This window comes from Methylophilus sp. 5, from assembly GCF_000515275.1.
Classification (GTDB): Bacteria; Pseudomonadota; Gammaproteobacteria; order Burkholderiales; family Methylophilaceae; genus Methylophilus.
In genome coordinates this window covers 2,412,979-2,528,321 of record NZ_KI911560.1, presented here as the reverse complement: position 1 = coordinate 2,528,321, position 115,343 = coordinate 2,412,979, and the positions used below count along the sequence as shown (strand labels likewise).

Genomic DNA, 115,343 nt, shown 5'->3' with positions numbered 1-115,343 from the left:
CTAAATAAGCCCCTGTCGTGCCAAGCACGCCTAGCGTGCCTGCCATCATGTCCGAGGCGCAATAGTCCCCCGCATTGCCTTCTATCAACAACATGCCGCGGCGCATACGGTCGCCCGCGCGTGCACCCGCGTTGCCTGTGCAAATGAGCACACCGTTTTGCAGTTGCGCCCCTAAAAAATCACCGGCGTCACCCGCTACGTTAATTTGCCCGCTGGTCATGCCAAAACCAATATATTGGTGTGCACAAGTGGTGTTTTTAAACGTCAGCTGTAATGCGGCTACAGCCTCATCAACACTAACCTCAAACACATCGGCCACGCTGAGGTTGGCGGCCAGTTTGATTGCTGCAATCTCGGCCACTGTTTTGCCTTGCAAGGCAAGGGGTAATAAAGCGCGGCAATCAATGCTGCGTGAAACTGCTTTAGCCGTTAAAGTGATATGGCTCATGCGCTTACCTCCCCGCTTAAAATTGGACGCAGCTTAAAGTGGTGTTGCCCCAGCTTGCCGCCGTAATTACCGGCAGACACTCGCAAGATGCCATTATCTTTACCTAACCCACACGCTGCTTCTATGCCTGCCTTCATTGAAACAGCAATATCTTCAAATGTCAGGCCATTGACCACGATTTCCATCACACTTTCTACGCGTGGGTCGAGCTCGCTCTTGACCACACCTTTGAGTGTCGGGCAAAAAGCATCATTGGTACTGGCAAACATTTTTGGGTACTTGCTACCGACCTTGGAGCCAGAGCGCACTACGCCGCCCGGGAAAGGCATAATCACATTAGGCAATTTGCGCATGGCGTCAATCGCCGCTTCGCAGGCGGTGAGTACTTGCGCCTGGCTCGCGCCCAATACCAGAAAGTTACCGCCGCCAATGGCGCGCACCATACCTGTGGTTTCCTCGGTTAAAAATTCGCCATCCATCACGGGGATACGCCAATAGCGCTTGAGCTTGCCGTTCGCATCCGGGATTTGTTTGGAGACCTGGTAACCATCGCCAAAAAAGCGTAAATGCTTGCCCAGGCTAATCATGTCTTCAGACTCAATACCTGCAAATGCCGCCGCCGTTGGGCACGTGAGAATACATTGCCCCATGCGGGTTTCCAGTTGCTGCATCAGCACTTTACTGCCCATGGCAAACATCAGCACACTGAGGCCAGGACGGCCATCTGGCGTTTCATCCTCGCTCAGTGCGCGCTCTATGCCAGCCTCTACGCCACAGCCAATCACGCTGGTGGCAAAGCCAGTCATGGCGTTGGCGGCGTTATAGGCCCAGCGCAGGTTTTGCGCGGTAATCAGAATACGCGTGCCGCGCATATTAAATGCTTCGGCAAAGGTATCATCAATTTCAACCCCATTAATCACCATACGTTACCCCTGCACATGGTTAATGACATGGTTGCGGCCATCTTCCGCAATCTGGTCATTAGAAATTTTAAAGTTTTGCATTTGCATGGTGTGGTAGCGATCAAAATAATGTTTGATGTCTTTTTCTACACCGAGGTCAAAGGTCGGTTTGGCGGTATGCGTTGCGCCCCACACCACTTTAATCACTTTGCCGTCTTTTACCACCAGCTCACCGTCTTTAAACACCAGGTCAGGTTTGGCAAACATGGCTTCTTTATCGGGCTGATCGGTATAAACCGTGATATCCGCCGCCGCGCCCACGCCTAAATGGCCTCGGTCTTGCAAGCCAATCAGCTTGGCCGGTGCTGAGCGCGTCATAGTGGCAATTTCATACAGGCTATATTCACGGTCCAGCGACTTCAGGTTGCTCATGGCTTGCGCATTGAGATTCAGCTTGTCAAATGCATCGTTACGGAAAGTTTTATCCATCAGCAAACGAATCAGGTGCGGATAGCTGGTAAACGGTGCGCCGTTCGGGTGGTCGGTGGTTAAAAACACGCGCCACGGGTCATCCACACTCAAAAACACCTCCAGCCCAATCGCCCATTGCAAGGCGTTCACATAGTTCTGGTCACGATACTTAAACGGCACCACACCGCAACCAGCGTCGCATTCAATATCCATAATCACTGATTTTTTCGGGTTAGCGACTTTGGCGTTCAAGTGCTGCATCATATTGTCGCCAGACGCAGTCACGGTTTGCCCGAACAAAATCTGCCCCACATCGGCCGTGATATGTTTATTGCTATTAATCGCCTCAGCAATATTGGCCGCCGCAGAAGAAAACTTTTTATCGCCCTCTGTGCCGTAGCTGTGAAACTGGATATGCGTCAAATGCATGGGCAATCCATCGCTAGCACCCATGGTATCTAAGGTGGTCTGAAAGTTACCGGCCACGCCCAGGTTATTACAGTGCACGTGCAAAGGCTTGGCAATGCCAATCTCGTTCACCGCGCGGCTCAAGGCCTGCAAAATACGGCGCGGCGTGATGTGGTAATGGCTATGCTGCTGATCTAAATCTTGGCGGCGCTCATTAAACTTAAAGGCAGAAATACCACCCGGGTTGACCACTTTAATGCCTATGGTTTGTGTCGCGTGCAGCGTCCAGGCTACGTAATCATTAATGGTTTTCTGGTCGGCATTCTGGCTCAGCAAACGTAAAAAATAATCGTCATTGCCCAGCATGGCATAACCGCCTTTGTCGATCATGGGCGTATCGCCCATCTCCATATGCGCCTGACGCGCATTGACGGCTAAAATCGCAGGCTCAAACGCAGCGGTATAGCCCATCTCAATATAGCGCATGCCGGTATCGGTGGTATTCGGTGTGGCGTGGTGGCTACAGTTGGCGCCACAGATATGGGCTTCGGGCTCATCCAGGCGACGCATGGCCTGATATTCCGGCAGCAGCATGCGTGCAATATTCACTTTGCCGCCACCAATATGGCTGTGCATATCAATGGCACCAGCCATCACGATCTTGCCGTTAAGGTCGTGCACCTGGCCGATTTTTTCACTGTCGGCCGGTTTGGCGATAATACGGCCATCGCGGATATAAATATCTTGTACCACACCATCTTTGTTATGGGCAGGGTCAATCACTTTGGCATTCTTGAGCAGCGTAATCATGCCAAATCTCCTTTTAATTGCGCTTCTATCATGGCCACCACTTGCGTCAGTGTTGGCAAGTCAGTCGGTTTAGCTGCCGTCAATGGCAAGGTTACAGAACCGTCAACACGGAACTGCTGGCCGTTGCAATCAAGGCCCGGGGTTGCCACTGGAATAAACACTGCCGGGGCCGCGGCAAAAGTACTGTCAGGCGCGCCCAGCACAATCACAGGCGCAGTGCCTGCAGGCGGCATGGCTTGCGGGCTATAACTATTGACCCACACCACCGCGTCATGGCTCTCCCACTCAGGCGCATCAATAATGACGCCGTTGAGCCAGGTATGCGCATAGTTCACGCTGGTATCACCATCGCTGCCACCCATAGACAAGCCCATGGCGCGGCTCTTCTGATTGAGTGCAACCACCGTTTCGGTGATATTTTCAATGGTGAGTTCAGCATGGTCGTAATGCAAATCTTTAGATACCCACACCAACGTGGCATATTTGGCCGCTTTCAATGTCTCAGCAAGAGACTTTAAGGTGCTCACCGCCACACCGGCCACCGTTGTCGCCGTCACTGGCTTATCCATCACCAACGCGCGCAACATAGCCACCACTTCGGGCAAATGTTCAGACGCACAGGCAATCACCTCTGGCGCGCGGCCATCGGGCGACACACCAGGCTTGGTACTCAATTTGTCGCCGCCCAGGTAAATAATCTTGCGGGCCGCAGGCTCAGTAAACATGGCTTCATCTACCCACACCACGCGATCAAAAAAGCGGGTGTTATGGCTGACCACGTCGGTGCCTATCATCAAAATCACATCGGCACGGTTGCGTACCTCGGTCAGCGTGGTGGTTTGCCAGCCACGGTGCTGCAATACTTTCATATTGCGCAAAGTGCTGCTGGCATTGATATGTGTCATGGCGGCCCCCGTCTGTTGGGCCAGGCTAACCAGCGCACGCGCCCCATGCACATCGGTGCTGCTACCGGCGACCAATGGCGCGCTTGCCTGCTTGAGCGCTGCCGCCGCGGCCTTAACTGCCTCGGCCAATGATGCGGGTTGACCAGCCACCTGCGGCGATACGCCTGTGGTTACCCGCGCATAAAATTTTGCCGCCTTGCCACACGAAAACTGCTGCCTGGCAATGGCATCCCCCGAAATATCGTCGCATAGCAAGCCACAGGCCGGGCAAGCATGCATACTGTCTTGTTGATTTGTCATGGCTTATGAGGTCTCTCGTTTTGATCGTCCATTTATTGAAAACGAATACGCACGTCGTCGTTTGCAATCATCACATCATAAAACATCTATGTTGGATAGATAAAAAAAATAAAGCAATGAATGCCTGCTATTTAAAGCAATAAACTGACGAAAGTCATCACTTAGGTGCATCAATGCGGTTTATCAATCACGTTAAAAATAGTAGAATAGTCGTTTGTTTTTCTTGTTAATTAATTTATTGGAGTTCTCATGGCTTTAGAGCGCACACTTAGCATTATCAAACCAGACGCTGTTGCAAAAAACGTGATTGGTCAAATCTACACCCGTTTTGAAAACGCTGGCTTGAAAATTGTTGCGGCTAAAATGGCACAACTGTCACAAGCTGAAGCTGAAGGCTTCTACGCAGTACACAAAGAGCGTCCTTTCTTCAACGACCTGGTCAAGTTCATGATTTCAGGCCCAGTGATGATTCAAGCACTGGAAGGCGAAAACGCTGTATTGACACACCGCGACCTGATGGGTGCGACTAACCCAAAAGATGCAGCACCAGGCACTATCCGTGCTGACTTCGCTGAGAGCATTGATGCTAACGCTGTACACGGTTCCGATTCGCTGGAAAACGCAGCCATTGAAATCAAATATTTCTTCGGTTAATCAATTTACTTTCGTCAACACTGACGTTTTATTGATATCGAACTAGGAAATACACTTGGTTAACTTACTTAATTTTAACCAACCGCAACTCGCCGAGTACTTTGCAAGTCTCGGCGAGAAGCCTTTTCGCGCCAAGCAATTGATGCGCTGGATGCATCATTTCGGGGTACTTGAACTCGATCAGATGACCGACATTGCCAAAACCCTGCGCGAAAAACTGCGCCAGGAAACCGAATTCAAATTGCCTGACATTCAGCTTGAGCAAGTGTCTGATGATGGCACGCGCAAATGGCTGGTCGGCACCAACAACTTAAAAGACGGCACTAACAACAGTGTAGAAACCGTTTTTATCCCTGAAGATGACCGTGGCACGCTGTGTATCTCAAGCCAGGTAGGCTGTGCGCTTGAATGCACTTTTTGCAGCACCGGTCGTCAGGGCTTTAACCGCAACTTAAATGTATCTGAAATCATCGGCCAGTTATGGATTGCCAACCACGCCTTGCGACAGGCGCCTGGCTATGACTTACTGCCGCCCGGTGAGCGCATTATCTCCAATGTGGTGATGATGGGCATGGGTGAACCGCTCGCCAACTATGACAACGTCGTCACCGCCATGCAAATCATGCTCGACGACAGCGCTTATGGCTTGAGCCGCCGCCGCGTGACACTGTCAACCAGCGGTATGGTGCCAGCGATGGACCGCTTAAAAGAAGACTGCCCGGTGGCACTGGCCGTTTCGCTGCATGCCCCTAACGATGCCCTGCGCGACGAAATCGTGCCTATCAATAAAAAATATCCGATTAAAGACCTGATGGCTGCCTGTGAGCGCTATCTGGTCAAAGCGCCACGTGACTTTGTGACGTTTGAATATGTGATGCTGGACGGCGTGAATGACACGCTGGAGCATGCCAAGCAACTGATTAACATTGTGCGCAATGTGCCGTGCAAATTTAACCTGATTCCTTTTAACCCGTTCCCTAACAGCGGTTACGGCACCTCCAAACCAATGCAGGTGCGTGCATTTCGTGATATGTTAATGCAGGCTGGGTTTGTGGTCACCGTGCGTAAAACACGCGGTGATGATATTGATGCAGCCTGCGGTCAACTCGCGGGCAAAGTGTTGGACAAAACCAAACGGTCAGAAAAAACCATCGCGATTCACCCGGAACAGTAAGCCATGAAAACAACCTTATTCACGCCATCCGCGGTCATGCTTACCCTGGCCTCAGCGCTGTGGCTGTCAGGTTGTGCGCAAAATCCGTCTTCAAGCAGCAATAATTTGCCTTATGACCAGCAACCCATCGGCAGGGAAACCGGCGATGTTGAGTCTGCGCGCGTGCATACCGAATTAGGCGCTGAATATTTTCGCCTCAAGCGCTATGAGGTGGCATTAGAAGAATTTAGTACAGCCATTGAGCGCAGCCCTAATTATGCCCTTGCTTATAACGGGCTAGGCCTGGTGTATGCCTCGCTCGGTGATCAAGCCCGTGCTGAAGACGCGTTTAAACGCGCCATTCAATTGCAACCAGCCAACTCAGAGTCACATAATAACTATGGCCGTTTTTTGTGTGACCAGGGTAAATATGATGCGTCACAAAAAGAATTTATGCTGGCGGTAAAAAACCCGCTGTATAAAACACCGCAAGTGGCTCTTTACAATGCAGGTGTGTGCGCCCTGCGCGCGCAACAAAAAACCCAGGCTGAAAACTATTTTTTCCACGCCTTGCAAGTTGACCCGTTGGCGCATGCCAGCGCGTATCAATTGGCAAACCTGCAATTTTCTCGCGGCGAGGCAGCACTGGCATTGAATACCATACAAAATAGTGTGAACGTTGCCCCCACACCAGAGTCCTTATTTTTGGCAGTACGCGTTTGCCGGGCATTACAAATGCCCGATGATGCCAGTTACTACAGTGTTCAATTGCATAAATTGTTCCCAAATGCCAACGAAACCAAACAATTGCTGAAAATGGAGTAAATGCGCGTGACGTCAGACGACAAAACCAACGTCAACCCTGTACCGGCAGAGGCAGAAGACAAACCTAAACGTGGCCGCAAACGCAAGACCGAGGCTGACCAGGTGTCCGGCCAGGCTTATCAGGTGGCCATGGAAAGCCAGCAGGCGCAAGCCAGCGATGAGTTCACTCAGACCGCAGACGCTGCCGAATACACGGATGCGCCTGAGGAGTATGGTGCTGCCATGGCATTAGAAAGCGCCCCACAGCCAGCCAGCGCGACGCTGGCATATGGCTCAGGTTGCGGTAACGTGTTGAAGGCTGCGCGTGAAGCGCAAGGCCTGAGCATTCATGCGGTCTGCAGCCAGCTACGACTGGGCATCAAGCAAATTCAGGCCATTGAACAAGATGACTTTGACAAGCTGCCACAGCCAAGTATTGTGCGCGGATTTATCCGTAATTATGCCCGTTTACTCAACATTGACGTCGCCCCGATTCTTGAGGCCTACCAACGCATCGTGCCGAATAAAGCACCGCTGCCACTCAGCGTGCGTTCGAACGCCAGCCGCTCAGTGATAGACAAGCCGGTACGCGTATTCCGCCCGCAACGATTACTGACGTTTTTGATCTTTTTGATTCTGGCCGCGATCGCAGCCTACTTTTATATTAACCACATTAAGCCACAAGCGTTAAAAGACGCTGCCTTAGCATTAGAAGTGGAAGAGATTGCGGACACCACCGGGCAGGAAATTGCCATCCCGGTGCCTGAAGCTGCACCGCCAGCACCGGCACCAGTTGCTCCAGTGACTGAAAATGTGGATGCCAGTACCATGACATCCGCAGGCAATACTGCACCAGTGGCGGCAAGCAATGAGCCAACGGCAACCACGGCCATGCCTTTACCTGCAGACAACACGATTGTCAGCACGCCTACCCCGGCCACCACCCAAGCCGCAGAAAGCACAACACTTAAAGCGACTGAACCGCAAAAAGCCAGCTTGGTGTTTAAAGTCAACGAAGACTCATGGGTGCGTATTGAAGACATGCAGGGCAAAAAACTGTTTAGCGAAGTGATGCCTGCGGGCTCTGAGCGCCAGGTTACCACTGAAAAACCAGTCAATATTACTGTTGGGCATGCCAGTGGCACACAATTAACCATTGATAACCAGCCTTATGACTTAACCCAGGCCACCCGTGGCCGCGTGGCACGTATTCAACTAAAATAACCATGATAGCGCGTAGAAACAGTCTCCAGGTCATGGTCGGACACGTCGCAGTGGGCGGTGGCCTGCACGGCTCACTCGTCTCACCGGTGGTGGTACAAAGCATGACCAACACCGATACGGCCGATGCCGCGGGCACCATTGCCCAGGTCTACGAACTCTGGCAAGCCGGCTCAGAAGTGGTGCGCATCACCGTGAACAGCGCCGAAGCTGCGGCACAAGTTGCGACAATACGTAAAGGCCTGGACGCATTGGGCTGCAATGTCCCGCTGGTGGGCGACTTTCACTTTAACGGCCATAAACTGTTACAAGCTTATCCTGACTGCGCAGAGGCCCTGGCCAAATACCGCATCAACCCCGGTAACGTTGGCAAAGGCAGCAAGCGCGACGAACAGTTTGCCGCCATGATTGAAGCCGCCATCCACTATAAAAAAGCCGTGCGCATAGGTGTGAACTGGGGCAGCCTGGACCAGGCCAAAATGGCGCAAATGATGGACGATAATGGCAAGGCTGCTGACCCGCTCTCTGCCGATGCCTTGATGCGTGAAGCACTGATTCAGTCCGCCCTCGAAAGCGCCCAGCAAGCGGTCGATTTGGGCCTAAACCCTAATCAAATTATTATTTCGTGCAAAGTGAGCAATGTGCAAGACCTGGTGCTGGTTTACCAGGCGCTAGGCCAGCGTTGCGATTACCCTTTGCATTTAGGTCTGACTGAAGCAGGCATGGGCTCCAAAGGCATTGTCGCCTCAACCGCCGCGCTGGCAATTTTATTACAGCAAGGTATAGGCGACACCATACGCGTCTCACTCACGCCTGAGCCTGGCGAATCCCGCACCAAAGAGGTGGTGGTTGCGCAGGAAATTCTGCAAACCATGGGCATACGTTCGTTTACGCCTTTGGTCACAGCCTGCCCCGGTTGCGGCCGCACCACCAGCACCTACTTTCAAGAGCTGGCATTGCAAATTCAAACCTGGCTACGTAATCAGATGCCGGTTTGGCGTGCCGAATATCCAGGGGTAGAAACACTCAATGTGGCCGTGATGGGCTGCGTGGTAAATGGCCCCGGTGAGTCTAAACTGGCCAATATCGGCATCAGCCTGCCTGGCACGGGCGAAACCCCTGTCGCACCGGTATTTGTCGATGGTGAAAAAACCGTCACCCTCAAAGGTGACCATATTGCCGAAGAATTCCAACGCATTGTGGACGAGTATGTCCGCATGCATTACGCCGAAGGTGGCAAGCTGCGCGCGGCCAAATCCGGCGTGATTCCCATAGTCGCTATTTAGTATCCCATGACGCAAAAATTTCAATCAATTAAAGGCTTCTACGACATTCTGCCGGAAGCCACCCCTCTCTGGTTCAAGCTGGAAGATACTGCCCGCCGTATTTTGGGCCAATATGGTTATAACAATATCCGTATGCCACTGGTCGAACCGACAGAGCTGTTTGTACGCAGCGTTGGCGAACATACCGACATTGTCGAAAAAGAAATGTATGCCTGGGAAGACAAACTCAATGGCGACAAACTGACCCTGCGCCCGGAAGGCACAGCCGGGTGCGTGCGTGCCGTGGTCGAACATAACCTGACCTACAATGGGCCGCAACGCTTGTGGTATATGGGCCCGATGTTTCGCCATGAAAACGTACAAAAAGGCCGCCAGCGCCAGTTTCATCAAATTGGGGTTGAAGCCTTTGGCTTTGAAGGCCCTGACGTAGATGCCGAGCAAATTGTATTATTGGCGCGATTATGGCAAGCGCTTGGCATTGCAGACGTTGAATTACAGTTAAACAGTATTGGCGATGCCGACGAACGTGCACACTATCGCCAAACCCTGATTGCTTATTTTGAGCAACACACGGAGTTGTTGGATGAAGATGCCAAGCGGCGCCTGCACAGCAACCCTTTACGTATTTTGGATAGCAAAAACCCCCGCATGCAAGCCATGTGCGAAGCGGCGCCTAAGTTAATGGATTGCCTGGGCGAGGCCTCGAAACAGCATTTCGCACAACTCTGCGCCCTGCTCGACCAAGCTGGCATTGCTTATACCATTAATAACAGGTTGGTGCGCGGACTCGACTATTACAACCGTACCGTGTTTGAATGGGTCACCACCAAACTGGGCGCCCAGGGCACCATTGCCGGCGGTGGCCGCTACGATACCCTGGTAGAGCGCATCGGTGGTAACGCCACCCCTGCCTGCGGCTTTGGCATTGGCCTCGAGCGTGTATTCTTGCTGATGCAGGAATACGGTGTTACCGCGGCCAACCAGGCTGACATTTACCTGGTGAATGTTGGCGAGCTGGCAGAACAGAAAGCCTTTACCGTAGCTGAAAGCCTGCGTAGCATGGGCTTGAGTGTGGTGCTGCACGCGGGCGGTGGCAGCTTTAAATCACAAATGAAAAAAGCTGACCGTAGTGGCGCCAAGTTTGCCGCCATTTTGGGCGACGACGAAGCCAACGCCAATGAGCTCAGCCTGAAACCCATGCTGGGGCAAGGTGAGCAAGCACGTGTGAAACTTGATCAGGTGTTGAGCATCGTTCAAGCCAGTTAATCATTTGAAGCCACAGGAGGCCAGATGTCAGAGCAAAAACACTTTTTTAATGCCATGACGGCATTAGGCCTGCTCTTGGCAGTGGGCATGGCGTCAGCGGCCTTTATTTTGGGCGTGCAGGCAAAACATGCCGTCTCCAGCCAGCAATCCATTACTGTCAAAGGCCTGGCAGAAAAACCCATCAAAGCGGATCGAGCCCAATGGACGATTAACATTGGTGTGGTTGCCCCCACCCAGGCAGAAACCTTGCAAGCGATTGACCGTGAGCGCGCTGTTTTAGCCAATTTTCTTGACCTGCAAGGCCTGGACTCAAGCATGCGCACGGTCAATGTGCAAACACTGGGGCCACATTATGAAGAAGAATATATACACGACAGCCCACGCCAGGTACAACGCGGTTTTGAGGGCTATCAAAGCGTGCACATCAGCAGCACAGATCTCAAAAAAATTGCAGCAGCCAATCAGGCTATTTTGAGCTTGCGTGCAGATAACCACCCGGTCACCTCACAACCACCAGAGTTCCTGGTCAGCAATCTCGAAAACGTTAAAATGTCACTGATTGCAGACGCGACTAAAAATGCACGCACCCGGGCGACAGAGTTTGTGAAACAAGATGGCGTGAAGGTTGGCGTGATGAAATCGGCCAGCCAAGGTGCGTTTTACATTTTGCCAGCCACCGGCGGGGAAGATAGCGACAACAGCTATGGTGGCATTTATGACAAATCCACCGTTGATAAAATTGCGCGTGTAGTGGTCACTGTGGTCTACAACATCGAATGACAGAGATTCTGCGCATAGAGCAACTCAGCATTAGCCCTGCGCATGCGCCTGAGCGCAAGCTGGTTAAACAGGTATCGCTCACACTGGCGCGCGGCAAAACCACTTGCATCGTCGGTGAATCCGGCAGCGGCAAAAGCCTGACTGCGCTGAGTATTATGAAGCTGCTGTCGCCACAATTGCGCGTGCAAGGTCAGGTATTCTTTCAAGGGCAAGAGATCAGCCAGCATCATGAAACCGCCATGCAACACCTGCGTGGGCGGCAGATGGGCATGATTTTTCAGGAGCCCATGACCTCACTCAACCCGGTGTTAACCATTGGTTTTCAAATCGGCGAGCCATTGCAAACCCATTTAGGCCTTAAAGGGCTAGCCCTCAAACAAAAAGTAGCCGCATTATTAGAACAAGTAGGTATAGACCCTGCACGCGCTGGCAGTTACCCGGATGAGTTGTCTGGCGGCCAGCGCCAGCGGGTGATGATTGCCATGAGCATAGCCTGTGAGCCTGCGCTGCTGATTGCCGACGAACCCACCACCGCGCTCGATGTGACGGTACAAGCGCAAGTATTGCACCTGCTGGATGATTTAAAAAATCGCCTGCAAATGGCTATGCTATTTATCACGCACGATTTTGGCGTAGTGGCAGATATTGCAGATGAAGTCATCGTCATGTTCAGAGGTGAAATTGTCGAGTCGGGTAACGTGGCACAAGTACTGCAATCGCCGCAACACCCCTATACACGCGCCCTGCTCGCCTGTGTGCCAGACGCCGAAGGCAAAAAAGTGTTGCAACCCATGACCTATGACTGGCTAGCGCCAGCCTGATGGAGTCACCATGACTGATATGTTGCTACAAGCACGCCATCTAAACAAAACCTATCGCCAGCGCACCGGTACACTGGGGCTCAACACAAACACCATCCACGCGTTGGATGATGTCAGCCTGCAACTCAAACAAGGCACCACCCTGGCCGTGGTTGGCGAATCCGGTAGCGGTAAATCAACACTGGCACGCGGCCTATTGCGCTTGCTGCCGTTAGATAGCGGCGAAGTGATGTTTGACGGCCAGGACTTTCTCGCCTTGGATAAATCTGCATTACGGATCGCACGGCGCCATATTCAAATGGTGTTTCAAGATCCGTTTGCCTCGCTCAACCCAAGAATGCGGGTGGGCGAAATTATTGCAGAAGGTCTGGTCATTCACCGCATTGGCACTGCACAACAGCAACAGGCAATGGTGGTGCAGATGCTGGAAAAAGTCGGCCTACACGCCGACGATGCGTGCAAATACCCACATCAGTTTTCTGGTGGCCAGCGCCAGCGTATCGGCATCGCACGCGCGCTGATTCTGCAACCCAAACTACTGATTTGTGACGAGCCGGTGTCGGCCCTCGATGTGTCAGTGCAAGCGCAAATTTTGCTGCTGCTCAAACAGCTACAGCAAGAAATGGGGCTCAGTTATTTGTTTATTACCCATGATTTACGCGTGGTCAGGCACATTGCGGACGCCGTGCTGGTGATGCAAAAAGGCAAAGTAATTGAGCAAGGAAGCGTAGAAACCATTTATAATGCTCCCCAGCAAAAATATACACAACAGTTACTTAGCGCGATTCCCGGCCATGGGTTGCGGGCTATAACCGCTTAATCTCACCCTCATTCAATCAGAACACGCAGGAACAATTCAATGGCATACGATTTGGAAGAACAGGAACAACTGGACGAGTTTAGAGCCTGGTGGAACAAAAATGGAAAACTGGTTATTCGCCTGGTAATCGCCACCGCCGTAGCTTATGGTGGCTGGCAAGGTTATCAATCCTGGATGAACAGCAAAGCGACAGCGGCATCAACCGCCTACCAAACACTGGTGAGCACATCATTGCTGGATATCGACAGCAAAAAAGCCGAACAAATCGGCAAAGATGCACAAGCCATTGCAGCCGATTACAGCATGACGCCCTATGCCGGCCGCGCCGCTTTGTTTGCGGGCCGCGCACTGCATGAAGCGCAACAGTCTGACGCCGCAGAAAAACAACTGCGTTGGGCGTTAACTGACGCCAAAGAGCCTGCTATCAAACAAATGGCAGCGGTTGAAATCGCCGGTTTGCAAATTGAACGCAATGCGCTTGATGACGCTAAAAAAACCTTGACGGCGATTGATGACAAAGGCTTTGATGGCATTAAAAATGCCTTGCTTGGTGACATTTACATTGCAAACAAGCAAGAAAAAGAAGCCAAAGAAGCTTATAACAAAGCGCTGCAAGGCCTGGACCCTGAAGGCAAGTTGTTTTACCTGACCCAGCAAAAGCTGGACGCTTTAGGATAACCGCCAATGAGGTCTTTCTTGCCTGCCCTGCGCAACCAGCCGCAATCACTGAAACATGTCACGCTCGCCGCCTTGTTTTTACTCGGTAGCGGGCTTTCTGCATGCACAGCGTTCAATGACGTTAAAACCAACCTCAGTGAAAGCATTTTTGGCGCAGAGCCAGCCAATCCACCGGTAGAGCTCGAAGAAATCAAGTCCTCGTATGAAACACGCATTGTTTGGTCAACCGATGTTGGCACAGCAGGCCGCTTTACTTATACGCCGGTGCTGGCAGACAACCTGATTTATGCTGTGAATGCCGAAGGCAGTGTCAAGCAATTATCTGCCGAGACCGGCAAAACACTGTGGGAAACCGAGATTGGCGAGCCCATTAGCAGTGGCGCAGGCCTTGGCGGCGGCCTGGTGTTAGTCGGCACCAGTAAAGGGCATTTATTCGCCTTAAACCTTAACGGCAAAAAACTGTGGAGCGCGGTGCTCAGTAGTGAAGTACAAGGGCAACCACGCTATTACGATGGCACGGTGATTGTGCGCACCAGCGACCATCACATTTACGGCATTGACGCGGCTGACGGTCGTCGCAAGTGGTCGTACGAACGTGCCACGCCGTCACTCTCGCTCAAAACACAAGCCGGTATTGTGGTCGATAGTGGTGCAATATATGCCGGTTTCCCTGGTGGAAAACTGGTGGCCATTCGTGCCGACAATGGCAAAATGGTGTGGGAGGCAACGGTCGCCCAACCCAAAGGCGTGACCGAAATCGAACGTATTGCCGACATCACCAGCCTGCCATTTGTCGATGGCCCATTGGTGTATGTGGTTGCCTACCAGGGCAAAGTGGCTGCCGTTGACCGCCAGCGCGGACAAGTGGTGTGGAACCGTGATATTTCCAGCTATGTTGGCCTGACTGCAGACAATAATAAAATCTATTTAAGCCATACCGTCGGTTCAGTCTACTCACTAGACAGCACCAATGGTAAAACCTTCTGGCGCCAGGCTAACCTGGGTTACCGCCACCTGACTGTCCCGCTGCCTTTAAGCAATATGGTCGCTGTTGGCGACCTCGAAGGTTATATCCATTTACTTAGCCAGGATGATGGCAGCTTTGTTGGCCGACTACAGTTGGGTTCAAAACCCATCATGTCACTGATTGCAGGCAGCAATGCCAATCAGTTCATTGCGCAATCGCGTGATGGCCACCTTTACGCAGTCACATACAAATAATGCTACCTACCATCGTACTTGTTGGCCGACCCAATGTCGGCAAATCCACCCTCTTTAACCGCCTGACCAGATCACGCGATGCGCTGGTTGCCGATCTGCCAGGCTTAACCAGAGACCGCCATTACGGTCGCGGCATGGGTGCCAGCCAACCTTACCTGGTGATTGATACTGGCGGCTTTGAACCCACGGCAGATACTGGCATTCTGAAAGAAATGGCCAAGCAAACGCTGCTGGCGATTGACGAAGCCGATGTGATTATCTTTTTGGTCGATGCACGTGCTGGTTTGACACCACAAGAATTCACTATTGCGCAAACCTTGCGCAAGGCGCAGCGCCCTATTTTGCTGGCCGTCAACAAAACCGAAGGTATGCGCAAGGCCATCGTCAGCGCAGACTTTCATGAGTTGGGCATGGGCGAACCATTGTCCATTTCATCTGCCCATGGTGAGGGCGTACGCGACCTGATCGAACTGGCGCTGGAAACCATCGTTGAAAAAGAGCCCGAAGCGGCTGGTCCAAGCAATCATGACACGCCCAGAATTGCGATTGTGGGTCGCCCCAATGTCGGCAAGTCAACGCTGGTCAATGCCCTGCTGGGTGAAGACCGCGTGATTGCATTTGATGAACCGGGCACCACCCGCGACTCGATTGAAATCGCCCTCGAAAAAAATGGCAAGCAATACACCATTATTGATACCGCTGGCGTGCGCAAACGCGGCAAGGTATTCGAGGCCGTAGAAAAATTTTCTGTGATTAAAACCATGCAGGCGATTGAAGACGCCAACGTGGCTATTTTGGTGGTGGATGCCAAAGACGGCATTACTGAACAAGATGCGCATGTGGCGGCTTATATTGTTGATGCCGGGCGCGCACTGGTGGTTGCCATTAATAAATGGGACGGTCTGCAGGATGACGAACGCGAGTGGATTAAACGCGAAATTGACCGTAAATTACAGTTCCTAGACTTTGCCAAGTTTCACTATATTTCGGCCCTGCGTAAAAAAGGCCTGAATGAGCTGTTAGCTTCTGTAGACGTGGCGTTTAAAGCGGCCATGAGCGATCTGGCGACACCGCAACTGACGCGCGTACTGGGTGAAGCCACCACGCAACATCAACCACCGATTACGCGCGGCATTCGCCCTAAATTGCGCTATGCGCATCAGGGCGGCTCTAACCCGCCGATTGTGGTCATCCATGGTAATCACGTCGACGGAATCAAAGCAAGCTATACACGCTACTTGGAAGGCATTTTCCGTAAAGCCTTCCAATTGGTAGGTACGCCTTTGCGCGTACAGTATAACCAGGGCGAAAACCCGTTTGACAAAGAAGACGAGCGCAAAAAAGGCGAAGGCCTGGTAACGATGCGTCGCCGTAAAAACGAGATGCGCGCCAAGCTGAAACAGCGCAACGAGCAAAATAAAACCAAAAAATAGCCCTGCTAAAAAATAACCTTCTGAAGAGTAAGCCTAGTGTGATGAGCAGTCGTTTTACTCATTCATGCTCTAGATAACATTATCGCGTTTTTGGTAACTTAATCTCATATGTTTGCCAATGCGTATGCTCAGCGACCTTGTCATAACAGGCTCTTGCAGGCAGGTTATCTTTAGCCGTCATCCAGCGGATCACTGTCCAGTGATTTTCTTGCCCGATTTGCGCCACAGTAGCAATCAATTGCTGCGCAACGCCTTGCCCTCTTGCTTCTGGTAGCACAAATACATCATCTACATACGCCCCCAGGGCGGCAGCTAATGGCCGCACAAATAGTCGATAATGCAAAAAACCCAATAGGTGGTTATTTGCGCTCACCGCCACCAAGGCAGAGATGACCGGCGGCGATTGCTGTATCCATTGCCAGACTTGATCGCGCATGGCCTGCGTCTGCGTCACACCATAAAAGGCTGCATATGCCGCATATAGCTGACACCAGCACTCATAATCTTGTGGCTCGAGTGGCCTAATCTGAATAGATGTATCTTCGTGCATATGTTCAACTTAAAAATAGCGTTATAAAAATGTAGCCAATAAAAAAGGGGCCTGGCGGCCCCTTTTACATGCTTAGCTTAAGGTTATCGCAAGGTCGGCAACAGATTTTTAGCGCTCACGCCCAGCTCCTGCGCCATGCTGGCGCCCAGTTTCTTGGCAAAACGATCCACCACGGTTTCCTGATAAGTAAAATCAACAATCTCAGACTGTTTGATCACTTCACGTGCAACATATTCTGCACTACCCTGCGCATCTGCCAGGCCTAATTTGATACTTTCTTCGCCGTTCCAGAACAAGCCACTAAAGGTTTCTTCATTTTCTTTTAAACGGCTGCCACGGCCTTCACGCACCACGGTAATAAATTGCTGGTGAATCTGGTCGAGCATGCTTTGTGCAAATGCCTGCTGCTTTGGATTGACTGGTGAAAACGGATCCAGCATGCCTTTATTGGAGCCCGCTGTCATCAGGCGGCGCTCAACACCAACCTTTTTCATGACCTCGGTAAACCCGTAGCCATCCATCAACACACCGATGGAGCCAACGATACTGGCTTTATCGACAAAAATTTTGTCAGCAGCCACAGCAATATAGTAGCCACCAGACGCACAAATATCTTCCACCACGGCATAAACCGGAATCTCCGGGTGTAATTTACGTTGACGGTGAATTTCGTCGTTGATGATGCCTGCCTGCACCGGGCTGCCGCCTGGGCTGTTGATGCGCAAAATAATACCTTTGGTGCCCTTATTGTCATAAGCGTCATTCAGGCTGCTAATCACCGCATCTGCATTGACCTGGCCACCGGCTTCGATCACACCAGAGAGGTCAATGAGCGCTGTGTGCGCGGTCGATGCGTTTTTGTTTTGGCCAACCCAGCCCAAAAACGTCATCAGCAGGAAGAACAGATAAATGAAAGTCAGCGACTTAAACAAGACAGACCAACGTCTGGCTGTTTTCTGCTCCTGCAATCCAGCCAGAGCGATTTTTTCCACCGTACGCACGGCCCAGTCAGGCGAATTTGTCACAGGTTTCGAGTCAGGTGACTGCTGATTTTCTTCTTGCATAACTCAACTTTCGTCAATAAATTTTAGCTATTCTAACAATGTTTATCGGTTTGCTAGCGTTCTATTTTTAATCCAGAGGCAAGCCGCTAGAATTGATCCAGATGCACTTTAATCACACCCGCTTCTTCTGTCACCGGAATAGAAGACAAGCGCTTGCCCTGGCATGGCCCTACGACACAGTGCCCGGTATTTGGCGCATACATCGCACCATGTGTGGCGCAAATAATCCACTCTTGCGTCATATTAAAAAACTTGCCATGTTCCCAATCCAGCTCTACCGGCACATGGGCACAACGATTGACATAAGCATAGGGCTTGCCTTCAAAGCGAACCAAAAAACCAGTCGCATGCGGCCCTAGCACCGGCATGGCAAAACGCAGACCATCGCCCTTCTCTTGTAAATCGTCGCTATGAAACGTCAATGCGGTGTCGCTCATGCTTACTCCAGCAACCAGGCGCTTAATGTTGCCACATCATGAAACAGGTAATCTGGTGAATACTGCTGTAAATGGCTGGCTGTTTGCGAGCCATAAGCGACAGCAGCTGTGATGACGCCGGCATTTTTGCCCATTTGCATATCATATTGCGAGTCGCCTATCATCAGCGTGCGCTCAGGCATGACCACCAACTCGTCCATCAGCTCATCGAGCATTTGCGGATGCGGCTTTGAAAAGCACTCATCGACCGTTTTGGTTGCATTAAAGTAGTTGGACAAGCCTGAAAGTTGCAACGCGGCATTTAAGCCACGCCGCCCTTTGCCCGTCGCCACCGCTTGCTTACAGCCTTTTCGATCCAGCGTAGCAATGGTGTCTGCAATGCCAGCAAACAGCAAAATCTTGTTTTCACCTGCGTAGTAATGGCGCTGGTAATGGGTTGCCAGTGCTTGCGCCTGCAACTCCGGAATATCGCCATACAGCGCCTGAATCGACTCACGCAAGCCCAAGCCGATGATGCTACGCGCGCGCGCTTCACTGAGCGCAGGCAATCCAACCTCATCCGCCGCTTTAATCAAAGCCTGCGTAATCATGCCGGTCGAGTCGGCAATCGTGCCGTCCCAATCCCATACCACCAAATCAAACTGTTTCACTGACTTAACTTTCCTAAAAGTGTGCTTAAGCGACTATTTAACTGAGTTAAGTTGACGCTGTTGTTGCAAATAGTGCGCTAGTTCTGCAGGCAACGGCGCCACCAGATGCAGCGGTTCGCCAGTTAACGGGTGCGCAATGCGTGTTTCACTCGAATGCAAAAACATTCTCTTTAAGCCTTGCTTGCTCAACTGCTTGTTTAAGGCAAAGTCACCATATTTGTCATCGCCCAAAATAGGAAACCCCAAATAAGATAACTGCACACGCAATTGATGGGTGCGGCCAGTGATTAACTTGGCTTGCAAAAAGCTGCATGGCCCCAGCATCTCTTGCAAATAAAACCAGGTTTCAGAGGTTTGCGTCTCAACTTCAAACCGGCCTTTAGCCGCATGGCGCTTAGCTTCCACGCCACTCGCTTTGAGTGATTTTCTGCCACCGGGTTCATTATTCAGCAAAGGCGCATCAACCACCTGCACCCTGCGCTCGCCACTTTCAGTGACGTACTTTTGCAAATCAAGCGTGACCTTCTTTTTAGCGTCTTGCCACTGCCCCTGCACCAATATCAAATAACGTTTATCCATCTGATGATGGCGCATGGCTTCGTGTAATGCCGTCAAGGCCGAGCGTTTTTTTGCAATCATCAACACACCAGAAGTTTCACGGTCCAGCCTATGCACCAGCTCTAAAAACTTGGCCTGTGGTCGCTCAAGGCGCAATTGCTCAATCACGCCCAAACTAATGCCACTGCCACCATGCACCGCCATACCGGCCGGTTTATTCAGGGCGAGCATGGCATCATCTTCATAAATTACATGGTCGGCCAACCTGGCTTTAATGGCAGGGGCTACAGGTTTTGCTGCCGCTTCAGCCGTGCGGATAGGCGGCACCCTGACTTCATCCCCCAATTGCAAACGGTATTCGGCATCGACGCGTTTTTTGTTCACGCGCACCTCACCACTGCGCAAAATGCGATAAATATGACTCTTGGGCACACCTTTGAGCACTTTTGCCAGAAAGTTATCTACGCGCTGCGTTTCCGAGGCTTCATCCACCTGTAAATAAGTGACGCGATCACTGGCTGGCCGCGCCTCTGGCACATGTGTAGAGGCCGTTGGCGCAGGCGAAGATGACAAGGGACTAAAGGGTGAGGTCATAGTTGCAGGTCGTGCTTTGCTTTATCAGGACTTATAGATATACTGTCGAGATTCTGAATCAAGGTCTTTCAGGCGATAGCGACAACATCGTGATACTAAATTTCGTGATGATCGGCTATATTCAGCGCTGATACACAAGGCCTTATTTTCTGAACCAGTCCTACTTATGTTGGGCCAGAAAATGCATTCGGAATCAAAAAAATTTTGGTGAATACCGCTCGCCATCAAGTAGCGATAATTAATTAGAAATGATTTAACGCGAAGCTCACGCAGAATAAACAAAGAAATGAGCTCGGCGTTTGCCAAACCCGAATTTTAACGAAATTACCCTCTGTTTAGGGTTTTATTTTTGCAGTCAATCGCGATGGATAAGACAGGTGACAACCTACCTGCCACGCAGCCACTGCGCCCTTGCAGAAATCGAGTATCCAGCAGGCAGTGATCAACTGCGCTTTGACACTCAACCATGTGCACATTGATGCCTGCCATGCAACGCTGACATCCAGCCGTTAGCATCGCAAAAGCCATTGCACATACCCCCTTCGTTAAGTTCTGGTGGTTAATTTACAACCACGGCCCGCCCTGCGCTCATGTCTATTCTGTGGCTTCGATTAGGAGCCTTACATGAAAAGAATGTTGTTTAACGCAACGCAATCAGAAGAATTGCGCGTTGCGATTGTTGATGGACAAAAACTCATCGACCTCGATATTGAACACGCTGGTAAAGAACAGCGTAAAAGTAATATCTATAAAGGCGTGATTACACGCATTGAACCCTCTCTTGAAGCTGCGTTTGTCGACTACGGTACTGACAGACACGGCTTTTTGCCTTTCAAGGAAATCGCCCGCAGCTACTTTCAGGACAAACCAGACCAAGGTCGCGCCCGCATTCAGGACGTAATTAAAGAAGGTCAGGAAGTCATTGTTCAGGTAGACAAAGATGAGCGCGGCAGCAAAGGCGCTGCACTCACCACCTTTATCTCACTGGCTGGCCGTTACCTGGTGCTGATGCCAAACAACCCGCGAGGCGGTGGTGTTTCACGCCGCGTTGAAGGTGAAGAGCGTAACGAACTGCGTGACACCATGGCTCAACTGGACGTACCAAACGGCATGAGCATTATTGCGCGTACTGCCGGTATTGGCCGTAATGCAGAAGAGCTGCAATGGGACCTGAACTACCTGGCACAGCTGTGGCAAGCGGTTGAAGATGCCTCTAATTTCCAGCCTGGTGCTTACCTGATTTATCAGGAAAGCAGCCTGGTGATTCGCGCGATTCGTGACTACTTTAGTGCCGACATTGGCGAGATTCTGATCGACACTGCAGATGTGCACGAACAAGCGTTGCAGTTTATGAATCACGTGATGCCGGGCAATGTGACCCGCGTCAAACTGTATCAAGACGAAATCCCACTGTTCTCCCGCTTCCAGATCGAGCATCAGATCGAATCCGCCTTTGCACGTGAAGTACGCTTGCCTTCGGGCGGCGCCATCGTGATTGACCATACCGAAGCCCTGGTGTCTATCGACGTCAACTCCGGCCGCTCAATTAAAGGCGCGGATATTGAACAAACCGCATTTAATACCAACCTGGAAGCCGCTGAAGAAGTCGCCCGCCAGATGCGCCTGCGCGACCTCGGCGGCCTGGTGGTGATTGACTTTATCGACATGGAAAACCAGCGCAACCAGCGTGAAGTAGAGAACGCGTTGCGTGACGCTTTGCACCACGACCGTGCACGTGTACAAATGGGCAAAATCTCCCGCTTTGGCCTGCTCGAAATGTCTCGCCAGCGCTTGCGCCCAAGTCTGGGTGAAACCAACCATATGACCTGCCCTCGCTGTAACGGCACTGGTCATATCCGTGGCATTGAATCGACAGCTTTGCATATTCTGCGCATTACGCAAGAAGAAGCGATGAAAGACAACAGTGCCATTATTCAGGTGCAGTTGCCAGTGGAGGCCGCGACCTTCTTGCTGAATGAAAAGCGTGCTGATATTCATAAGATTGAGCAGCGCACCGGCGTAGAGGTCGTACTGATTCCAAACGTGCATTTGGAAACGCCTAATTACAACATCCTGCGCATTCGCCTTGATGATGTGAACGAAGACACCATGCAGGCGAGCTACAAAATGGTAGACCTGCCTAGCGAATCTGATTACCAGCACAGCTTGCAACAAGCGGCTGCGCCTGCCAAAGCTGAAGCCGTTGTTAAAGGCATTACAGCAGCGACGGCCGCCCCTATCGTAGAAGAAAAACCAGCCGCTGCACCAGTGGCTGAGTCTAAAAAGTCTTTCTTTGGTGTGATTAAATCGTGGTTGGGCTTAGAAGAAAAAGAAGTCGCACCAACGATTGAAAAACCAGCGCGCGAAGCGAAAGACTCTGGCCGTGACCGCAATAAGAACCGCAATCGCCGTGACCGTCAGCGTCAACAGGAGCGTGGTGATCGTCCAGCGAACGAACGTCAAGAACGCCAACCTAAAGAGCAACAAGACAACGCGTCTCACAAGCCGCGCCAGGAACGTCAGCCACAAGAAAAACCTGCGCAAAAAGAAAGACAAGAACGTCAACAGCCGCAAGAAGCAAAAGTAGATGCCAATCAACCGGCACTGACCTCACAAACCGGCGACAACAAGCAAGAGCGTGGTGAGCGCGGTAACCGCCGCAATCGCCATGGCCGCCGTGATCGCCGTCAACGTGAAGATGCGCCAAACCAGGTTAATAGCGAATCTGAAGCTAACGTGAGTGCAACGATTGACGCGGCTACACCAGTCAATCCAGCACCTGTTGTGATCACTGAAGCGGCCGCTGCACCAGCAATTAAAGCTGAAGCGGCGCCAAAAGTGGTAGCCGATCCTGTCTCAGCTGCCCCACAGCCTGCATCAGAAGTGGCCAAGCTGAATACTGACACAGTGAATGCAAGCACCACGACCAGCAGCAGCAACGATGAACCAGTGGCTGAAAAAGCGCCACGCAGTCGTTCACGTGGCGGTAAAGCACGTGGCAAACGCGCGGCTGAAGGCAGTGATGCACCAGCCATGGAACTGGTTGAAACCGCAGCCGCCCCAGTAGCTAATACTGAAGCAGTCGCAAGTGAAGCCACGCAGAAAAAACCTGCACGCAAACGTAAATCCACCGCAAAGGCCGCTGAAGGCGCTGCCGATGCAGGCATTCAATTGGTAGAAACCAAGCCAGAACCAGTGGCTGCGCCTGCAGAAACAGCAGCCAAAGCGAAAAAACCACGCAATGCTGCCAAGTGGAAAAAAGACGAAGTAGCCGCTGCAGAACCAAGCCTGGTGATGGTTGAAACGCAGAAATAATCAGCGCTCACCACTTAGCAGCAATAAAAAAGAGGGCCTGATGGCCCTCTTTTTTTACACGCATCAATTAGTTATGCCGCCTGCCAGCGCATCACACACCAATAGCCAACTATTGTCAGCAAGACAGACACCACCACATGCGTAAACACATGCAAGCCGGCCCAGACATAGGCTTGCTTTTGCAGTAACACAAACGCTTGTGCCGAAAATGTAGAAAAAGTAGTCAGACCGCCCAAAAAGCCCATGGCAATAAATAGTCGCCACTCATGCGACAGTTGCGGCATCGTCTGGAACAACGCCAACGCAACCCCCATCAGAAAGCCGCCGATGGCATTAGCCATTAACGTGCCTAATGGAATCATGCCTATGGAATTTAACCAGATTGAGAGCCCCCAGCGCGCCCAGGCACCTAATGCTGAACCCAAACCAACCATGAGCCAAGATTTCATTCCAATCTCCTTCTAAAACAGTAGCAGGCAATGTATCATAAGTTTCAAAACATTCAGTTCCCACCGCCTGTTGATTTAAAGAGATTCCCTTGCGTTTACTATTTGTTACCTCAGAAATTTTCCCACTCATCAAAACAGGAGGCTTAGCAGACGTTAGTGGTGCATTACCCGCAGCACTTTGCAACGCCGGGCTGGATATTCAGGTGCTGCTGCCAGCCTATCGCGGCATACTGGCACAGTGTGACTCGCCGCGTTTACTAGGCTCGCTACAGGCTTTTCACGACTTACGCTGCGACCTTTACCAGACCACTCTGCCTGGCACTGTAATTCCGCTCCTGCTGATTGATTGCCCGGCGCTCTATGACCGTGATGGTGGCCCTTACCATCACCCCTTGCATGGTGAATGGCAAGATAACCCGCTGCGCTTTGGTTTACTGTCAAAAGTCGCGGCCATGTTGTCAGTGCCAAATAGCTTGCAGCATTGGCAACCTGAACTGGTGCACTGCAATGACTGGCAAAGTGGACTCACGCCCTACTATCTGCGGCAATTGTCTAGCCCGGCAAAGTCGGTCTTCAGTATTCATAACCTGGCGTTTCAAGGTAACTTTCATGCGGACTGGCGCCATCAGCTAATGCTAAGCGAGCAGGACTTTCAGCCAGCAGGCTATGAATTTTATGGCCATCTGTCGTTTATGAAAGCCGGGCTTTATTATGCTGATGCGCTGTCAACAGTGAGCCCTACTTACGCCAAGGAAATCCAGACTGAGCAGTTTGGCTTTGGCTTTCAGGGCTTGTTACAGCATAGAGCCCATGATTTAACCGGCATATTAAATGGTATAGATACACAAGTGTGGGACCCGGCCACCGATCCTTATTTGCCAGTGCATTACAGCGCCCACAGCTTGGCCAATAAACCACTGGTTAAACAGGCGCTACAAGCAGAACTTCACTTGCAGCAACAAGCCACCAGCCCCTTGCTGGGTGTCGTGAGCAGGCTTACGCATCAAAAAGGTCTGGATATGCTGGTCGACATCGCACATGAGGTGTTGGCGAGCGGCTGCCAGCTGGCCGTGCTCGGCAGCGGCGAGCCCGCACTAGAGCAACAGTATCTGGCACTGATGCGGCAGTATCCTGGGCAGGTCGCTGTCACTATCGGCTATAACGAACCACTGTCACATCGCATCATGGCCGGCACCGATATTTTTGTGATGCCTTCGCGCTTTGAGCCCTGTGGCTTGAACCAGATGTATGGTTTGCGTTACGGCACGATTCCACTGGTGGCCAACACTGGCGGCCTGGCAGACTCGGTACAAGGCGGGGTTGTCGCGGCGGACGGAACACTGGCTGAGACCATGACAGGATTGGTAATGCCAGAAAATAATCCATCGACACTTTTGGTCACATTAAAGCAAGCCATGCTCATTTATGCCAATTCTGGTCAGTGGCAACAACTGCAAAAACAGGCCATGCAACAGGATGTCAGCTGGGAAACCAGCGCAGAACATTATTTTCAGCTCTACCAAAACTTGATAGATATTTAAAAAACAATTACTTACAGAATTTGACGAAAAAAGTGAAGCGAAGTTGGCACAGAAGGTGCTTATTACTAATCAAGCTTCTCCAAAGCTAACTTCTCCTCCCTCAAGACGCCAAATAGGCGTCTTTTTTTTGCGTTGATTTTTTGAACGCTTATTCTGCTTTAGCAGGTGGCGTCATATTCAAAAAGTGTTCGCGATAATACTTGAGTTCATCAATCGACTCATAAATATCCGCCAATGCTTCATGACGGCTGGCCTTTTTAAAGCCCGCATAAATATCCGGTCGCCAGCGGCGTGACAACTCTTTAAACACACTCACGTCCAGATTGCGGTAATGAAAAAACGCTTCCAGGCGTGGCATATAGCGCGCCATAAAACGTCTGTCCTGACAGATAGAATTACCACACATCGGCGATTTACCCGCTGGCACATGCTCTTTTAAAAACGCCAGCATAGCATCGGTTGCAGCGTCTTCGTCCAGCGTGGAAGCCTTTACTTTGTCGATCAAGCCGCTGCGGCCATGCGTGCCTTTATTCCAGGCGTCCATGCCATCCAATACCGCATCCGATTGATGCACCACCAATACCGGTGACTCTGCAATCACATTCAATTGCGCATCGGTGACGACGGCAGCCAGCTCGAGAATACGGTCTGTGTCAGGCAGCAAACCACTCATTTCCATATCCAGCCAGATTAAATTGTCCTGATTACTTGCCAATTGTGTGCCTCTCGTCATGATTTCCATTAAAATGAAACATTATATTCAGTTCAGTGAACAAGGTGGAGTTAAATCCATCAAAATAGCTAACTGTCACCACTTACAAGCCACCCATTGCTATGTCTGCACTCTTTACTCAAATTTTTGTCGCTGTGATTGTCATTAGCCTCGCGATTCGTGTCTGGCTGGGTTTACGCCATATCCGTCATATTCAGCAACACCGCCAGCACGTGCCTGCAGCATTTGATCAAACCATCAGCCTCGATGCGCATCAGCGTGCGGCTGACTACACCACCGCCAAGGTCAAACTGCGCTTGAGCGAGACCGTGATGGAAGCCGTTATTCTACTGGCGCTGACATTGGGCGGCGTCTTGCAAGTGCTAGACCAAGCCTGGCAACAATGGCTGCCAGCGCACGACATTATTCGTGGCGCACTGGTCATTTGCTCCGCCATGTTAATTTCAGGCGTAGCCACCCTGCCATTTGATTACATCCAGACCTTTAATGTCGACGAAAAATTCGGCTTTAATAAAATGTCACGTGGCATGTTTTTTGGTGACCTGGTGAAACATACGTTTGTTGGCTTGCTGCTCGGTGGTCCAATCCTGTTCATCGCACTGTGGCTGATGCAAAGCGCTGGCGACTGGTGGTGGCTCTACCTGTGGCTCATCTGGAGTGCATTTAACCTGTTTATGCTAGCGGTTTACCCAATCTGGATTGCACCACTCTTTAACAAATTTACGCCGATGCAAGACCAAATGCTAAAAGCGCGCATTGAAGCCTTGTTGCAAAAATGTGGCTTTGCCAGTCAAGGCTTGTTTGTCATGGATGGCTCGACACGTTCCGGCCATGGCAACGCTTATTTCACCGGCTTTGGCAAAAATAAACGCGTGGTGTTTTTTGACACCCTGCTAGAAAAATTAAGTGCAGACGAAATTGAAGCGGTGCTGGCACATGAATTGGGACATTTCAAACATCAACACGTAATCAAACGCATTGTCATGATGTTTGGCTTAAGCCTGCTTGGCCTGGCGTTATTGGGTTACTTAATCAAACAAGAGTGGTTTTTTACTGGATTAGGCATTGCAGAAGTGAGCAACCATATGGCCTTGCTGCTGTTTGTGCTGGTTTCACCGGTGTTCATGTTTATTTTGCGCCCACTGCTCGCCGCTTACTCACGCACCAACGAGTTTGAAGCAGATCACTACGCGGCACAACAATCCAGACCACAGTTTTTAATTGATGCCTTGGTCAAACTCTATCGCGACAATGCCTCGACGCTGACGCCTGACCCGCTGCACTCAGCATTTTACGACTCGCACCCGCCTGCCAGCCTGCGCATCGCCAAACTGCAAACCTACGCATGAAATCTTCCCTGCTGATCAGCCTGGTTCTGGCACTTGCAAGCATCACCGCAAGTGCAAATGACGCCTCGCTGCAAGCAGGGCAAAAACTAGTTAATACGCATTGCATCCATTGCCACGCCAGCAGCTATGGCGGCAATGGCAGTGGCATTTACACCCGCGATTACCGCAAGGTGCGTTCACTCAATGGCTTAAAAGCCCAAGTCACTAACTGCAATACCATGCTCAATCTGAAATGGTTTGATGATGAAGAGCAGCAAGTGGTACAGTATTTAAATCACACCTACTATCATTTCTAGCATGACGCCTCAAGGACTCATTGTCGCTGCCTATGGCAAGCGCTATAACGTTGAATTGCCCGATGGGCGCATCCTCAGTTGCGTGACCCGCGGTAAAAAAGTCGATAACGCCGCCGGTGACCAAGTCACTGTCACCATCACTTCAGAAAAAGAAGGCGTGATCGAAAAAACGGCTGAGCGTAACACCCTGCTCTACCGCAGCAATGCCTTCAAAAGCAAAATTCTGGCGGCTAATGTCACGCAAATACTAATTGTGCTGGCAACCCAGCCTAGTTTTTACGAAGATCTGCTTAATCGCTGCCTGGTTGCGGCCGAAGCAGCTGGCATTCGTGCAGTCATCATCCTCAATAAATGTGATTTGCCTAACCCGCAAGCGCTGCAAAAACTGCAGCAATATGCCGCGCTGGGTTATCTCACCGTGCAGCTCAATGCCAAAGACTCTGTAGATAGCCTTAAACCGCTACTGGCAGGCCATACCAGCGTGCTGGTCGGCCAATCTGGCATGGGCAAGTCAACCATTATCAATAGTCTGCTCCCTGAGGCACGCAGTAAAACGCAAGAAATCAGTGCCACACTGGATAGCGGTAAACATACCACCACGGCAACACACTTGTATCATCTGGATAAAAGTAGCGCCATTATCGACTCGCCCGGCTTACAAGAGTTTGGGCTGTATCATATCGACGAAGCTGACCTTGAATATGCCTTTGTTGAATTCAGGCCACTCATAGGCCACTGCAAGTTCAACAACTGCACCCATACCCATGAGCCGGAATGTGTGATTTTGCAAGCACTGGCTACAGGCAAAATTGCGCCTGAGCGCCTGCAAATATTTCAACAAATTCGCGCTGAAAATACCGTGCAAATCTACGGCTAAACGCCTCGCTGGTTTTTACTAAGCCAGCCCTTTCTGCATCGCACAAACAAAAAAACACCCTGCCTAGGCAGGGTGTTTTGTCATACTCACGTATTTCTACGTGCAACTTAAGCGCAAGCTTAAATTACAGTGCAAACACGTTCAGTGCACCGCCGCCAGGAGCAGCGTTGTACTTGGTCAACTCTTTGTAACCACCAGCAGCACCCAATGCGTCGGTGTCAGTCGTCATACCCAAGTTCATCGCAACACCAGCCCAACCGCCGATACCAGACAAGATACCCACGTATTGTTTACCTTTGTTACCATAGGTGAACGCGTTACCAATCGCACCAGAACCAACCTGAAACTTCCACAGCTCTTTACCTGATTGTGCATCAACTGCTTTGAACCAACGATCCAAAGTACCGTAGAACACAATGTTAGAAGCAGTCGTCAACGCACCACTCCAGGCAGAGAACTTCTCTTTGTTGTACCAGACTTTTTTGTTGGTCATTGGGTCATAAGCAGCAAAACCACCCATCACACCGTCTGGACCAGCAAACATGGTCAATGTCGCACCAACCCATGGCTGACCAGCCACGTATTTGGACTCAACTGGCTCGTATGTCATACATACGTGGTTCAGTGGAGAGTACATCAAACCCGTTTTTGGTGAGTAAGCCGCAGGCTGTTGGTCTTTAGTACCCAAAGCCGCTGGGCAAATGCCTTTAGCGTTGTAGTCTTGGTGAGTAGAAGCAGCCGCCAGTTTGCTAGGTACGCCTGTTTTCAGGTCAACATCAGTTGCCCAGTTAACAAATGGGTGTACTTTTTCAGCAGCAATCAAACTACCTGTATTCGCATTCCAGGTGTAAGCAAAACCGTTACGGTCATGGTGCCATGCATATGTTTTACCAGCCTTGTCGAACAGAATCACTTCGTTCACACCATCGTAGTCCCACTCATCGTGTGGAGTCATTTGCATCGCCCATTTAGCCACACCAGTGTCCAAATCACGTGCTGTCACTGTCATGGACCATTTGTTGTCGCCTGGACGTACATCCGGGTTCCATACAGATGGGTTACCCGCACCGTAGTAAACCAGGTTTGTACGTGCATCATATGGCCACCAGCCCCATACGGAACCGCCACCATGCTGCCAGCCATCTTTGATCGCTTGTGGTTTCAACCAGGTACGTGTACCCAGCTCTTTTTCGCCACCTTTGATTTGATCAGCAGACAGGCGCTTGAAAGAACCACCCTCTTTGTTACCACCGTTCACGTCTTGATAAACAGACAGTGCGTTATACAAAGGGTTGTCTTTGTTAGTATTTGCGTCGTGCAATGTTTCAGCATCTGGGCCAGTTGAGTAGGCTTTCCATGCCAAAGAACCATCTTTCAGGTTGTATGCAGCGATAAAGCAACGTACGCCGAACTCAGCACCTGAGCAACCGGTCAATACTTTGTCTTTGATCACGTGTGGCGCGTTAGTGTTAGTCGCACCCACTTTTGGATCCGTGTTTTTAACTTCCCACAGTTTTTTACCGTCTTTGGCATCCAGCGCAACTAACAAACCATCGTTTTGTTGCAGGTAGATCTTGCCGTCACCGAAGCCCAAGCCACGAGTCACGTTGTCACAGCACAGCACTGCTTGAACGCTAGGGTCTTGTTTAGGAAAGTAAGACCATACAATTTTCTGGTTATCGTTCAAATCCAGAGCGTAAATGTTGTTTGGGAAAGCAGTCACGATGTACATCATGTTGCCAACCACAATTGGAGAACCTTCGTGACCACGGTTTACACCGGTTGCGAATGTCCAGGCCATTTTCAGGTTTTTGATATTGCCTTTGTTGATTTGTGCCAGTGCGCTATAACCTTGGTTATTGTGCTGACCACGTGGATGTGCCCAGTTGTTTGAGTCTTTCATTGCAGCTTCTTGGTCTGCAGCAGCAAACGCCATTGCCGGCAAGGCAAGCGCAACACTGGCTGCAATACCAAAAGCAGTTTTAATTTTCATCATAGTTATATCTCCGGAAGAAAAATCCCATAAGGATCCATCACAAATTGCAATTTAAAATTGCGCTGTGCTTAAAATTGCCGCTGGCACTAGGATTTCCAGAGCTGTTAATTATCCTGTTAAGGATAGATGTCACTTGATTAAGCGCTTGTAACTGTAATATAAATAGCCCCCCGAAACAGCCAGCCAGTTTTGGGTTTTATTCATGGGCCAGATAAGGAATTTTTCTTAAAACTTTATAGAATTGCTTTTTTTTTGTATCATTTTGCAAACGAAGGCCATGTCCTAGTGTGCCCTTCAGGTAATGGTGCCATCCAACGATGGTGGCGGCGCCATTTTACTTGATTATAAAGGTAGACACTGACTGTGCTGAGACCCTGGCATTACTCACTGGTATTGGACAAAGCTTCCCCGCATTCCATCCACCAGCAATTGATAGAACACTTTCGCGCCATGATAGAAGGCGGCGCCTGGCTAGGTGGCAGCGCCCTGCCTAGCTCACGCGATATTGCGCAACGTTTGGGCATCAATCGAAAAACAGTGTCGCGGGTGTATGAAGAGCTCTCTGCACAGGGGCTGATTTATACCCAGCCCAAGCGTGGCACCTTTGTTTCTCAAGCACCACGTACTGAAACCCCTGGCCCACCACGCCCCCGCACCGTGATGCACGCACGGCCAGAGCTGGACAACGCCGCCAGCAGTATTTATCAGTTAATTCAAAAAACCACAGCGCACCACATTCGCCGCGTGGCATTGCACATGCACAAATTACGGCCGCACGACTATGACGTGACTGGCCTGTTTAATCTCAAGCATATGCTGGCCAACCTGCTGGCGCACGAAAGACGCTACCTGGTGTCGCCTGACCACATTACCTGCGGCACCTGGCCAGTGTTGCAAACCGCACTGATGCATCATCTGAGCCAAGCTGACGGATGCCTGCTGCTAGGCCATACAGCAAGCCCGGCACTGGAAAAAAGCCTGCAAAGGCATGGCATACAAGTGATACGCCTGCCTGCCATCAGCGATGGTCAGGCGCACGGGTTTATTGAGCAGGTGGAAAAATACTGCATCAACTATCCGGTCTCTGCGTTGTGGTGCGATACTTCAATGCTGTTTGAGGCACACACAATAGACGCTGCACAAACGCTGGTGGCACAAAAACTGGCAGATTACCGTTTACTGCTGATTGATGATCAGCGTGCGCATCTGCCATTTGTACAACAAAGCCAGCCGCTATCGAGCAAATATGCCAAAAGTATATTGCTGGGTAGCTTGTACGGCGAATGTTGTGACATGTTTAACCTGTGCTACCTCGCCAGCAACCTGGGCTTTTCAGCCGAATTTATTAACGAGCTCAACGTGCAACAGCAGCAATCGTCATTACTTAACATGCTGGCACAAAGTGAGCTGATTAAGCGTGGCGAATATAAAAAACTACTGACCACCATCCATCGTTTTTTGCAACAAACCTAAGCACATGGCCACACGTAGCGCTGGGCAACAACCACCAAATCACAACCAAATTGGCTGCTAACAACCATAAAATACAGGAAAAAATCCTATTTACATCAAAAATAGGCTTTTCAATCATTTAGTTAAATCTTGCCAATGCCATGGCATGCTAAATGCTCATTGTAGCTTGGGAGTGAGCTATCACTAGGACCGATACCAGCAGACTGCATATCAGCCGGTATCGGGGTAGACACTCCCTACTTGCATATTGATCTCATGCAAAAAAGGCACCGCAAATGCGGTGCCTTTTATTTACAACAAGCTCATGCGGCAGAAATTACTCTTGACCGATTTGATACACTTCGTAGCTGGTTTCTACAATTTTGCCGGTCGTTGCATCTACTTCAACTTTAACTTCTTCGTTATCTGCTTCCAGAATGTCAAACTCGTAAGACGCTTTACCATCTGACTCTAACTCATACTCAACTTCAACCACTTTACCTGGGTGTGCAGCCAGGGCAGTCGCTTTGGCTTCTTCTTCAGTCACTTTGGCTAATGCTTTAAATTTTTCGTTGTCAGCAGTTACTTCTTGCTCAATTTCAGTTACTTTGCCTGTTTTGGCATCGCACTCGATGTCCCAAGCGGTGCCGTCTTTAGACTCAATATCAAACTCATATACCAGGTGCTTGCGCTCTGACTTGGCTTCAACTTTAACAATTTTGCCGTCGTGCTTGGACAAAGCTGCTTTTACGCATTTGCCCAGGCTATCATAAGCTTTTGGTTTAATGGTTTCGTGGTCAGCGAATGCTTGACCGGATAACAAACCGCACAATGCGGCTGCCAGTAATGACGCTTTCATTTGCATAATGATCTCCTTGTTTAAAGTCATGAATGAAAAACGCGAAACACGCGCTAGGGACGCATACTTCGTGAATTCATAACGCGAAAAGGATAACAAAAACGCAGTAAGCTTTTGAAAATATTACACCTTGTTAACAAAATGGCTAAATGCAGCCATTTAGTCACCCTGAAAGCGGCTGGACTACACCGCGACTGGTGCCTTAATCGCAGGATATGGATCGTAATGATCTAAGGTAAAGTCTTCAAACTTAAAGGCAAAAAGATCCTTCACCGCTGGGTTAATGCGCATTTCGGGCAGCGCGCGCGGCGTACGCGACAACTGCTCTTTGACCTGCTCCATATGGTTGCTGTAAATGTGTGCGTCACCCAAGGTATGCACAAAATCACCCAGTTGCAACTCACAGACCTGCGCCACCATCATGGTCAACAAGGCGTAAGACGCGATATTGAATGGCACACCGAGGAAAATATCTGCGCTGCGCTGATAAAGCTGGCAGCTCAGTTTGCCATCCGCCACATAAAACTGAAAAAAAGCGTGGCACGGCGGTAACTTCATGCGCTCGACGTCTGCCACATTCCAGGCAGAGACAATCATACGGCGGGAGTCGGGCGTGTTTTTGATCTGGTTAACCACTTGCGTGATCTGATCAATATGCGTGCCGTCCGGTTTGGGCCAGTTGCGCCACTGGTAGCCATAGACTGGCCCCAGATTGCCCTGCTCATCTGCCCATTCGTCCCAGATACGCACGCCATGCTCTTTAAGATAGGCAATATTGGTACTGCCCTGTAAAAACCACAGCAGCTCATGAATAATGGATTTTAAATGGACTTTTTTGGTGGTCAGTAGCGGAAAGCCCTCGGCCAGATTAAAGCGCATCTGGTAACCGAACACCGACGTCGTACCGGTGCCGGTGCGATCAGTTTTAACATGCCCATGTGCAAGTACGTGGTTCAATAAATCATGATACTGCTGCATAAATGGGCTCCCGGTTTTAGGTATTTGCGCGGATAAACGCTTTAATCGCATCCACACTGACATCCATCACGCTGGATGTTTGTGGCAGGTCTTCCAGGCCAGCCAGGCTCGCTGGGCGCTCAGGCACCTCGCCCAGGGCTTCAACAATCGCCTCTTCAAACTTGGCTGGCAAGGCAGTTTCGAGCACCAGCATCGGCACATCGGCCTTACGCTGCTCCAGCGCGACCTTTAAGCCATCGGCGGTGTGGGTGTCAATTGTCACGCCATAGCTGGCTTTGGTGGCGCGTATGGTTTGCATGCGGTGCGCATGGTTACTGTGGCCAGACACAAAGCCAAACCCAGCTACCTTGGCAAAATAACCCTGCGCGTTCAAATCAAACTTGCCACCGGCATCGACCGCAGACCATAACTCACGCACTTTGCTGCCATCCTGGCCCACCAGGTCATAAATAAAGCGCTCAAAATTAGAGGCTTTGCTAATGTCCATAGACGGGCTGGAGGTGTGGTAAGTATTGGCTGAGCTACGTGGTGCGTAAACACCGGTGTTAAAAAACTCATCCAGCACGTCATTTTCGTTGGTGGCGACGACCAGCTGGTCTATCGGCAAGCCCATCATGCGCGCAATATGCCCGGCGCAGATATTGCCAAAGTTGCCGCTAGGTACGGTAAAGCTGACCTTCTGGCTGTTGCTGCTGGTCACGGCCAGGTAGCCTTTAAAGTAATACACAATTTGGGCAGCAATCCGGCCCCAGTTAATGGAGTTTACCGCACCGATTTTATATTCCGCCTTAAACGCATGGTCATTAGACACCGCTTTAACCATGTCCTGCGCATCGTCAAACACACCTTTGACGGCGATATTAAAAATATTGTCGTCTTGCAGGCTGAACATTTGCGCGGTCTGAAAGCGGCTCATTTTCTGGTAAGGCGATAGCATGAATACACGCACGCCCTGCTTGCCACGCATGGCGTATTCGGCAGCCGAGCCGGTGTCGCCAGAGGTGGCGCCCAGAATATTGGTGGTTTGGCCGGTTTTGCTTAGCACATACTCAAACAGGTTACCCAGTAACTGCATGGCCATATCTTTAAACGCCAGCGTCGGGCCGTTGGATAAACTTAACAGGTAGAGGTTATCTTCAAGCTTGAGCGTAGGCGTAATGTCTGCTGCGTTTTGGCCCGCACGTGCGTATTGATAGACTTCGGCACGGTAAGTTTTATCGATGATCGCTTTCAGGTCTACGTGCGGAATATCGCTGTTATCCACCAGGCGCGACAAAATTGCAAACGCCAGGTCGCGGTAATTCATGCCGCGCATGGCGTTCAAGTCAGCATCGCTAAACTGCGGATACTGCTCAGGCAAGTACAAACCGCCATCTGGCGCCAGGCCACCCAGCAAAATTTCACTAAACGTTAAAGCAGGCGATTGCCCGCGGGTACTAATATATTTCATTGCATTTAACCTATTGCATTCAAACGGTAAGTTAGCGTGACAGTGTTTCCATGCGGATTTTGGTGACGCCGGCAGCAATGGCAGGCAGCGCCTCAATATGAGCAATCGCCGCATCCATGATTTTCTCTTGCGTGGTGTGCGTCAAAATCACAATATCTGCTTCTGACTCGCCTTCTGCAGGTTCTTTTTGCAGCATGGCATCAATCGAGATTTGCAGGTCAGCCAGAATTTTGGTGATGTCAGCCATCACGCCCGGCTTGTCAGAGGCACGCAAGCGCAGGTAATAGGCAGAGTGCACTTCACTCATTGGCAAAATCGGCAACACTTGCTGCTGGTCTAACTGATAACCCAGGTAAGCCACACGCTGCTCAGCTTTGGTGCCTTGCAGGCGCGCAATGTCTATCAGGTCAGCCACGACCGCACTGGCGGTTGGCTCAGCGCCAGCACCGGCACCGTAATACAAGGTTGGGCCCACGGCATCCCCTTTTACCACCACGGCATTCATGGCGCCATCCACATTGGCAATCAGGCGTTTTTCAGGAATCAGGGTTGGATGCACCCGCAACTCAACACCAGCCTCAGCTTTTTTGCTAATGCCCAGCAACTTCACCCGATAGCCCAGCTCTTGTGCATATTGAATATCTTTAATCGTGAGCTTGGTAATGCCTTCGGTATAAGCCTGCTCAAACTGCATAGGCATGCCAAACGCAATGCTGGCCATGATGGTCAGCTTGTGCGCGGCATCAATGCCTTCTACGTCAAAGGTGGGGTCGGCCTCGGCATAGCCCAAGCGCTGGGCTTCTTTCAGCACGTCGGCAAATGCCAGACCCTTGTCACGCATTTCGGTCAGGATAAAGTTAGTGGTGCCGTTAATAATGCCAGCCACCCACTCTATTTTGTTAGCACTCAGGCCTTCGCGCAGTGCCTTGATGATAGGAATCCCACCGGCGACCGCCGCTTCAAAGGCGACAATCACCCCTTTATCAGCCGCGGCTTTAAAAATCTCGTCGCCATGCACGGCCAGCAAGGCTTTGTTGGCCGTGACCACATGCTTGCCGTTTGCAATGGCGGTTAACACCAGCTCTTTGGCAACGGTGTAGCCGCCAATCAACTCAACGACCACATCAATGTCAGGATTATTCACCACAGAAAACGCATCGTCAGTCACGGCAACCTGGCCGTTCGTCACTTGCTTTGCCAACTCCAAATTACGGTCAGCCACTTGCACAATACGGATATTGCCACCAAGACGGCGCGCGATCTCTGCCTGATTACGCGTGATCACGGTATAGGTACCGCCCCCCACTGTGCCTATGCCCAACAAGCCTACTTTTAATTCTTTCATACTTATAGTCACCATTGATGGTTTGCGCGCACGCTCACCTTATTTTGAATGTTTCTTTATTTTGCATGCTTCTTGCGATAGCTGTCCAGATAGCGGCCTATGCGTGTCATGGCCTCGGTCAGGTCGTCTATATTCGGCAGAAAAACCACCCTGAAATGATCAGGCGCTTTCCAGTTAAAACCGGTGCCTTGCACCAGTAGTACCTTCTCTTCCAGCAACAACTCCAGAATAAACTGCTGGTCGTCTGCAATCGGATACATGTCTGGATCCAGTTTAGGAAACAGATACATGGCCGCCGCTGGTTTGACGCAAGTCACCCCCGGCATGGCGGTTAACATGTCATAAGCCACGTCACGTTGCTTGCACAAGCGTCCGCTGGGTGCCACCAAATCATTGATACTCTGGTAACCCCCCAGCGCTGTTTGAATCGCTAACTGGCCAGGTACGTTGGCACACAAACGCATCGATGCCAGCATATTGAGGCCTTCAATATAATCTTTGGCATCTTTTTTATCGCCGGAGATAATCATCCAGCCAGAACGATAGCCGCAAGCACGGTAGTTTTTAGATAAACCGTTAAAGGTCACAAACAGCACATCATCGGCCAGTGAGGCGATTGACGTGTGTGTGTTGCCGTCATACAGCACTTTGTCATAAATCTCGTCAGCAAACACCACCAGGCCATGATGACGGGCAATCTCAATAATGCCTTCCAGTGTTTCTTTGGGATACAACGCACCGGTTGGATTATTGGGGTTGATAATGACAATGCCTTTAGTGTTGGCAGTGATCTTGTTTTCAATATCTTCAAGGTCTGGCAACCAGCCAGATTGCTCATCACAGACATAGTGACGCGCTGTACCGCCCGCCAGGTTGACTGCGGCCGTCCACAACGGATAATCAGGCATAGGCACCAGAATCTGGTCACCATTATTGAGTAGGCCCTGCATGGCCATTACTATCAGCTCAGACACGCCATTACCGATAATAATGTCGTCTATAGTCACACCTGCAATATTTTTTTGCTGGGTGTAATGCATGATGGCTTTACGCGCCGCAAATAGCCCTTTAGAGTCCGTGTAGCCAGAGGCTTGATCCATATTGTGGATCACGTCTTGTACGATTTCTTCTGGCGCATTAAAACCAAATGGCATCGGGTTACCGATGTTCAGCTTGATAATACGCTGTCCGTCTTCTTCCATCTGGCGCGCACGTTGTAATACCGGGCCGCGGATGTCGTAACAGACATTACTGAGTTTGCTGGATTTATTGACTGGCTTCATCGCTGGTTAACAAACACATCTGGCGTGTGTTAAGCTCTTAAAGTAAAACTTTCATTCTACCTGCAAACCCTTGCTACATCAATGAAGCTTAGGCCGCTGGCAGACACTGAATCAGTAGATTCAGACCGACTACTTTCATGCGCAAGCTTAAGCTTTTTGCCATGCGCCATGTAACAGGGCACACCAAGATTCTCACTTATGAAACTACACTTACATACCAGCGAGCAGCAATACCAAATTAATGGCGTAGACAGCGACGCCGTGATCATTAATCGTCAGCGTTATGAACAGCCGGTGATTGTGAGTGAGCAAGCATTAAGTACAGACTGGTTTGAGGGACCATGGGAGACACTAGATGCGCAAAAGCTGTCTGCGATTTTTGACTTCACGCCAGAAGTGGTCTTGCTCGGCACCGGTGACAAACAACGCTTTATTCACCCCAGGCACACCCAGGCGTTTGCCTCTGCGCACATCGCGGTAGAGTGCATGACGACGGCTGCAGCCTGCCGCACGTTCAACATTCTAGCCGCTGAGGGGCGCAAAGTCGTTGCGGCACTGTTACTGGAAAAACATCTCACGACCAGCGCCGCCTAAAGCACCGCTTATTGTGGCTTGAGCGTTACCTGCAAACCATCAGCCGTCACTTGCAAATCGCCGGGCTGGTAATGCCGGCCAGCATAGCTTAAATCCTCAGGCTTCACTTCATACAACACCAGTTGATTCAACCATTTTCCGCCCAAATCTTTGGCTAACTGTTGCACCAAGCCATTCCACTCGCTATGGGCGCCATCCAGTTGAAAAGAATCCACTGCAGGCTGGTCCAGCACGACGGCATTGCGCGCCGGATCAAATTTGACCAGGCCAGACAAGCCCAATTTACCTGTAGCGGCGTTTGACAATAAATCGCTTTGCACACTGGCGTCCATCAGGGTATGAATCCTGCCCGAGGCTGGATCCATAGAGACCAATGCATTGGAAAGCTGAATATGAAACACCTTGAGCACCGTGAGTGGCTTAGCCAGTTTATTGTTGAGCTTTTGCTGTAACTGGGCGGTGTTCATTTTCACCGTCCGCTCACCCATCGTCGCACAATGTGTCAGCGACAACGCCAGCAATACCACCCCACAGAAGTTTTTTAAAACACGCATTTATACGCCTTATTGAACACTTGCAACGTTGGACAAAAATAGAGATTGAGGCAAACCACATCAGATTTAAGAGTGTGCACAAAAGAAAAAAATCCCGGTGTACTAGCCTGGGCAGATGCGCATCCCATTAGTCATGGGCATGCTGATTTTATCAGTGTGGGCCGTCACTGCCTATGCATGCAGATGATAGACCTACATGTATAAAAAAAGCAGTGTGTTTCATCAACACACTGCTTTTTTATTACCCGCTCACGGTTACAGATATTTAGTCGACAACGTCAGCGTGGCATTGGTACCGCCAAACCCAAAGCTGTTAGACAACGCGGTTTGAATCTTAGCAGTAGCGATCGGGCTACGCACAATATTCAAGCCTTCTGCCGCTGGATCCAGCGTTTCGATGTTAGCAGAAGCCGCAATAAAGCCGTGCTGCATCATCAGCAAGGTATAAATCGCCTCATTCACCCCCGCCGCACCCAGTGCATGGCCAGAGAGTGACTTGGTTGAGGCAATCGCTGTTTTGCTTTGCTCACCAAACACTGCACGAATCGCTTCCAGCTCTTTGGTATCACCGACCGGCGTACTGGTGCCATGTGTGTTGATGTAGTCGATCTCTTCAGGGTTAATGCCCTGCAAAGCCTGCTGCATGCAACGCACGGCGCCTTCACCGCTAGGGGCGACCATGTCATAGCCGTCTGAGGTCGCGCCATAGCCAATTACCTCGGCATAGATTTGCGCGCCACGTGCTTTAGCATGCTCGTACTCTTCGAGCACCACAATGCCGCCGCCGCCAGAAATCACAAAACCGTCGCGGTCTGCATCATAGGTGCGCGATGCTTTTTCAGGCGTTTCGTTATACTTGCTCGACAATGCACCCATGGCATCAAACAGATAACTCATGGTCCAGTGTTCTTCTTCACCGCCGCCAGCAAATACAATGTCTTGCTTGCCTAACTGAATCTGCTCAACCCCTGCGCCTATGCAGTGCGCACTGGTAGAACAGGCAGAACTGATGCCGTAATTAACACCCTTGATTTTAGCACCGGTGGCCAGACAGGCAGCAATGCCGCTGCTCATGGTTTTAGTCACCATATAAGGCCCAACCCGGCGAATGCCCTTTTCTGCCAGTGTGTTAGTGCCCTCCAGCATGCTTTCAGTGGACGTGCCACCCGCCCCGACAATCAGGCCGGTACGGACATTGGAGACCAACTCTTCCGGTAAATTTGCATCAGCAATCGCTTCCTGCATCGCAAGCCAGGCGTAAGCATGACCTTTGGCCATAAAACGCAACAGCTTGCGATCAATCATGGCTTCAACATCCAGATTTTTGATCGACCCTGCAACATGCGAACGCAAACCACGCTCGGCATATTCAGGTTGATAAGTAATACCGGAACGACCTACTTGCAGGCTGTCCAGCACTTCCTGTTTGTTATTACCAAGACTTGATACGATACCAAATCCTGTAATCACTACGCGACGCATTGCGCCTCCCATTCACTTCAAAAACTGTAAAAACTACTAGAAATTGTCCGTGCTGGTAAACAACCCGACACGCAAATCACTGGCAGCATAAATCTCGCGACCATCTACTTCCATGCGCGCATCTGCAATACCCATCACCAGTTTACGCATAATCACACGTTTTAAATCAATGTGATAGCGCACCACCTTGGCTGTTGGCAAGACTTGGCCAGTAAATTTAACCTCACCAGAACCCAGCGCACGACCACGACCAGGGCCACCTTTCCAACCCAGGAAGAACCCAACCAACTGCCACATGGCATCTAAACCCAAACAGCCAGGCATCACCGGGTCACCGGTAAAGTGGCATTCAAAAAACCACAAATCAGGACGAATATCGAGTTCTGCAATAATTTCGCCTTGGCCGTATTTGCCACCCTCGTCAGAAATTTTAACGATACGGTCAAACATCAGCATAGGCGGTAATGGCAATTGCGCGTTACCTTCACCGAACATCTCTCCCCGGCCGCACGCCAATAAATCCTCTTTGCTGAAACTACTTTTTCTAGTCATGTATTTTTAGAATTTTAGTATAAAACAATATTTTCGCCGGAAATTGCGTTTAGTGAAAGCTTTTTGTCATCCAACAACTATACCGACCTGTATACTTTTTAGAAAAATGTAGGTAGTATTGACTAAATTGTTACTGAATTTTACAACTTGATAATGACCAGCCTATCAAGCTTTAAAGGATAATTTCACATGATCAAGACGTTTTTAATTACAAATTAGTTACAATTCAGCGCAATCCAACATTCAACCTCATCAGGAAATCAGGCATGCAAGATCAACAACTCAACGATTGGCGCACATATGCGCTCACATTAGAGTCGGAAGTTAACAAAGTTGTCGTCGGTCAGGAAAATCCAGTCCGCCTGATCACCACCGCCGTGTTCGCCCGCGGTCACGTGCTGCTTGAAGGGGATGTGGGGGTGGGCAAAACCACTTTGCTGCGCGCCTTTACCCGCGGCATTGGTGGTGGTTACCAACGGATTGAAGGCACCATTGACCTGATGCCAAACGACCTGGTGTATCACACCTATCTGGGCGAAGACGGCAAACCACACGTGAGCCCGGGCCCATTGCTGATGTCGGGGCAAGACTTATCTATTTTCTTTTTTAACGAAATCAACCGCGCCCGCCCGCAAGTGCACTCGCTGATGTTGCGCGTGATGGCCGAACGCACGCTGACGGCCTTTAATAAAGAACATTACTTTCCGCACATGCTGGTATTTGCCGACCGCAACCAGGTTGAGCGCGAAGAAACCTTTGATATTCCATCTGCTGCACGTGACCGTTTTATGATGGAAATTCCGATTGTGGTACCAGCTGCACATGACATTATGGAGTCGTTGATTTTTGACACGCGCTTTCATGATGTCGACCAGCTAATTTCAAATGTACCGGCTGACATTCTCAAGTTTGACCAGTTAAATAGCTTTGCCAAGGTGATTCAGGAAAATATTCAGGCCAGCCCTGCCCTGCGCAAATATGCGCTGGATTTATGGTTAGCCACCAAAGACCCGGTTGCCTATGGCATTAAAGTATCAAACGTCGATATGAAGCGCCTGGTCCTCAGTGGCGCCAGCCCGCGTGGCATGGGCATGCTGTTGCGTGCTGCCCGCGTCAACGCCTGGCTAAATCAGCGTCAGGCTGTCGTGCCAGAAGATATTCATGCGGTGTTCCACGAAACGATTGCGCACCGCCTGGTATTTAGCCCGGTTTACGAAATGCGTCGTACTGAAATCGCACGCGAATTGCTGACTGGCATTATTAATGCCGTGGCAGCGCCTTAAGACGTTACTGCTGAAAATTATGGAAATCATTAAGGAATTCAGCTACCACATTGGCTGGCGTTCCCGTTCGCGCCGTCCGGGCCGTCATAAGAGCAATCAGCGCGGCATGGGCATGGAGTTTCGTGGCCACACCACGCTTCTGTCGTACCCTGACCCGCGCCGGATTGATATACGCCAGACCATTCGTGACCCGATGGAGCAAGTCTATGTGCGCATTTTTAACCAGAAAAGCGCCACGCCAGTGTTTGTCATGTGTGATATGTCTGGCTCTATGCAATATGGCACACCGCATACCAAACTGGTCACGGCAGCACACATCACCCGTTCGGTCGCCCAGTCTGCCAGCCGCAACACAGACCCGGTTGGCTTTATAGGCTTTGATGATGATGTGCATGACACATGGCTGAGCACGCTGTCTTTGCGTCCACACACCATGTTTGACCTGGCAGACCGCCTGGAGAACCACCTGCCAAATGAAGTGGGGGCCGGTGCGCTGCTTGAAAGTGTTCGGCTACTGCCGCGCGAGCGCGCACTGATTTTTCTGGTGTCCGACTTTCACATGCCGCTGGAACAACTGGAAGAAGCACTGCTACTGATGCTGCGCCATCACATTGTGCCGGTGATTCTCTGGAACAGTACTGAATACAAACAATTGCCTGAGTTTGGCATTACCAGCATTAATGACCCGGAAACCGGCGAACGCCGCACCCTGTTTTTGCGCGCGTCTTATCGCGAACGGATTCTGGAGGCATTTAATGCCAGACGTCAGGCGATTGAAGATATTTTTATGAGATTTGATATGCAGCCATTTTTTGTGGAAGACACGTTCGATGCAGATTTACTCACCGACTACTTCCATCAACATGTGCCTGCCTGAGGAAAGCGACCGATGAAAGCGCGCCACCATTTATTGTCATTACTTGTCGCAGCGACCTTGCTATGCACTGCATTCAGCAGTTCAGCCGATGTCGTTTTACCGTCGGCAGACAGCAAGTTTGTCAGTGTGAAAGAAATCAACCCCACCCGCGATGCCGGTTTTGTGGTGGGTGACAAACTGCAACGCACCATGATTCTTACCGTAAAACAACCTTATGAGCTGATTAAAGAGTCATTGCCGATTGTCGGTTACGAGCATAGATACCGTGGCCAGGTGTCGGGCATAGAGTTAACGGCGATTGATGTTGAAGAACAGCGCCATGGCGAGCAGTCGGTGTATACCATTCACCTTGAGTATCAAGTATTTAAGGTTGGCCGCGTAGCCAAACCGGCGATTTTAAGAGGCGAAATCGTCAAACTGCGCCAGCAGGGCAGCAAAGCGGTGAAGCAATTCCGCATGCCTTCGTTTAACTTTAGAACCTCACCGCTCTCAGTATATGGCGAGGTCAACCTCAAAAACGAAATGAGCCCGTTTGTTGCGCCTCTCAAGCTGCAGGCAAACAAAGAACAACTGGCGCTTAAAATAGCCGCAGGTGTATTGGCCGCCAGTTTACTGGCCTTGTTATACGTTTTGGGTGCGCGCACCTGGTTGCCGCATATGGGCGGTGCCTTTGCCAAGGCTTACCGTAAAGTAAGCAAACTGCCTGAGGATGAACAAGGTTTGCAGCAGGCTATTTCAACCGTGCATGAAGCGTTACACCAAGTGGCTGGCCACAGCGTATTTGGTAACGGCGTTGAAAAATTTGTGCTGGAAAAACCTGCCTTTGCCGTAGCAAAACCAGAGATAGAACGCTTTTTTGCGTTATCGCGCCAAGTATTTTTTGACGCCCAAACACCGCTGGATTTAGGCATGCCAAGCAAACAGTGGCTTAAAAAGTTTTGCCGCCACATGCGTGACTGCGAGCGTGGATTACGCCCTGAGGTACACGCATAATGGCGTTCACACACCCTTGGCTGTTATGGGCGCTCCCGCTGGCATTGCTGCCGCTATTGCTAGAGCGCGCCCACAGCAAGCACTATTCATGGATAGGCTTGTTGCCGCCTGACCCCCTGTCTAGCACCATCGGCTTTTTGCTCAAAGTGCTTGCCGTGCTCAGCATCGTGTTTATCATATTGGGCCTGGCAGGCCCACACAGCCTGGAGCAACAAATTGAACGGACCGGCGTCGGCGCACAAATCGGACTGGTATTAGACCGCAGCGCCAGTATGGACGACCCGTTTGCAGGCGATAAAGATGGCCATGTAGGCGAAACCAAGTCAATCGCGGCTGCCCGCATAATGACCCAATTTGTGCAACACCGTCACAATGACATGATGGGGCTGATTACTTTTAGTAACTCTGCCATGTATGTACTGCCATTGACTGAAAACAAAGAAGCCATGTTGTCCGCCATTCAGGCGACTGCTGGCAACTCTTTGTTTCAAACGAACATTGGTGGCGGCCTGACCAGTGCGGTTGAGTTGTTTAAAGACGTGCCTGACTCAGGCTCACGCGTCATCATCCTGATTTCGGATGGTGCAGGCCGCGTTAGTGACATGGTGCAACAAAAGTTGCGTGACTGGCTACAACGCTACAACATCGGCCTGTATTGGATTGTGCTGCGCCAACCTGGCGGCGTGACTATTTTCGATCCTAAATATGCCGAAAGCAGCTACACCGGGCCTATGCCAAGTGAAGTGCTGTTGTATCAGTTTTTTCAGACCTTGCGCAGCCCTTTTAACGCCTACGAGGCAGCTGACCCCAAATCGCTCGAAGTCGCGATTGCTGACATTAACAGCCGCGAAAAAAAACCAATTCAATACCTGGAAAAGATCCCCGGCCATGACTACACTAATGTGTGTTACTGGATTGCATTTATCATGATTGCCTTCTTGCTGGCTGTTAAATACCTGGAGATACACACATGGCGCTCAGCGTAAATAAACTGGTCACCGGCCTGGTGGTCGTAGCGGTGGCGTCAGTGGCCACCATGGCGTATAGCTGGCAACGTATTCAGCAAGTAGACGCATTTAACCAAGCGGTTGCTTCAGCCAAAACACCACAAACTGACCAGCAAAGCTTTGAGGCAAAATATGCGGTGGCTTACTGGCTGGGCAAAAATGAGCGTTATAAAGAGTCCACACTGCTGTTTACCAAGCTGATTGATCAGGCCAACGCCAGTCAGCGCGCAGCAATTTTGCATAATGTCGGCAATATGTTTTTTTTGCGCGCCATTCAATTAACCGGCGGCAACGACAACAGCACACGTGATGAACTTGAGTACCTGCTGTCACAAGCGGCCACCTCTTATAAAACGGCGCTCAAAGCAGATAACAGCCACTGGGGCACACGCCGTAACTTTGACCGGGTATTGGGCCTGTTGCCTGAAAAACCAACACCAGGTGTAGGTGAGTCTGACAACCCGGGCTTGATCATGGGCAATATCCCTAACGGTTTGCCATAACAAGCGCAGCGTTGCGCGTAAAAATATTCGACTGAACATTAGACTGGCACTCCATGAAGATCTGGCTAAGACACTTTATCAAGCACCGTGACACCGCCCTGCTCGGACTGGCCCTGCTTTTTTTGCTGGGCGCTATTTTGCGACCAAGCATCCCGTTTAAGCATAATATTTATGCTTATTTCTTAATCGCAGATATTTCGCAAAGCATGAACGCCGAAGACATGACCTTGCATGGCAAAAAAGTCACCCGCATGGCTTATATGCAAAACATGATGCATGAAGTCGTCGCCTCACTGCCCTGCGGCACCAAAGTGAGCGTCGGCATGTTTGCCGGTAACTCAGTTGCGGCCATGTATGCCCCCATTGAGGTTTGCACTAATTTTGCCGCGATTCAAGACACCATCGCCCACTTAGACTGGCGCATGGCCTGGTCAGGCAATAGCCGCGTGCGGGAGAGCTTGTTTGTGACCGCCAAAGTGGTGCGCGCCATGCCAGAACCGGCACAAGTGATCTATTTTACCGATGGTGAAGAAGCGCCCAAGCTGCATGCGTTTAATACCAAAAATCTTGAAGAGTTTCAGGGCGGCGATGAGTGGCTGTTTGTCGGCATAGGCTCAGAAGAAGGCGTCGGCATTCCCAAACTCAGCCCGGATAACCAGGTGATCGGTTACTGGTCTAACGAGAGTTTTGCCATGCAACCAGGCATTGCCCAGATCTCGGAAAGCACCTTGGGCGTGCGTGATGACAACATCGCCTATGGCGACAATGACCGGTTTATCTCAAAACTCTCAACAGAATACTTAGAGAGCCTGACTAAAGAAATCGGTGCCAACTATATTAAAGGCGACAGTACTTACACCGTACTCAAAGCCATGAAAGCACAAAAACCTGCGCGCCGCGACATCGCGCCACTGCCACTCAGCTGGCTGTTTGCCACGCTGTCAGGCCTGTGTGTATTAGGCACTTATGCTAGCCGTCACCCCTGGCGCCAAATCAGGCAAAACCTGAACCTTTACCATCACCAGATTCGCTCCAGATTATTTACAAGCAGCGAGGCAGTTGCGCACGACAACCATTTTCAATAATAAATACGCCTTCTTCTGACATCCTAGGCCAGTGATGCAGGCAATACATGATAGATGACCATGAAAAAACGATGGCTCAAATACTGGCTAAAATATCGCGAAACCAATCTATTGGCATTGGCGCTGCTCTGCCTGCTGGGTGCAATCATGCACCCCAGCATTCCTGTCAAACGCAATGTACACACGTATTTTCTCATCGCAGACATTACACAAAGCATGAACGCCGTAGATATGTCACTGGATCACCACGCCGTAAGCCGCCTGACCTATACCAAACGCATGATGCACGACATTGTTTCCCAACTACCCTGCCACACGCGTTTAAGCATCGGCATTTTTGCCGGTGATGCCGTCGCCGCATTGTATAACCCCTTGCAAGTGTGCACGCATTTCTCGGCCATTCATGAAACCATAGACCACCTGGATTGGCGCATGGCCTGGACCGGTAACAGCCAACTCCGCGAAAGTGTGATGATCACGGCAAAGTTACTACGCCAAATGCCTGAAGCGACCAAAGCAGTCTATTTTACTGATGGTGATGAAGCGCCATTACTGCATGCATTCAACACGCGTAACCTGCGTGACTTCCAGGGTGGAGACGGCTGGTTTCTGGTCGGTATAGGCTCAGACAAAGGCACTGGCATTCCCAAGCTGACTGAAGCCAATCAAATGATAGGTTACTGGTCGAATGAAAGTTTTGCGGTTCAGCCCAATATTGCACAAGTCACGGCCAGTAAAAGCAGTGGCCGCGATGACAGCGTCGCCATTTCTGACTACGACAGGTTCATCTCCAGGCGCGCCGTGCCCTATTTGCAAAAGCTGGCAGAAGAAATCGGCGCAGACTACCTCGATGGCGACGATCCTCGCGCAGTGTTGCAAGCCATACAAAAACATCGCTCCTCACACCATGAAACAGTCCCTTTTTCTATAGACTGGTTACTCGCCAGCCTGGCTGGCATTTGTGTTTTGGGCACCTACGTCAACCGGGAGTCAACACGTGACTTCAAATACAGCGTCGGACGATACCGCAAAGAAATCAAGTCACGCCTGTTTGCGCGCAGAGACTCCGTGGCTCACGATAACCACTTTCAATAAAGCACCTGTTACATGACACTTAAATACCCTCTGTAGAAACGAATAAATTGTGTTTTTACTTGGTTGATTTACAATTATTAAAAAAACTCATTGTCAATTGAGTGAGTCAAAATAATTAAGGGAAGAGAAATGCGTCAACTTTGTTTTTTATTGGGCTACACTTTATTTAGCCCAAGTATTTACGCTGCGCCACAATACCTGGTGACAGAACTAACGCCACAAAATGGTTTCATGGAGAGCTATGCCTCATCTATTAATGATAAGGGGCAAATTGCAGGCAATAGCAGCACCTATGTTTCTGTGCAAAATCAGCTATATCTCAAGAGTCAGGCAACCATCTGGTCATTAAATAGTAAAACAACCCTAGACACACCCCTCAAGACTGTCACGCTAGCCTCATCAATCAATGATGACGGGCAAGTTGCAGGCACCACATTTCATGCACCGTCTAGATACGGTGTACCTATCCCAAACACCCCCCATGCCAGCAATGCAACGCTCTGGGACAATGGCATGACCACCACTTTAGCTTCCTTAGGTGGCACTCAGAGCGGTGTAAATAACCTCAACAACAGCGGGCAACTTGTGGGCTGGAGCCAGAACGGCCAATCCAGACAAATTGCCACGTTATGGCAAAATGGCAATGTCACAGCCCTTTCAACGCCGGAACAAAGCATCAGCGAAGCTTATGCAATCAACAACAACGGCGTCATCGTGGGCCAAATCGGTGGCGGTGGTACATTTAATGTTCAAGCCGCCGCGTGGAACAATAATACGCTGACTTACCTGAATGCCTCAGGAAACTCACAAGCCTTTGATATTAACGATAATAACCAGATTGTCGGCTGGAGTGACGCAACTTACTCACGCCAATTCGCCACATTATGGGACAACGGCGTGGCAACAGAGTTGGGAACACTGGGGGGATATGCCAGCTTTGCTTATGCCATCAACAACCATGGCGCCATTGTTGGTAGCTACATTAGTAACGACTTCGGCGAGTTAGCAGTACTTTGGGAAGATGGCAATCCAATGAAGCTGCAAGATCTATTAGTCAACCAGAATGGTATCTCCCTCTACACTGCCGATGATATTAACAATCAAGGCTGGATTGTCGCTAATGGCATGAATAGTAGCGGAGAGTTCAGGTCTTTTTTACTGATGCCAGTGCCAGAACCATCGAACATTGCATTATTGCTGACAGGGCTCGTCACCGCTGTCATTGCTTTGAGAAAGCGTTTGAGCCATCGTCTGTAACAGTGAAAACTGTCCAATGCAGGAGTGTCTGCAAGGTGGATTAGTGCTCGTGAGCACCCCACTTTAACCAGGCGCGCAAGGCCTTCAAACTACTGGCGTCTGCCTGATCAGGCAAAATCAGCAAGCGCTTAGGGTGTAGCCAATCTGTAAAAAACTTCTGGCGTGGGTGATCAGGCACAGCACTCACCTCCTGTTGCTGTACCAGATCAGTGAGATGAATGACTATGCAGGCCGGATGCACCACCGTATCAGCGAGCACCCTGAAAGACCAGGTCTGGCCTAGCGCATTAGTGAATGTCATGTGCCCAAAGACATCAACCCTTAACGACTGAACACTCCATGCCCAACGTGTCGCCGCTAATTGCATCCACTGCCAAATGCAGGCCAGCCCGTAGGCAAACAGGCCAAGTGCCGCCCACCCTGCTGGCAGGCAATATAACAGGCTGAACACAACCAGCATTGAAAATAGCCACCACCATCCCCATAAAAATGTAGAGGGTCGGAGCCGCAGACCAATTTCACTTGATAAAATAGCTTTTTTCATCGCGTTAGTGAGGGCAGCACATGCAAACATGCACTGCCCCGGAAGGAATCCCATTTATGTCCAATTCAACCAACCCCTGGCAATCATTTTTGGCCGCTCAAGGGGCGCAATTCGATGCGCAAGGCGCAGCCATATTTGCAGCCTCAACTGTCGGCGCGCAACTGTTTGACCTTTCCAGCAGTGGCCTGATTGCGATCAGTGGCGCAGACAGCGAGACCTTTTTGCAAGGACAAGTCACTAACGATATTAAACTGCTTGCCCAAGGGGCGCAATTCAATGGTTATTGCTCACCTAAAGGCCGTTTATTGGCGCTGTTCTATAGCTTTAGCCTCAATGATGTGATTTACCTGCAATGCCCACGCGCGTTGATTGCAGACCTGGTCAAACGCTTGCGCATGTATGTGCTGCGCAGCAAAGTGCTGGTTGAAGACGCCAGCGACCGTCTGCTGACGTTTGGCCTGGCCAGTGACACGCTTGCCACCAGCATGCCACAGCTGCCCACAGCCGCACATCAATTGGCACACGATACTCACGGCACACTGATACGGCTGACCGATGCAGGCAAGCAGCAACGGGCATTATTGGTTGTAAGCCACGAACAGGCGCAAGCCAGCTGGTTGTCGCTATCAGCGATATTCGCCCCCGCCAGCACCACGCAGTGGGAGGCGCTGGAGGTTCAGGCAGGCATTCCTCAGGTGTATGCGGCCACCAAAGAGCAGTTCGTGCCGCAAATGATTAATCTGGATGCACTCAATGGCATCAACTTTAAAAAAGGCTGCTACACCGGCCAGGAGATCGTCGCACGCACGCATTACCTGGGCAAAGTGAAACGCAGAACCATGCTGGCCCAATTAAGTGCGGGTGAACATACCCCACAAGCGGGTGACGTTTTGCACGATGCCCAGCAACAAGAAGCAGGCCTACTGGTGCGCGTGGCGCCAGCCACAAACAATGGCTGGTGGGTGCTGGCTGAATGCCGCCTGGAAGCCCAAGCAGCCGGGGCCATCAACTGGCAAGGCCAGCCACTGGCATTTCAAGACCTACCTTATGCCCTGCCATAACAATAGCAACCAATAAAAAAGGCGCTTGAAGCGCCTTTTTTATTGGTTCACCGGACTAACAACATCGTCCGCCATCTCTGGTTTAGTTTCTGCCGGCACCGAGGGCAGTGTTTTTGCGCCTAGCGGGTTAGCCGCTATAGATTTAGCCTCTAGCGGCGAAGTCGGCTTACTGGTCGCAGACTGTTTATTCTGGATCACCTGAAAAAACACTTCATCCTGTTTAAGCAGCCCTAGCTCACTGCGCGCGCGCTCTTCAATCGCTGATTGCCCCTGCTTTAGGTCACGGACTTCGGCACGCAATGTTTCATTACGCTGCCGGTAATACTCGTTGCGCTTTTCATGCGCTTCAATCTGCTGTGAATACTGCCACACACGCAGCCAGCTCCCCTTGCCCAGCCACAATGGATATTGCAGCAGGGCAATCAGGACTACGAATACCACCGTCAGTTTACGCACATTGACCTAAGCTAATGCAGTGAGCCCAGATGACCCGAGTCTTGCTTATTTAAACAACTGGTAAAACGCGGATAAGCCAGCATAGCTGGTTGCATCACCCAACTCTTCTTCAATACGCAGCAACTGGTTGTATTTAGCCACGCGCTCAGAGCGGCACAAAGAACCGGTTTTGATCTGCAGCGCATTGGTCGCCACTGAAATATCAGCAATAGTCGTATCTTCTGTTTCACCTGAGCGATGTGACACAACCGCCGTGTAATTGGCACGTTTGGCCATCTCAATAGTCTGGAAGGTCTCGGTCAAGGTACCGATCTGGTTCACTTTGATTAGCACAGAGTTGGCCACGCCTTTCTGGATGCCTTCACGCAGGATTTTCGGGTTAGTCACGAACAAGTCATCACCTACCAGCTGCGTGGTTTTGCCCAAACGCTGCGTCAACAGGTCCCAACCATCCCAGTCGAATTCATCCATACCATCTTCGATGGTGATGATAGGATATTTGCCAGCCAATGTGGCCAGGTAGTCACAAAACTGTGCAGAAGTCAGTGCAGCACCTTCTGACTCCAAATGATATTTACCATCTTTGTAAAATTCGGTACTGGCGCAATCCAGGCCCAGGTAGATATCTTTGCCTGGCTCATAGCCCGCTGCTTCAATCGACTCCATGATCAACTGCAAAGCAGACTCGTTGGATGGCAGGTTAGGGGCAAAACCACCTTCGTCACCCACTGTGGTTGCCAGACCTTTAGCATGCAACGTTTTCTTCAAGGCATGGAATACCTCAGCACCTGCACGCAATGCTTCACGGAACGTTGGCAAACCGGCTGGCACAATCATAAACTCTTGAATATCCACAGAGTTATCGGCATGCGCACCACCGTTGATGATGTTCATCATAGGCGTTGGCAATTGCATAAACGCTGAGCCGCCCAGGTAGCGATACAATGGCAAACCGCTTTCTTCCGCCGCCGCACGTGCACAGGCCATAGACACGCCCAAAATGGCGTTAGCACCCAAGCGATCTTTGTTTTCGGTGCCATCCAGCTCAATTAACGTCTTGTCGATAAAGCTTTGCTCTTCGGCATCGAGGCCGATGATGGCTTCAGTGATTTCAGTGTTAACGTTTTCAATCGCGTTCAACACGCCTTTACCCAGATAGCGGCTCTTGTCGCCATCGCGCAGCTCTACCGCCTCTTTAGCGCCGGTAGACGCACCTGACGGTACGGCAGCACGACCAATAACACCGCTTTCCAGCAAAACATCGACTTCAACCGTCGGGTTGCCACGTGAATCCATAATTTCGCGGGCGATAATATCTACAATAGCGCTCATGCTTTTTTCCTTGTATTTAAATTCAAACATTTATCAGCCGCAGATAAACGCAGATGCTCGCTGATAAAATCAATTCTTAAAACAATTGTTTTGTCGAAACCACCAATATGGATTCAACATATATCAGATGTTATCTGCGCTTATCCGCGTTCATCTGCGGCAAAATTAAGCTTTTATTACAGCGTTTGTTCAGCGAAACCGGCTTTTTTCACCAGTTTGTCGAGGTCAACCAGCAGATGCAGCAAGTCTTCCATTTTGCCTAATGGCCAGGCGTTCGGGCCGTCTGACAAGGCTTTGCTCGGATCAGGATGCGTTTCCATGAAAACACCGGCAATACCACTCGCCACGGCCGCGCGTGCCAATACAGGCACAAACTCGCGCTGACCACCGCTCTTGTCACCTTGCCCGCCTGGTTGCTGTACCGAATGCGTGGCATCAAACACAACCGGGCAATGGGTTTCACGCATGATGGCTAAGCCGCGCATATCAGACACCAGGGTGTTATAGCCAAAAGAAGCGCCGCGTTCGCAAACCATAATATTGTCAGCGCCGCCATTGGCTTCTTTTGCTTTGTTGACCACTTGCTTCATGTCACCAGGCGCCAAAAACTGGCCTTTTTTAATATTTACCGGCTTGCCAGACTGGGCACAAGCCACAATAAAATCGGTCTGGCGGCATAAAAAAGCGGGCGTTTGCAAGACGTCGACCACCGCCGCCACATGCGGCACCTGCTCTTCGCTATGTACATCGGTCAAAATCGGCACGCCTATCTGGGCACGCACTTCGTCCAGAATTCTGAGCCCCTCTTCTAAACCAAAACCACGAAAGGTTTTGGTAGAGCTGCGGTTGGCCTTATCGTAAGAAGACTTATAAATAAATGGCACGCCGATACGCGCTGCCATTTCTTTTAATTGCCCAGCCGTATCAATCGCCATCTGTTTAGACTCGATCACGCAAGGACCGGCGATTAAAAACAGCGGATGCTCAAGACCAACGTCAAAACCACATAATTTCATCAGAGATCCTTACTTCTTGGACGCTTTTTGCGCCAGTGCAGCCTGCACATAAGCTTTAAACAAAGGATGGCCGCTGCGTGGGTTAGACGTGAACTCAGGGTGGAACTGACAGGCCACAAACCATGGGTGCACAGCTTGCGGCAGCTCAATCATTTCGCACAACTCTTCACGCGGCGTACGCGCAGAAATCACCAAACCAGCCGCTTTCAACTGGTCAACGTAATGGTTATTGACTTCATAACGATGGCGGTGACGCTCATTCACCTCAGCCCCATAAATGCTGGCCGCCAGCGTGGCTGGCACGATAGGAGAGCTTTGTGCGCCCAGACGCATGGTGCCACCCAGGTCAGAGTGTTCATCACGCTTTTCAATCTTGCCAGAAGCATCTTGCCATTCATCAATCAGGCCAATCAGCTTGTGCTCGGTTTTTGGGTTGAACTCGGTACTGTTGGCATCCTTAAGCCCAGCCACATTACGTGCATATTCAATCACGGCCAGTTGCATGCCTAAGCAAATGCCCAGATAAGGCACTTTGCTTTCGCGCGCATAGCGAATTGCAGCAATTTTGCCTTCAGTACCGCGCACACCAAAACCGCCGGGGATCAAAATAGCATCCATGCCATTTAAGCCATCGGTGCCATTTTTTTCTATATCTTCACTGTCGATATAGTGAATTTTAACTTTAGACTCAGTGTGAATACCGGCGTGAATCAAGGCTTCGGTCAATGATTTGTAAGACTCGGTCAGGTCGACATATTTGCCCACAAAGGCAATATCAACGATCTCTTTAGGATTCGCCTGCGCATGCGTGATTTTTTGCCAGGCCGACAAATCTGCGGCTTTTGCCAGAATATTCAGTTTATGGCAAACAATTTCGTCCATCATCTGCTCATGCAGCAAGCCTGGAATCTTGTAAATAGAATCGCTGTCGATGGCGCTAATCACTGCCTCAAAAGGTACGTTGGTAAACAAGGCAATCTTGCGCTTTTCATCTTCAGGGATTTCACGCTCAGCGCGACACAATAAAATGTCGGGCTGAATACCAATCTCGCGCAACTCTTTCACCGAGTGCTGGGTTGGTTTGGTTTTCAACTCGCCAGCGGTCGGAATCCATGGCAACAGTGTCAAATGCACATAACAGGCGTTGTTTCTGCCTTCTTCAAAACCCATCTGACGAATGGCTTCCAAAAACGGTAAAGACTCAATGTCACCCACCGTGCCGCCTACCTCAACAATCGCCACATCGGCGCCTTCGGCACCGCGCTTCACATGCGCCTTGATCTCATCGGTAATGTGCGGAATCACCTGTACTGTTTTGCCCAAATATTCGCCGCGACGCTCTTTTTTGATCACGGTTTCGTAAATTTGGCCAGTGGTAAAGTTATTGCGCTTGGACATTTTGCTGCTGATAAAGCGCTCATAATGGCCAAGATCGAGGTCAGTTTCTGCGCCATCATCGGTCACAAACACTTCGCCGTGCTGAAACGGCGACATAGTGCCTGGGTCGACGTTAATATAAGGGTCAAGCTTCAACATGGTGACTTTAATGCCACGGGACTCGAGAATCGCGCCCAGACTGGCGGCTGCGATACCTTTTCCAAGAGAAGAAACAACACCGCCGGTTACGAATACATATTTGGTCATGGATAAGGTACTTTGAGATTGTTACAGACGGGAGAACATTTTACCGTAAAGCCCCCTCGCCGACAATGAACGGCAGCGATAAAACAGGGGCTGGCTCGTCATTTTCTACACACAGGCTTACAATCACGCTCATGCAAACCGAAACAGCCAACCACCCTGCCCTGTGGCAACACCTGCTGCCCAAGCCAGATGCCACCAGCCATAAATACCGCCGCGGCTATGCCCTGATTCAAGGTGGCTACCCCATCACCGGCGCGGCCAGACTGGCGGCACTGGCCGCGGCACGCGTGGGCGCCGGGTTAACCGCGATAGCCGTGCCCGAGTTAGCTTTAGCGATTTATGCCAGCCAGCTACTCAGCATCATGGCCAAACCGTACAGCAACCAAGCCATGCTGGATCACCTAATCGCAGAGCCGCGCATTAGCGCTTACTTAATCGGCCCAGGCGCCGGCAGCAGCGATCAAACCCGCGCAACCACACTTAATATGCTGCGCACCGGCAAACCGGTAGTGTTAGACGCAGATGCGTTGACCACGTTTGCCAGGCAAACCGCCCTACTCAAACAAAACATCACAGCGCCCTGTGTCTGCACCCCGCACGATGGCGAGTTTGCAGCCCTGTTAGGCGTGCAACCCTCCAGCCAGCTCGCACAGCGCATTGTGCAGACACAACAAGCGGCGCAGGCGCTTAATGCGGTGGTATTACTTAAGGGCGCGCAAACCATCATCGCCGCCACCGATGGTCGCATCGCAATTAACCACAATGCACCGCCCAGCCTAGCCACCGCCGGCGCTGGCGATGTATTGGCAGGGTTAATCACCGGCTTGCTGGCACAAGGCATGCCCGCTTTTGAGGCAAGCGCTGCAGCGGCCTGGATACATGGGCGCGCCGCCACCTTGTTTGGGCCGGGGCTAATCGCCGACGATCTGCCTGCGCTGATTCCGGCGGTGTTACGCGAACTCACTTAACCCAACCGTGTGCTTCACAACGCACGCGCACAAATAAAAACGCGCTAGCCCGCAACCTGCAAGCTAGCGCGTTCTTTTTTTAAAGCTTAAAGATTAAGCTTTAAAGCCCACTTATTTAGAATGGACGTGGTGTTGGAATGCCCAACGCTTCGTTCAAACCTAATGCCAGGTTAGTACCAGCCACCGCAATAATGTAACCGGCACCTGTCAACAGAGTAGCTACGCCACCAAGCAGACCCAGCGATGTTGGAAACTCTGGAATAATTGAATAACCACCAGAAACTACTTCTACTTCAGTCATCGTTAATTCACGCATTACTAACTTCCTTATAAAATTTTTTTGTTAATTGAAAATGTTGAGGCGATTGCATGCACCGTTTCGCCCATGCAAACCGCATCAACAACAAAACATTAACACAATTTAATTACATTAAAACAATAAAATTAATTTAAATTAACATTTAAGTTTCAAAAAAAACCACAACATCATTAGTTATGGTCCGGGTGAGTTAAAAATCCGGGATAGGATACGTCGGGCGCGGCGTTGGAATGCCTAATGCCTCGTTTAAGCCTAATGCCAGATTAGTCCCGGCAACACCAATCATAAAACCCAGTGCGGTCAGAATCGTTGCCACACCACCCACAATCCCTAAAGAGGTGGGAAACTCAGGAATAATGGCATAGCCACCAGACACCAGTTCAACTTCTGCGATTGTTAATTCACGCATGTCAATTTCCTTATTAATATAGATTCAAGAAAACGCTAATGCTCCATGCTTCCAAGCAACTCTCCTCCACTCAGAACAAGCACTAACTAACACACATTAACACAACCACCCATAAATTATTAATATATGTAAACATAAAAGGGCAATGGTATTTAAGACAAGGCGACATCACAGCCGCGCATGCAATAATAGCCTCAGCCATCAGCGGCGGCTGAGCATGGGAGAACAACAATAGGTAATAAGAAGAATAAACGCAGGCAGGACTTACCGCGCGCGTTGCTTGTTTTTGAGCAATTGGCTTTGCTCACGCTTCCAGTCGCGTTCTTTTTCGGTGTCACGTTTGTCGTGTTGTTTTTTGCCTTTAGCAAGGCCAATCTGCACTTTGACGCGACCACGTGTGAAATGCATATCCAGCGGCACCAGGGTGTAGCCAGCACGTTCGACCTTGCCAATTAACTTGTCGATTTCTTCGCGGTGCAATAATAATTTGCGGCTACGAATCGCATCCGGGCGCACATGGGTAGAGGCGGCGCCCAGTGGCGTAATATGGCACCCAATCAGATACAGCTCACCACGCATGACCACCACATAAGCCTCTTTCAGGTTGGTGCGGTTATCACGTATAGCTTTGACTTCCCAGCCCTCAAGCACCAGGCCGGCCTCATGCTTTTCTTCGATAAAGTAGTCAAAAAACGCTTTTTTGTTTTGCGCGATGCTCATAACGCTGGTGTGCAGACTTAAATCACTTAAAATAGCATTTTAACTCAAAACCCAATTCTGTTCTGGCATGATGGTTTAACCCGATGGCTCAAGTAGAAAAAACCGTTTTAGTCATGCACTCGTGTGCTGCCATGTTTGATCTGGTAGATAGAGTAGAAGACTATCCCCAATTTTTGCCCTGGTGCGGCGGCAGTGAGCTCATTGAGCGTACCGAGCAAGCCACGCAAGCGACCATTTATATTCGCTATCATGGCATACAGCAGCATTTCACTACCCGCAACCACAAGCAATCGCCCAACCGCATGGATATCACGCTCATAGACGGCCCGTTTAAACAACTGACCGGGCACTGGCATTTTATTGCCCTGCGTGAAGATGCCTGCAAAATTGAATTTAAACTGGAATATGTGTTTGCCAACAGCCTAGTGGAACGCATTATCGCCCCCGTGTTTAGCCACATTGCCAATACCTTTGTCGATAGTTTCGTCAAGCAGGCTGACAAACTGCACCTGAAATAAACACGGATGCCAACCACCCAAGCCGAAATGATGCCCATAGAGATTGCCTACGCGACCCCGCAGGCACAAAGCATTATTGCGATGCACGTTAGTGCTGGCACAACGGCGCAGCAAGCCGTCATGCAATCCGGCATTGCGCTGCAATACCCCGAGATTTCACTGGATCAGTTGGTATTAGGGATTTTTGGTAAAAGAATAGCGGCCGAGACCATATTAAAAGCCATGGACCGCGTAGAAATTTACCGGCCGTTGCTGGCCAACCCTAAAGAGGCACGCAGGCAGCGCGCGGCTGCCAAAAATGGGAAGCAAAGCCGCAATCCTTAACCATGAGTGCGCAGTTTTGGTTACTCAACTGGACAATTTTCGTCAATTTCTTGCTGCGCTTTGGCCAAACCCTCACGAATCTGATCGTCGTTTAAATACTCTTTTTGGCCGTTTTCATTGACATTTTGCATACGCCCGCCAATGGCATAGTTACGGTAATTAGATCGCGCAGCAGCGCAATTTTGTGCTTTCATACGCTCTTGCATGGCCTTTAAAGCATCAGCCTCCGTCGATGGCGCAGCCTCACGCGCTTCACCGCCCCTTTTATTCACTGGCGTACTTTCTTCGTGCTGATAGGCATCTGAACGCGTGAGCGGAACATCATTGGGCACGGTGGCCGCCTTGATTTTTTGCGTACTATTAGGCCCGGCCTGTGGCGGCACGTCCGAATAATTCATCACGCCCTTCTCGTCGCGCCACTTGTAGATTTCGGCACCGGCCTGCATGCTACACAGCAGACATCCTGCCAATATCAGTTTCAACATCATCTTCATCACTCACGCCCGGCTCTTAATTAAAAAACATCCATGCACAAACCATGCCAAACACAGCCAGCGTCATCGCAAAAAATGCAAAACGCTTTGTCAAGGCAAAGTGAAATCGGTATAATTATATTTTGGAGATAAGGAATTCACATGCGTTTGTTGCAACAAGCTCTTACCTTTGATGACGTTTTACTCGTTCCAGCCCATTCGAATGTGATGCCTCGTGAGGTTAACCTCAGTACCAAGCTGACCAAAAGCATCACTTTAAACATTCCACTGTTATCCGCTGCGATGGACACCGTCACTGAAGCACGCATGGCCATTGCGTTGGCGCAATTGGGCGGCATGGGCATCATTCACAAAAACATGACGATTGAGATGCAAGCGTCGCGTGTCTCACGCGTAAAACGGTTTGAATCAGGCGTTGTCATTGACCCGGTCACCATCCACCCTGCCATGAGTGTGCGCGAAGTGATGGACATTACCAAACAACAAAAAATCTCCGGTCTGCCAGTGGTGCAAGACGGCAAAGTCGTGGGCATTGTCACTAATCGTGACCTGCGCTTTGAAACCAATCTAGATCAAGCCGTCAGCAACGTGATGACGCCGCAAGACCGTTTAGTCACCGTGCCAGAAGGCGCCAGCCGTGAAGAAATCATGGGATTGTTGCATAAGCACCGCCTGGAGCGTCTGTTAGTCGTTGGCCAGCACTACGAACTCAAAGGCCTGATCACGGTAAAAGATATTCAAAAATCGCACGATCACCCATTGGCCTGTAAAGATGAAAAAGGCCGTTTGCGCGTGGCCGCAGCGGTGGGCGTTGGCGAAGGCACTGACGAACGGATTGATGCGCTGGTTGAAGCTGGCGTAGACGCGATTGTCGTCGACACTGCACATGGCCACTCGCAAGGCGTGCTGGACCGCGTGCAATGGGCAAAAACCAAATATCCAAAATTACAAGTCATTGGCGGCAACATTGCCACCGCAGAAGCTGCACTAGCCTTGGTAGACCATGGCGCTGACTGCGTTAAAGTCGGCATTGGCCCTGGCTCTATCTGTACCACCCGTATCGTCGCGGGTGTTGGCGTGCCGCAAATCACAGCCATTAGCAACGTGGCCAAAGCACTGGAAAAATCCGGCGTGCCATTTATTGCTGACGGCGGCATTCGCTTCTCCGGTGATATTTCTAAAGCCATTGCAGCTGGCGCTTATAGCGTGATGCTCGGTGGCATGTTTGCTGGCACCGAAGAAGCCCCGGGCGAAGTTGAGCTGTTTCAGGGCCGCTCTTACAAATCATACCGCGGCATGGGCTCGATTGGCGCCATGCAAAAAGGCTCGTCTGACCGCTACTTTCAAGACACCGCTAACGCTGACAAACTGGTGCCAGAAGGTATTGAAGGCCGCGTGCCTTACAAAGGCAGCGTGTTTGCCGTGGTGCATCAGTTAATGGGTGGTTTGCGTGCCTCTATGGGCTATGTCGGTTGCGCAACGGTTGAAGAGATGCGCAATAAAGCCGAGTTTGTACAAATCACCAGTGCAGGTATGCGTGAGTCGCACGTGCATGATGTGCAAATTACCAAAGAAGCACCTAACTATCGCGTAGATTAAGTCTCACTGACTATTATTAAACCAAGCCACAGAGGACACAGAGGACACAGAGATTTATCTCTCAACCCTCTGTGTCCTCTGTGCACTCTGTGGCTAAAAAAATGTCTCATTCAAAAATCCTTATTCTTGATTTCGGCTCACAAGTTACCCAGCTGATTGCCCGCCGTGTGCGTGAAGCGCATGTGTATTGTGAAATTCACCCTTGTGACGTCTCCGACGAGTTTGTCAAAAGCTTCGGCGCGGATGGCATCATTTTAAGCGGTAGCCATGCCAGCGTCTATGAAGAAGAAACCGACAAGGCGCCAGAAGCCGTGTTCAGCCTTGGTGTGCCGGTGATGGGCATTTGCTACGGTATGCAAACCATGGCGCAACAACTAGGTGGCAAAGTTGAGGCTGGCTCCAAGCGTGAGTTTGGCTATGCGCAAGTGCGCGCGCGCGGCCACTCTGCGTTGTTCCGTGACATTCAGGACGCCACCAACGCTGAAGGACACGGCCTGATTGACGTCTGGATGAGCCACGGTGACAAAGTCACTGAGTTACCGGCAGGTTTTAAAGTGATTGCCAGCAACGATACCACCCCAATTGCGGCCATGGCCGATGAAGATCGCCGTTTCTACGCGGTGCAGTTTCACCCTGAAGTGACCCACACCAAGCAAGGCCAGGCCATGCTGGAGCGTTTTGTGCTAGACATTTGTGCCGCAAAACCAGACTGGATCATGGGCGACTACATCAGTGAAGCTGTGGCAAAAATCAAAGCCCAGGTCGGTGATGAAGAAGTCATTTTAGGCTTATCCGGCGGTGTGGATTCCTCCGTCGCGGCTGCCTTAATACACCGCGCCATTGGCGACCAACTGACCTGTGTGTTTGTAGACCACGGCCTGCTGCGCCTCAATGAAGGCGATATGGTGATGGAAATGTTCGCGGGGCGTTTACATGCGAATGTGATCCGCGTCGATGCGGCAGAACAGTTTATGGGCAAACTGGGGGGCGTTAGCGACCCGGAAGCCAAACGTAAAATCATTGGTGCCGAATTTGTAGAGGTATTTAAAGCCGAAGCCGCTAAACTCAAAGCCAGTGGCGCTGGTCACAAAGGCGCGACCTTTTTGGCGCAAGGCACCATTTACCCGGATGTGATTGAATCCGGCGGTGCCAAGTCTAAAAAAGCGGTGACAATTAAGAGCCACCATAACGTGGGTGGCTTGCCAGAGCAGCTTGGCCTGAAACTGCTGGAGCCATTGCGTGACTTGTTTAAAGACGAAGTACGCGAGCTAGGTGTAGCACTCGGCTTGCCACGTGACATGGTCTATCGCCACCCTTTCCCAGGCCCAGGCCTGGGCGTGCGCATTTTGGGTGAAGTCAAAAGTGAATTTGCCTTATTGCTGCAACGTGCGGATGCTATTTTTATTGAAGAATTGCGCAACACTGTAGACGCTGCCACCGGCAAAACCTGGTACGACCTCACCAGCCAGGCGTTTACCGTGTTTTTGCCAGTAAAATCCGTTGGCGTGATGGGCGATGGCCGCACCTATGACTACGTGGTCGCCTTGCGTGCCGTCGTTACCAGCGATTTTATGACTGCGCACTGGGCAGAACTGCCTTATAGCCTGCTGGGCAAAGTGTCTAACCGGATTATTAATGAAGTGCGCGGCATCAACCGCGTGGTGTACGACATTTCCGGCAAACCGCCAGCCACCATCGAGTGGGAATAACTTTAATTCTTAGCCCTGACCTCACCCTAATTAGAGAAAAACGATGAGTACTCAATCCATTATCCTCACTGGCGATCGCCCAACCGGCCCGTTACATCTGGGGCATTTTGTCGGCAGTTTGCGTAATCGCGTCAAATATCAGCATGATTACAAGCAATACGTCATGCTGGCCGATGCACAGGCACTGACTGACAACATGGATGATATTGATAAAGTGCATCGTAATGTGGTGGAAGTGGCGCTGGACTATTTGGCCGTGGGTATAGACCCTAAACTGTCGACCATTTTCATCCAGTCACAAGTACCAGAGCTGACTGAACTGGCGTTTTATTACCTCAACCTGGTCACGGTCGCCCGCCTGGAACGTAACCCAACGGTTAAAGAAGAAATCCGCCTGCGCGACTTCGAGCGCGATATTCCAGCGGGCTTTCTTACCTACCCGGTGAGCCAGGCGGCAGATATTACCGCGTTTAAAGCCACGCTGGTGCCAGTGGGTGAGGACCAGATCCCGATGATTGAGCAAACCAACGAGATCGTGCGCCGCTTTAACCGCACCTATAAAAACGCTACCACCAAGCAAGAAATTCTAGTCGAAACCAAAGCACTGGTGCCAGAACTGGGCCGCTTGCCAGGCATTGATGGCAAAGCCAAAATGAGTAAGTCATTAGGTAACGTGATTAACCTCGGCGCAACGGCTGACGAGGTGACCAAAGCGGTGAAACGTGTGTATACCGACCCGCTGCATTTAAAAATTGAAGACCCCGGCCATGTAGAAGGCAACATCGCCTTTACTTACCTGGATGCGTTTGATACTGACAAAGCGGCTGTTGCTGAGCTTAAAGCGCATTACATGCGTGGCGGCCTGGCAGACAGCATTGTCAAAAAACGCCTCGAAGCCGTGTTGCAAGAAATGCTGGAGCCAATTCGTACGCGTCGCGCCGAGCTGGCTAATGACAAAGGCTACATTTTGCAATTGCTACGTGAAGGCACCGAACAGGCGCGTGAAGTGGCAGCAAACACCATGAGTGAAGTGCGTGCCGCACTGGGGCTAACCTATTTCTAATTGCCGGACTAAACACACAGCATGAGTCGCGGCTTTGTTAAAGAAGATGACCTGGAGCTGGCCGGCACCGATTTACCGGAACGCCCGCAGAGCGCGCATGCCAACTATGTGACGCCAGCAGGGTTGCAGCAGCTACAACAGACGCTAAAAACGCTGGAAAGCGCACGCAGCCAATATGCAGCGCGTAAAGAAGAACCCAGTGCGCAGCAAAAACTGGCAGAAATTGACCGTGACTTGCGTTATGTGGTGGCCAGGCTAGAGTCTGCACAACTGGTAGAACCCGCGCAGCAACCGCGCCACACTGTATTGTTTGGCGCCAAAGTGCAGGTAGAAGATGAAACTGGCCAGCAATCTGTTTTTCAGATTGTAGGTGAAGACGAGGCTGATATTGCGCAGCAAAAAGTCAGTTATGTCTCGCCGCTGGCCAAAGCCCTGTTAGGGCGAAAAGCAGGTGACAGTACGCTGTGGCAACGTCCGGCCGGGCCGTTGCAACTGGATATTTTAACGATTGAATATTGATTAACCCACACATCATGAACGTATCACAAGCCATACAGGAACGTCGCTCGATCAAAGCCTACGATCCCACCCATCGCATGACAGAGGCCGAAATTGAGCAACTGTTCTCGCTGGCCATGCTATCTCCCACCGCTTTCAACATTCAGCACTGGCGGTTTGTCGTGGTGACTGACCCGGTATTACGCCATCAGATCCGCGCCGTCAGCTGGAACCAGGCACAAGTGACTGATGCCTCTTTGCTGGTCGTGCTCACGGCAGACCTCAAAGCCTGGGAAAAAGACACTGCCCGCTATTGGGCCAATGCGCCACAGCAAGTCAGTGATTACCTGGTGAAGGCGATTCACGACTATTACACCGATCATGCTCAGGCCGAGCGGGATGAAGGCATGCGCTCAGGTGGCATGGCGGCGATGACGCTGATGCTGGCTGCTAAAGAAATGGGCTATGACACTTGCCCCATGGATGGCTTCGATTTTGATGCCGTGGCAAAACTGATCAAGCTGCCTGCAGACCATGTGCCAGTGATGTTTGTGGTGGTGGGTAAAGCATTGGAAGCAGCCAAACCACGTAGCGGCCAGTTGACTATGGATGAAGTCGTCATCTACAACACTTTTTAAAAAATGCAGGCCATTAGCCTGCAAAAATAATTTTTATCTGCGTTCATCCGCGTTTATCTGCGGCTAAACTTTTAAAGGTTTTTCATGTTAATTGCAAACAATATCACCATGCAGTTTGGCTCCAAGCCACTGTTTGAAAATGTCTCAGTCAAATTTGGCGACGGTAACCGTTATGGCCTGATTGGCGCCAACGGATGTGGTAAATCCACCTTTATGAAAATTTTGGCAGGCGTACTGGAGCCAAGCAGTGGCAACATCAGCCTCGACCCGAACGAGCGCATGGCCTTTTTGAAGCAGGACCAGTTTGCCTACGAAGACCAGCGCGTGCTGGACGTGGTGATGATGGGCCACGAGCAAATGTGGAAGGCCATGCAAGAGCGCGATGCGATTTATGCCAACCTCGAAGCCACCGAAGACGACTATATGCGCGCGGCAGAGCTGGAAGGCGTGTTTGCCGAGTATGACGGTTATACCGCTGAGGCACGTGCTGGCGAATTGCTGTTAGGCGTTGGGATTCCACTTGAGCAACACAATGGCCCGATGAGCGCCGTCGCTCCAGGCTGGAAACTGCGCGTATTGCTAGTGCAAGCCTTGTTTGCAAACCCAGACGTATTACTGCTGGATGAGCCAACCAACAACCTGGACATCAACACCATTCGCTGGCTAGAAGACGTGGTCAACAATCGTGATTGCACCATGGTGATTATTTCGCATGACCGCCACTTTTTAAACCAGGTGTGTACGCATACCTGCGATATGGACTACGGCAAGATCACCTCTTACCCAGGCAACTATGATGACTACATGGAGGCCAGTATTGCGGCCCGTAACCAGCAAGCCAAGGACAACGCCAAAGCCAAGCAACAAATTGCCGACTTACAGGACTTTGTGCGCCGCTTTTCGGCTAACGCGTCTAAAGCCAAGCAGGCCACCAGCCGTGCCAAGCAAATTGATAAAATCAAGGTCGAAGAATTTAAACCTTCCAGCCGCCAGTATCCGTTTATCCGCTTTGAGTTTGACGACAGAGAAAAACTGCACCGCAATGCCGTCGAACTCAAAAAACTGAGCCATCGCTTTGACAAGCCATTGTTTAACGATATAGAACTGATGTTTGAAGCCGGTGAAAAAGTCGCCATTATTGGTGAAAACGGCATTGGTAAAACCACGTTCTTGCGTTGTTTGGCCGGCGACCTTGCACCTACGCATGGTGAAGTGAAGTGGGCAGAAAAAGCCAAACTCGGCTACTTTGCGCAAGACCATGAGTATGAGTTTGAGCAAGGCGAAGACCTGTTTGAATGGATGACCGCCCAGCGTCAGCAAGGCGATGATGACAATACCGTGCGCAGCATGCTCGGCCGCTTGTTGTTCCCTACCGAGGCGACCAGAAAATCGGTCAAAGTACTGTCTGGCGGTGAAAAAGGCCGTATGTTGTATGGCAAGCTGATGCTGGCCAAAACCAATGTATTACTGATGGACGAACCAACCAACCACATGGACATGGAGTCGATTGAGGCGCTGAATACGGCGCTCGATAAATACAAAGGCACCTTGTTTTTTGTGAGCCATGACCGTGAATTTGTGAGCTCAATCGCTACCCGCATTATTGAAATCAAAGCGGATGGCATTATCGACTTTACTGGCAATTATGAGGACTATCTCACCAGTCAGGGCATCGCCTGATGCCCGGCTGGTGTCGCAGTTTGTAAGCGATACATTCCGTTACACAGCTAGCATGATCAGACAAACACCCGATACATTCGGGTGTTTTAATGTCAACATTGCAATTTCGCAATGAAGATTAAAGGATACATCATGAAACTGAAAAAACTGGCAATGACAGGTCTTCTGGTATTGGTGTGCGGCACCGCTTTTGCCGAACCCGGCCATGGTTGCGACAAAGGTAAGTTTGACAAAGCCAACTGGCAAGAACACCGCCTGGCGCATTTTGAAAAGCATCAGGACAAATTACACACCATTCTGCAATTGAGCAGCACCCAGGAAAACGCCTGGAAAAACTATCAGGCACAAATCAAGCCACAAGACAAAGCTGAGCATCCAGATGTGGCTGAGTTAAACAAACTCAATACCCTGCAACGCCTGGATAAAATGGAAGCCTGGGATAAAGAGCGTGATTTGCGCCAGGCTGACCGTGCCAAAGCAGTACGTACTTTTTATGCGCAACTCAACGATGCACAGAAAAAGGCCTTTGACGAAAATGCCTTTCCCCAGCATCCGCAACACGAGGGCCCGCATCATGACAGACCACAACATGACAAATAAAAGCACGACAAATCACAGTATGCGTCACACTATCCTGATTTGATCAATGAAACCGGCCACAATGGCCGGTTTTTGTGCTCAAATATTCACTATTGTAAGCCCGAGACCTTGTTTATGACTGACGGCCATCCCGAGACCCATGTACTGGTGGTAGATGACGATGATGCGATTCGTGATTTACTGTGCGATTTCTTGCAGGACAATCAACTGACCACCCACCAGGCAGCCAATCACGCGCAAATGTGGCAAGCACTACAACAGCACATGCCAGATGTGATTATTCTCGATATCAACATGCCGCAACGCAGCGGTATCGAGCTGTGCCGCGAGTTGCGCGAGTCACCCAAGTATCGGTTACTGCCGATTATCATGCTCACCGCGCGCACCAGCTCACTGGATACCATTATGGGCCTGGAAACCGGTGCCGATGACTACGTTGCCAAACCATTTGAACCGCTGGAGCTGTTATCGCGCATCCGCAGCGTGATTCGCCGCTCGCGCATGCACGCAGAAAACCCGGGCAAAACAGCGCATGAAGAACCTGCCGACAGCGGCATTTTGCGCTTTATTGGCTTTAACGAGTGGACGCTAGACATCCAGAACCGCACCTTGATAGATCAAAGCAATACCAGTATTGCGCTCTCTAATGCCGAGTTCAAGTTTTTGCGTTTTATGCTCTTGCATGCCAACCGCACCTTGAGCCGCGATCAGCTCATGGAAGAAATGCATGGCCGAGAAGCAGGCCCATTTGACAGGTCAATAGACTTACAAATCAGCAGATTAAGGCAGAAACTTGAAGTGGATACTAAGAGTCCGTCCATGATCAAAACGCTGCGTAATGAAGGCTATCTGCTCACCGCAGATGTCCGTTATCTTAAATAAAAAAGCCCCTAAATATAAAGAGCACCACAGCGATGATAAAGAAATTGTTGGGCACCATGTCGGTCCGTATTTTCCTGATTACCGTCATTGGCATTTTGCTTACCGCTGCCGTGGTGAGCATGTTGGGGCAACGCGACTCACGCGAAAATGAAACGCGGCTACGCGACCAGTTTGCCTTCGACCGCATAGAGAGCATGATCCGTATTCTCGAAGCGACCGTGCCCGAAAAACGCTCAGAAATTCAAGATGTGTTTAAGCGCATGGGCAGCCATGTCACCGTGGGCGTAGAGCCTCCGCAAAATGCCCCGCTACTGCCTGCAGAACTCGCCAACCTCAACAACTTGCTGGTGCCTGAAGTAGCAGACTTTATCAGCCTATCCAAAGCCAGCCATTGCGCCCCGCGTCGTGCCCCGCCACCACCGCCCGGCTTTGGCGCCCCGCCGCCACATCCACATGGCCAGTGTTTGGCGGTATATACGCATTTAGAAGACAACACCCCGATTTTGATCGAGCTGCACTATGGTGGCCACCGTCCACCACCAGGGCCGCCACATGAGCGTAATCCACTCACTATTTTGCTCGCCCTCTTAGGGCTAATCAGCATTGTCTGGGCGGTTGCCTCTGTGGCCACCCAGCCATTGCGCAAACTGGCAAATGCCGCCTTGCAACTGGCCAATAATATCGAGCATGCCCCCTTACCAGAAAACGAAGGCTCAACCGAGGTGCGCCATGCCGCTAAAGCCTTTAACGAAATGCAACGCAGCATCCTCAAACACATGCAAGAGCGCGGCTTTATTCTTGGTGCCATTGCGCACGACCTGCAAACACCGCTCACACGCTTGCGTTTGCGCTTAGAAAAAGTCAAAGACCAAACGCTCAAACAAGGCTTGATTAGCGACCTGACCGCCACGCAAGAAATGGTGCGCGAAGGCCTCGATTTTGCCCGCCTGTGTGGTGAAAACATTCATAAAAGCAAGGTAGAGCTGACCGCGCTGGCCACCGCCGTGTGTGATGACTTTGAAGATGCTGGCAATGCCATCGCCAGCACATTACCCACGCAACCTATTACTATTTTAGGCTCTGCGCACCTACTCACACGCTGCCTGACCAACCTGCTCAATAACGCCATCGCCTACGCGCAAACACCCGCCTTGTCACTCTACACAGAAGGCAATCAGGTGATTTGCATGATTACAGACGACGGCCCCGGCATTCCGGCAACAGAGCTAAATAACGTACTTGAGCCTTTTCGCAGACTCGAAGACTCACGCTCGCGCCAAACAGGCGGCACCGGACTGGGCCTGGCAATCGCGCGCATGATTGTAGAAAAACATGGCGGCAAGATGTCACTCAGCAACAAACCGCGACCAGCCTCTGGCCTGGTGATTAAAATCACACTGCCACTGCAATAATCGGGCTTGCAACAACGGGCAATCATGATTGTTGAACAGCACAGGCGCCACGGTGTAGACTAGTGCCCTGCTTGATGCGTAAGCTATATAGAACTTGGCAAAAAAATCCGAACCGCCTAGGTGCCTATTTTGCAAGCTATTGATTTAAAAAACGGAGAAGTGGCAGAGCTGGTTGAATGTACCTGACTCGAAATCAGGCATACGCGCAAGCGTATCGAGGGTTCGAATCCCTCCTTCTCCGCCAGTGATTCCTAAATAATTGAATTTTAATAATAACCAATAGATTCATATAGATAGAGCGTAAAGTGAGCCACACAACTGGTACACATTAGGCTCTAAGATGCGTAAACAAATCCACATGATTAACCGTAAAGGCGTCTTCTATTTTCGCCGTAGAGTCCCTGAAGATTTACTCCCCCACTACGCCCCTCAGACCGAGTTTAAGTTCAGTCTAAAAACTAGAGACTACGCCGAAGCTGATAGGCTACAGCGCATCGAATCCGTGAAGCTTGACGAGGAGTTTGCCCGTATCCGTAAAGGGCAGACAGCTCCTGAGCTTCATACAATCTCACAAGATGTTATCAAGTCCCTTTCCGACCTTTGGATTGCTCATGTGCTGGAAGAGGATGAAGAGTGGCGTATGGATGGCTTATCAGAGAGTGAGTACGACAAGCTGTCTGAGTCCTTAGAGATTGTGGAAACTGGAGGGAAAGCAGCCTTAGCACGTGGCAACACTTCGCTGATCGAATTTGAAATGGAAGACTTCTGTGAGTCCCAGGGGTTCAAGATTGCTAAAGGTAGCGAAGCTCATAGACAGCTTTGTTATGCATTCCTGAGAGCTTCTGTACAAGCAAATCAACAGCAGACACTCAGACACCAGGGCGAAGTGATAGACACTCCTGTTGCGCCTAAAGTGGCTCCACCAGCGCAGCCTGTACCGCATGAAGCTGAGACCTTTGAGGCACTAAGGGACTACTGGTTTATGCAATCAAGCAAGAGCCAGTCAGCGTTGAGGATTGCGAATACAGCGATCAAGAAATTTAGAGACATGGTAGGAGACTTTAAACCGAGTGACGTAACCAAGGTAAACGCTATAGCGTTCAAGGATGCGCTACTCTCCAAAGGTGCGGCCCCTGCTACAATCAATAAAGACATGGGCATCCTGAAGGCTATCTTTAGTACTGCTGAAGCAAACTCTAAGCTACCTTCAAACCCGTTCAAAGGCGGGAAGGACTTACCGATTCCAGAAAAAGAAGTCGAATCGCCATACACGCTTGAAGAGCTAAAACTTATCTTTAACTCCCCCGTATTCAAAGATGGCTACAGGCCCAAGCAATGTATGGGCGAAGCTGCATTCTGGTTACCGCTGATAGGTCTTTACACTGGATGTCGATTGAATGAAGGCGCTCAGCTATTCACTGAAGATGTTAGTGAGCAAGAGGGTATCCCCTACTTTCTAATCAAACCTGACGCTGCTACAGGGCGAAGCGTCAAAGACGGTAAGAAGCGGCGTGTACCTATCCACCCTGACCTGGTCAAAATGGGTCTCCTGGATTACGTGGCTAAGATGAAACAACAGGGACACGTGCAGCTATTCCCTGAGCTTAAAGTCACGCGTGTTAATGGTAAGCTAGGTGATAACTGGGGTCGCTGGTGGTGTAGCTACGTCAGGAAAGACTTAGGCATATCTAGGATACCGCAGCCTTTCCACGGACTCAGGCACACATTTGTAGAGTATGGCCGGACATCATCGATGTCTGAGTATCATAGAGAGATCATTGAAGGCCACACCCCAGCTAATGTAGCTTTCAGAAGCTATGGGGGCAAGTTGTATCCGCTTAAGCCTTTGTATGAAGAGATCGTTAAGCTTGAGTTTAAAGGGCTGGACTTATCGCATTTGAGAAAATAATTTAAAAGGAACCATAGATAAGTCGTAAACAAGGAGTTAGCTATTCAAAAACTTATCCTGTATTCCCATCTTACGCATGGTCTCCGCTGCCTTCTGAAGTGCTTGGCTAAACTGGTCTGGGTTCAACTTTTCCTCACAATACAGCTTGTAGTTGCCCGCGTCCCCGCTATCGAATTCCTTGTGCCCTGATGCTGCAATTACAGCGTACCACGCACACCCAGTGATTGGCTCATATGGTGAATTGAATTGACCAGTAGAATAGCTGTAAGCAAGATTACGTTGCGCCTGATAGTCTCCCTTTTCGGCCTCCTTCGTAAGCTTAGCTAAAGCCTCTTGACCCTTTAACTGCTTTTCCTCTGCAACTGCTTTTGCTTCATCTACTGATTCCACTATTTGTAAGTTCTTATCAGGGAAATATTTAGCCCCATCCTGGCTGGCTGTACATAAAGCTGCACAAGTGGGCTTAGCTATCTCTATACCTGGCTTGAAACCGCCACCGATGTAAGCCCAACAATTGTGACCTCGTGCGCGTATCCAGTATTGATCTTTATCGGCTGTTTCTGATACGTGAAACTGTATCGTTAGGCCTTTGTTCCAGCCGTAGTCTGGTGTGAAATATTGCTCTATTCCCTTGGTGAGTTTAATTGAGTCTAAGAACTCACTGTTATTGGCTAAATGGGTGCATGTTTGCTCAAAGGATTTAACAGCCTGTTTCACCTCAGCGGAAGTTGCATCCACACCATCGCCGTATTGGTAACTTACAGAGCTTGGGCTAGAGCAGCCAATAGTAAAGGATGCAGCAATGAGAGTACCCAGGAGTTTATACATTTTATTGTCGTTTCTTATAATTGAAATTAGAGCTTGAGCGCCCATAGTGTTACGCTCAAATTTACTACAAAAATCCGTGAAGGTATATCCTCCAGCGCCACCGAGAAAATACCCCCCATAGCCCCCTTCAGTTACACCCTAGGCACTGCCAGTTATCAACTCGATGAAATCTAGATACAATCGGGGAAAACAATAAAGAAGGTATGACAAGTATGAAAGTCAGAGAAGAAACATTGAGGTGGGCGGTAATGGTCGCAGCCTCTGTCGTGGTTGCCGTGTATAACATCGAGTACAGCTTACTTCCATACCCTGACACACTCCTAAACTATTTGAAGCAACTGGTGTGTGTGAGCCTGGTCGCTTACTTTGGAATTTTCTTAGTAGTGCTGTTACCTTGCGGGCTGCTTGTGGGAAAGCTTGAAAGCATGATAGACGTACCTAATTTACCGATTACACAACGGTACACCGCTTTGTCAGACGCGGTTGCTATAGTTAGCTGTATAACGATCATCGTAATAACCTTGCTGCTTTGGCTCAGCCATAAAGAACTTTATTTCTACACAGATATGTACCGATAACCAAAGCAAAAACCCCAAGGGACGCACATCACACTGGGGTTTCTCCTTCAGTAATATATCTCTGTAAGCTTTAGCCTTTAATTGATTCCATAGCCCTCCTTAAGCACTCTCTGTTGTCGTAGATCACCCGTTAGCTGTTAGTAACACCTCCAGCCCTAAAGCGTAAACGTATAACGCCTGACCTTCTCTGTGCGCGCCTAAGTAGCTCTTAGGCTTCTTTGTAGTTGCTACACCGATAGCCAATAAACCCACACGAAACAGAGACAGAACCCCAGGGATTACCTCTAATTCAAACCAGTTGCCAAACGTTAAAGCCATTTCTAATACCCTTTAATTTGTTGTTAGTGTTGTATTGCTTTTTATAAACTAACATCAAATAAAATCCTTTGTAAACAATTATTTGCTTTCCACTTAGGGAAAGTACTTTAAGTTTACTGGGTGCAATTAGGGATAACCTAAAGGCAAACACCTAAGCGAAACCAATGGCACTCAGGCCAACTGCATGTAGCTCAGAAGGTACACCCTATGAGCCTAGCGAAACACCTAGGTTTGCCTATAGCTCAAAACTGTTGACTTTCATTGAGCCACCATTGATAATATGAGCCACACTCAATGAGCCACCCAAAGGAAGCTACTATGTCAAATATCACTTTTGGATATGTACGTGTAAGTACAGACGATCAAACCACAGAGAATCAAAAGCGAAGCATAGCGGAGCGTTACCCGAATGTGCGCTGGTATTCAGATGATGCAGTATCGGGGGCGATAGTAGCTGCTCAAAGACCTAAGCTGTCCCAACTTCTAGAGACTGTACAGAGTGGTGATACGGTTGTGGTTGCGGCTATAGATCGCCTGGGGAGAAATACTGTAGACGTTCTCACGACTGTTGAGCTAATGAAAAACAAAGGTGTGTCTGTAGTGTCACTGAGGGAAAACTTCGACCTCTCTACGCCTGTAGGTATAGCCATGCTAACAATGCTTGCAGCAATGGCTCAGCTTGAGCGTGAGAATATCAAGGCGAGACAACTAGCGGGACTTGAGAGAGCCAGGGCTGAGGGAAAGAACCTGGGAAGAGAGAAAACAATAGATGATAGCCAAGTTGCCTCATGGAGAATGAGTAATAATGCCTCTATAGCTGATACGGCTAACCACTTTAGTATCTCGGTAGCTTCTGTTAAACGTGCTTGCAGAAGCGCCCCTCCAATGAAATAAGCACCTAGCGTCCTACGTAAGGAATCTTTGAACAAGTAACCTCCGCTTTAACCTTGTACTTTGCTAGAAGCATTTCTACAGACTTCTTTCGCCTAACACTGTCAGGATGCGGCCCCACAATAATGCGCTTTATTGGTAGACCATTGAATAAGGTTAAACGCGGAACCAGAAGACCGTCCTTAATACTGAAAGTGGTTGGTAGTAGTTTTTTGGTGGATGGGCTACTTGAAAGTGCAGCCTCTTCAAACTCGGTAGGGGTTGATGGGATAATGGCTATTCGCACCTCAGCCTCTTCACTGAAGCCCCCATGTTTGTGCATTAAGGCCATCCGAATATTTGGCACCATCGATGCCCATATATCAGTCGGCTCAAGAGTTTTAATGTAATTCCTAAAGCTAGTTTTGACTTCGTCTTCAAGCTTTTTAATATCTGACCTCTCAATTGACTGCTGGTTGTAAGCTATCTCACAAATCGTCTGAAACTTAAGAAGATATTTTGAATGCTCCAGCCAGAATAGTGCCTCAAGCGCTTGCGTGTTAAAAACAATTGCGTAACCCCCATCTTGTCCATAACCGCGCCATTGACTCAGTAAACCGTCTTGTGTTATTTCAGGTGTAGTAGCGCCACAAAACGAAGTAAGATAGGGTGCATACGAACCCCAGATGGCTTCACTCGTTGCCTTCAAGGCATCCCCGATAAACGCCTGAGTAAATGCCTCAAGACCTTTTGGGAACCCGTCCACTTCACTTTTAAACTCTGGCGAATCTCTATACTTTTCAGCTAATGCAGACGGTATAACCTCCCCTAAAACCTCAGGAAGCCGTGTCTTGAAGAATGACTTAAACTCGTCACTATCGTTAACGTACTCATAATGAGTCGCCCATAATGTTTTAGTACTTAAAATTCCTTCCAAACCAACAGCCGTCGTGTAATGGAATAGCTCGGGATACTTTTCAAACAGCGCTTCGGACATAAATTTTCTCAGTTTGTTATCTAATAAGCATACGCCATAGACTAGGTACACCCACTCCTAGCAACTGCACTCACAAAGTAGCTGAGGCCTCTGCAAAGGCACTACCATACCCTTAATTTACCAAATCTATACACGTACCTACCATACCTAAAGTTAACGCGTTATAGCTCGATTGCATTTCTACGGCTTACGAATACCCGCCTGTAAGACCTGGGGATTTACTGATAAACCCTCACCATCGGTAAATCAGAACTCCGAACACTTATTGCTTAGCCCACGCTCCAGATATGGCATTGGTAGCTTCTTGGTAAATTTCTCCCGACAAAGGTGTACAGTTTTCCGAGTACCCATTATCACTATAGGACACTACTGTCTCATTAGTTTTAACGTCCACCAGCTCAGCGGTAAAGTTCTCGAAGTTATACCCACCAGCGAAGCACCTATCACGAATATCAGCGATAAGGGACACTACATATCGTGCTTCAGCTTCCTTGTAAATCTCTGTGCGTGTTTCTGAGGTTTGATCTTTGACTAGAGTTCTAGTAGGCACCCTCAATACTTTGAAGCCCGCTTCCTTGAGCCTCTTCTCAATCTCTAAAGTGTAAGGCTCCCGAGGCGCATCAAGGGCGACGACCTTAGCCTCTTGAATTTTCCCATCTCTCATCACGATGTGCTGAGTAGGAGTACACCCAACAACCAGCACCGAAAGTAAGCTTATTATTTTGTACACCAGTTTCCCCTTTCTACTCTTGTAGTTACCTCAATTGTAGGGGATAAACCCTCACCTTCGGTAAATCAGGCGAAAGCTTCCCCGAGTGATCTCCAAGTTTTTACCAGTTTCAACAAGTCCATCATTGTGTCGCCCTCGACACTCTACAGCCCTCAGCTGATGGACACCGTTTACCATGAGCTACGTTTGATCGTTGTACCGCTTCTAATCGCATCCGCATGTTTTTAGAAGTAGTACCGCTGAGAGTAGCAGCAAAGGAAGTGATGCACCCTTTGGCTTTGGTAAATGGCTGAGGATGCGGAAAAACCTAAAGGTTTCGGCTAAAGCTTCTCTTAAGTTTTCTCTTAAGTGTTAAACATCAATACAGAATACTTAATATCAATAAACTTAAGAGAAAACTTAAGTAACACTTAAGGGGGTGTGTACATCGTTGTACATCCCTCAACTATCACAAGCCTAAAGCAGCTTAAGTTTTAACTGTAGTTGCCTCTTCAGTTGGAGTACCTATCAAGGTACGTCCTCCATAATCCATCAAACCTCAATCACACCTAAGCCACACTTAAGACGATTTACAGCAGCCCTTGGGACACCTAAGTCTCTCTCAGGACTTCGCTTGATTTACCCCTCACAGTGAAGCCCCCAGGGCTGCTCTAAGCCTTCTTCAGTTTGGCTTAACTTCGTGTACTCAATCTTGTGTACATAAACCTCAGTACCTCCTATCTGTAATTAACAACCCTGCTTATCTTTTTTCGGAATAAGGAATAACCATGCTCACACCTAAGCCACCCTTAAAACACACCCACCATCACAACGGCAGAGAGAAACTGCAAAACGGACGCTGGGAGCTTCGATGCTCTCTAACCAATCAGGGCAAAGAAAACTTCGACACACTCAAGGAAGCCTGGGAGAAACACTTAGGCAAGCCCCTAACTCAATCTAAGTTCCTTGATTACTTCTTTGATGCTTCAGTTAAAGCAGCCACTAGGGGAGGTATCTAACAATGACACAGCTTCTACCCTGCCCCACTTGTGGACACCAGCACATAAAGCCAGGCACCAGAACTAAATTCAAATGTAGGAACAAAGGCTGCTCAATTTGGCTTGAGCTATCTGAAGACCTTACTCAGCTACAAGATCATTACGCTAGGAAGGCGTCAGATAAAGCCTCAAAGGATAACTGGTGGCATCAGCAAGCACTCATAAGGCAACGTAAGCTAAATACGGATTACGAAACTGCAAAGTCTCTAGTCTTAGCTGAGCATAACGCAAACACTCAGAGAATGCGCGAGGAAGCCAGAGTAGCGAAGCTCTTTCCACCTGACCCTACCAAGACAAAACCTAAAGCCCCTAAGGTTCAAACCTTCTCCAACACCACCAAGCCCGTAGTGGCTATGAGTTCAACCGCAGACGATGACACAGATGCGCCATTCTAAGCCAGGCCAACTTAAGAGGCCTCGTCCACACCTACCCCTAGGCCAGCTCCAAAGTCCAGCCTAAGGCCTCTTTGCAGACGCCTAAAGCAGCATTAGGCACAGTAGATTAAGGCTAAAAACACGAAGCCCTCTTGGAGTTTATCCTTGAGGGTTTTTCAATCAGGCGCTTAACTTCCCCCGGCCCAGTGTAGCCTCAATTCTATTCTGTAATGAAGTTTTGAAAGCACCTAATTTGTCTTGTTCCCACACTACGAAATTATATTGACGATTGTCAAAGTGAACATCGTGGAGCGAATCTCTCCTAACAGTCCATATCACTGGAAGCCCCATCCCTAAAGCAAAGCCAGCTTCAAAATAAACGCCACCACGTTGACCTGTAAAGTCAGCTACAACAAACTTACTCTTGCGTAACATCGCAATTATCTCATCATCAATGCGGTTATTGTGATCGTGTGTATCAATGCGTTTAGCCTCATAACCAGATGCAACAATCGCGGGTAATATAGCCTCAGTCCATGCGGGGAGCACCTCAGAACCAAACCACATTGCACAAAATCCTATTTGACTGTCCGCATTGATTTGCTTTGCCTCTTCCAAAGCCGCATAACCCTTAGGGGTGATGCTTGCTGTGTCTATAAAGTCAAATTTAATATACTGCATTTCGGCGTCAAGAAACCTATTCACAAGATAAGCAAGCTCATCGTAATTGACTGACCAAGAGACTCCGATGAACTCATCTGAAAGTGGGTCTACTGCGGCCCCCATGTACTGGCACTTATGACCCATTGCTTGCAGAATCTTGAAAGCCCGTTCAGCAACAGTGGGCGACTGTAATGATTTCAGCATTCCTACATGCTCTGAGGTGATTATTAATCCCTGATTTTCTCTAAGCCATCCCGAAATGTTAGCGCGTTGCCTATTTGTGAGATTACCGTTATCTAAAACTGCACTGGCTGTACTACTGAATTTGTAATTACCACATTTGGGACAATTACAAACATCATTACCGTTTATTGATGCACCTTGTGCTGGTGATTTACATATGAAACAGGTTACTTCTATCATTCCGCAATCCCCCAGTTAAGTACTCTACATAACGAATGATTATAGTTTAGACAATTACCTTTTAGGGAAGCTGCTGGACGTCGTGGCTCAACGCAACCCCTACTGTAGGTATTGCAATGGCTGATTTGAATAGTTACCATATGAAAAGTGGTACACAATAGTGAGCCACACAGCCTCACCAGATGCCTCCTAAGTCATTGATTATTAATAAATCGTTTCGGAGTTTCAGGAATCCCTCCTTCTCCGCCAGAAATCATTATTTACTCCAATCCAATCCAATACCGGATTGGTTGTCTTAAGCCATTAAAAATAGATGAAAATGTTGGCGACTACGTTTGAGAGGGCAATGCCCTTTTGAGTTTGAAAATCGTTTCCACAATATCTGTGGATAAGACAGTGGATTGAGTCTTAATAGTAGCGATAACTACTTGTTCTAATGACGCTTTGCATGAGTGAGTATTATTTATACGACTGACCTGAATATATTTAGCCTTGCTTGGTGTTTTGAGCTTAGAGATGCATCCAACGTTAGCCTATTTCTGGCGATTACTACAACTCACCGGCACCACCAATGCGCTCAGCGGTGCCAATGAATGAGCTGATTAGTGAGTTTCAAGCTTCATATACACGTCTTCGTCTGACACCATGTCCAATACTTGTTCTGTAAACTCGTCAGAGCACTCGCTTGACCACTCAGCATCCTCATTGAAGTCTTTGGTCATCATCGGCAAAAAGCTCATGTGCATGTACTGCCCATCGTCCATTTTAATCGCCTGTACCTGATCCGGATGCTCAACTAACTCCCAGGTCTCAGGGATGTCTAATTCCACTTGAATGGTAACTAATAGTTTTTTCATATTGCGCCCTTGTATTAAGTTGCTTGTTAAGGTTGTGGACTATAGGTGTTCTTTAGGTGAACCACAAGCAAACTTTTATGATCAATCAGTGCAAAATTTATCGGGGTATATATTCAGTCGCTGCTGTGAAAGAGCGCTCGTAGGATAATGCAGTGTGACAAGGCGAGGAATAGCCCAAGGTAATTTTTGAACAGCTGCCTGCAAGTCAGTTGCCCCTAGATGACACGATAAGCCGTGCTAGTATGATTAGTATTAAAAAGAGGTAGGAAGCAGCATGAGAACTAAAAGATTAAACAGTCGATACAACAAGGGCAGCGCCAAAGCAACCATGTTTGCGGTCATGTTTATAGTCGCGCTTATTGTTGCTGGGTATTTTCTCCGAGAGAGCAATAAGACCCGGCAGGCAACCGTGGTTGAGTCAGCCGATGCTGGGCATTTGGTGAGTATGTCTTTTGTATCCAACACGTTTAGTGCAGATCACACCAAGATAGAAACTAACAAAGGCACTTATATCGTTCGTGGCAAACTTCAGGCAGAAACAGGGGCCACCTTTAAACTTGAGAAAAGATTGAATAAGCAAAAATTTCTTTGTGAAACCTCAAGCAACCAATGTTGGAAGTTGGTATTTTAAGCACAAAGATGTGGGGCGATAAACCAACTCAGGAGTAACTCCTATATTCGAGGGTGTCCTGAATTTTGTGTAAACGGCGGTTGATTACTGACTAGGCACTCTGTCCTCGAACTGTATGGTAAACCTGTTTAGCGCAGGTTTCCAATCTCTCAGTGGCATAGACCACTTTTTGCTAGCGTTTTGTAATGCTAGGTAGAACAATTTAATCAACGACTCATCATTCGGAAACGAGCCACGATTCTTGGTGACTTTCCGCAAACTCATATTCACAGACTCAATGGCGTTGGTGGTGTAAATCACGCGCCTGATTTCAGGCGGATAGTCAAAGAACGGAATGATGCGCTGCCAGTTGCTGCGCCAGGATTTGGCAATTAAGGGGTAAGCCTCACTCCACTGATGCTCAAAGTCCATCAGCGCCCTTTCAGCCTCAGCCAGTGTGGCAGCGCTGTAAATCGTCTTCAGGTCAGCTGCAACCGCTTTGCGCTTGTTCCAGCCCACATAGTTCAGGCTGTTGCGCACCATGTGGACAATGCAAAGCTGCACCGTGGCTTGCGGATAGACTGTCTCGATCGCTTCAGGGAAACCTTTTAAGCCATCCACGCAGGCAATGAAGATGTCTTGTACGCCACGGTTCTTGAGTTCAGTCACGACCGCCAGCCAGAACTTGGCGCCTTCAGTCTGCGCAATCCATAAGCCCATCACTTCCTTGTGACCGTCCATGTTGACGCCTATGGCGAGATACACCGCCTTGGCACGCACACTACCAGTATCTCTGACTTTGACATGGATGCAGTCCAGATAGACAATAGGGTAAATGCTGTCGAGAGGGCGAGATTGCCACAGCTTAACCTCATCAATCACTGCATCAGTGACATTGGAAATCAGCGTCGGTGAAATCTCTGTGCCGTACATCTCTGACAAGTGCTGTTGAATCTCACGTACTGTCATGCCTCTGGCGTATAGCGAGATAATCTTCTCATCAAAGCCCGACCAGCGGGTTTGATGCTTGGGGATCAGTTGTGGCTCGAAGCTGCCTGCGCGGTCACGGGGGATTTCAATCGGCAGCTCACCAAAGTCTCCTTTGAGGGTCTTGCTGCTTTTACCGTTGCGGGTGTTGCCAGTGGCATTCTTCACTGGCGCATGTTTATCGTGGCCAAGGTGTTCGGCCATCTCTGCTTCAAGGGCACGTTCAACCAGTGCTTTGGTTAACTGCTTGAGCAGGCCATTCTCACCAATTAAATCTTCGGGCTTTTTATAGTTCGCCAACAATCCATCAATCAGATCGTTGGGTAGGGGTTTTGATACGGTCATTTCTACTCCAAAAGTACGTGCGCAGTTTCCTGCAAAATGACCGTTTACACAAAATTATTTATACCCTCCTATATTCATCGCTAATGATTCCTTGCATGCTAACAACCAGCGTTTGATGCCCCCAATAACAGCTTAAAGCGAGGCAACTCGTTGCAAGTTGGGTCATCAACTCTTCCCCGATCCGGTTAAGACATACTATCTCCGGTTTAAGGCATCCCTTTTGGGGTGCCTTTTTCTTTTGCAGTCTGCGCCAGTATGTTGGCTTTAATTTTCACAACCACGCCTAAACATGATAGATTTTTAAAAAATATAAAAATCATCATGCCATGCAAGCCGTCACCCCTGCTTCAAGCTTTTTCAATACGCGCCTCTTCTTTTTGTTAGCGATAGCCATCAGCAAACCCGTGATCGCCAGTGACACTACTGACGAGCTAGAGTTAGCTGATGTTGAAGTCACCGCCCCCAAGAGAAACGCCTCTACTCAACCCGCACCGCTAATGGCGGAGTCGATTGCTGAGCGCAGTTTACACAATGCGCATGTCAATCAGGTTTCACAGCTAAACGGCCTGCTGCCTAATTTTGCTATACAGCAATATGGCGTGTATAAAAGCGCTTATATTCGCGGCGTTGGCGGTGGTGGCAGAAATGCAGGGTTTGATGCGCGCACGGCGGTGTATGTGGATGGCGTGAATGTCGGGCCAACCATGGCACTCGAAAGCCTGCTGTTTGATATTGACCAGATAGACATTGCCAAGGGCCCACAAGGCTATGCGCAGGGCAATCAATCCGATACTGGCGCGATTTTTATCAATACACAACAAGCAAGTGCATTACCCGAGGCACGCATCAAATTCGGTCTGGGTAATCTTGATTATCGCGAAACCACGGCGGTGATGAATATGCCGCTGGCTGAGCACATCAGCACCCGCATTGCGGTTAGAAAAGAAATCCGCGATGGTTATGTCACCAATAATAGTGATCAACAGGCCCTTAAAGATCAGGATAATACTGCGGCCAGGGCGCAGTTACAGGTGCAAACCAGCGAACAGCATCGCTTAAAGTTGTATGCCGACTATGCTGACCTCAGTAACCAGAACTTTTTGGCACAACCAACTACCGGTATGTTTGGCCAGCCGGTACAAAGCGGCAATACATTCTCACGCGTTTATTTAAATACGCAACCAATAGCACACACGCTGGCGCAAGGCTTCAGTATTCAGAGTGAGCGGCAATTGGCCAACCACGCACAGCTAGAGATGATAGTGGCGGCCAGAGATCACCGGCACAGCCGCCAAGCGGACAATGACTATAGCGCCAATGATGTATTAGCGACCTATTACAAAGATCGCCACCAGCTCACCAGCCAGGAGTTTCGTTATCGCTCAGACGAGCAAGAGACACTACGCTATGTCTCGGGGCTGTATTTCTCGCAAGAGGCGCAATCTAATGATCGCCGTGCCGTGTTTGGCAATGACATGGCCACACTGATAAAACGCCCCGGTGCGACTATATTGACACCATTTGGAGCAACATTTGGCATCACAGCGGGCGCCGTAGTGCCATTACAGGCCAAGGTGAACACGCAAACCCAGGCCTTATACGCCAATGCCAGTTACGAGTTCGAGCCACTTATACTGCACGTGGGCGGGCGTTATCAATGGGAGCAAAAGCAGCTAGATTTCAGTTTGGACGGCGCACAAAGCGGTGCTTTCCGCATAGGCTCGTTAAACCAGCAACAGCAATCCATGACCAATCACTTTTTCTCGCCGATGCTGGCAGTCAGCGCTCAGCCTAATCAAAAAAATAGCTTGCTGGCTAAATTTGCACGCACCTATAAAAACGGCGGTTGGAATACCGACTTTTTAAATCGGGCCCAAGTACAAGATGGCTATGCATTTGCACCTGAGTCGGTGAATAGCCTGGAGTTTGGCTGGCATTATGCGCACACGGCGTTTGACCTAAACACCACGTTGTTTGTGAATCATTACGACAACTACCAGGTATTCCAGTTTTCTCGGCTAGGCAACGCACAAGTGCTGCAGTTGCGTAATGCTGCCAGCGTCAGAACGCAAGGCCTGGAGGTGGCTGCGCTGATCCCCATAAACCAGGCATGGCATATCAACACTAAATTGGCCTATTTAGATGCCAGTTACCTGCGTTTTTCTAGCGGTGGCGCTAACGGCACTGATGCCTCCGGTCAAGCACTGCCTGACGCGCCCCGCTGGAGTATCGCCAACACGCTCAGCTATGGCGTGCATGCGCATGCACTCACAGGCAAACTGGAGGCGAGCATTCAGCATTACTACCAATCAGCCACCTACAGCGGCATTAGCAACGAGCCTGAAAACAGCCAATTGTCTAAAAGAAACGTGCTCAATACCTGCCTCAACTACACCACCGACAACCAGCACTGGCTGTGGAGTGTATGGGTGAGAAACCTCACTAACCAGCAGTTTGCCGTGGCAAAGGGAAAAGACTTTTTAGGCAATCAAATCGCGATTTATAACGAACCCAGACTATTGGGGGTGAGTGGCGAATATCGGTTTTAAGGCGTTATGACGATGAACAGCGCGAGCGCGCTCAAACTCAAACTCAAACTTCAGATTGCAACGCGCGAATTTCTGGCAAGTTGCGCCACCAGCTATACACATCCATACCGCAGCCAAATACATAACGGTTAGGCACAGTTAAGCCAACCACATCGGCCTGCAACGGTTTTTGCAGGCAATTGTCTTTTTCGGTAAGTACAGCGGTCAATACTCGGTTAGCACCTGCCTGTTGGCAATAGTCAACCACGGCTGCCAGGGTAATGCCTTCGTCCAGAATGTCGTCCACCACCACCACCGTTTGCCCGGCCAGATCGAGTTCTGGCTGCTTGCTCCAGACGATGTCTTGCCCGGCGGTGCCGTGATAGCGGTTGGCTTGCAGGTAATCCAGCCTCGCTGGCAGCGGCAAGCGGCCCATTAACTGGCCTGCCAGATATAAACCGCCACGCATCACACACAGCAGCACGATAGGCTGGCCGTCAGCTAACCGTTCGCGCAACTGCTCAGCCATACGATCAATCGCTAGGCTAACCTCGGCCGCGGTAAACACGACATCAGACTGGGCGAGCCAAAAATCTGGCGATTGTGCCTGTGCAGCCAGCATGCGTGCCTAGATGTCCAGTGATTTCAAATAGCTTCTAAAGCTATCGGCAATTTCAGGGTGCTTTAACCCGAGCTCAACGTTGGCCTGCATAAAGCCAAGTTTGCTGCCGCAGTCGTAACGCTTGCCTTTGTAGCGATACGCCATGACTTTTTCGTATTCCATCAAGGCAGAAATACCGTCAGTCAGCTGAATCTCACCACCCTTGCCTGGTTTAACATGCTCCAGGCAATCAAAAATACGTGGGCTTAATACATAGCGACCCACCACAGCCAGGTTAGAAGGGGCTTCTTCTGGCTTTGGCTTTTCTACCATGCCTTTGACTTCAAGCAAGTCGTCTGTTTGTGCCACAGCATCGACCACGCCATAGCTGCTGGTTTCTTCTGGTGCCACAGTTTCAATGCCCAAAATGGAGCATTGCTGCTCAACATACATATCCACCATTTGTTTGGTGATAGACACATCACCTACCAGCAAATCGTCAGCCAGCAACACTGCAAACGGCTCATTACCCACCACAGGTTTAGCGCATAGCACCGCATGCCCCAAGCCCAATGCTTGTGACTGGCGAATAAACACGCAGCTCACGCCTTTTGGCAAAATGCTGTGCACGATGTCGAGCAGCTTTTGCTTGCCAGCGGCTTCCAGCTCTGCTTCAAGTTCATAGGCTTTGTCAAAGTGGTCAGCAATCGAGCGCTTGTTACGGCCGGTGATAAAAATCAACTCAGTCGCGCCCGCTGCAATCGCCTCTTCTGCGGCATATTGAATCAATGGTTTATCCACGACAGGCAACATCTCCTTTGGGCTCGCTTTGGTCGCCGGCAAGAAACGCGTGCCTAGCCCCGCCACCGGGAACACTGCTTTTGTAATTTTTTTCATGGTCGTATCCTAATAAAAATAGTTATAAAAATAATCAACAATTATCTAATATTCAGTATAGATTTTACTTTTAACAACAGCACGGCACTGGCCAGCAGCGCCGTGATCGCATTAGCAATTATCACCGGCCAATCCTGAATCAGGATGCCGTAAACCAGCCACAGCAACACGCCTGCTGTAAAAATCGTATACATGGGCAGTGAAATACCGCTTAAATCCCGGGTGCGCCATGATTTCAGCACTTGTGGCACAAATGCTAGCGTAGTGCACACTGCCGCCATCGAGCCAACACAGGTATTTAACGTGATCACTTCAAATCTTCTACTTCGGCACCAAACGCCTGTAACTTAAGCTTTTTCAGCTGGTCACGGAATTGGGCCGCTTTTTCAAACTCCAGGTTTTTAGCGGCGTCGTGCATGGCTTTTTCAACGCGCTTGAGCTCTTTGGTCACCGTTTTTTCGCTCATGCTGGCAAAGCTGGCCTGCTCTTGCGCCGCCTTGCGTTCACGCTGGGCTTCGTCTTTGTCGTACACGCCATCAATAATATCCTTGATGCGCTTGGTCACGCCCTTGGGCGTAATGCCATGCTCGGCATTAAAGGCCACCTGGATTTTACGTCTGCGATCGGCTTCATCCATCGCCAGCTTCATGCTGCGTGTAATTTTGTTGCCGTAAAAAATCACCTTACCGTTGAGGTTACGCGCCGCGCGGCCTGCAGTTTGAATCAATGACCGCTCAGAGCGTAAAAAGCCTTCTTTGTCTGCATCGAGCACAGCCACCAGAGAGACTTCTGGAATATCCAGGCCTTCGCGCAGCAGGTTAATGCCCACCAGCACATCAAACTCGCCCAGACGCAGGTCACGGATAATTTCAACCCGCTCTACCGTATCAATATCGCTGTGCAAATAGCGCACTTTCACGCCATGCTCGCTTAAATAATCGGTCAAATCTTCGGCCATGCGTTTGGTCAGCGTGGTCGCCAACACGCGCTCGCCAACATCTACGCGTAATTTAATCTCACCTAGCAAGTCATCCACCTGCGTATCAGCTGGTTTCACCGTGATTTCAGGGTCAACCAGGCCGGTCGGCCGCGCAATCATTTCGACCACTTGCTGCTGGTGATTTTTCTCGTACTCTGAGGGGGTCGCCGACACAAACACGCACTGGCGCATAATGCGCTCAAACTCTTCAAACTTAAGCGGGCGGTTATCCATGGCCGAAGGCAAACGCCAGCCGTAATCGACCAGATTAGATTTACGCGAACGGTCACCCAGATACATACCGCCAACTTGTGGCACAGTGACGTGGCTTTCATCAATAATCATCAATGCCTGCTCAGGCAAATAATCAATCAGCGTTGGTGGCGGATCGCCAGGATTACGGCGGGTTAGATGGCGGCTATAGTTTTCAATGCCTTTACAAAAGCCAATCTCGTTCAGCATTTCGAGGTCAAACCGCGTGCGCTGCTCAATACGTTGCGCTTCAACCAGCTTGTTTTCGCTCAAGAAAAAACTCACGCGTTGACGCAACTCTTCTTTAATCGTATCCATCGCCCGCACCGTCGCTTCACGCGCCGTCACATAATGGCTGGATGGAAAAATTCGAAAGTTATGAATCTTGCTAAAAATCTGGCCAGTGAGCGGGTCAAACAACTGTATCGTTTCAATTTCATCGTCAAACAGGCTGATACGCACCGCTGTTTCACTGTTCTCAGCCGGAAACACGTCAATAATATCGCCACGCACGCGAAAACAACCGCGACTAAAATCAAAGTCGTTACGGTCGTATTGCATGCTAATCAGGTGCGCCACGACGTCTTTCTGCGTCATTTTCTTGCCCTGATGAATATGCAGCACCATGCCATGGTACTCACTCGGGTCACCAATGCCGTAAATGGCCGACACGGTCGCCACAATCACCGCATCTTCACGCTCCAGCAAAGCCTTGGTTGCCGACAAGCGCATCTGCTCAATATGCTCATTAATGCTGGAATCTTTTTCGATAAACAAGTCGCGTGAAGGCACATAAGCTTCTGGCTGGTAGTAGTCGTAATAACTGACAAAATACTCCACCGCATTATTAGGAAAAAACTCCCTAAACTCACTATAAAGCTGGGCGGCGAGTGTTTTGTTGGGTGCCATGACAATGGCCGGTTTACCAGTGCGGGCAATCACGTGGGCCATGGTGTAAGTTTTACCAGAGCCAGTCACACCGAGCAATGTTTGAAATTTCAAGCCATCGTTAATGCCTTGCGTCAGCTTTTCAATCGCCTGTGGCTGATCACCAGCGGGCGGAAACGGCTGGTGCAGTTCGTATTTACTACCAGGAAAAGTGACGATCACAAGAACAATCTGGAGACAAGAATGGTATAAATCATATTTTAACTGTTTTTGTCGCCACAGGCGCAGGATTTACAATTTTCAGAGATGCTTGCCGCCTGAACTTTTATCGCAAGAATCAGTCATTTCAAAAACATTAAAACAGGCACCTGGGGGATCACGTGAAACACTTGTTTTTAGCATGCATGTTACTAGTCACACCGACTGCCCAGGCTTACAACCAACAAGCCCTGATGGAGGCCTATTTCGGGGTGGTGATGATACGTGGCTACAACCTGGATGGCGGCATGGCCTATGGCTCCGGCGTGGTGGTGGCAGACAACAGCGTTGTCACCAACTGCCATGTATTACGCGCCACCAAGCAACCCTGGGTATCACGCGGCGAAGACAGCTACCCGATTACCGAAGTGCGCGCAGATGCCTGGCACGACCTCTGCCTGGTTACCACCCACAACATGCCGTTTAAACCCGTGCTGCGAGGCAGCAGTCTGAGCCTCACGCGCGGGCAAGAAATCACCGCCATCGGCCACTCGAATGGTGTACCCGCCCCTATTACCTCAGTGGGTGAAATTCAAGGCCTCTACCCTACGCCCGCCGGTTATATGATACGCAGCAGCGCCAAATTTTTAATGGGCGCCAGTGGTAGCGGCCTGTTTGACATGGAGGGCAAGCTGGTCGGCATTAATACCTTTAAAACCGCAGGCAATGGCGGCAGCATCCACTTTGCGCTACCGGTAGAGTGGCTGGAAACACTGGCAAAAATGCCAGCCAGCACCGAGTTTCCTGTGCATGGCAAAGCACTGTGGGAGGAGGATGAAGACAAAAAGCCTTTTTATATGCGCGCTGCGGTGCCAGAGTCGCGCCAAGACTGGGCAGCACTGCAAAAAGTGAGTAGCTTATGGACACAACAAGAGCCAGCCAGCGCCGACGCCTGGTTTAGCCTGGGCTTGGCACAGCTGTCGTTAAAACAACTCGACTCGGCCGCCAACGCGTTTGATAAAGCAACCAGCCTCGACAAACAATTTGTTGAGGCCTGGTTTCGACGTGGCGAAGTCGCCCAACAACTTGGCGACCAAAAAACCGTGCAACAAATCGAGACGCAATTACAGCAAATTGATCCGTTGCTGGTCTCTGTTTACCAGGCTTACCTCGGCTGCGAAAAACACTGCCAAAAATAACGGCTTGATTATTTTAGAAAAACAGCTCGCGCCAGCTTCCACAGCCGCGATTTTTTGCGTAAAATATTGCGTTTTTCAATTTTTTGCAGTCCGCCACCAGCGGCCTGTTTGAGCATAGTCGACCAACAAGGAAGCAATCTTGAGCCAAGCTGCCGCCAACGTGCTGTCTGCACGCGTGTTATCCATTAAAGAATCCCCAACTTTGGCTATTACAGCCAAAGCTGCCAAGTATAAATCTGAAGGTCGCCCGATTATTGGACTGGCCGCAGGCGAGCCAGACTTTGATACGCCACAGCATATTAAAGACGCGGCCAAAGCAGCCATTGATGCCGGTTATACTAAATACACGCCGGTGAGCGGCATTCCAGCGCTCAAAAAAGCCATTGTTAACAAATTTAAAAATGAAAACGGCTTTGATTACGCATTAAATGAAGTCATTGTGGGTGTGGGTGGCAAGCAAACCATTTTCAACCTGTGCCTGGCTGTGTTAAACGCTGGCGATGAAGTGATTATCCCTGCGCCTTACTGGGTCAGCTATGCCGACATCGCCATGGTGGCAGAAGCCAAACCGGTCATTTTGGAATGCGGCATTGAGCAAGGCTTTAAACTGCTGCCAGCACAACTCGAAGCCGCGATTACCGCCAAAACCAAACTGGTGATGTTCAACTCCCCTTCTAACCCAACCGGCGCCGTTTATACACTAGACGAATTAAAAGCCCTGGGTGAGGTATTGCTCAAACATCCACACGTATTAATTGCGACTGATGATATGTATGAGCACGTCAACTTAACTGGCGAAAAATTCCATAACATCCTCAATGCTGCACCAGGCCTCAAAGACCGCTGTATCGTGTTGAATGGCGTGTCAAAAGCCTACTCCATGACCGGCTGGCGTATTGGTTACGCCGCAGGCCCGGCTTATATTATTAAAGCCATGGAAATCCTGCAAAGCCAGTCGACCAGCAACCCGGCCTCGATTTCACAATATGCGGCCGAAGCTGCATTAAGCGGTTCGCAAGACTGTATCAAGCCCATGGTCGCTGCTTTCCGCGAGCGCCACAAATATGTAGTCGACCGCTTTAACGCCATGCCTGGCCTGAGCTGCTTAATGGCAGGCGGGGCGTTTTATGCTTTCCCTGATGCGCGCCAGGCGATTGCCAACCTGCATCAAGCCGGCACAATCAATGCCGCGTCAGACATGGCATTGGCTGAATACTTGCTGGAACAACACAATGTAGCCGTGGTGCCAGGCTCAGCGTTTGGTGCCGAAGGCTATTTCCGCATCTCGTTTGCCACCAGCATGGAAAATCTGCGTGAAGCGCTGGATCGTATAGAAAAAGCGTTGAATTAGTAATGAACCATAATAAAAAAGCGCCCTAGGGCGCTTTTTTATTGCAGCGTATAGCTGATTAATCTTTGATGAAATCTTTTAGCAAGCTTTGCTGCAATGCCACTTCACTAGGCAAACCTGCGCTTGCCATCAAATCGGCCACATCACTTGCCACCAATCCCGCATGCCCACCAGCGGACGCGGAATGATCCTGAATCAAATCCTCAATATGCAAAGCAACCGGCGCCTCAGCCGCAAATGCGCTAAAACCATCACCTGCTGGCATAGTCCCCAGCAAAGCAGACAAATCCAACACGTCGTCTTTAGACTGAATGGCCGCCAGCACTTGCTGCAGCAACCACGGATTCACTGCATCATCGCTGCTGTTGGCGATAAAGTCAGCACTCAGCTGGGTACTCAAAGTAATGGTCTGCGACTCACTCACCTGCACTTGGCCACCCACCGTTGTTTCAACCGTCACCGCTGCACCGTGGCTGGTGACCAAACGATCGCCCTCACGCAACCAGTCGCCTGCTGCCAGACGATGATGTTGACCGCGGGCATCAATCACCTCGGCCACGCCATCCACACTCGCAATTTTTCCAACCATGGTTCGCATCGCATTCTCCTAGCGCACATTATAAGTCAGCACCCTGACAAACCCGCCGCTGTCAAGGCCGCAAGCCGCGAATATTACAAAAATTTGCGTGAAACAAGCCGTTAACAAAGCATTTTGTTTGCCCCTTTTGCCAACGACAAAAAATATAAAATATTTCGCAAAAAGTGGTTGACCAAGGGGCGAGGTCTCAGTAATATAGCGCCTTCAAACGACGTACCGATTCCTCAATAGCTCAGTCGGTAGAGCGCCGGACTGTTAATCCGTAGGTCCCTGGTTCGAGCCCAGGTTGAGGAGCCAAATAAAAGAAGCCTTGTAGAAATACAAGGCTTTTTGCTTTCTAGCCCATCGTAGCTAAATCGTAACCTTCGAATTTAGAATCTAATCGGTTTGCAGCATTCGCCAAATGATCTGGTGCAAGATGCGCATATCGTTCAACCATTACACCAGAACGCCAACCACCTAAACGCTGTAACTCATGTGTAGGTGTTCCAGCCTGCCGTTGCCAGGTTGCCCATGTATGCCGCAGATCGTGCCAGCGAAAATCTGTGATTCCCGCCCTTTTCAATGCTGCACGCCAGGCACGAGTATTTGCCGTGCATAGTGGCTTGCCTGCATAAGTAAACACACGCGTTTCATGCTTACCTACTTGGCGCTTTAAAACATTGATTGCGGTTTCATTTAACGGTACTGCAATCGGCCTTCGATTTTTAGAATGTGTTGCTCTTACCCAGGCATGCTTCAATTCAAAATTAACCTGTGCCCATTCAAGCTGCAATACATTCTGCTGCCTAAGTCCTGTACACAAAGCAAACAACACTGTTTCACGTTGATGCAACGGCAACTCACTTAACAGTAGATTGACTTGTTCAGCAGTCAAAGACCGTTCACGTATATTAGATTCTTTAAAGAGCCGTATTTTTGGCGCTTTTTCGATCCACTCCCATTCATCTCTTGCTCGAATAAGAATGGCTCGAAGTAAAGCCAAATAACGATTGGTCGTGGACTTGGTTGCCTCTTTTAGCTTTGCAGCCCGAACACGTTCAATCACTTCCTGAGTTACATCATTGAGTGATAAATCACCTAAAAACTGATGCATCCAGGCAAGCTTTCGAATGTCCTCTTTATGTGTCGCTTTATCAGAGGTTTCGTTTGTCCAACGCACAACCGCTTCTCGCCAAGTTCGATTAGGTTTTACGCCTAACCGCTCTTGCTCCCACAACTGCGCTTTTAACGTGTCATGGTATTCCTGGGCTTTGATTTTGTCGCTAGTCCCAGTACTGTGTTGTATTGGTCGTCCACCGATGGTGATTTTGACCCACCAGAAGGACGAGTCTTTGCGTTTGTAGAGTGACATAGTGTTTCCTTTCGTTCACCCTGCAACGCCCGCGCTTTGTATTGTGACCGTATGTAGTCAATCAGGTCAACATCAACGAACACCCATCGCTTGCCAACTTTAGCGCCATGGATTTCACCAGCCGCAGCTTTAACAGACAAAGTAACAGGATGTATTTTGAGAAAACTAGCAGCTTCTTGCAGGGTGAGTGTATTCATTATTGTTTACCCTTTACTTGCAAGAGGCTCATTAAACCAAGACGCTTTGGCAAACCGTCTATACGTAGTTTGTTGATAACATCTTCGGGTGACTTTTCAACCTCTAGCATCGTGTTGATTAATCGCCCATAAGACGTAGACGCATATTTAACTAGGCTGTCATATGTGAGTGTTGTTTCAGTTCTAATGGTGCGAATACGAGACATTTCCTCATTAATCCAGCCAAGTACGTTTGGATATGCGCCTGCAACGTACTGACCTGGTTCTAAAAGCACCTCCCAGGGAACAACCCTATCTACGTTATGCAGCTCCAATTCCCAACGTACCCAGGGATGAAATGGCATACCGCTTTGCATACCCTTTTCGTAAACGCGCATCATCTTGCCGTTTTCGCGTTTACCCACATAAAAGGTGCGCCCGCTGCCATCAGGATCTATCCAGTTACCGTTTTGTTTACAAGAGGACTTGTTACCTCCATTGGTGAAATTTCCAAGCAGATATTGTTCTACAGCCCAATCCACTGAATGCATACCTTCGAAATCGTCTACAGCACCATCCCAGCGGGTTATACGCGCGTCTAAACTGTCTCTAAGAAAACTAACTAATGCATCCCAATCGGAAATCGTATGACAGGCTTGTCCTGGCAACATTATTAAGGCCGTGTTTCGCTGTCCACCATAACAAAACTTGGCACCGTCTTCGCCCATATCAAAAGAACGCTCATAGCCGTTCATGCCTTTGCCACGATTGCGTACATTAAGAAAGCGGTCACCAGCTACACCAGCAAAAATTTCAAAGAACCTTTGATGATTGAATTTCTCAGGTAATCGAAAAGAGCAATTTAGGTAATCTGTGATGGCTGAATAACCAGGTGTGAATTCGGAGGGGATTGGGTGAGCAATTAAGGTTGCTCGTTTACCTAAAACAGCAAGCTCTAAACTTTCAGAGCAATCACCGCTTTGTTGAATATTGAAACTTTCCCCCGGTATTACTACACCGGGAGTTTCTTCATGCAGAACATGCTTACGCATGCCCGTGCATGAAGCATCAACGCTATAAGTTGAATGGATATTATTTTTTGACATTATGACTCCGATCATCAATTGACAATGGAGTACATGTATTAAGTGTTAAGCCACTAATGGATGACTCCATGTCTAGTTAAAAGACAATGAAGTCATAGGTAGTCCCATTAGAATTAGGCTAACGTATTGGTTAGATTTCCTATGACGGTTTAATACTAATATATTTTTAAAATTCTCTGCAACATGGGGGGAGGTACAATGTATTCCACTAGCTTAAAATTTAAACGAGGATGTAATACATATGTTTGAGTCAATCGCATATAAAAACTCAGTAGGCGCTGGTCCTGGAAAAATTATTGATATTGGAGCGTTAGTTGAAGGCTTAATTTTTTACGAAAAAGTCTCAATCGTCGCGAACAGTCTGACAGTCTCGTATTTATTGGAGAGAATTCCACCTTTTGTTCTCCTGTCATTAATGGAACAAGAAAAATTAGAAATTCACTTTCTGGAGGATTTCACTGGAGTATCAACGAATGAAACTTATATTCATGGTCAAAAACACTCATTAGTAATTGGACGTGTACAAGACCGCAACGACCATGAGACTTTTGTGAAAGACTTCAAAAGATTCTCTTCACATCAAGGTAATATCGAAAGAGATGCAAATAGATTTATAGAGATTATTCATCCCCTTGATTATTCTGGGTATGACCATAATGCTGCTAAATCTCTATTATTAGACCCACTAACAAATCAATCAGTTATAACTTTATTGGGTGAATTAGTTCCGACATATTCGATACCAGACAATGCATTCTTCAAGCCTATACAAGAGGATGATAATAGTTTTTACATAAATACCAACTTAGACTTTAAGGTACTTAATCAGCACTATCACAGAAAATTTCCAGCAAGCCATTCATCCTTATCTCAAGCTTATTTGATGAGTTTACTTTTAAGTACTGTGGAGTCTTTATATTTCTCTTCACGTTTAAACTCAGAGATTGCAATTAGTCCAATTGAGAAAGTTACGCAATCTGCAGCAATTAACTCTCTTGCTTCTAGGTTTTCTGTAAATGAAAGCAACATCGAACAATTCAGCAATCTGACCCTAAATAACTCTCATGCCATACGGGAAGCAGTAAATAGTGGAAAAATTAACTTTCACGAAATTTTAGCTCTACTTGATAAAGCGGATAAATTTAGACACTGGCTCCGAGATAAAGAGAATGATGCCAATTTGGCGCATGAATTCTACCAACTTACAGTTGAGAACACCTGGGTAGAGAAATTACCACCTAAACTCTTAAAATGGTCAATTTTCACAGGAATTGGGTTTACACTTGGACCAATGCAAGGAGTAGCCCTTGGCGCATTTGAACAGTTTATTTTGGACAAATTGATCGAGGGTTGGAAGCCACACCAGTTTGTTGAAAAAGAACTTAAGGCATTGTTTTATTACAAATGAAAATATACTCTAAGTGTTAGCTTTGAAGCACGTAGCTAAAACGTAGCAACACTATACGAAATAGAACTATTCTCCACTTTATATCACTACAATTTAATTTGTGCGGGTATTGCAAGGTATTGATTTGTATATGGAGAGCTTTAAGTATTTTTTCCTGTTAATCCGTAGGTCCCTGGTTCGAGCCCAGGTTGAGGAGCCAAATAAAAGAAGCCTTGTAGAAATACAAGGCTTTTTGCTTTTCTGTCACCCGACTTACCAACTCAAGCACATACCTAAATGACAGCGTGCCTGGAGGTTTCACACCGGCTTAGTCATAAACAAACGCGATCTGCCGATCCAGACACTGCTGTACCCTCCTCATCAATACAGCATCGCCGCCCAGTTTTTCAATGATAGGCAACAACTGCAAGCTCGCCTGCTGCGCAATGTCGTCAATCAAGGCTTTAGCGGCTTGTGTATGAATACCAAAATGAGGCGCTGCCTGTATGGCGAGGCTTAACTTGGAAAGATTGTTGCCAGGAGAAATCGCCAGCGCCTGGTAATGTACATTCGTGAGTTGCATCACCACGTCAAACGCGGGTGACAGTTGATATTGATTGCCTTTGACATGCAGCATGCCATGATTCTTTACATGGTCATCGGTATTGTCGATGATGAGGTTGAAGACCATTCTGCGATATAGCTGATGTAAGTCGTATTCTGGTTTGGCCGAAATCTTTCTGATGACCTGCGCGAATTCGATATAACTACCGCCATTCGACTGATACGGCACATTCAATAGCGCAGATGCCGAGAGGTAATGTATGCGCCGCTCATCATCAATATTGCCTACCCGGTCAAAACGCTGCACTAATAATGCATGTCCGCTGTGCGTTCTCTCCAGCTTGTGCGGTGATACGTCAATCCCACATAGCGCGGCCAATTCCAGCACTGCGGCTTCAAGCAGCTCTACATCATGATCATCACCATTGGCTGGAAACTTTGCAATCCACCTTTCTTTGTCATGAATAAAATCTGCCTTGGGTCTGGCCCCGCCCAGGCTACCGCCTTTATTAAGCAAACGACGCAGATGTAACGGTATCTCCATGGCGAACTCTAACCGTTTGACTGCATCAGACATTTCATTGAGCGAAAACAAATCAGCATCAGCTGGTTGAGGCTGAATCGGCAAGACTTCAGCAAAAGTCATTGCGCCAACACGGTGCGCATTTGTTAACAGCAGCACATCAATATCATCCAGCGTTTTGCCTTGCTGAGACTCCAGCACTTGACGCCCCCAGGCATCTGGCAATGCATCACGCAAGGTAAGCGGTAACGCGCCACCGTCACGCACGCGACGCTCTGCTATACCTAGAACATCACTCCCAAGCGGCAAATGCAGCGGGTTTAACGCCAAGGCATCCGGGGCTGCCAAAAAACCATTGCCGTAAGCAAACTGGCTTGATTCAACTACACCTCTGCGTGAGAGTTTCAAAATAGCCGCAGGCCTGACCTCTGCATCAGACCTGCTAGCCAGGCCAATATAAATGGTGCGGTTAGAAATCACGCTCAGCCTCTGAGATTAATGCAGCATCTGTTGTACCAGATTTTTTTCTGGCGCGCGTATTAGCACTGGCATTGATAGGCACAGGTGCAATGGCATCAAAGCTGTCTAATTGCCCAAACAACCATAAGGCATTGGCAATAATGCCAACACTCGCGCTCGGCTTGCCAGCTTCAATCGCCCGGTAAGTGTTCTGTGAACAAAGTAAACGGGTTGCCATCTCCTTTACCGTCCAGCCCAACGCCACCCGATTGGCGCGTAGGCGTAGGCCGAGTTTATCCAATGCCTGTAAAACCTCAGGGTGAGTACTTGCCAGTGAATTTGTTTTTTTAGACATCAATAAATTAATATTTAAATTACTTAAAGTTCATTATATTGCGTTTAATAGCAAAATCAATGTATTTTTAACAAGCATTATCCGGCCGCATTTTGCATGACTGAAATGAATCACTGTGCTCGACTGCAAAACTTATTGCCACCAATAAGAGTCAATGCTGATAATATTTCCCGGCGAGTAATTTCTACTCAATCGGCGTAGGCACGCAGAGTAGCACCCGTGCGAATATTGCCAGTGATGTAAAAGGATAAGCATGTCTGATTTGGCATTGACCTTGGCCAGAATCCAGTTTGGGTTCACCATTTCGTTTCATATTGTGTTTCCGGCGATCACCATTGGTCTGGCCAGTTATCTAGCGGTATTAGAGGCGAGCTGGTTAAAGACTAAAAATACGGTTTATCTCGATTTATATCATTTTTGGGTCAAGCTATTTTCGCTCTGTTTTGGCATGGGCGTGGTGTCTGGCCTGGTCATGGCGTATCAATTTGGCACCAACTGGTCAGGGTTTTCCAGCGTAGCGGGCAGCGTCACCGGGCCCTTGCTGGCTTATGAAGTACTGACGGCGTTTTTTCTAGAGGCAGGTTTTTTAGGTGTAATGCTATTTGGCTGGAACAAGGTCGGGCCCACATTGCACTTTACCGCCACGGTGATGGTCGCCGTCGGCACGCTGGTCTCAGCGACCTGGATATTGGCCTCGAATAGCTGGATGCAAACGCCGCAAGGCTTTGAGCTGGTTGATGGCAAGGTGATTCCGCTAGACTGGTTTAAAATCATTTTCAACCCCTCATTCCCATACAGACTAGTGCATATGGTGATAGGCGCTTACCTGGCGACGGCATTGTTTGTGGTCGCCTCTGGCGCTTGGCAATTACTGCGCGGCAAAGACAATGCCAGCGTGCGCAAAATGCTCTCCATGGGGCTATGGTTAATATTGCTGCTGGCACCGTTACAGGTCGTGGTAGGCGACATGCATGGTTTAAATACCCTGAAGCACCAGCCTGCAAAAATTGCTGCCATTGAAGCGCACTGGGAGAATAAAGGCGATGAAGCCACACCACTAGTGCTGATGGCCTGGCCGGACATGGCGCAAGAAAAGAATCACTTTGCTTTAGAGATACCCGTATTAGGCAGCTTGATTTTGCGCCACTCGCTTACCGAACAAATTCCGGCACTTAAAGATTTTCCGCCGCAAGATCGGCCTAACGCTACCATTATTTTCTGGACGTTTAGGATCATGGTGGGCTTGGGCATGCTGATGATTCTGCTGGCGGCCACTTCGCTGTGGTTGCGCTGTAAAAAACAGTTGTATCAACACAAGCCCTTTCTCAAATTTGCGATTGCCATGGGCCCGGCCGGGGTCATTGCCATTTTGGCGGGCTGGTTTACGACAGAAATTGGCCGCCAGCCCTGGGTGGTGTATGGCGTGCTGCGCACGGCCGATGCCGTGACACCGCATACCGCCAGTGAAGTCGCCCTGACATTGGGCTTGTTTGTGATTATTTACCTGGCAGTGTTTGGCATGGGCACGCTGTATGTATTGCGGCTGGTGAATATCGGGCCAACAACAGGCGAAGCATTGCAGGGCGATGCTATTTCGGTGAACGCGGACGAGGTGGATGCGTTTGCGCTGGCACCGGAGTTTCATCCTGACGCCAAGTTGCCGCCAACCTCTAAAGATCACTAAAAGGACAACACAATGGACTTATCACTGGTGTGGGCCATCATTATCCTGTTTGGCATCATGATGTATATCATCATGGATGGCTTTGACCTGGGCATAGGTATTTTGTATCTGTTTTTTAAAGACAAAGACGATCGCGACCTGATGATGAATACAGTGGCCCCGGTGTGGGACGGCAATGAAACCTGGCTGGTGCTGGGCGGCGCAGGCTTGCTGGCCGCTTTTCCGCTGGCTTATTCGGTGATTTTAAGTGCCCTCTCCTTACCGCTACTGTTTATGCTGATGGCATTGATTTTTCGCGGTGTCGCCTTTGAGTTCAGGTTTAGAGCGCATGATGCAGAGCGCCACTTTTGGGACAAAGCCTTTTTGTGTGGCTCAATTGCGGCGACTTTTTTTCAGGGCATGACGCTGGGCGCTTACCTGCAAGGCATTCACATGGTGAACCAGGCCTATGCAGGCGGGCCGTTGGACTGGATTTCACCGTTCTCACTGTTTACCGGTCTAGGCTTGTTGGTGACGTATGCTTTGCTCGGCAGCACCTGGCTGATTTTTAAAACCACAGGCGAGCTACAAACCGTTTGTATCAAGTTATCCCAACAAATTTCCGTGGCATTGCTGGTGATTATTGCGGCGATTAGCCTATGGACACCCTGGATGGATAGCCGTATCGCTGAGCGCTGGTTTACCATGCCTAACTTACTGTGGCTGTCACCCGTGCCGCTGCTAGTGGCTCTTTTCTTTTACAAATTACAGAGCGCACTTAAGGCCAAGGCCGAAACCAGCCCGTTTTTATATACGCTTGGTCTGGTATTACTCGGTTATGCCGGTTTGGGCATTAGCATCTGGCCGAATATTATCCCGCCTGAAATGACCATATACGCAGCGGCAGCGCCGCCGCAAAGCCAGCAATTTGCATTAATCGGCGCCTTGATCATTATCCCGATTATTTTAATCTACACTGCCTGGGGCTATTACGTGTTTCGCGGCAAAGTGAATAAAGGTGAGGCTTACCATTAATGACGCATGCTCAAAAACATGCACTGAAACGCCTGGGCTGGTTTTTTCTGATCTGGCTAGTCAGCATCGCCGCGTTGGCACTGGCCAGCCTGCTGATTAAAGCGCTGATGCATATGGCAGGCTTTCATGCCTGACTGGCGCATAGTTCAACCATGAGATAGCCAAGCCATGAGCAGGCCCGAATTTTTCTTGCCTGTTCAAATCGAACCCGTTTACCATGACAGTGACTAGCCAGTTAACCCAACCCCTTTATCCAACGGCATGACGACCCAGCAAACTACAAAATGGCGGCGATTGCGTGCCTGTCGCGCCTGCGACATGGTGAGCGCGATCCCGGTGTTGCGCCCGGGCGAGCACGCCAGTTGCCCGCGCTGTGGGCATGTATTGGCCAGGCGCCATTTGCACCCGGTGCAACGCAGCATTGCGCTGGCGATGAGTGCACTCCTCACGTTGTTGATTGCTGTGGCTTTCCCGTTTATCAGCATGGACACCAACGGGCTGGATACCCGCATTGAGCTGCCACAAACCGCCGCAACCCTGGTTAACGTCCATCAACCTCTGGTTGCTTTAATTGTCAGTTGCACTGCGTTCATCTTGCCTGCCTTATATTTAATCGGCGTGATTCTCATGCAGGCCAATGTGTTACGCAGTGTGCCGCGCGCCTATAGTGATGTGATTGCGCGGCTGTTTTCGCGCTTGCACCCGTGGATGATGGCAGATGTGTTTATGATTGCGGCGCTGGTGAGCCTGGTCAAATTAACTGAAATTGGCGAAGTACAGTTAGGGGCCTCGTTTTGGGCCTATTGCGTGTTTGCGGTCTTATTACTGATGACCACGCGCTCGGTCGATATTGACTGGTTATGGTATCGGCTGGCTGGCGAGCCACCGCCAGACACCAATATCCGTTGTGGCATCAATGCGGCAGCGCAACACGCCACCGGTTGCACCACTTGCGGGCTGGTGAATACGATCCCGGCCACACAATCTGACTATGCATGCAGCCGTTGCGGCAGCGCCCTGCATATGCGTAAACCTAACAGCCTCGAATTCACCTGGGCGTTATTAATCACCGCCGCCGTGCTTTATATCCCCGCCAATGCCTACCCGATGATGATCACCACCTCACTCGGACAAACGCACGCCTCTACCATTATTGGCGGCATGCTGGAGCTATGGCAGCATGGCTCTGAGCCGGTGGCCGTGGTCATTTTTGTTGCCAGCGTGCTGGTGCCGATTATTAAAATGCTGATACTGGTGCTACTTTCATGGCTGGCGCAACACCCCGGCCCATTCACCGCAGAGCAAAAAACCAAACTTTACCGATTAACCGAACTGATCGGCCGCTGGTCCATGGTCGATGTATTTGTCGTCGCCATCATGGTGGCATTAATACAATCCGGCAACCTGATGTCGGTGTTGCCCGGCCCGGCTGCCCTCGCCTTTTGCGCGGTGGTGATTACCACCATGCTGGCCGCCATGGCCTTTGACCCGCGCCTGCTGTGGGATACCCAAGGAAACACGCATGACAGAAAGTAACCAAGAAAACAATCAGCTGCTGGCCAAAGTCAGCAAACAAGCCAGGTTGTCACCCATCTGGATAGTGCCGATTGTCGCCCTGCTGATCGGCTTGTGGCTCATTTACGACAACTACACCAAGGCTGGCAAGCAAATCACACTGTCGCTCACCAATGCTGAGGGCATAGAAGCCGGTAAAACCAAAATCAAGGTGCACAGTGTAGACATCGGCCTGGTAGAGCAAGTCACCCTATCTGAAGACCTCACCCATATTGAAGTGCTGGCGCGCATTACGCCTAAAGCACAACCTATGCTGGTTAAAGATACGCAGTTGTGGGTGGTCAAACCGCGCATTGGGCTCGAAGGCATTAGCGGTCTCAACACCGTGATTTCTGGCGCCTATATTCAGTTGCAACCAGGTAAAAGCGCAGAAGAAACCGACCAGTTCACCGTGCTGGATCAACCACCGATTTCGCTCAATGGCGCTAAAGGCGTGCATGTAAACCTGGTAGGCAAAGTGGGTAATGCGTTGCGTGTTGGCGACCCGGTCACTTACCAGGGGTTACGGGTAGGCCGCGTGGTCAGCGCCACGTTCGACCCCAAGCAGCGCCAAATGCAACATGAATTGTTTATTGAACACCCTTACGATGTGCTGGTCACAGAAAATTCGCGTTTTTGGACCTCGGTAGGCATTGATGTCAAGCTGGACGCCGAAGGATTCAAGGCCAGCATCCCGACCGTGGAATCACTGATTGCAGGCGGCGTGAGTTTTGGCCATGCCGATGACAGGCCGATGGGCAAACCAGTGCGCTCCGAAGCAAGCTTTGAGCTGTTTACCAATGAAGACGCCGCACGTCAGCAAACCTATGACCAGTATCTGCAGTACGTACTGCTGGTGGATGACACCGTGCGCGGTTTATCCAAAGGGGCGCCCGTAGAGTTTCGTGGCTTGCGTGTGGGCACGGTGATGAATGTGCCATGGAAATTTAACTCGCCAGAACGTAAAAAAGACTTTCGTTATGCCATCCCGGTGTTGATCCACCTCGAGCCTGGCCGCCTGGCCGACAATGGCAAGGCCGACCTCGAGGAATGGAAAACCAGAATTAGCCAAATGTTACAAGGCGGGCTACATGCCACCCTCAAATCGGGCAATCTGATCACAGGCTCTGTGTTTGTCGACCTCAATATGGACCAGCATGCCCATAAAACCTACCACCGCGCTCAGTTTGAAGGTTTGCCAGTGATGCCAACCAGTGCCACCAGCCTGGCGCAAATTGAGCAAAAACTGTCTGACTTGCTGGATAAGCTCAATGGTTTGAAAGTCGAGCCTGTGCTGTCTGGCCTGGATAAAAACCTGCAGCAGTCTGAACAAACCATGCAGGAAATCCGTGCCTTGAGCCGCCAGGTCAATCAGTTTATTAGCCAGCCTGATTTACAGCAGATGCCGGGCAATATTAACCAGACCATGCAAGCGTTACGCACCACGTTAAAAGGCCTGTCACCCGAGTCACCGGCCTACCAGGAGCTCACCACCACCTTGCAACGCCTGGATAAAGCCTTGCGTGATATTCAGCCCCTGGCGCGCACCTTGAACGAGCAGCCGAATGCTATTTTGTTCGACCGCAAACCTGGCAATGACCCTGTGCCGCTGGCACCAGCCGCCCAGTAAGGAACACACCGCATGATGATGAATACAACACACTTACGCTTTGGTTTACTGGTATTGCTGGGGGTTAGCCTGAGCGCATGTTTTAAATCAAACCCGCCAGTCAATACCCAGCGTTACAGCCTGCCAGAGGTGGCCGCACCACAGCCAGGCGCTACGTTAACGCGCACCCTGGTGTTAAACCGAATCCAGCTGGCCGATTATCTGGATACAGACCGCATTGTGATACAAACCGACGACATTACCATGCAGCCAGCGCGTGACCATCTGTGGGTAGATAACCTGTCGCAAGAGCTGCGCCGTGGCTTGCGTGCACGCCTGGCGAGCCGCTTAGGCAATACCATCATCGTTGACCCGCAGCCCGGCTTAGCTGCCGCCAACACCCTGCACCTCACCATAGAGCAGTTTCACGGCCAGATGCGTGGCTATGCTGTGTTGAGCGGACAATGGCAACTCAATAGCGCCGACCATGTAGCAGGCGCCAACCAGTCATTCAAATTTAGCACGCCATTGGCTGAAAATGGTTACCCTGCCCTGGTGCGCGCACTCGGCCATGATCTGGACTTGCTCAGTGAGCAAATTGCCAGCCAATTACAAACTTTGCCATAGCGAAAAAATTTAAACCTGAAGAGGTAGTGACCACGCCGCCAATTTGTTATGATGAAATTTCTTTTCACAAAATAACAAGTCAGGAGCAGGCGATGGGATTATTTTCTTTTATCAAAGAAGCAGGTGAAAAACTGTTTGGCACCGGAGAAGCCAAAGCAGCACAAGAAACGGCCAGCAAGGCACCTACCCCGGTAAACGTTGACGCCGCCAACGCAGCGGCGGCGCAAGCGATTCAAAGCTATATTGCCAAAAACAATTTACCGACCACCGGCTACGACGTGAAGTTTGATGGCGCCAGCGGCACCGTCATTGTGCAAGGCAACATTGATACGCAAGAGAATAAAGAAAAGATTTTGCTCTGTTGCGGCAATGTGGCTGGGGTTGAGGCGGTGCAAGACCAGCTTCATGTGCCTTCCCCAGAGCCTGAGGCCAAGTTTTACACCGTGGTCAAAGGCGATACTTTATCCAAAGTGGCCAAAGAGATGTATGGCAACGCCAACAGTTATATGAAAATTTTCGAGGCAAACCGCCCCATGCTCAACCACCCTGACAAGATTTATCCGGGTCAGGTATTACGCATTCCTGAATAACCGTTTTACTCACAACAAAACCAACAACTCATTATTAAAGGGACTCGACTATGTCAGCATTTATTCGTTTATTACTGATCGCAACATTAAGCAGCACACTGCTGGTTGCTTGCGGTGACAAAGAACCACAAGTTGAACAAGCGGTTGAATCTGCACAAGAACATGCTGAAACCGCCGCCAGCGAAGCCAAAAATGCTGCAGCCGACGCGGTACAAGCCGCCAAAGAAGCCGCTGCCGCCGCTGAGCAACAAGCCGCAGAAACTGCCGATGCCGCCAAAGCAGCGGTTGAAAACAAATAATCGTTTTTAGCAGCACAAAAACCCGCATTTATGCGGGTTTTTTATTGGCACTTTTCCACACTTTATTAGTAATTCTTTGCCTTCTTTAATGCGTTAGTCTAGCCGTCCTACGGAATGTTTCCTGTACACTGCGTCGAGATTCGACACTTTTTTCCAACACTTTGACTGGATAATAGGCTTGCAACGTTTTTTCTTCTGGATGCTGATTGCGTTATGGGGCGCCCTGTTGCCGCAGGCCTCGGCCAGTCCCACGCTGCTTGGCACCACCTGCATGAACAGCAAGGGCGTTGTGCTTGCCAGTATTCCGCTGCAAGGCGGCAAATTTGTCTGCCAAAGTGTGCTCAAGATCTCGCGCGCCGACCAATATGTGATTGATTTTAAAAACACTTCGACCATTGCGCATTTTCAACACGAAATCACCGACAACAACAAACAAACCAGCATCATCAAAGGCGGGTTAAGCAGCGAGGAGAGCGACCCGTTTTTGCTCAGGCATGGCCGCATCGTTCACCTGGAACCAGGCACCTATCGCCTGATTACCTGGTTACAGTCCCCCTACTACCTGGCGCAGCCAGAAATATTTATCTCAGATCTGGCAACCTACCAGCGACTCACCAACCACACAACCGCCGCCAGCCTGTTGTTACTGGGGGTGCTGCTAGGCATTTTCACTTACTACTCAGCGCTGGGCGTGACCACTGGCCACGACACTGAGCGCATGTATGCGCTGTTTATTCTGGGCAACCTGATTTTTCAAAGCGCAGCGCTGGGCGCATTTAAGCAATTATTTGCATGGCACTGGTTTTACCTCACCAGTTTGCCGATTTTATTTTCTAACCTGGCTTACATCAGTTTTGTGTGTCATTTGCTGGGCATTAACCAGTTTCATCACGCCAAGCTGTATTACCTGTCGATGGTGGCGCGCGCAGGGCTGCTGGCGCTGCTGGTCACCGCCATGATCCTCCCCAACTGGATGCTGGAGATGGATAGGATTGGTGTGGCAATTTTTCTCGTGTTTGGCCTTGCCTGCGGCATCCGTCTCAGCCTGCAGAAACACCGTATAGCGCAACTTTACCTGTTTGCCATCAGCGTGTTTGGCATCTTGGGTGGCTTGTCTATCACCGCTGAGCGACTAACGTCAAATGCCTGGACCATAGAGCAATTCGGGTTAATCGCCGTAGCGGTTGAGGCGATCTTGCTCTCGTTGCTGGTGGCCTATCAAATTAACCGTCTGCACAAAGAAAAAGAACATATGCTGGCCGAGCTGCAAAGCACGCGCTCAATCGCCATGACAGACCGGCTCACCAGCGTGCCTAACCGGCATGCGCTCGAAAATCAAATGCTGCAGTTTCCCGAGCATGGCTGCCTGATGTTTATTGATATAGATAACCTCAAACATGTGAACGATCATTTTGGTCACGAAGCGGGCGATCACCTGCTCAAAAGCTTTTGCGAGATATTGTCTAGAAAACTGGATACGCATGGCCAGCTGTATCGACTAGGCGGCGATGAGTTTGCAATTGTGTGCCATGAAGATGATGTTGAATGGTGCCAGCATCAGCTCGAATACACGCATATTCAAATGCAAAAAGAAGGCTTTGCCAGTGCTGGCGCCAGCGTAGGCGTGGTGTTCAGCCATGAAGCCAGCGAGACCGAAACGCTCATGCGCATCGCCGACAAACGCATGTATGCAGACAAGCGCACCCGCAAAAATCGCAAAGAAATGATCCAAGTACTCGCTAGCTAACGCTGGCTACTCCCTGCGCTAGCACTCCGGCGCGCCCGTTTTTTCATTTATTCAAGCAGCTATTTTGCACGCCATGCATGCCACTGCGGGCATAAATGATTTACACTCTGAATAATTATACATACATGACTGTATTTTAATTATCCGTTTCAACATGCAGAACCCTCACACACTGGCGGCTGTTTTGTAACAAAACAAAGAGAAAATCATGCCTTTACTGACCACCCTGCTCATTCTCATTGTCTCTGCCCGCTTGCTGGGGCAAGTGTTTAGCCGCTTTAACCAACCCGCCATTATTGGTGAAATGCTGGCCGGTGTGATTTTAGGCCCCAGTTTGTTAAACCTGATTGCACCAACCCCCGCCCTGACAGGTATTTCAGAGTTTGCGGTGTTTCTGATTGTCCTGTCTGCTGGCCTGGAAATGAACTTCAAGGAGGTGATAGACTCCATGCGCGGCAAGGGCGTGGTCATTGCACTGTTAGGGTTTATTTTACCGCTCACAGGCGGCATTCTGGTCGGCGTCGGCTTTGGCCTCGATGTCAGCCGCACTATATTTTTGGGTTTGTGCGTGTCAATCACCGCCTTGCCGGTCACCGTGAGCATTTTGCAAAGCTTTAAGTTGCTAGACTCCAACATTGCACGCTACTCGGTTGCCACCGCCATTTTTAACGATATTGCCGCCTTGCTGGTATTGGGCGTGATTCTTAATCTGCCAGAACAAAAGTCCTACCAAGCCGTGGCCGGTGCTATTTTTCACGCCAGCTGGAAACTGATCCTGCTGATTGTGTTAATCGTCAGCGTCAGCCTGTTGATCAAAAAAGTAGTCGAAAAAGGCATTAATATTGACCAGTGGTCAGAAAAACTGGTGGATTTAATCGGCAATGAAGCCTTATTTGGCCTGCTATTGCTACTGGTGCTGATCTTTGGCTCGGTGAGCGCCGCCCTGGGCTTTCACTTTGTGATTGGCGCCTTTTTTGGCGCCCTGCTCATTGACCGCACATTTTTCTTGCCATCACGCTACAAACAACTCGAGCTAACCTTGAGCTCGATTACCGGCGGCTTTCTGGCACCGGTATTTTTTGCCTATCTCGGCCTTGAGTTTAAAGTGCAAGTTATCGACTCATTCTGGTTTGTGGCGGTGGTGCTGGTGGTGTCTATCGTGACCAAAATTCTGGCGGGCTGGCTGGGTGGCCGCCTGATAGGCTTATCCAAAAGTGACGCGCTCGGCATCGGCTTTATTCTCAATGGCCGCGGCGTGATGGAACTGGTGATTGCCAGCATCGCCTATGACCGTGGTTTTATTGGCCAGGATTTGTTCTCGGTACTGGTATTGATGGGCGTTGTGACTACCATGATCACGCCGTTGATGTTCCGCAAATGGGTGATGCCGCAACTGGAAAATCAGCCGCGCTAGCGCTTCACTAGCATCATCACAAGTAAAGCACTATTGACATCAATTGACAAAAGAGGAACACTGATTAGCAAACAAACCACTCTATAAAAGACTGGATACTCCCGTGAGCGCACAACCCACTGTTTCAGCGTCATCGGTTCCACACCCCAATTCAATAGACAGCCGTCCGCTGTCTATTGAAGAACAAAATCAGTTACTTAAGCTACAACGCGCCATTCTGGAATCAGTCGCGCGCGGGGCCGATCACATGGAAGTGATCAATCAGATTTGTCGCCTCGAAGAAAGCCTGCTCACTAACGCGTTTAGTTCGGTCATGCTGATGGACAATAACAATACGCTACTCAATGTGTATGCCGCGCCCAGCCTGTCGCAGGCTCAAATTGAGAAAATCAACGGTTTGCGCCCCAGCCCTGGCGGTGGCTCCTGCGGCAATGTGATTTACCAGCAAAAAGTGCAATACGTGAGTAATACGTTAACTGACGAGCGGTGGCAGGATATCCGCCATCTGGCGCATGAGTTCAACGTTAAGGCCTGCTGGTCTATCCCGATTTTTTCTGCCGAAAACAAGGTCATTGGCACCTTTGCCCTCTCCAGCTTTGAGCACCGCGAGCCCAGCCAGTTTCACCGCATGCTGCTTGAAATTGGCTCGTCTATCATCGGCATTGTGCTCAACCGCAACAAATACCAGGAAAGCCTGCGCCAATTTGAAAAAGTGTTCGAGGGCAGCGAGCAAGGCATTATGGTGACCGATACACGCCATGTGATTCTCTCTGTTAACCCGGCCTTTACCAAAATGCTGGGCTTTACGCTCGATGACGTCAAAGGTAAAACGCCCAAAGTACTCTCCTCTGGCCTGCACGACCCCAGCTTTTACCGCAGCATGTGGGAGAGCGTAGATCACTTTGGCCACTGGCGCGGTGAAATCTGGAACCGGCGTAAAAACGGTGAAGTGTTCCCCGAATGGCTGTCGATCACAGAAGTCAAAAACGAGGCAGGCGAAGTCAGCCACTATGTGGGTACTTTTAGTGATCTCAGCGACCTCAAGTCTGCGCAAAAAGAAATCCAGTATTTATCGTCACACGACGCCCTCACCGGCCTGCCTGACATTGCACTATTTAGAGACCGCCTCGAGAATGCTGTTTCTATCGCTGCTGCCGCCAACAGCAAAATCGGCCTGCTGGCGCTTAACCTCGATAACTTTAAGTTTTTAAATGATTCGCTAGGCTATGCCTCTGGCGACAAGCTGTTGCGATTATTTGCCGAACGGCTCAAAGCCTGTTTGCGCGACACCGACAGCATCTGCCGCCACGGTGGTGACGAGTTCATTATTTTGCTGAATAACATGCAAGACGACGACTCTATCAGCTACATCGTCGACACCCTGCTCAACGAAATTTCATCGCCGTTTGCATTTGCTGGCAGCAATATTTCCACCTCTTGCTCGGTAGGCGTCGCCGTTTACCCCACTGACGGCAATGACTTTGAAAAGCTGTTTGGCCGCGCGCGCAAAGCCATGTCGCAAGCCAAAGAAGAAGGCCGCAACACCGCCAGGTTTTTTACCGAAAAACTCAACAACGATAGCCTGCACTACCTGAATATTGCCTACGGCTTGCGTGAAGCCCTCGCGCATCACCAGTTTGAGCTGCACTACCAGCCGCAAATTAGCCTCAACAGCGCCAAAGTCATCGGTGCCGAAGCCCTTATCCGCTGGCATCATCCGCAAAATGGCCTGCAACCGCCGGCGCAGTTTATCGGCATTGCCGAACAAACCGGCCTCATTGTTGAAATAGGCGAATGGGTGATAGAAGAAGCCTGCCGCCAGGCCATGGCATGGCAAAAAAGTGGCTTACCCGCCCTCAGCATGGCCGTCAACGTCTCCGCTGTGCAATTTCGCCGCGGCAACCTGGCCAAAGTGATTATTAAAGCGCTCGAAAAAACCGGCCTGGACCCACAGTTACTTGAGCTAGAACTCACGGAATCTATTTTGGTAGAAGACATAGATCACCTGCTAGCCCAACTCGACGTGCTCAAACAGCTAGGTGTTAAACTCGCCATCGACGACTTTGGCACCGGCTACTCCAGCTTAGCCTACCTCAAAAAATTCAATATCGACCGCCTAAAAATCGACCAATCCTTTGTGCGCGACATCAACACCGACCCCAACGACGCTGCCATCGTCCGCGCCATTGTGCAAATGGCGCATACCTTGAATTTAGATGTGATTGCCGAAGGCGTAGAAGACGAAACCATGCTCAAACATTTGCGTGATTGTGGCTGCGATGAAGTGCAAGGGTATTTGTTCTCAAAACCTTTACCGGCACAGGCGTTTGAAGCGTTTATTAAAAGTCGCAGCTAAATGCTTACCTGCAAAAACATTCAAGCTTTCATGTTATCCAACATCAATTTCAACTCTGCGAGCACATCCTCCGCGCTGTAATACTCATTATTTTTGTGTGCGAATTCAGCCGATACTAATCCACGTGCAATAAACATTTTCTGCTGCTGAGGCGCGTTGGTCACGTTCAGCCGCTCTTCTTGCAAAATTAGATCTTTCGTCGTTTTCATTTAACACCTCACATGCAACTCATTGACCATGCAATCTTAAGAAACCCAAGCCACTCATGCAACACCCTTTAAGCACAATAGTTGCAGCGCTGTCATTGAGCAGGTCGTAGAACCATAAAATTAGCCAATAAGATTTATTTGGACTTTTGGCTTAATCTAATATTGATTGTTTATTTCGTTTATTTCGTTTAATCTAAATATGAATCAGTTTTCATTGAGGGATTTAACAGAATGAATACGCTACAGAATGTGGTGCACTTACCGTCAACACCAGAAATTGAGGCGGCAAAGCAATCCAGCCGTATGCTCAGTAAATATGCAGATGCTGACCGTGTACAACTCACCTTGCGCGCTCATAATGGGATGGCCGAGGATATTGTCTTACCCGGCCAGGTCATGCAAATGCTGTTAGATATAGTCTCTGAAATGGCCAAAGGCAACGCAATCAGCCTAGTACCCATTCACCATGAATTAAGCACTCAAGAGGCTGCCAATTTGCTGAATGTCAGTCGCCCGCATTTGGTGAGCCTGCTTGAGAAAGGTGCACTGCCACATCGAAAAGTTGGAGCGCATAGACGGGTATTAGCCAGTGACGTGCTAGCTTATAAAGAGGCATTACTCGCCAAGCGGAATAGCGCACTAGACGAATTAACTGAGCTCTCGCAAGCGTTAGGGATGGAGTATTAAACAACATGGCACGCTTTGCGGTTTTATTTGACGCCTGCGTGCTCTACCCTGCGCCACTGCGTGATAGCTTAATGCGCCTGGCAAACTGTGATTTATTTAAAGCCTATTGGACAGATGCAATCCATGAGGAATGGATAAACGCACTGGTACGTGAAAATAAATACCCGCGTGAACCACTTGAACGCGTACGCGACCTGATGGATAGCCATGTGCCGGATGCAAAAGTGGAAGGCTATGAATGCTTGATCGAAGGTTTAAGCTTGCCAGATCAAAACGACAGGCACGTGCTTGCCGCCGCAATCAAATGCAAAGCCGATGCGATTGTGACGTTTAATCAAAAAGACTTTCCTGCCGAATATTTAAAGGCATTTCAGATAGAAATTATTCACCCTGATGATTTTATCTATTACCAAATAGACATGTCACCCGCCATTTGCTGCAAAGCATTTAGAGACCAGCGTAGCGCCTTGAAAAAACCACCGATGGCAGTAGATGAATTTTTAACCTGCTTACAAAAGCAACAACTGCCACAAACTGTTTCACTACTTAAACAGTATTCTGAGTTAATTTAAACGCGCATTAAATTGCTGCATAACACTCATGGGGATAAGTTTTTACTTTTATTCCCCCCCAACTATTCTTTAAGCAGAAAACGCCTTGCGATAACTTGTCGGTGAAAACCTGAAGGCCAATAAGGTGATGAAAAATACCGTCACAAATACGGCTACCCAGGCTAATGATAAATTCGTAAACTCGCGCTTCACCCAGCCTGCCAAAAACGGCATCAGGCTGGCGATCATATAGCCGCCACCTTGCACAAACGCAGCCAAGTCACCTGAAAACTCAGGGTTTTCAAAATGATCCATGGCCAAAATTAAAGACAACGGAAACAACGCACCTACGCCCAACCCGAGCAATACAATTGCGCCCAATGCCAAACTGACGGGAGCAGTGATGATGATGGCAAGCCCGACCAGCGTGCAGCCCAACGCGGCCAACAATAAAGGGCGGCGATCGTGGTATTTGCCCACCACACCAGCAACAATCATCCCGGCAATCACCTCTGTAAGCGTTAGCCCGGCCAGCAGATCACCCGCTAACTGGCGGCTTTGGCCCAGCTCGATATAAAACGGCGGCAACCAGGCCAGAATCAGCGTATAAACGCCAGTGCCTATGCCAAAAAACACCATGAGTGACCAAGCTCTACGATAACGCCAGAAATGCATAGGCGCTTGCTGGCTAGCGGGTGCATCTGTAGGCACAAGCGCCATTGTTGCGGCTTTCCAGCCAGCCAAAGCCAGCAAGGCAGGCCATGCCCACACCGCCAACGTATATTGCCAGCCGAGTAACTCATTAAACCTGGCCGCACTTGCGGCAGCGATTGCGGCACCACCCATAATGGCCGTGGCATAAAACCCCATCACCCGCCCAGTGCTTGCGCCAAACTGGCCTTTTATAAAACCCGGCAACAATGCCTGCACTAAAGCAATGCCAAGCCCAACCACTGCAGCACTTGCCAGCAAACCGATAGACGAGCCCCAATACGCACGGCTGGCGCAGGCCAGCATAATCAAGGTGACACCTACCGTCACACCACTCACCTCACCCAGCGCCTTGCGTAAGAATCGCCCCAATAAGGCAAACACACCCATCAAGAAAACCGGCAGCGTGGTCAGCAAGCCAGCCCCGGTTGCATCCAAGCCAGTTGCCTGCTCAATTAAATCCAGCAACGGGCCAAGCACAGCCATCGCCGGGCGCAAATTAATCGCCACCAACAGAATCGCCACAGTCAGCCACAAGCGCCCCACATTCATCACACGCATCTCCACCACTAGGTTAATATGAGAATTATCTTAACTTCAAGATAGTTTCAGAGTATGGTTAATTTATCTTGAAGTCAAGACAAAATCAGGAGCACACATGACAAAAAAAAACGATGCCGTCGATGACATCATGGACCAATGGCGCCGCGAGCGGCCAGACCTCGACCCAAGCCCGATGGGCTTGATTGGCCGACTGGCGCGCTGCGAAATGCTGATCAGGCGCAAATTAGACCAAACCTTTGAACAGTTTGGTATGAGCAGTTGGGAGTTCGATGTTTTAGCCACCTTAAGACGCGCTGGCCACCCCTACTGCCTCGCGCCCACAGCGCTTTACTCATCGCTCATGGTCACCTCTGGCACCATGACGCATAGATTGCAACGCCTAGAAAAGCTTGGCCTGGTAGAGCGAGTGAAAAGCGATGCGGATATGCGCAGCATGCCTGTGCAGTTGACTGAAGCAGGATTGAACCTGATTAATAACGCAGTAGAAGCACATATTGCCAATGAGCAAGCTATCCTCGACTGGCTACCAGTTGTAGCACGTAAGCAATTAGACGAGCATCTGGCCGCGCTTTTATCCGTCCTGGAAACACCGATTGAACCCCTCCAAGATTGAGGATAACCGTCTACGCCAGCGCCTTTGATTGAGACATCTTTTTTCGATCACTTTACTTTACTATCGCCGTGCGATAGCATTTAGTCATGATCGAATCCTTTAAAGATAACGATGTAGCCCTATTATTTAATGGCACTCGTGTTGCTCGATTCGCCAATATCGAAACCATTGCAATGCGTAAACTGGCCATGCTCAATCGGGTTCTACGGGTTGAAGAGTTGCGAATACCGCCCAACAATCGTCTCGAAGCTTTAAAAGGTGACCGTAAAGGCCAGTTTAGCATCAGAGTGAATGACCAGTGGCGCATCTGTTTCAGATTTGCAAACGGGCAAGCGTTTGATGTTGAAATTGTGGATTACCACTAACCACCCAAACAAGGAGCAAAGCTATGCGTGAAGTTGCATACCCCACCGCCGGTGAAATATTGCTTGAAGAGTTTTTAAAACCTTACGGCATTACCCAATATCGCCTTGCAAAAGAGATTGGCGTTTCGCAAGCGCGCATCGCCGAAATTATTGCCGGTAAACGAGCGATTACCGTTGATACAGGCTTACGTTTATCTAAGTACTTTGGATTAAATGATGCATTTTGGACTGGCTTACAAATGGATTATGAAACAGCCACACAAAAGGAACAGATGGCAGAGACACTGACTAAAATAAAACCGTTAGAGCAGAGGGCAGCTTAGAAGGATTTAGTTTTACTCTGACCCTAATTATCGCAATGTTTGCGAAACGTTCAGAGATTGTTGGTGGGTGGGTATTGATTGCGATGGGCTCGTACATTCTTTATGAACATCTATGGTAACGTTAATGGTTTGTTGATTTAAGCATATACATATTGCAAACTAAGAATTAAAAACTCAGCTGTAAAATATCTTTTAATTTTGCATATTAGATTCCTGTAATTTTTAACAAAAATAATGGAGAGGTTAATGGCGAATTTACCCTATGTCGTAGCAGGTAGCACTCTTGAAAAGATGCTGGAGAAAATTAAAACAGCATCTGTACCTGAGAAGTTCTCTCAAGATTTTGTCTCAACAAAACTATCCCTAAAAGGCGGTACAGCTAGATCACTAATTCCATTTATCAAGAAAATGGGATTGGTAACATCAGATGGAACGCCAACTGATAGATATAGAGAGTTTAGAAATCCAGAAAAATCAGGATTCGCTATCGCAGCTGCAATAAGAGAACTATACGAAGAACTATTCGCAATGAATGAATATGTTTACGAGCTGGATAATAACAAGCTGAAAGGATTAATAGTTGAAGCAACTGGAGACGTAGCTAGCTCATCGGCTGTAACAAAGACTTTGACCACTTTCACCTCCTTGAAGAAACTAGCCAATTTTGATTCAGAAGTTAGTCGAAATTCCGATGATTTAAATAGTAAAAAAATTGACAGTACTCCATCAATTACAATTCCTAACTTTATTCAGGCAGCTCCCAATACGGCTAAGTCTCAGCAAGAAGGAATAAATTTATCTTATACAATCAATTTAAATTTACCAGCTACTACAGACATTGAGGTTTTTAACGCGATATTCCAAAGCTTAAAACAACATTTACTGCAGGAGTAGAAATGAGCAGATCAGCAGCAGTTAAATCTTTTGCTATGACCAATATGCTATTAGAGGCTGAGTTAGATAAAGTTGAAGAAAAGTATCAAATCGATCTAGGCAGAAATAAGAATAAGGCCAGTAAAATCGAAGATGATTATTTCCCTCAGTTTTCATCTTCCTTACGTGCTGAAGCTAGAAAAATGGCTCAGCATTACGAAGTTTTTTACTGCCTAGAAAAATCTATCCGTGAGTTAATTATTGATGTATTCGAAGCTTCTGACAATCCCGATTGGTGGAAAAAGTCCGTTCCAGAGGCAATAAGACTTAATGTGCAAAAAAGCATACAAAAAGAAAAGGAAGCCGCAGTTACTCAAAGGTCTACAGAACCAATTGATTACACTACATTCGGTGAGTTAAGCGAAATTATCAAATCTAATTGGAGCCTTTTTGGCGGTGCTGTATTCAAAGACTTAAAAGCAGTTGAAAAAGTCATGGCCAATTTAAACTCTTTAAGAAATCCTATTGCTCATTGCTCACCATTGGCTGATGATGAGGTTCTTAGGCTTGAACTAGCTTTGCGTGACTGGTTTAGAATAATGACCTAGCATTCTGGAAGAAAATAAATAGGTAAAAGTGCCTTATTCACATTTAAGATTTCTATCCCTAAATCCCTTGTGAACTATTAATATCCACACGATATAAGTCGAAACACTTAGAACCACAAACAATCATCCGTTAAAATACCCTCCACTCTCGTTTAGTCAGAAATACTATGGATAACCGCATTCCCGTCACGCTGCTCACTGGTTTTTTGGGCAGCGGCAAAACCACCCTGCTCAACAAACTGCTGCATAACCCTGCGATGAAAGACACTGCCGTGATCATCAATGAGCTCGGTGAGGCAGGCCTGGACCAGATTTTTGCTAATAGCCAGATTTCGCAAACGATTGAGAGCGAGCATATTGCCGATAACACGGTGTTGTTGAGTTCCGGCTGTTTGTGCTGCTCACTCAAAAACGAGCTGGCGGACACGATGCGGGATTTGTTTTTTAAGCGCAGTTTGCAGGCAGTGCCGCAGTTTAACCGCTTGGTGATTGAAACCACTGGCATGGCGGACCCTGGCCCGATTTTGGCTAACTTGATGAATGAGCCGGTGATTGAATCGGTTTACCGCCTAGACGCGGTGGTGGTGACGATTGATGCGGCGTATGGCTTGCAGCAGATTGCCGAGCAAAAAGAAGCCTTAAAACAAGCCGCAGTGGCGGATGTGTTGCTGATCACCAA

At 49.5% G+C, this 115,343-nt stretch carries 114 protein-coding genes and 2 tRNA genes (2 of these 116 only partly in view); 69 read left to right on the top strand and 47 right to left on the bottom strand.

What is annotated here, in order from left to right:
- The 4 genes in view from METH5_RS0112260 to METH5_RS0112245 are tightly spaced (at most 3 nt apart) and all read right to left on the bottom strand, a layout consistent with a single transcriptional unit that may run on beyond the window.
- Window positions 1–448, bottom strand: partial view of a formylmethanofuran dehydrogenase gene (locus METH5_RS0112260; protein ID WP_029148791.1) — the 5' portion only. It extends 224 nt beyond the left edge of the window; only the first 448 of its 672 coding nucleotides appear in the window; its start codon is at window positions 446–448; its stop codon lies off the left edge, out of view.
- Window positions 445–1,371 (bottom strand): formylmethanofuran--tetrahydromethanopterin N-formyltransferase, encoded by a 927-nt coding sequence (fhcD, locus tag METH5_RS0112255; RefSeq protein ID WP_029148790.1) that lies wholly within the window; start codon window positions 1,369–1,371, stop codon window positions 445–447. The genes METH5_RS0112260 and fhcD overlap by 4 nt, the downstream gene beginning before the upstream one ends.
- Before the next feature lie 3 nt (window positions 1,372–1,374).
- Window positions 1,375–3,039, bottom strand: a complete 1,665-nt coding sequence (locus tag METH5_RS0112250) for a formylmethanofuran dehydrogenase subunit A (RefSeq protein ID WP_029148789.1) — start codon at window positions 3,037–3,039, stop codon at window positions 1,375–1,377.
- Window positions 3,036–4,244: a formylmethanofuran dehydrogenase gene (locus tag METH5_RS0112245; protein ID WP_029148788.1), complete on the bottom strand. Its 1,209-nt coding sequence runs from the start codon at window positions 4,242–4,244 to the stop codon at window positions 3,036–3,038. The genes METH5_RS0112250 and METH5_RS0112245 overlap by 4 nt, the downstream gene beginning before the upstream one ends.
- Before the next feature lie 249 nt (window positions 4,245–4,493).
- Here METH5_RS0112245 and ndk point away from each other — a divergent pair, with 249 nt between their 5' ends.
- From ndk to der, 12 genes are read left to right on the top strand one after another with little or no spacing between them, the layout of a single operon-like run.
- Window positions 4,494–4,898, top strand: coding sequence for a nucleoside-diphosphate kinase (gene ndk / locus METH5_RS0112240; RefSeq protein WP_029148787.1), 405 nt, complete (start codon window positions 4,494–4,496; stop codon window positions 4,896–4,898).
- 55 nt (window positions 4,899–4,953) lie between these two features.
- Window positions 4,954–6,072 carry a 23S rRNA (adenine(2503)-C(2))-methyltransferase RlmN gene (rlmN, locus tag METH5_RS0112235; RefSeq protein ID WP_029148786.1) on the top strand — a complete coding sequence of 373 codons (1,119 nt, stop codon included), beginning with the start codon at window positions 4,954–4,956 and terminating at the stop codon, window positions 6,070–6,072.
- Between the two features lie 3 nt (window positions 6,073–6,075).
- A complete protein-coding gene (gene pilW, locus METH5_RS0112230; RefSeq protein WP_029148785.1) occupies window positions 6,076–6,876 on the top strand; it encodes a type IV pilus biogenesis/stability protein PilW in 801 nt (266 codons plus the stop codon).
- Window positions 6,877–8,079 (top strand): RodZ domain-containing protein, encoded by a 1,203-nt coding sequence (locus METH5_RS0112225; protein ID WP_029148784.1) that lies wholly within the window; start codon window positions 6,877–6,879, stop codon window positions 8,077–8,079.
- Between the two features lie 2 nt (window positions 8,080–8,081).
- Window positions 8,082–9,362, top strand: a complete 1,281-nt coding sequence (gene ispG / locus METH5_RS0112220) for a flavodoxin-dependent (E)-4-hydroxy-3-methylbut-2-enyl-diphosphate synthase (protein ID WP_029148783.1) — start codon at window positions 8,082–8,084, stop codon at window positions 9,360–9,362.
- Between the two features lie 6 nt (window positions 9,363–9,368).
- On the top strand, window positions 9,369–10,628 hold the full coding sequence (gene hisS, locus METH5_RS0112215; RefSeq protein WP_029148782.1) for a histidine--tRNA ligase: 1,260 nt from the start codon (window positions 9,369–9,371) through the stop codon (window positions 10,626–10,628).
- Between the two features lie 24 nt (window positions 10,629–10,652).
- Window positions 10,653–11,408 carry an SIMPL domain-containing protein gene (locus METH5_RS0112210; protein WP_029148781.1) on the top strand — a complete coding sequence of 252 codons (756 nt, stop codon included), beginning with the start codon at window positions 10,653–10,655 and terminating at the stop codon, window positions 11,406–11,408.
- Window positions 11,405–12,229, top strand: a complete 825-nt coding sequence (locus METH5_RS15535) for an ABC transporter ATP-binding protein (RefSeq protein ID WP_081726742.1) — start codon at window positions 11,405–11,407, stop codon at window positions 12,227–12,229. The genes METH5_RS0112210 and METH5_RS15535 overlap by 4 nt, the downstream gene beginning before the upstream one ends.
- 10 nt (window positions 12,230–12,239) lie before the next feature.
- Window positions 12,240–13,049 carry an ATP-binding cassette domain-containing protein gene (locus tag METH5_RS15530; protein ID WP_081726741.1) on the top strand — a complete coding sequence of 270 codons (810 nt, stop codon included), beginning with the start codon at window positions 12,240–12,242 and terminating at the stop codon, window positions 13,047–13,049.
- Between the two features lie 39 nt (window positions 13,050–13,088).
- On the top strand, window positions 13,089–13,727 hold the full coding sequence (locus METH5_RS0112195; RefSeq protein WP_029148780.1) for a tetratricopeptide repeat protein: 639 nt from the start codon (window positions 13,089–13,091) through the stop codon (window positions 13,725–13,727).
- A gap of 6 nt (window positions 13,728–13,733) precedes the next feature.
- Window positions 13,734–14,948: an outer membrane protein assembly factor BamB gene (bamB, locus tag METH5_RS0112190; protein WP_036307889.1), complete on the top strand. Its 1,215-nt coding sequence runs from the start codon at window positions 13,734–13,736 to the stop codon at window positions 14,946–14,948.
- A complete protein-coding gene (der, locus tag METH5_RS0112185; RefSeq protein WP_029148778.1) occupies window positions 14,948–16,381 on the top strand; it encodes a ribosome biogenesis GTPase Der in 1,434 nt (477 codons plus the stop codon). The genes bamB and der overlap by 1 nt, the downstream gene beginning before the upstream one ends.
- Window positions 16,382–16,460: 79 nt before the next feature.
- On the opposite strand, the gene METH5_RS0112180 is transcribed toward der, so the two are convergent.
- The 5 genes from METH5_RS0112180 to METH5_RS0112160 form a co-directional block, all read right to left on the bottom strand.
- Window positions 16,461–16,931, bottom strand: a complete 471-nt coding sequence (locus METH5_RS0112180; RefSeq protein WP_029148777.1) for a GNAT family N-acetyltransferase — start codon at window positions 16,929–16,931, stop codon at window positions 16,461–16,463.
- 83 nt (window positions 16,932–17,014) lie between these two features.
- Window positions 17,015–17,995 carry a S49 family peptidase gene (locus tag METH5_RS0112175; RefSeq protein WP_029148776.1) on the bottom strand — a complete coding sequence of 327 codons (981 nt, stop codon included), beginning with the start codon at window positions 17,993–17,995 and terminating at the stop codon, window positions 17,015–17,017.
- Window positions 17,996–18,081: 86 nt separating this feature from the next.
- Complete coding sequence (locus tag METH5_RS0112170) at window positions 18,082–18,432, bottom strand: Rieske 2Fe-2S domain-containing protein (RefSeq protein ID WP_029148775.1); 351 nt, start codon at window positions 18,430–18,432, stop codon at window positions 18,082–18,084.
- Between the two features lie 2 nt (window positions 18,433–18,434).
- On the bottom strand, window positions 18,435–19,082 hold the full coding sequence (locus tag METH5_RS0112165; protein WP_029148774.1) for an HAD family hydrolase: 648 nt from the start codon (window positions 19,080–19,082) through the stop codon (window positions 18,435–18,437).
- Window positions 19,083–19,115: 33 nt separating this feature from the next.
- Complete coding sequence (locus METH5_RS0112160) at window positions 19,116–20,234, bottom strand: pseudouridine synthase (protein WP_029148773.1); 1,119 nt, start codon at window positions 20,232–20,234, stop codon at window positions 19,116–19,118.
- 624 nt (window positions 20,235–20,858) lie between these two features.
- On the opposite strand from METH5_RS0112160, the gene METH5_RS0112155 reads away from it, so the two are divergent.
- Window positions 20,859–23,549, top strand: coding sequence for an Rne/Rng family ribonuclease (locus METH5_RS0112155; protein ID WP_029148772.1), 2,691 nt, complete (start codon window positions 20,859–20,861; stop codon window positions 23,547–23,549).
- A 71-nt stretch (window positions 23,550–23,620) separates the two neighbouring features.
- Here METH5_RS0112155 and crcB read toward each other — a convergent pair whose 3' ends face one another.
- On the bottom strand, window positions 23,621–23,998 hold the full coding sequence (gene crcB, locus METH5_RS0112150) for a fluoride efflux transporter CrcB (protein WP_036307885.1): 378 nt from the start codon (window positions 23,996–23,998) through the stop codon (window positions 23,621–23,623).
- 89 nt (window positions 23,999–24,087) lie between these two features.
- Between crcB and glgA the strand changes: the two genes are divergently transcribed.
- Window positions 24,088–25,539: a glycogen synthase GlgA gene (gene glgA, locus METH5_RS0112145; RefSeq protein WP_029148770.1), complete on the top strand. Its 1,452-nt coding sequence runs from the start codon at window positions 24,088–24,090 to the stop codon at window positions 25,537–25,539.
- 148 nt (window positions 25,540–25,687) lie between these two features.
- Here glgA and orn read toward each other — a convergent pair whose 3' ends face one another.
- Complete coding sequence (gene orn / locus METH5_RS0112140; RefSeq protein ID WP_029148769.1) at window positions 25,688–26,272, bottom strand: oligoribonuclease; 585 nt, start codon at window positions 26,270–26,272, stop codon at window positions 25,688–25,690.
- Window positions 26,273–26,373: 101 nt separating this feature from the next.
- Between orn and METH5_RS0112135 the strand changes: the two genes are divergently transcribed.
- Genes METH5_RS0112135 through rsgA form a run of 3 tightly spaced genes read left to right on the top strand, consistent with a single transcriptional unit; the run spans window position 26,374 to window position 28,794 of the window.
- Complete coding sequence (locus tag METH5_RS0112135; protein ID WP_029148768.1) at window positions 26,374–27,621, top strand: M48 family metallopeptidase; 1,248 nt, start codon at window positions 26,374–26,376, stop codon at window positions 27,619–27,621.
- The gene (locus METH5_RS0112130; protein WP_029148767.1) at window positions 27,618–27,917 is read left to right on the top strand and encodes a cytochrome c; all 300 of its coding nucleotides are present in this window, start codon (window positions 27,618–27,620) and stop codon (window positions 27,915–27,917) included. Before METH5_RS0112135 ends, METH5_RS0112130 begins: the two co-directional genes overlap by 4 nt.
- A 1-nt stretch (window position 27,918) precedes the next feature.
- Window positions 27,919–28,794 (top strand): ribosome small subunit-dependent GTPase A, encoded by an 876-nt coding sequence (rsgA, locus tag METH5_RS0112125; RefSeq protein ID WP_029148766.1) that lies wholly within the window; start codon window positions 27,919–27,921, stop codon window positions 28,792–28,794.
- A gap of 124 nt (window positions 28,795–28,918) precedes the next feature.
- Here rsgA and METH5_RS0112120 read toward each other — a convergent pair whose 3' ends face one another.
- Entirely contained in the window at window positions 28,919–30,790 is a 1,872-nt protein-coding gene (locus tag METH5_RS0112120) for a PQQ-dependent dehydrogenase, methanol/ethanol family (protein WP_036307881.1), read from the bottom strand.
- A gap of 363 nt (window positions 30,791–31,153) precedes the next feature.
- Here METH5_RS0112120 and METH5_RS0112115 point away from each other — a divergent pair, with 363 nt between their 5' ends.
- Entirely contained in the window at window positions 31,154–32,263 is a 1,110-nt protein-coding gene (locus METH5_RS0112115; protein WP_232411037.1) for a GntR family transcriptional regulator, read from the top strand.
- A gap of 316 nt (window positions 32,264–32,579) precedes the next feature.
- On the opposite strand, the gene METH5_RS0112110 is transcribed toward METH5_RS0112115, so the two are convergent.
- The 5 genes from METH5_RS0112110 to METH5_RS0112090 form a co-directional block, all read right to left on the bottom strand.
- On the bottom strand, window positions 32,580–33,107 hold the full coding sequence (locus METH5_RS0112110; RefSeq protein ID WP_081726740.1) for a PepSY domain-containing protein: 528 nt from the start codon (window positions 33,105–33,107) through the stop codon (window positions 32,580–32,582).
- Window positions 33,108–33,284: 177 nt separating this feature from the next.
- Window positions 33,285–34,079, bottom strand: coding sequence for a thymidylate synthase (locus METH5_RS0112105; protein WP_029148762.1), 795 nt, complete (start codon window positions 34,077–34,079; stop codon window positions 33,285–33,287).
- Between the two features lie 16 nt (window positions 34,080–34,095).
- Window positions 34,096–35,529 (bottom strand): threonine synthase, encoded by a 1,434-nt coding sequence (gene thrC / locus METH5_RS0112100; RefSeq protein WP_029148761.1) that lies wholly within the window; start codon window positions 35,527–35,529, stop codon window positions 34,096–34,098.
- A 31-nt stretch (window positions 35,530–35,560) separates the two neighbouring features.
- On the bottom strand, window positions 35,561–36,874 hold the full coding sequence (locus METH5_RS0112095) for a homoserine dehydrogenase (RefSeq protein ID WP_029148760.1): 1,314 nt from the start codon (window positions 36,872–36,874) through the stop codon (window positions 35,561–35,563).
- A 56-nt stretch (window positions 36,875–36,930) separates the two neighbouring features.
- Window positions 36,931–38,157, bottom strand: coding sequence for a pyridoxal phosphate-dependent aminotransferase (locus tag METH5_RS0112090; RefSeq protein WP_029148759.1), 1,227 nt, complete (start codon window positions 38,155–38,157; stop codon window positions 36,931–36,933).
- A gap of 198 nt (window positions 38,158–38,355) precedes the next feature.
- On the opposite strand from METH5_RS0112090, the gene METH5_RS0112085 reads away from it, so the two are divergent.
- A complete protein-coding gene (locus METH5_RS0112085; protein WP_029148758.1) occupies window positions 38,356–38,751 on the top strand; it encodes an Mth938-like domain-containing protein in 396 nt (131 codons plus the stop codon).
- 8 nt (window positions 38,752–38,759) lie between these two features.
- Here the strand turns inward: METH5_RS0112085 and METH5_RS0112080 are convergent, their stop codons facing one another.
- The 3 genes from METH5_RS0112080 to fabA all read right to left on the bottom strand — a co-directional run bounded on the left by METH5_RS0112080 (window position 38,760) and on the right by fabA (window position 41,339).
- Entirely contained in the window at window positions 38,760–39,305 is a 546-nt protein-coding gene (locus tag METH5_RS0112080) for a DUF1439 domain-containing protein (protein ID WP_232411036.1), read from the bottom strand.
- A gap of 255 nt (window positions 39,306–39,560) precedes the next feature.
- Complete coding sequence (gene fabB / locus METH5_RS0112075; protein WP_029148756.1) at window positions 39,561–40,787, bottom strand: beta-ketoacyl-ACP synthase I; 1,227 nt, start codon at window positions 40,785–40,787, stop codon at window positions 39,561–39,563.
- A 36-nt stretch (window positions 40,788–40,823) separates the two neighbouring features.
- Window positions 40,824–41,339 carry a 3-hydroxyacyl-[acyl-carrier-protein] dehydratase FabA gene (fabA, locus tag METH5_RS0112070; RefSeq protein WP_029148755.1) on the bottom strand — a complete coding sequence of 172 codons (516 nt, stop codon included), beginning with the start codon at window positions 41,337–41,339 and terminating at the stop codon, window positions 40,824–40,826.
- A 266-nt stretch (window positions 41,340–41,605) separates the two neighbouring features.
- Between fabA and METH5_RS0112065 the strand changes: the two genes are divergently transcribed.
- From METH5_RS0112065 to METH5_RS0112030, 8 genes are all read left to right on the top strand, one after another.
- Entirely contained in the window at window positions 41,606–42,622 is a 1,017-nt protein-coding gene (locus METH5_RS0112065) for a MoxR family ATPase (protein WP_029148754.1), read from the top strand.
- Between the two features lie 19 nt (window positions 42,623–42,641).
- Window positions 42,642–43,499: a DUF58 domain-containing protein gene (locus METH5_RS0112060; protein WP_029148753.1), complete on the top strand. Its 858-nt coding sequence runs from the start codon at window positions 42,642–42,644 to the stop codon at window positions 43,497–43,499.
- A 12-nt stretch (window positions 43,500–43,511) separates the two neighbouring features.
- Window positions 43,512–44,492, top strand: a complete 981-nt coding sequence (locus METH5_RS0112055) for a hypothetical protein (RefSeq protein ID WP_029148752.1) — start codon at window positions 43,512–43,514, stop codon at window positions 44,490–44,492.
- The gene (locus tag METH5_RS0112050; protein WP_029148751.1) at window positions 44,492–45,478 is read left to right on the top strand and encodes a VWA domain-containing protein; all 987 of its coding nucleotides are present in this window, start codon (window positions 44,492–44,494) and stop codon (window positions 45,476–45,478) included. Before METH5_RS0112055 ends, METH5_RS0112050 begins: the two co-directional genes overlap by 1 nt.
- Window positions 45,463–46,002 (top strand): hypothetical protein, encoded by a 540-nt coding sequence (locus METH5_RS0112045; protein ID WP_029148750.1) that lies wholly within the window; start codon window positions 45,463–45,465, stop codon window positions 46,000–46,002. Before METH5_RS0112050 ends, METH5_RS0112045 begins: the two co-directional genes overlap by 16 nt.
- 53 nt (window positions 46,003–46,055) lie before the next feature.
- A complete protein-coding gene (locus METH5_RS0112040) occupies window positions 46,056–47,087 on the top strand; it encodes a VWA domain-containing protein (RefSeq protein WP_029148749.1) in 1,032 nt (343 codons plus the stop codon).
- Between the two features lie 60 nt (window positions 47,088–47,147).
- Window positions 47,148–48,182, top strand: a complete 1,035-nt coding sequence (locus tag METH5_RS0112035) for a hypothetical protein (RefSeq protein ID WP_051413026.1) — start codon at window positions 47,148–47,150, stop codon at window positions 48,180–48,182.
- A gap of 129 nt (window positions 48,183–48,311) precedes the next feature.
- A complete protein-coding gene (locus METH5_RS0112030; protein ID WP_029148747.1) occupies window positions 48,312–49,439 on the top strand; it encodes an HAF repeat-containing PEP-CTERM protein in 1,128 nt (375 codons plus the stop codon).
- Window positions 49,440–49,479: 40 nt separating this feature from the next.
- Here the strand turns inward: METH5_RS0112030 and METH5_RS0112025 are convergent, their stop codons facing one another.
- The gene (locus METH5_RS0112025) at window positions 49,480–49,899 is read right to left on the bottom strand and encodes a hypothetical protein (protein ID WP_029148746.1); all 420 of its coding nucleotides are present in this window, start codon (window positions 49,897–49,899) and stop codon (window positions 49,480–49,482) included.
- Between the two features lie 140 nt (window positions 49,900–50,039).
- Here METH5_RS0112025 and METH5_RS0112020 point away from each other — a divergent pair, with 140 nt between their 5' ends.
- On the top strand, window positions 50,040–51,044 hold the full coding sequence (locus tag METH5_RS0112020) for a folate-binding protein YgfZ (RefSeq protein WP_029148745.1): 1,005 nt from the start codon (window positions 50,040–50,042) through the stop codon (window positions 51,042–51,044).
- A gap of 39 nt (window positions 51,045–51,083) precedes the next feature.
- On the opposite strand, the gene ftsB is transcribed toward METH5_RS0112020, so the two are convergent.
- From ftsB to METH5_RS0112000, 4 genes are all read right to left on the bottom strand, one after another.
- The gene (gene ftsB, locus METH5_RS0112015; protein WP_029148744.1) at window positions 51,084–51,500 is read right to left on the bottom strand and encodes a cell division protein FtsB; all 417 of its coding nucleotides are present in this window, start codon (window positions 51,498–51,500) and stop codon (window positions 51,084–51,086) included.
- 45 nt (window positions 51,501–51,545) lie between these two features.
- Complete coding sequence (eno, locus tag METH5_RS0112010) at window positions 51,546–52,832, bottom strand: phosphopyruvate hydratase (protein WP_029148743.1); 1,287 nt, start codon at window positions 52,830–52,832, stop codon at window positions 51,546–51,548.
- 176 nt (window positions 52,833–53,008) lie between these two features.
- Window positions 53,009–53,848, bottom strand: a complete 840-nt coding sequence (gene kdsA / locus METH5_RS0112005; RefSeq protein ID WP_029148742.1) for a 3-deoxy-8-phosphooctulonate synthase — start codon at window positions 53,846–53,848, stop codon at window positions 53,009–53,011.
- Window positions 53,849–53,857: 9 nt separating this feature from the next.
- Window positions 53,858–55,492: a CTP synthase gene (locus METH5_RS0112000; RefSeq protein ID WP_029148741.1), complete on the bottom strand. Its 1,635-nt coding sequence runs from the start codon at window positions 55,490–55,492 to the stop codon at window positions 53,858–53,860.
- 131 nt (window positions 55,493–55,623) lie between these two features.
- On the opposite strand from METH5_RS0112000, the gene METH5_RS0111995 reads away from it, so the two are divergent.
- Window positions 55,624–56,460, top strand: a complete 837-nt coding sequence (locus tag METH5_RS0111995) for an NAD(P)H-hydrate dehydratase (RefSeq protein ID WP_029148740.1) — start codon at window positions 55,624–55,626, stop codon at window positions 56,458–56,460.
- 115 nt (window positions 56,461–56,575) lie between these two features.
- Here the strand turns inward: METH5_RS0111995 and METH5_RS0111990 are convergent, their stop codons facing one another.
- The 3 genes from METH5_RS0111990 to smpB all read right to left on the bottom strand — a co-directional run bounded on the left by METH5_RS0111990 (window position 56,576) and on the right by smpB (window position 57,908).
- The gene (locus METH5_RS0111990) at window positions 56,576–56,776 is read right to left on the bottom strand and encodes a hypothetical protein (protein WP_029148739.1); all 201 of its coding nucleotides are present in this window, start codon (window positions 56,774–56,776) and stop codon (window positions 56,576–56,578) included.
- A gap of 193 nt (window positions 56,777–56,969) precedes the next feature.
- Entirely contained in the window at window positions 56,970–57,188 is a 219-nt protein-coding gene (locus METH5_RS0111985) for a hypothetical protein (protein WP_029148738.1), read from the bottom strand.
- A gap of 264 nt (window positions 57,189–57,452) precedes the next feature.
- A complete protein-coding gene (gene smpB, locus METH5_RS0111980) occupies window positions 57,453–57,908 on the bottom strand; it encodes an SsrA-binding protein SmpB (RefSeq protein ID WP_029148737.1) in 456 nt (151 codons plus the stop codon).
- Window positions 57,909–57,991: 83 nt separating this feature from the next.
- On the opposite strand from smpB, the gene METH5_RS0111975 reads away from it, so the two are divergent.
- Window positions 57,992–58,426, top strand: a complete 435-nt coding sequence (locus METH5_RS0111975; RefSeq protein ID WP_029148736.1) for a type II toxin-antitoxin system RatA family toxin — start codon at window positions 57,992–57,994, stop codon at window positions 58,424–58,426.
- A 6-nt stretch (window positions 58,427–58,432) separates the two neighbouring features.
- Window positions 58,433–58,750, top strand: a complete 318-nt coding sequence (locus METH5_RS0111970; RefSeq protein WP_029148735.1) for an RnfH family protein — start codon at window positions 58,433–58,435, stop codon at window positions 58,748–58,750.
- 20 nt (window positions 58,751–58,770) lie between these two features.
- Here the strand turns inward: METH5_RS0111970 and METH5_RS0111965 are convergent, their stop codons facing one another.
- Window positions 58,771–59,244 (bottom strand): DUF4124 domain-containing protein, encoded by a 474-nt coding sequence (locus tag METH5_RS0111965; protein WP_029148734.1) that lies wholly within the window; start codon window positions 59,242–59,244, stop codon window positions 58,771–58,773.
- 141 nt (window positions 59,245–59,385) lie between these two features.
- Here METH5_RS0111965 and guaB point away from each other — a divergent pair, with 141 nt between their 5' ends.
- From guaB to METH5_RS0111910, 11 genes are all read left to right on the top strand, one after another.
- A complete protein-coding gene (gene guaB, locus METH5_RS0111960; RefSeq protein WP_029148733.1) occupies window positions 59,386–60,843 on the top strand; it encodes an IMP dehydrogenase in 1,458 nt (485 codons plus the stop codon).
- Window positions 60,844–60,944: 101 nt separating this feature from the next.
- Window positions 60,945–62,552, top strand: coding sequence for a glutamine-hydrolyzing GMP synthase (gene guaA / locus METH5_RS0111955; protein WP_029148732.1), 1,608 nt, complete (start codon window positions 60,945–60,947; stop codon window positions 62,550–62,552).
- Between the two features lie 43 nt (window positions 62,553–62,595).
- The gene (gene trpS, locus METH5_RS0111950) at window positions 62,596–63,615 is read left to right on the top strand and encodes a tryptophan--tRNA ligase (protein ID WP_029148731.1); all 1,020 of its coding nucleotides are present in this window, start codon (window positions 62,596–62,598) and stop codon (window positions 63,613–63,615) included.
- A 21-nt stretch (window positions 63,616–63,636) separates the two neighbouring features.
- Window positions 63,637–64,134 (top strand): GreA/GreB family elongation factor, encoded by a 498-nt coding sequence (locus tag METH5_RS0111945; protein ID WP_029148730.1) that lies wholly within the window; start codon window positions 63,637–63,639, stop codon window positions 64,132–64,134.
- Between the two features lie 14 nt (window positions 64,135–64,148).
- Window positions 64,149–64,751 (top strand): nitroreductase family protein, encoded by a 603-nt coding sequence (locus METH5_RS0111940; RefSeq protein ID WP_029148729.1) that lies wholly within the window; start codon window positions 64,149–64,151, stop codon window positions 64,749–64,751.
- 84 nt (window positions 64,752–64,835) lie between these two features.
- On the top strand, window positions 64,836–66,431 hold the full coding sequence (locus METH5_RS0111935; RefSeq protein ID WP_029148728.1) for an ABC-F family ATPase: 1,596 nt from the start codon (window positions 64,836–64,838) through the stop codon (window positions 66,429–66,431).
- Between the two features lie 132 nt (window positions 66,432–66,563).
- Window positions 66,564–67,031 (top strand): Spy/CpxP family protein refolding chaperone, encoded by a 468-nt coding sequence (locus tag METH5_RS0111930; protein ID WP_029148727.1) that lies wholly within the window; start codon window positions 66,564–66,566, stop codon window positions 67,029–67,031.
- A 114-nt stretch (window positions 67,032–67,145) separates the two neighbouring features.
- On the top strand, window positions 67,146–67,913 hold the full coding sequence (locus METH5_RS0111925) for a response regulator (RefSeq protein WP_232411035.1): 768 nt from the start codon (window positions 67,146–67,148) through the stop codon (window positions 67,911–67,913).
- A gap of 32 nt (window positions 67,914–67,945) precedes the next feature.
- Window positions 67,946–69,325 (top strand): ATP-binding protein, encoded by a 1,380-nt coding sequence (locus METH5_RS0111920; protein WP_029148725.1) that lies wholly within the window; start codon window positions 67,946–67,948, stop codon window positions 69,323–69,325.
- Window positions 69,326–69,478: 153 nt separating this feature from the next.
- Window positions 69,479–69,569, top strand: a tRNA-Ser gene (locus tag METH5_RS0111915).
- A gap of 96 nt (window positions 69,570–69,665) precedes the next feature.
- Complete coding sequence (locus tag METH5_RS0111910; protein ID WP_029148724.1) at window positions 69,666–71,234, top strand: site-specific integrase; 1,569 nt, start codon at window positions 69,666–69,668, stop codon at window positions 71,232–71,234.
- Between the two features lie 36 nt (window positions 71,235–71,270).
- Here the strand turns inward: METH5_RS0111910 and METH5_RS15250 are convergent, their stop codons facing one another.
- Entirely contained in the window at window positions 71,271–72,062 is a 792-nt protein-coding gene (locus METH5_RS15250) for a hypothetical protein (protein WP_157381517.1), read from the bottom strand.
- A gap of 1,214 nt (window positions 72,063–73,276) precedes the next feature.
- Between METH5_RS15250 and METH5_RS0111890 the strand changes: the two genes are divergently transcribed.
- Window positions 73,277–73,852, top strand: a complete 576-nt coding sequence (locus tag METH5_RS0111890) for a recombinase family protein (protein ID WP_029148721.1) — start codon at window positions 73,277–73,279, stop codon at window positions 73,850–73,852.
- A 4-nt stretch (window positions 73,853–73,856) separates the two neighbouring features.
- Here METH5_RS0111890 and METH5_RS0111885 read toward each other — a convergent pair whose 3' ends face one another.
- Window positions 73,857–74,825, bottom strand: a complete 969-nt coding sequence (locus METH5_RS0111885; protein ID WP_029148720.1) for a DUF2971 domain-containing protein — start codon at window positions 74,823–74,825, stop codon at window positions 73,857–73,859.
- Window positions 74,826–75,087: 262 nt separating this feature from the next.
- Window positions 75,088–75,555 (bottom strand): hypothetical protein, encoded by a 468-nt coding sequence (locus METH5_RS0111880; protein WP_036307875.1) that lies wholly within the window; start codon window positions 75,553–75,555, stop codon window positions 75,088–75,090.
- Between the two features lie 767 nt (window positions 75,556–76,322).
- Here METH5_RS0111880 and METH5_RS0111875 point away from each other — a divergent pair.
- On the top strand, window positions 76,323–76,553 hold the full coding sequence (locus METH5_RS0111875; RefSeq protein ID WP_029148718.1) for a hypothetical protein: 231 nt from the start codon (window positions 76,323–76,325) through the stop codon (window positions 76,551–76,553).
- 593 nt (window positions 76,554–77,146) lie between these two features.
- On the opposite strand, the gene METH5_RS15000 is transcribed toward METH5_RS0111875, so the two are convergent.
- A complete protein-coding gene (locus tag METH5_RS15000; RefSeq protein WP_157381516.1) occupies window positions 77,147–78,052 on the bottom strand; it encodes a hypothetical protein in 906 nt (301 codons plus the stop codon).
- Between the two features lie 602 nt (window positions 78,053–78,654).
- The gene (locus METH5_RS0111855; protein WP_029148716.1) at window positions 78,655–78,909 is read right to left on the bottom strand and encodes a hypothetical protein; all 255 of its coding nucleotides are present in this window, start codon (window positions 78,907–78,909) and stop codon (window positions 78,655–78,657) included.
- Between the two features lie 274 nt (window positions 78,910–79,183).
- On the opposite strand from METH5_RS0111855, the gene METH5_RS0111850 reads away from it, so the two are divergent.
- Window positions 79,184–79,540, top strand: coding sequence for a hypothetical protein (locus METH5_RS0111850; RefSeq protein WP_029148715.1), 357 nt, complete (start codon window positions 79,184–79,186; stop codon window positions 79,538–79,540).
- Between the two features lie 84 nt (window positions 79,541–79,624).
- On the opposite strand, the gene METH5_RS0111845 is transcribed toward METH5_RS0111850, so the two are convergent.
- Window positions 79,625–80,851, bottom strand: coding sequence for an IS256 family transposase (locus METH5_RS0111845; protein WP_029147443.1), 1,227 nt, complete (start codon window positions 80,849–80,851; stop codon window positions 79,625–79,627).
- A 326-nt stretch (window positions 80,852–81,177) separates the two neighbouring features.
- On the opposite strand from METH5_RS0111845, the gene METH5_RS0111835 reads away from it, so the two are divergent.
- Complete coding sequence (locus METH5_RS0111835) at window positions 81,178–83,400, top strand: TonB-dependent receptor (RefSeq protein ID WP_036307873.1); 2,223 nt, start codon at window positions 81,178–81,180, stop codon at window positions 83,398–83,400.
- A 43-nt stretch (window positions 83,401–83,443) separates the two neighbouring features.
- On the opposite strand, the gene METH5_RS0111830 is transcribed toward METH5_RS0111835, so the two are convergent.
- Genes METH5_RS0111830 through uvrB form a run of 4 tightly spaced genes read right to left on the bottom strand, consistent with a single transcriptional unit; the run spans window position 83,444 to window position 87,218 of the window.
- Window positions 83,444–84,001: a hypoxanthine-guanine phosphoribosyltransferase gene (locus METH5_RS0111830; protein ID WP_029148713.1), complete on the bottom strand. Its 558-nt coding sequence runs from the start codon at window positions 83,999–84,001 to the stop codon at window positions 83,444–83,446.
- A 6-nt stretch (window positions 84,002–84,007) separates the two neighbouring features.
- A complete protein-coding gene (gene galU / locus METH5_RS0111825) occupies window positions 84,008–84,877 on the bottom strand; it encodes a UTP--glucose-1-phosphate uridylyltransferase GalU (RefSeq protein ID WP_029148712.1) in 870 nt (289 codons plus the stop codon).
- 41 nt (window positions 84,878–84,918) lie between these two features.
- The gene (locus METH5_RS0111820; RefSeq protein WP_029148711.1) at window positions 84,919–85,188 is read right to left on the bottom strand and encodes a SemiSWEET transporter; all 270 of its coding nucleotides are present in this window, start codon (window positions 85,186–85,188) and stop codon (window positions 84,919–84,921) included.
- Entirely contained in the window at window positions 85,185–87,218 is a 2,034-nt protein-coding gene (uvrB, locus tag METH5_RS0111815; protein ID WP_029148710.1) for an excinuclease ABC subunit UvrB, read from the bottom strand. The genes METH5_RS0111820 and uvrB overlap by 4 nt, the downstream gene beginning before the upstream one ends.
- Before the next feature lie 182 nt (window positions 87,219–87,400).
- Between uvrB and METH5_RS0111810 the strand changes: the two genes are divergently transcribed.
- Window positions 87,401–88,393, top strand: a complete 993-nt coding sequence (locus METH5_RS0111810; protein WP_232411034.1) for a tetratricopeptide repeat-containing serine protease family protein — start codon at window positions 87,401–87,403, stop codon at window positions 88,391–88,393.
- 139 nt (window positions 88,394–88,532) lie between these two features.
- On the top strand, window positions 88,533–89,744 hold the full coding sequence (locus METH5_RS0111800) for a pyridoxal phosphate-dependent aminotransferase (RefSeq protein WP_029148708.1): 1,212 nt from the start codon (window positions 88,533–88,535) through the stop codon (window positions 89,742–89,744).
- A 58-nt stretch (window positions 89,745–89,802) separates the two neighbouring features.
- Here METH5_RS0111800 and METH5_RS14995 read toward each other — a convergent pair whose 3' ends face one another.
- A complete protein-coding gene (locus METH5_RS14995) occupies window positions 89,803–90,342 on the bottom strand; it encodes a hypothetical protein (protein ID WP_232411033.1) in 540 nt (179 codons plus the stop codon).
- Between the two features lie 221 nt (window positions 90,343–90,563).
- On the opposite strand from METH5_RS14995, the gene METH5_RS0111790 reads away from it, so the two are divergent.
- A tRNA-Asn gene (locus tag METH5_RS0111790) sits at window positions 90,564–90,639 on the top strand.
- A gap of 40 nt (window positions 90,640–90,679) precedes the next feature.
- On the opposite strand, the gene METH5_RS0111785 is transcribed toward METH5_RS0111790, so the two are convergent.
- From METH5_RS0111785 to METH5_RS14990, 3 genes are read right to left on the bottom strand one after another with little or no spacing between them, the layout of a single operon-like run.
- On the bottom strand, window positions 90,680–91,645 hold the full coding sequence (locus tag METH5_RS0111785; RefSeq protein ID WP_369758917.1) for a tyrosine-type recombinase/integrase: 966 nt from the start codon (window positions 91,643–91,645) through the stop codon (window positions 90,680–90,682).
- Window positions 91,570–91,893 carry a helix-turn-helix domain-containing protein gene (locus tag METH5_RS16020; RefSeq protein WP_198290695.1) on the bottom strand — a complete coding sequence of 108 codons (324 nt, stop codon included), beginning with the start codon at window positions 91,891–91,893 and terminating at the stop codon, window positions 91,570–91,572. Before METH5_RS16020 ends, METH5_RS0111785 begins: the two co-directional genes overlap by 76 nt.
- The gene (locus tag METH5_RS14990) at window positions 91,893–92,978 is read right to left on the bottom strand and encodes a replication initiation factor domain-containing protein (protein WP_157381515.1); all 1,086 of its coding nucleotides are present in this window, start codon (window positions 92,976–92,978) and stop codon (window positions 91,893–91,895) included. The genes METH5_RS16020 and METH5_RS14990 overlap by 1 nt, the downstream gene beginning before the upstream one ends.
- 241 nt (window positions 92,979–93,219) lie before the next feature.
- Here METH5_RS14990 and METH5_RS0111775 point away from each other — a divergent pair, with 241 nt between their 5' ends.
- Entirely contained in the window at window positions 93,220–94,386 is a 1,167-nt protein-coding gene (locus METH5_RS0111775) for a hypothetical protein (RefSeq protein ID WP_029148706.1), read from the top strand.
- A gap of 307 nt (window positions 94,387–94,693) precedes the next feature.
- Here the strand turns inward: METH5_RS0111775 and METH5_RS0111770 are convergent, their stop codons facing one another.
- Window positions 94,694–95,932 (bottom strand): type II toxin-antitoxin system HipA family toxin, encoded by a 1,239-nt coding sequence (locus METH5_RS0111770; RefSeq protein WP_029148705.1) that lies wholly within the window; start codon window positions 95,930–95,932, stop codon window positions 94,694–94,696.
- Window positions 95,922–96,266, bottom strand: coding sequence for a helix-turn-helix domain-containing protein (locus tag METH5_RS0111765; RefSeq protein WP_029148704.1), 345 nt, complete (start codon window positions 96,264–96,266; stop codon window positions 95,922–95,924). Before METH5_RS0111765 ends, METH5_RS0111770 begins: the two co-directional genes overlap by 11 nt.
- Before the next feature lie 253 nt (window positions 96,267–96,519).
- Between METH5_RS0111765 and METH5_RS0111760 the strand changes: the two genes are divergently transcribed.
- The 11 genes from METH5_RS0111760 to METH5_RS0111710 all read left to right on the top strand — a co-directional run bounded on the left by METH5_RS0111760 (window position 96,520) and on the right by METH5_RS0111710 (window position 109,160).
- Entirely contained in the window at window positions 96,520–97,950 is a 1,431-nt protein-coding gene (locus tag METH5_RS0111760; protein WP_029148703.1) for a cytochrome ubiquinol oxidase subunit I, read from the top strand.
- Window positions 97,951–97,962: 12 nt separating this feature from the next.
- Window positions 97,963–98,964, top strand: a complete 1,002-nt coding sequence (gene cydB / locus METH5_RS0111755) for a cytochrome d ubiquinol oxidase subunit II (protein WP_029148702.1) — start codon at window positions 97,963–97,965, stop codon at window positions 98,962–98,964.
- The gene (locus tag METH5_RS15520) at window positions 98,964–99,098 is read left to right on the top strand and encodes a DUF2474 family protein (protein ID WP_081726738.1); all 135 of its coding nucleotides are present in this window, start codon (window positions 98,964–98,966) and stop codon (window positions 99,096–99,098) included. The genes cydB and METH5_RS15520 overlap by 1 nt, the downstream gene beginning before the upstream one ends.
- Before the next feature lie 127 nt (window positions 99,099–99,225).
- A complete protein-coding gene (locus METH5_RS0111745; RefSeq protein WP_081726737.1) occupies window positions 99,226–100,500 on the top strand; it encodes a PqiA/YebS family transporter subunit in 1,275 nt (424 codons plus the stop codon).
- Complete coding sequence (gene pqiB, locus METH5_RS0111740; protein WP_029148700.1) at window positions 100,487–102,148, top strand: intermembrane transport protein PqiB; 1,662 nt, start codon at window positions 100,487–100,489, stop codon at window positions 102,146–102,148. The genes METH5_RS0111745 and pqiB overlap by 14 nt, the downstream gene beginning before the upstream one ends.
- 12 nt (window positions 102,149–102,160) lie before the next feature.
- Window positions 102,161–102,754 carry a membrane integrity-associated transporter subunit PqiC gene (locus tag METH5_RS0111735; protein ID WP_029148699.1) on the top strand — a complete coding sequence of 198 codons (594 nt, stop codon included), beginning with the start codon at window positions 102,161–102,163 and terminating at the stop codon, window positions 102,752–102,754.
- Between the two features lie 92 nt (window positions 102,755–102,846).
- The gene (lysM, locus tag METH5_RS0111730; RefSeq protein WP_029148698.1) at window positions 102,847–103,344 is read left to right on the top strand and encodes a peptidoglycan-binding protein LysM; all 498 of its coding nucleotides are present in this window, start codon (window positions 102,847–102,849) and stop codon (window positions 103,342–103,344) included.
- Between the two features lie 50 nt (window positions 103,345–103,394).
- Complete coding sequence (locus METH5_RS0111725) at window positions 103,395–103,643, top strand: hypothetical protein (RefSeq protein WP_029148697.1); 249 nt, start codon at window positions 103,395–103,397, stop codon at window positions 103,641–103,643.
- A gap of 178 nt (window positions 103,644–103,821) precedes the next feature.
- On the top strand, window positions 103,822–105,390 hold the full coding sequence (locus tag METH5_RS0111720; protein ID WP_232411032.1) for a diguanylate cyclase: 1,569 nt from the start codon (window positions 103,822–103,824) through the stop codon (window positions 105,388–105,390).
- A 208-nt stretch (window positions 105,391–105,598) separates the two neighbouring features.
- On the top strand, window positions 105,599–106,804 hold the full coding sequence (locus METH5_RS0111715; protein ID WP_029148695.1) for a cation:proton antiporter: 1,206 nt from the start codon (window positions 105,599–105,601) through the stop codon (window positions 106,802–106,804).
- Between the two features lie 103 nt (window positions 106,805–106,907).
- Window positions 106,908–109,160: a GGDEF domain-containing protein gene (locus METH5_RS0111710; RefSeq protein WP_232411031.1), complete on the top strand. Its 2,253-nt coding sequence runs from the start codon at window positions 106,908–106,910 to the stop codon at window positions 109,158–109,160.
- A 20-nt stretch (window positions 109,161–109,180) separates the two neighbouring features.
- On the opposite strand, the gene METH5_RS14985 is transcribed toward METH5_RS0111710, so the two are convergent.
- The gene (locus METH5_RS14985; RefSeq protein ID WP_036307870.1) at window positions 109,181–109,369 is read right to left on the bottom strand and encodes a hypothetical protein; all 189 of its coding nucleotides are present in this window, start codon (window positions 109,367–109,369) and stop codon (window positions 109,181–109,183) included.
- A 231-nt stretch (window positions 109,370–109,600) separates the two neighbouring features.
- On the opposite strand from METH5_RS14985, the gene METH5_RS0111700 reads away from it, so the two are divergent.
- Together METH5_RS0111700 and METH5_RS0111695 are read left to right on the top strand one after the other, a co-directional pair.
- A complete protein-coding gene (locus METH5_RS0111700; protein ID WP_029148693.1) occupies window positions 109,601–110,056 on the top strand; it encodes a helix-turn-helix domain-containing protein in 456 nt (151 codons plus the stop codon).
- 5 nt (window positions 110,057–110,061) lie between these two features.
- Complete coding sequence (locus tag METH5_RS0111695; protein ID WP_029148692.1) at window positions 110,062–110,628, top strand: PIN domain-containing protein; 567 nt, start codon at window positions 110,062–110,064, stop codon at window positions 110,626–110,628.
- Between the two features lie 69 nt (window positions 110,629–110,697).
- On the opposite strand, the gene METH5_RS0111690 is transcribed toward METH5_RS0111695, so the two are convergent.
- Window positions 110,698–111,879, bottom strand: a complete 1,182-nt coding sequence (locus tag METH5_RS0111690; protein WP_232411030.1) for an MFS transporter — start codon at window positions 111,877–111,879, stop codon at window positions 110,698–110,700.
- Between the two features lie 97 nt (window positions 111,880–111,976).
- On the opposite strand from METH5_RS0111690, the gene METH5_RS0111685 reads away from it, so the two are divergent.
- The 6 genes from METH5_RS0111685 to METH5_RS0111660 form a co-directional block, all read left to right on the top strand.
- Window positions 111,977–112,495: a MarR family winged helix-turn-helix transcriptional regulator gene (locus METH5_RS0111685; RefSeq protein WP_029148690.1), complete on the top strand. Its 519-nt coding sequence runs from the start codon at window positions 111,977–111,979 to the stop codon at window positions 112,493–112,495.
- An 86-nt stretch (window positions 112,496–112,581) separates the two neighbouring features.
- Window positions 112,582–112,860, top strand: coding sequence for a type II toxin-antitoxin system RelE/ParE family toxin (locus METH5_RS0111680; RefSeq protein WP_029148689.1), 279 nt, complete (start codon window positions 112,582–112,584; stop codon window positions 112,858–112,860).
- A 23-nt stretch (window positions 112,861–112,883) separates the two neighbouring features.
- On the top strand, window positions 112,884–113,183 hold the full coding sequence (locus METH5_RS0111675; RefSeq protein WP_029148688.1) for a HigA family addiction module antitoxin: 300 nt from the start codon (window positions 112,884–112,886) through the stop codon (window positions 113,181–113,183).
- Window positions 113,184–113,429: 246 nt separating this feature from the next.
- The gene (locus METH5_RS0111670; RefSeq protein WP_036307867.1) at window positions 113,430–114,077 is read left to right on the top strand and encodes a DUF5343 domain-containing protein; all 648 of its coding nucleotides are present in this window, start codon (window positions 113,430–113,432) and stop codon (window positions 114,075–114,077) included.
- Between the two features lie 2 nt (window positions 114,078–114,079).
- Window positions 114,080–114,664 carry a Swt1 family HEPN domain-containing protein gene (locus tag METH5_RS0111665; RefSeq protein WP_029148686.1) on the top strand — a complete coding sequence of 195 codons (585 nt, stop codon included), beginning with the start codon at window positions 114,080–114,082 and terminating at the stop codon, window positions 114,662–114,664.
- A 167-nt stretch (window positions 114,665–114,831) separates the two neighbouring features.
- Window positions 114,832–115,343, top strand: the 5' end (the start) of a protein-coding gene (locus METH5_RS0111660; protein WP_029148685.1) for a GTP-binding protein. 526 nt of this gene lie beyond the right edge of the window; only the first 512 of its 1,038 coding nucleotides appear in the window; it begins with the start codon at window positions 114,832–114,834; its stop codon lies beyond the right edge, outside the window.

What these genes read in the sequence shown, in the direction of transcription:
- fhcD (WP_029148790.1), bottom strand. Translation starts at nt 1,371, where the DNA reads ATGGTGATTAATGGGGTTGAAATTGATGATACCTTTGCCGAAGCATTT.
- METH5_RS0112250 (WP_029148789.1), bottom strand. Translation starts at nt 3,039, where the DNA reads ATGATTACGCTGCTCAAGAATGCCAAAGTGATTGACCCTGCCCATAAC.
- METH5_RS0112245 (WP_029148788.1), bottom strand. Translation starts at nt 4,244, where the DNA reads ATGACAAATCAACAAGACAGTATGCATGCTTGCCCGGCCTGTGGCTTG.
- ndk (WP_029148787.1), top strand. Translation starts at nt 4,494, where the DNA reads ATGGCTTTAGAGCGCACACTTAGCATTATCAAACCAGACGCTGTTGCA.
- pilW (WP_029148785.1), top strand. Translation starts at nt 6,076, where the DNA reads ATGAAAACAACCTTATTCACGCCATCCGCGGTCATGCTTACCCTGGCC.
- METH5_RS0112225 (WP_029148784.1), top strand. Translation starts at nt 6,877, where the DNA reads ATGCGCGTGACGTCAGACGACAAAACCAACGTCAACCCTGTACCGGCA.
- ispG (WP_029148783.1), top strand. Translation starts at nt 8,082, where the DNA reads ATGATAGCGCGTAGAAACAGTCTCCAGGTCATGGTCGGACACGTCGCA.
- hisS (WP_029148782.1), top strand. Translation starts at nt 9,369, where the DNA reads ATGACGCAAAAATTTCAATCAATTAAAGGCTTCTACGACATTCTGCCG.
- METH5_RS0112210 (WP_029148781.1), top strand. Translation starts at nt 10,653, where the DNA reads ATGTCAGAGCAAAAACACTTTTTTAATGCCATGACGGCATTAGGCCTG.
- METH5_RS15535 (WP_081726742.1), top strand. Translation starts at nt 11,405, where the DNA reads ATGACAGAGATTCTGCGCATAGAGCAACTCAGCATTAGCCCTGCGCAT.
- METH5_RS15530 (WP_081726741.1), top strand. Translation starts at nt 12,240, where the DNA reads ATGACTGATATGTTGCTACAAGCACGCCATCTAAACAAAACCTATCGC.
- METH5_RS0112195 (WP_029148780.1), top strand. Translation starts at nt 13,089, where the DNA reads ATGGCATACGATTTGGAAGAACAGGAACAACTGGACGAGTTTAGAGCC.
- bamB (WP_036307889.1), top strand. Translation starts at nt 13,734, where the DNA reads ATGAGGTCTTTCTTGCCTGCCCTGCGCAACCAGCCGCAATCACTGAAA.
- der (WP_029148778.1), top strand. Translation starts at nt 14,948, where the DNA reads ATGCTACCTACCATCGTACTTGTTGGCCGACCCAATGTCGGCAAATCC.
- METH5_RS0112180 (WP_029148777.1), bottom strand. Translation starts at nt 16,931, where the DNA reads ATGCACGAAGATACATCTATTCAGATTAGGCCACTCGAGCCACAAGAT.
- METH5_RS0112175 (WP_029148776.1), bottom strand. Translation starts at nt 17,995, where the DNA reads ATGCAAGAAGAAAATCAGCAGTCACCTGACTCGAAACCTGTGACAAAT.
- METH5_RS0112170 (WP_029148775.1), bottom strand. Translation starts at nt 18,432, where the DNA reads ATGAGCGACACCGCATTGACGTTTCATAGCGACGATTTACAAGAGAAG.
- METH5_RS0112160 (WP_029148773.1), bottom strand. Translation starts at nt 20,234, where the DNA reads ATGACCTCACCCTTTAGTCCCTTGTCATCTTCGCCTGCGCCAACGGCC.
- METH5_RS0112155 (WP_029148772.1), top strand. Translation starts at nt 20,859, where the DNA reads ATGAAAAGAATGTTGTTTAACGCAACGCAATCAGAAGAATTGCGCGTT.
- crcB (WP_036307885.1), bottom strand. Translation starts at nt 23,998, where the DNA reads ATGAAATCTTGGCTCATGGTTGGTTTGGGTTCAGCATTAGGTGCCTGG.
- orn (WP_029148769.1), bottom strand. Translation starts at nt 26,272, where the DNA reads ATGACGAGAGGCACACAATTGGCAAGTAATCAGGACAATTTAATCTGG.
- METH5_RS0112135 (WP_029148768.1), top strand. Translation starts at nt 26,374, where the DNA reads ATGTCTGCACTCTTTACTCAAATTTTTGTCGCTGTGATTGTCATTAGC.
- METH5_RS0112130 (WP_029148767.1), top strand. Translation starts at nt 27,618, where the DNA reads ATGAAATCTTCCCTGCTGATCAGCCTGGTTCTGGCACTTGCAAGCATC.
- rsgA (WP_029148766.1), top strand. Translation starts at nt 27,919, where the DNA reads ATGACGCCTCAAGGACTCATTGTCGCTGCCTATGGCAAGCGCTATAAC.
- METH5_RS0112120 (WP_036307881.1), bottom strand. Translation starts at nt 30,790, where the DNA reads ATGATGAAAATTAAAACTGCTTTTGGTATTGCAGCCAGTGTTGCGCTT.
- METH5_RS0112110 (WP_081726740.1), bottom strand. Translation starts at nt 33,107, where the DNA reads ATGCAAATGAAAGCGTCATTACTGGCAGCCGCATTGTGCGGTTTGTTA.
- METH5_RS0112105 (WP_029148762.1), bottom strand. Translation starts at nt 34,079, where the DNA reads ATGCAGCAGTATCATGATTTATTGAACCACGTACTTGCACATGGGCAT.
- thrC (WP_029148761.1), bottom strand. Translation starts at nt 35,529, where the DNA reads ATGAAATATATTAGTACCCGCGGGCAATCGCCTGCTTTAACGTTTAGT.
- METH5_RS0112095 (WP_029148760.1), bottom strand. Translation starts at nt 36,874, where the DNA reads ATGAAAGAATTAAAAGTAGGCTTGTTGGGCATAGGCACAGTGGGGGGC.
- METH5_RS0112090 (WP_029148759.1), bottom strand. Translation starts at nt 38,157, where the DNA reads ATGAAGCCAGTCAATAAATCCAGCAAACTCAGTAATGTCTGTTACGAC.
- METH5_RS0112085 (WP_029148758.1), top strand. Translation starts at nt 38,356, where the DNA reads ATGAAACTACACTTACATACCAGCGAGCAGCAATACCAAATTAATGGC.
- METH5_RS0112080 (WP_232411036.1), bottom strand. Translation starts at nt 39,305, where the DNA reads ATGCGTGTTTTAAAAAACTTCTGTGGGGTGGTATTGCTGGCGTTGTCG.
- fabB (WP_029148756.1), bottom strand. Translation starts at nt 40,787, where the DNA reads ATGCGTCGCGTAGTGATTACAGGATTTGGTATCGTATCAAGTCTTGGT.
- fabA (WP_029148755.1), bottom strand. Translation starts at nt 41,339, where the DNA reads ATGACTAGAAAAAGTAGTTTCAGCAAAGAGGATTTATTGGCGTGCGGC.
- METH5_RS0112065 (WP_029148754.1), top strand. Translation starts at nt 41,606, where the DNA reads ATGCAAGATCAACAACTCAACGATTGGCGCACATATGCGCTCACATTA.
- METH5_RS0112060 (WP_029148753.1), top strand. Translation starts at nt 42,642, where the DNA reads ATGGAAATCATTAAGGAATTCAGCTACCACATTGGCTGGCGTTCCCGT.
- METH5_RS0112055 (WP_029148752.1), top strand. Translation starts at nt 43,512, where the DNA reads ATGAAAGCGCGCCACCATTTATTGTCATTACTTGTCGCAGCGACCTTG.
- METH5_RS0112050 (WP_029148751.1), top strand. Translation starts at nt 44,492, where the DNA reads ATGGCGTTCACACACCCTTGGCTGTTATGGGCGCTCCCGCTGGCATTG.
- METH5_RS0112045 (WP_029148750.1), top strand. Translation starts at nt 45,463, where the DNA reads ATGGCGCTCAGCGTAAATAAACTGGTCACCGGCCTGGTGGTCGTAGCG.
- METH5_RS0112040 (WP_029148749.1), top strand. Translation starts at nt 46,056, where the DNA reads ATGAAGATCTGGCTAAGACACTTTATCAAGCACCGTGACACCGCCCTG.
- METH5_RS0112035 (WP_051413026.1), top strand. Translation starts at nt 47,148, where the DNA reads ATGAAAAAACGATGGCTCAAATACTGGCTAAAATATCGCGAAACCAAT.
- METH5_RS0112030 (WP_029148747.1), top strand. Translation starts at nt 48,312, where the DNA reads ATGCGTCAACTTTGTTTTTTATTGGGCTACACTTTATTTAGCCCAAGT.
- METH5_RS0112025 (WP_029148746.1), bottom strand. Translation starts at nt 49,899, where the DNA reads ATGCTGGTTGTGTTCAGCCTGTTATATTGCCTGCCAGCAGGGTGGGCG.
- METH5_RS0112020 (WP_029148745.1), top strand. Translation starts at nt 50,040, where the DNA reads ATGTCCAATTCAACCAACCCCTGGCAATCATTTTTGGCCGCTCAAGGG.
- eno (WP_029148743.1), bottom strand. Translation starts at nt 52,832, where the DNA reads ATGAGCGCTATTGTAGATATTATCGCCCGCGAAATTATGGATTCACGT.
- kdsA (WP_029148742.1), bottom strand. Translation starts at nt 53,848, where the DNA reads ATGAAATTATGTGGTTTTGACGTTGGTCTTGAGCATCCGCTGTTTTTA.
- METH5_RS0112000 (WP_029148741.1), bottom strand. Translation starts at nt 55,492, where the DNA reads ATGACCAAATATGTATTCGTAACCGGCGGTGTTGTTTCTTCTCTTGGA.
- METH5_RS0111995 (WP_029148740.1), top strand. Translation starts at nt 55,624, where the DNA reads ATGCAAACCGAAACAGCCAACCACCCTGCCCTGTGGCAACACCTGCTG.
- METH5_RS0111990 (WP_029148739.1), bottom strand. Translation starts at nt 56,776, where the DNA reads ATGCGTGAATTAACGATGACTGAAGTAGAAGTAGTTTCTGGTGGTTAT.
- METH5_RS0111985 (WP_029148738.1), bottom strand. Translation starts at nt 57,188, where the DNA reads ATGCGTGAATTAACAATCGCAGAAGTTGAACTGGTGTCTGGTGGCTAT.
- smpB (WP_029148737.1), bottom strand. Translation starts at nt 57,908, where the DNA reads ATGAGCATCGCGCAAAACAAAAAAGCGTTTTTTGACTACTTTATCGAA.
- METH5_RS0111975 (WP_029148736.1), top strand. Translation starts at nt 57,992, where the DNA reads ATGGCTCAAGTAGAAAAAACCGTTTTAGTCATGCACTCGTGTGCTGCC.
- METH5_RS0111970 (WP_029148735.1), top strand. Translation starts at nt 58,433, where the DNA reads ATGCCAACCACCCAAGCCGAAATGATGCCCATAGAGATTGCCTACGCG.
- METH5_RS0111965 (WP_029148734.1), bottom strand. Translation starts at nt 59,244, where the DNA reads ATGAAGATGATGTTGAAACTGATATTGGCAGGATGTCTGCTGTGTAGC.
- guaB (WP_029148733.1), top strand. Translation starts at nt 59,386, where the DNA reads ATGCGTTTGTTGCAACAAGCTCTTACCTTTGATGACGTTTTACTCGTT.
- guaA (WP_029148732.1), top strand. Translation starts at nt 60,945, where the DNA reads ATGTCTCATTCAAAAATCCTTATTCTTGATTTCGGCTCACAAGTTACC.
- trpS (WP_029148731.1), top strand. Translation starts at nt 62,596, where the DNA reads ATGAGTACTCAATCCATTATCCTCACTGGCGATCGCCCAACCGGCCCG.
- METH5_RS0111945 (WP_029148730.1), top strand. Translation starts at nt 63,637, where the DNA reads ATGAGTCGCGGCTTTGTTAAAGAAGATGACCTGGAGCTGGCCGGCACC.
- METH5_RS0111940 (WP_029148729.1), top strand. Translation starts at nt 64,149, where the DNA reads ATGAACGTATCACAAGCCATACAGGAACGTCGCTCGATCAAAGCCTAC.
- METH5_RS0111935 (WP_029148728.1), top strand. Translation starts at nt 64,836, where the DNA reads ATGTTAATTGCAAACAATATCACCATGCAGTTTGGCTCCAAGCCACTG.
- METH5_RS0111930 (WP_029148727.1), top strand. Translation starts at nt 66,564, where the DNA reads ATGAAACTGAAAAAACTGGCAATGACAGGTCTTCTGGTATTGGTGTGC.
- METH5_RS0111925 (WP_232411035.1), top strand. Translation starts at nt 67,146, where the DNA reads ATGACTGACGGCCATCCCGAGACCCATGTACTGGTGGTAGATGACGAT.
- METH5_RS0111920 (WP_029148725.1), top strand. Translation starts at nt 67,946, where the DNA reads ATGATAAAGAAATTGTTGGGCACCATGTCGGTCCGTATTTTCCTGATT.
- METH5_RS0111910 (WP_029148724.1), top strand. Translation starts at nt 69,666, where the DNA reads ATGCGTAAACAAATCCACATGATTAACCGTAAAGGCGTCTTCTATTTT.
- METH5_RS15250 (WP_157381517.1), bottom strand. Translation starts at nt 72,062, where the DNA reads ATGTATAAACTCCTGGGTACTCTCATTGCTGCATCCTTTACTATTGGC.
- METH5_RS0111890 (WP_029148721.1), top strand. Translation starts at nt 73,277, where the DNA reads ATGTCAAATATCACTTTTGGATATGTACGTGTAAGTACAGACGATCAA.
- METH5_RS0111885 (WP_029148720.1), bottom strand. Translation starts at nt 74,825, where the DNA reads ATGTCCGAAGCGCTGTTTGAAAAGTATCCCGAGCTATTCCATTACACG.
- METH5_RS0111875 (WP_029148718.1), top strand. Translation starts at nt 76,323, where the DNA reads ATGCTCACACCTAAGCCACCCTTAAAACACACCCACCATCACAACGGC.
- METH5_RS15000 (WP_157381516.1), bottom strand. Translation starts at nt 78,052, where the DNA reads ATGATAGAAGTAACCTGTTTCATATGTAAATCACCAGCACAAGGTGCA.
- METH5_RS0111855 (WP_029148716.1), bottom strand. Translation starts at nt 78,909, where the DNA reads ATGAAAAAACTATTAGTTACCATTCAAGTGGAATTAGACATCCCTGAG.
- METH5_RS0111850 (WP_029148715.1), top strand. Translation starts at nt 79,184, where the DNA reads ATGAGAACTAAAAGATTAAACAGTCGATACAACAAGGGCAGCGCCAAA.
- METH5_RS0111845 (WP_029147443.1), bottom strand. Translation starts at nt 80,851, where the DNA reads ATGACCGTATCAAAACCCCTACCCAACGATCTGATTGATGGATTGTTG.
- METH5_RS0111835 (WP_036307873.1), top strand. Translation starts at nt 81,178, where the DNA reads ATGCAAGCCGTCACCCCTGCTTCAAGCTTTTTCAATACGCGCCTCTTC.
- METH5_RS0111830 (WP_029148713.1), bottom strand. Translation starts at nt 84,001, where the DNA reads ATGCTGGCTGCACAGGCACAATCGCCAGATTTTTGGCTCGCCCAGTCT.
- galU (WP_029148712.1), bottom strand. Translation starts at nt 84,877, where the DNA reads ATGAAAAAAATTACAAAAGCAGTGTTCCCGGTGGCGGGGCTAGGCACG.
- METH5_RS0111810 (WP_232411034.1), top strand. Translation starts at nt 87,401, where the DNA reads ATGTTACTAGTCACACCGACTGCCCAGGCTTACAACCAACAAGCCCTG.
- METH5_RS14995 (WP_232411033.1), bottom strand. Translation starts at nt 90,342, where the DNA reads ATGCGAACCATGGTTGGAAAAATTGCGAGTGTGGATGGCGTGGCCGAG.
- METH5_RS16020 (WP_198290695.1), bottom strand. Translation starts at nt 91,893, where the DNA reads ATGAATACACTCACCCTGCAAGAAGCTGCTAGTTTTCTCAAAATACAT.
- METH5_RS14990 (WP_157381515.1), bottom strand. Translation starts at nt 92,978, where the DNA reads ATGTCAAAAAATAATATCCATTCAACTTATAGCGTTGATGCTTCATGC.
- METH5_RS0111775 (WP_029148706.1), top strand. Translation starts at nt 93,220, where the DNA reads ATGTTTGAGTCAATCGCATATAAAAACTCAGTAGGCGCTGGTCCTGGA.
- METH5_RS0111765 (WP_029148704.1), bottom strand. Translation starts at nt 96,266, where the DNA reads ATGTCTAAAAAAACAAATTCACTGGCAAGTACTCACCCTGAGGTTTTA.
- METH5_RS0111760 (WP_029148703.1), top strand. Translation starts at nt 96,520, where the DNA reads ATGTCTGATTTGGCATTGACCTTGGCCAGAATCCAGTTTGGGTTCACC.
- cydB (WP_029148702.1), top strand. Translation starts at nt 97,963, where the DNA reads ATGGACTTATCACTGGTGTGGGCCATCATTATCCTGTTTGGCATCATG.
- METH5_RS15520 (WP_081726738.1), top strand. Translation starts at nt 98,964, where the DNA reads ATGACGCATGCTCAAAAACATGCACTGAAACGCCTGGGCTGGTTTTTT.
- METH5_RS0111745 (WP_081726737.1), top strand. Translation starts at nt 99,226, where the DNA reads ATGACGACCCAGCAAACTACAAAATGGCGGCGATTGCGTGCCTGTCGC.
- pqiB (WP_029148700.1), top strand. Translation starts at nt 100,487, where the DNA reads ATGACAGAAAGTAACCAAGAAAACAATCAGCTGCTGGCCAAAGTCAGC.
- METH5_RS0111735 (WP_029148699.1), top strand. Translation starts at nt 102,161, where the DNA reads ATGATGATGAATACAACACACTTACGCTTTGGTTTACTGGTATTGCTG.
- lysM (WP_029148698.1), top strand. Translation starts at nt 102,847, where the DNA reads ATGGGATTATTTTCTTTTATCAAAGAAGCAGGTGAAAAACTGTTTGGC.
- METH5_RS0111725 (WP_029148697.1), top strand. Translation starts at nt 103,395, where the DNA reads ATGTCAGCATTTATTCGTTTATTACTGATCGCAACATTAAGCAGCACA.
- METH5_RS0111715 (WP_029148695.1), top strand. Translation starts at nt 105,599, where the DNA reads ATGCCTTTACTGACCACCCTGCTCATTCTCATTGTCTCTGCCCGCTTG.
- METH5_RS14985 (WP_036307870.1), bottom strand. Translation starts at nt 109,369, where the DNA reads ATGAAAACGACGAAAGATCTAATTTTGCAAGAAGAGCGGCTGAACGTG.
- METH5_RS0111700 (WP_029148693.1), top strand. Translation starts at nt 109,601, where the DNA reads ATGAATACGCTACAGAATGTGGTGCACTTACCGTCAACACCAGAAATT.
- METH5_RS0111695 (WP_029148692.1), top strand. Translation starts at nt 110,062, where the DNA reads ATGGCACGCTTTGCGGTTTTATTTGACGCCTGCGTGCTCTACCCTGCG.
- METH5_RS0111690 (WP_232411030.1), bottom strand. Translation starts at nt 111,879, where the DNA reads ATGCGTGTGATGAATGTGGGGCGCTTGTGGCTGACTGTGGCGATTCTG.
- METH5_RS0111685 (WP_029148690.1), top strand. Translation starts at nt 111,977, where the DNA reads ATGACAAAAAAAAACGATGCCGTCGATGACATCATGGACCAATGGCGC.
- METH5_RS0111680 (WP_029148689.1), top strand. Translation starts at nt 112,582, where the DNA reads ATGATCGAATCCTTTAAAGATAACGATGTAGCCCTATTATTTAATGGC.
- METH5_RS0111675 (WP_029148688.1), top strand. Translation starts at nt 112,884, where the DNA reads ATGCGTGAAGTTGCATACCCCACCGCCGGTGAAATATTGCTTGAAGAG.
- METH5_RS0111670 (WP_036307867.1), top strand. Translation starts at nt 113,430, where the DNA reads ATGGCGAATTTACCCTATGTCGTAGCAGGTAGCACTCTTGAAAAGATG.
- METH5_RS0111665 (WP_029148686.1), top strand. Translation starts at nt 114,080, where the DNA reads ATGAGCAGATCAGCAGCAGTTAAATCTTTTGCTATGACCAATATGCTA.